Genomic DNA, 115,343 nt, shown 5'->3' with positions numbered 1-115,343 from the left:
CTAAATTTTTAGCAAGTTTTACACCACCGCCTTTACCACGGCCTCCGGCATGAATTTGGGCTTTAATTACGTGCCACTGTGTACCAGTTTTTGCCGACAACTCACGGGCAGCTTCTACTGCCAGTGCTGGTGTATCGACTACGATGCCCTCTTGAATACGGACACCATAACTTTTCAAAATGTCTTTACCTTGATACTCGTGAATGTTCATTTGATACAGTTTTTTATGTCGAAATTAATTCGTTTGCTAAATTACTGACAAACTATTTAATTAATCGTTTTTATTTGGTAAATATTTATAGTTTCTCCACTTTTTTATTCATAAAGAGCATATAATTATTAAAAGCAAATATAGTAATTCCCCATTTTTTATCGTTGTTTTGTCCAACGAATTTAATTGAAACAGAAAAAATGTTAGTAGTTAAAAATATTACCAAGACCTACGGAAATTTAAAAGTTTTAAAAGGCATTGATTTACACATTCAACAAGGTGAGGTTACTTCTATCGTCGGTGCTTCTGGTGCTGGCAAAAGTACGCTATTGCATATTGCGGGTACTTTAGATAAACCCGATACAGGGCAAGTGTTCATCGCAGGGCAAGAAATTACTAATTTGAAAGACACAGCTTTAGCCAAATTTAGAAATGAAAAATTGGGTTTTATTTTTCAATTTCATAACCTTTTAGGCGAATTTACGGCTTTAGAAAATGTATGTATGCCTGCTTATATTGGTGGAAAAAATAAAAAAATCCAAGAACGAGCAGAAGAGCTTTTAGTGATGTTGGGGCTGAAAGATAGAATTCATAATTTGCCTTCACAGATGTCTGGCGGAGAGCAACAGCGTACTGCCGTAGCCCGTGCTTTGATTAATTCACCTTCGATAGTTTTTGCAGATGAACCTTCAGGAAATTTAGATTCAAAAAATGCTCAAGAATTGCATGAACTTTTTTTTAGTCTGCGTGACCAGTTCAATCAAACCTTTGTGATTGTGACGCATAATGAAGAATTAGCCAATATGACCGACCGTAAATTGATAATGCAAGATGGATTGTTGGTGAGTTGATATTGTTTTCTCCCTCGTTTAGAGCTTGGCTTATATTACAAATTAAACGAGGGAGAAATCAATGCTAAGTTCGAGTGAACCTATTTTATGATACTGCTTCAATTTTCCATATTCCTGCTGCGTGAGTTCTTCCTGTTACAGTATCATTAGGCGTTATAGCTTTACACGTAGTTTTAATTGTTATTTTTTCATTGAATTTATACTTTTCATCTTCTTTAAATTGATAGCTTTGCTGAAATGAATAAAGTCCCCATTTATTTTCTGTAATGGTAAAAGTCATGATCTTTTCTTTTCCAACCTCAAATTGAAACCAATCTTTGTATAATCCGTTAGATTGCCATTCCTCGGCTTGATACATTTTTAAATTACTTTGAATTTCCTTTGCTTTTTTGGGCGTTACGGTATTTTTACCATTTTCATTTCTTGTATTTTTATTGTTTTGCCCAATAAAGTATGCTTTAAAATCGCTAAATTTTCCGCACATCAAAAAATAACAATCCGTACCCATAATTAGATGCGAATAAGCCAATCGAAGAACATCATTAAATACTCTTTGATGCTCATCACTACCTTCTTTGTTTGTTTCTACTTTTGCTAATTTGAATTCATATAGCTCAAGTATTTCGCTATTCTCACTTTCTTCAAATATATATTCTTCATTTTGTAAACCATCTAAAATAACTAAATCAACTTTTTTCCTTTTAAAAATCGGATGAGATTTTTCGAGGACAATTTTTTCAATATTTATACCCTTTGAGGTAATAGTATCAGCAATTGGATACCTAAGACTTGCTTCGTGAATTAAGCGTTCTCTACCAATTTTAAACTGGTATCCAAGCCAAAAGCATAAAGAGTCAACAATTGATGCAAATTTTTCGTCAATGACTTTGTTTTTGCTCTCTTTCATCACCATCTTACAAATTATTAGTTATTCTGTGTTTTCGAGGAGTGAATGGTTCTTGTTTCATATCATTAATATCACTAATAATAACTCTCATCCAAGGATTATCTAAATTTGCATCGATTAGTTCGTGATAATCATTATTCCCTACATATTCATTTACTGCATAGTTTAATATTTTAGAAGGGTCAGCTCCACCAGTATAAATAAACACAGCGATTTTCCCTTTTTTATTATTTTCTAAGTCATATTCTGACTCATTTATTGTTAATCCCTCTATGTTTTCCATATTTGCTTTCAGTTTAGTATTTTTAGTCTAAATGATTTTACTCTTAGTTCAAATCTAATAATGAACCCTTAAATACACAACAATCTTGCGGCTCATTTTATTTGTCAAATTAACTTTATTTTACAATCAAAGACGTATTTTACTGAGTGTTAAATCTTCATTTTCAATTTATTATTAGAATATTTTAGAAATAGCCTGAAAAACCTTTCAAAAATGTCAAACATCAAATTAATCATCGAAGAACGACCCAGTAATATTGGTAATTTTATGGTTGGGCGTTTGTTGCCTTTTCGTGAAAAACGAATGGTTGGACCTTTTTGCTTTATCGACCACATGGGACCTGCTAAACTTAGCGACCATGAAAATCTGGATGTTGCTCCGCATCCACATATCGGGCTTTCTACTTTGACTTACCTTTTTGAGGGAAGTATCATGCACCGTGATAGCTTGGGAACTGAGGTGGAAATACAACCCGGGCAAGTAAACTGGATGACCGCAGGTAGTGGCATTGTACATTCAGAAAGAACGCCTGAGTATTTGAGACATTCTGATAAAAATTTACATGGTTTGCAAATTTGGGTAGCTTTGCCCAACGATTTAGAACAAATGTCGCCAAGTTTTACCCATGTTGGCGAAGACGAAATACCTGCTTGGGAAGAAAACGGTATCGCTTTTAAATTGATAGCTGGCGAAGCTTTTGGTAGAAAATCGCCTGTACCTGTTTATAGTCCTTTGTATTATCTTGAATTAAAATCAACAACAGCACAAACAGTTAATATTGGTAGTGATTTATTTGGTGAAAGTGCCTTGTATATTTTGGAAGGAAGTATCAGCAGTGAAGGACATACTTATGAGCCAAAACATATTTTAATTGCTAATGACTCTAAATTATGTTCTTTTGAAATGGCCGAAAATACCACAATTTATATTTTTGGTGGCGAGCCTTTCCCAGAAGAAAGATTTATTTTTTGGAATTTTGTGGCAAGTAGCAAAGCATTAATTGAAGATGCCAAAACAAGATGGATTGCCCAAACCTTCCCGAAAATTGAAGGAGAAACTGATTTCGTACCACTTCCACAATTACATACCGTAAAAAAATAAATCAAATGGACATCGTAAATGCACATATCGGTAAAGAACTTTATAAAACCATTATCTCAACTGCCACTAACAATCTAATTGCAGACGAACCAGAAGATGTTGGCGGAAAAGATTTAGGTTTTAATCCAAATGAATTATTAGCGGCCGCATTGGCTGCTTGTACTTCGGCAACGCTAAGAATGTATGCCGACAGAAAAGCTTGGGATTTAAGCGAAGTAAAAGTTGAGGTAAGTTTTGAAAGAGATGCAAAACTGAATCAGTCGTTTATGAAAAGAAAAATTGAATTAATCGGAAATTTAGACGAAGAGCAACGTAAACGCCTTTTTACGATTGCTAATAGTTGCCCAATTCATAAAACATTGACGAATCCGATAGAAATTGAGACTTCTCTTGTTTGAGCAAATAATATTTGGATTAGTTCGGACAAAAGGAGTATTTTATATTGAATTTTTATTATTATCGTACATTATTAATGAAGTCGTTAGTTTTTCACTTCTTTGATTGCTTTAAAAATATCACTTAAATTAAATTCATTACTTAAATCAAACTAAATTTTATAATCAACAAATGAGAAAACAACTATTAACCTTAGCAGGACTTTGTCTTTTGAGTACTGCTTCTTTTGCCCAAAGAACGCTCATCCATTGCGGAACATTGATTGATGGTATTCAGAACGATGCCCAAAGTCAAGTTACTTTAGTGATTGAAGGGAAAAAAATCACAGGAATTCAAAAGGGTTTTGTAGCTCCAACTGGAACGGATAAGGTAATCAACCTGAAAAATCAGACTGTAATGCCGGGCTTGACAGATATGCACGTGCATATAGAGCAAGAAACGAGTAAGGGAGGAGAGTCAAAACGTTATCAACAAAACCAAGCCGATATTGCTTTTGATGCTGCCAAATATGCTAAAACTACGCTTTTGTCAGGTTTTACTACGGTGAGAGATTTAGGTGGTTCTGGCGTTAATATTGCTCTAAGAAACGCTATTAACAAAGGTACTACGATTGGTCCAAGAGTATTTACTTCGGGAAGAACCATTGCTACGACAGGCGGACACGGCGACCCTTCAAATGCTTTAGCTGAAAAATTAACTTTAGACCCACAGTATATGACGGGCGTTGTAAATGGTCCAGATGAATGCCGTCAAGCCGTGCGTCAGCGTTATAAAGAAGGAGCAGACTGTATTAAAATTACGGCAACTGGTGGAGTATTAAGTATTGCTAAAAGTGGTAAAGCTCCACAATTTACCGAAGAAGAAATCAAAGCGGTGGTTGAAACAGCCAAAGATTATGGCTTTATCGTAGCGGCACATGCACACGGAACGGAAGGAATGAAAAGAGCTATCAGAGCAGGTGTAACAACGATTGAACATGGTACTTATATGGATGATGAAGCAATGGAACTGATGAAACAACACGGAACTTACTTTGTGCCAACGATTATTGCAGGAAAAACAGTAGCGGATTCAGCAAAAATACCGGGTTATTATCATCCATTGGTAGTTCCAAAAGCTTTGGAAATTGGGCCACTCATTCAAGCTACTTTTGCAAAAGCTTATAAAGCTGGTGTAAAAATCGCTTTCGGAACTGACTCTGGCGTTTCTATTCACGGCTACAATGCTTACGAATTTCAATACATGGTGGAAGCTGGAATGCCTGCTATGGAAGCCATTAAATCGGCTACGATTGTTCCTGCAACGATTATGGGTACTCAGAAAGAATTAGGCTCAATCGAAACTGGTAAAATTGCCGACATTATCGCTACTGACGGAAATCCATTACAGGATATTAAAGTGATGCGTAAAGTATCGTTCGTGATGAAGGATGGCGTGGTTTATAAAGGAAACTAATGAGTTTTGAATTTTGAGTGTAGAGTGAGGAGTTTTTCGAATGATGAGTTTTGAGTGTAGAGTGAGGAGTTGCGAGTGTTGAATGATGAGTTTAAAATGGATTGTAAACTCCATAATTACTACTACAAATTAAAACTCCGCACTCCACACTCAAAACTCATCATTCGAAAAACTCCTCACTCAGCACTCCACACTCAAAACTCAAAATGTCATACAGAAAAGGATTAGATATTTTACCTAAACCAATAATTTTACCGTTAAATAGTTGAGTCCAGTAATTAATTTTAATTAAATATTGGATTTTACTGAAAACCAATCTAATAGCTAATGGCTCAAAGCTTTTAGCTATCTTAACAATTCAATTTTAAATCAAAAAATGAAAAAACTTTTTGGAATCTTAACCTTCGTTTTCGCTTCATTTGTTGCTAATGCACAACAACCTAATACGCTTACTCCGAAAGAAAAAAAGCAAGGCTGGCGACTACTGTTTGACGGAAAAACCTTGAATGGGTGGCGTAATTTCAATAAAAAAGACCTTGGCCCAGCTTGGAAAATTTCTGATGATGCGATTATGTTGGACAACAGCCAAATGGATGGTTGGAATACAAAAGGTGGTGGTGAATTAACTACTGATGACATTTTCGAGAACTTCATTTTCTCTTGTGAATGGAAAATTTCGGAAGGCGGAAACTCTGGAATTATTTTTAATGCTCAAGAAGACGATGCTAAAAAACGTCCTTATTCTTGGTTTACTGGTCCAGAATTTCAAGTATTGGACAACGACGGACACGCTGACGGAAAAATTGACAAGCACAGAGCAGGTAATTTATACGATTTGATTAAGTACGAGCCAGAAAACGTAAAACCAGTAGGCGAGTGGAATAAAGTAATGATTGCTCAGACAAACGGGAAAGTAAAATTATATGTAAACGGTAGAATGGTAATTCAGTATGATACCAAAAGTGAAGAATTTAAAAAATTAGTCGCTGGAAGTAAATTCAAAGACATGGAAAGCTGGGGAACATTCACAAAAGGACATATTGTTTTCCAAGACCACGGTAATAAAGTTTGGTTTAGAAATATCAAAATTAAAACCTTGTAGTGTTTAGTTTCTGATTTTTGAAAGAGTTATAATTAGTAAAAATCACTCATTCCAGCAATGATATTTTTGTAATTATAACTCTTTTATTTTCTGTATATTGCAACTTTTTCCACCATGACCCATCGTCTCAAACCCAATAGAGAATGTTAAAATCAATGACAGGTTTTGGCAAATCGGTTACAGAAAGCCAATTCTTGACCGTTACAGCCGAAGTAAAAACGTTAAATTCAAAATTTACAGATATTTATTGTAGAATCCCTAAAAGTCTATCTTTCAGAGAAATAGAAATTAGGAATTTGCTTACTCAGGCTTTAGAAAGAGGTAAAATTGAATTGAACCTAAGTACGAATTATACCAATGTCGCCAGTTCTGGAACAAGTATCAACCGCCCATTAGTGGAAGCTTATATGAAAGATTTACAAGAATCTTCTTTGGCTTTTGGTGTAAACGATGCTACTGAATTATTCAAAATTGCCCTGACGCTTCCCAACGCTTTTAATTCGGAAACTGTTTCAGAAGAACAAGCTGAGGAAGAATGGAAAATCATTCTAAGTACTGTGAATCAGGCAATTGCTGAATGTACAAAATTCCGTTTGCGTGAAGGTGAGATTGTCAATGCAAAATTCGTTGAGTACATTGATAAAATTGCCGAGATTCTAACGGAAGTAGAAGAGCAAGACAAATTGCGTATTCCTGCGGTGCGTGAAAGACTGAGAAAATCGGTAAGTGATTTATTGGAATCTGATGATTTTGATAAAAACCGTTTTGAACAAGAATTGATTTATTACATTGAGAAATACGATATTTCAGAAGAAAAAGTACGTTTGAGAACGCACTTAAACTATTTCAAGGAAGTATTGAAAGAAGGAAACGGAAAGAAATTAAATTTCCTTTGTCAGGAAATCGGAAGAGAAATTAATACCATTGGTTCAAAAGCAAACGATGCGGTAATCCAAAGAATGGTAATTAATATGAAAGATGAATTAGAAAAAATTAAAGAACAAACCTCGAACGTTCTATAATTTGCTTGTAAAAACCATTAAAGAACCATGAAATATATCGCTTTAGTATTCACGTTGATTTTCTTATTATTTGCTGGTTGGCAATACAACGACCCCGACCCAGTACTTTGGATTCCGATTTATTTGGTAGCGACTTACTGTTCTGTAAGAGCTTTTCAAGGAAAAAATAATCCAGAATTGTTGGCGGTAGTAACCATTATGTCTTTTGTAGCAGGCTTAAATACTTGGTTTCAGATGACTTCTTGGGAAGGTTTTTTCTCGGAAGGAGGAGGTTTGTCCATGAAAACAATTAATCAAGAATTAGCTCGTGAAGCTTGCGGACTTTGGATTTGTACTTTCTCCTTTTTACTGTACTTAGTGTCAGATTTTGTACAGAAAAAAGCATAAAACAAGGCTTTAGATTTTTCATTTTCAAGCAAGGCATCGGATTTTCGCTGATGTCTTGCTTTTTTATTTTTACCGCTTGCCCTTACTACACAGACATTTATCAAGAAAGGTAAGATAAATCAAAGCAAAGTCGTAAATTGGAGAAACTATAAACTCCAAACTTTATGCAACTAACGATTACCAACCTAAACAAAACCTACTCAAATGGCGTACAAGCACTTCAAAACGTCAATCTCACGATTAATCAAGGAATGTTTGGTTTATTAGGGCCAAACGGAGCGGGAAAATCTTCCTTGATGCGTACCATCGCAACTTTACAAGAAGCCGATACTGGCACAATTACTTTAGGCGATTTGAATGTACTGACACAGAAAGAAGAAGTACGAAAAACACTTGGCTATTTGCCTCAAGAATTTGGGGTTTATCCGAAAGTTGATGCCATTACTTTATTAAATCATTTGGCAGTTTTGAAAGGAATCACCAATTCAAAAGAACGAAAAGAATTAGTAGAATCATTATTACACAAAACTAATCTTTGGGAAGCTCGCAAAAAGAATTTAGGTGGCTATTCTGGTGGAATGAAACAACGTTTTGGCATTGCACAGGCACTTTTGGCAAGTCCGAAATTAATTATTGTGGATGAACCTACCGCAGGACTCGACCCCGCAGAACGTAACCGTTTCTTGAATTTATTATCAGAATTGGGCGAAAATACCATCGTGATTCTATCAACACATATTGTAGAAGACGTAAAAGAATTGTGTCAAGACATGGCGGTTTTCAACAAAGGACAAGTACTTTATAAAGGAAATCCCTTTGATGCCATTCAAGAAATTAATGGGAAAATCTGGAGAAAGCGTATCCAAAAAGCAGAGTTAGAAGAGTACAAGAAAAACTTTACTTTGATTTCGGATAAATTGATTGGTGGTTCGCCTGTAATTCATGTTTTGTCGGACGGTAACCCAGACGGAACTTTTGAAGCCATCAATGGAGATTTAGAAGACGTGTATTTCACTAAAATTTTCGCCACAGCCTAAACCATTCTTACTATGTTTTTAGAAATCTTACGATTTGAATTTAGCTATCGAAAAAACCGAGCGGCTACTTATATTTATTTTGCCATTCTTTTTGTGCTTTGTTTTGCGGCTACTACTTCCAAGTACGTTACTATTGGCGGAGGTTCAGGTGGACAATTGCAGCCCAACTCGCCCTACACGCTTACTTTGATGACCATCATCATGACATTTGCCGTGACCTTTATTTGTTCGGCAATTATGGGCGTAGCTGTTTTGCGAGACTTTGAAAACAAAACAGAATCCTTGATGTTTACGACGACCATTTCAAAGTTTGATTACCTAATGGGGCGTTTCTTTGGTTCGTTTTGTGTCTTGGTTTTGGTGTATTCTTCTATCTGGATAGCCATGATGTTGGGTTTTAGTGTTGGGAGATTTTTACCTTGGGATCCTTCTTGGAAAGAAAAAACCATTCACGTTTTTGATATGTGGCATTATTTTCAGCCTTTTATCTTTTACGGAATTACCAATCTTTTTATTCAAGCAAGTATTTATTTTGCCGCAGGTACGCTCAGCCGCAAGCCTTTATTGATTTATACTCAGGGAATTATCTTAATTGTTTTGTACGAAATCACTGGAACAATTACCCAAGACCTTGAAAATAAAACACTCGCTTCATTAGTTGACCCTTTTGCGGTTCGTACTTTTCAGATTTATACACAATACTGGTCGCCAGCACAAAAAAATACTATGTTGATTCCGATGGAAGGCATGATGTTGTGGAATCGTGTAATATGGTGTAGCGTTGCCGTACTTATTTTGATTGCTACTTATTATTCATTTAGTTTCAATGTCGTTACTTCAAGTTGGTTCAAGAAAAAGAAAGCCATTAAAGAAGTAGTGAGTAAAATTCGCCCAGAAAGTGTGGTGATTCCTGTCGTGCATCAGTTTACAGGTTTTTCTACGCACTTGACCCAGCTTTGGAAGCAATCATTATTTTACGCTCAAATGGTGGTGAAAGAAATTCCTTTTATCGCAATAATTTTTGTAGGCGTAGTCGATATGATTGTCGGTTCGTTTTACTTTGGCGAAATGTACGGCACAAGTTCGTATCCGATTACGGCAAATGTATTAGGCTTTCTCAGCGAATTTGATTTATTCTTCCTGATTATCGTAGTTTTTTATTCTGGCGAACTCATTTGGCGAGAAAGAACCGTCAATATCAATTTGATTGTTGACGCTCTACCAGTGCCAGATTGGGTAAGTTTATTCGCTAAATTCTTCGGTTTAATGTTGATTTACGTAGGCTTATTACTGTTTTTAATCCTTTTCGGGGTTACTTTACAAGTGAGTCATGGCTATTTCAATTTTGAATTATCCTTATATTTCAAAACCTTATTTACCGACGAAATCGCTTTCTTGATTGCCTTTACGGTACTTTCATTTTTTGTACAAACCATTGCCAACAACAAATTTGTAGGCTTTGCTTTGATGTTTGTCTTTTTTATTGCCAACTTATTTTTGAGTGCCATGGGCGTAGAACACCCTTTGTTTTCTTTCAATAGCGGAAGCTTGGGCAGTTATTCAGACATGAACAAGTACGGGCATTTTGTGGCTTCATTTACTTGGATGAAACTCTATTGGTTGGCTTTTGTAGGCGTACTTTTTGTGATTTCGGTACTTTTGGGCGTGCGTGGTACAGAAGTATTGATGAAAACCCGCTTGAAAATTGGGCAACTTCGTCTTACAAAACCGATTCTTACCATTGCTATCAGTACTTTGTTACTCTTTGTTTCATCAGGTTTTTATGTGTATTACAACACCAACAAATTGAATAAATACCTCACGAAAGAAGAGCAAGAAAAAGTACAAGTTGACTATGAGAAGACTTTGAAGAAATACGAAAATGCTCTACAACCAAGAATTGTTGACGTAAACTTAAAAGTAGAAATATATCCAGAAGACCGTGATTTTACAGCCGAAGGTTACTTTTGGTTGAAGAACAAAACACCAAAAGTTCTGAGTGAAATTTATATTCAAAACGATGTAGTTCATAACATGAAAATTGAGTACTTGAGATTTGAAGGCGGAGCAAAAATCAAGAAAAATTATGAAAACTTTGGTTTTACTATCTACCAATTAGCCAAACCTTTGGCAGTTGGTGATTCTGTAAAAATGAGTTTCAAAACCAAATTTGAAACCAAAGGTTTTGTAGCGAGCGGTTCAAATACCAATGTAGTATATAATGGTACGTTCTTTAATAATAATTATTTCCCTTCTTTAGGATACAGCGAAGACTTTGAAATTGGTGATGACGATACTCGTAAAAAGTACAAATTGCCAGAAAAAGAAAGAATGCTGGAACAAAATAATCCAATTGGACTTTCACAAAGTTTATTTGGTGATGATGCCGATTATATTCGTTTTGAGATGATTATTGGTACAAGTAAAGAGCAGACTGCCATTGCTCCGGGTTATTTACAAAAAACTTGGGAAGAGCAAAATCGTAAGTATTTCCATTATAAAATGGATGTGCCAATGGTGAATTTTTACTCTATTATTTCGGCAGATTATCAAATCAAGCGAGCAAAATGGCATGATGTCAACTTGGAAATTTACTATAATAAAGGACACGAATATAACCTTGATAAGATGATTGAATCTATGAAATCATCTTTTGATTATTATGGTAAAAACTTCGCTCCTTATCAGTATCGCCAGATGCGAATTATGGAATTTCCAAGATATGCTTCTTTTGCTCAGTCTTTTGCCAATACAGTTCCATTCTCAGAAGGAATAGGTTTTATTCAGAAAATAGACGACCCAGAGAAAGATTTGGATATGCCATTTTATGTAACAGCCCATGAATTAGGTCACCAGTGGTGGGGACATCAAGTAGCAGAAGCAAGAGTAAAAGGGAATGCTATGTTATCAGAAACACAGTCGCAATACTCGGCTTTGATGGTGATGAAACATTCAATAAAACCCGAATTAATGCAAAAATTCTTAAAGTATGAATTGGATAAATACCTAACGGGTCGTTCACGTGAAAGTAAGAAAGAACAACCTTTGGCATTGGTGGAAAGTCAGGGATATATTCATTACAACAAAGGCTCTGTGGTAATGTACGCTTTACAAGATTATATCGGCGAAGACAAAGTAAACAAAGCCTTGCATGATTTCTTGTCAGATTGGAAATATCCAAGTTCGGATGGTAAGTACAAACGTTATCCAACCAGTCATGATTTAATAAAATACTTCAAAGCCGAAACGCCTGACTCTTTGAAATATATCATCAACGATATGTTTGAAACTATTACTTTGTTTGAAAACAAAACCGACAAAGTAAGTTACAAACTATTGCCAAACAAAAGCTATGAAGTAAGTATCAAAACCATTTCAGAGAAATTCCGTGCGGATAGTTCTGGGAATGAAAAACCAATTGCTTTGAAAGATTGGATAGACGTTGGCGTGTACGGTGAAGACAAAGACGGAAAAGATAAATTATTGTTTTTGCAGAAATACCAAGTATCGAAGAAAGACAATACTTTTAAAATTATCGTCAAAGAAAAACCTAAAAAAGCAGGTATCGACCCAATCAATAAACTCATCGACCGTCATTCAGATGATAATGTGAAGACAGCGGTTGAGGAGGAGAAATTGTAGTAGAGACGTAAGACACAAGATGCAAGAATAAAGAATTTGTTCTTGTATCTTGTTTTTATAGAAACTTACTTGGTGTTATTTGGTTTTAGTTCCGCAATACAATAATTGGTATTTGTTTTTGTTTGCAAGTCTTTGATTTTTAATTACTTTGAATTATGGATAAGGATAAGAAAAATCGACAATCAAGTGGACGACAATCTGCACAATATGACAAGATTTTCAAAGAAAATTTTGAAGCCATTATTACTGATATTATGCAAAATGTTCTCGATATTTCGGCTGTTTCTATGGAAGAACTGCCTGATGATATTCAGCACACCAAAGAGCGAAAACCTGATATTTTAAAGAAAATAACAGATATAAATAATCAGACTTTCGTTTTGCAAATAGAGTTTCAAGTAAAGGATGAATTTGATATGGTATATCGAATGGCTGAATATTTTATTATGATAGAAAGAAAGTATAAATTATCTGTAAAGCAATTCGTGATTTTTCTTGGCTCAGATAAACCAACAATGCCAACTGAGCTTAATAGAGAAAGGCTATATTTTAGCTATCCTATAATTTCGCTTTCTGAACTTGATTATAATATCTTTCTTAAATCTGACAAACCCGAAGAAATTATCTTGAGTATTTTAGCAAATTTCAAAGATGAAGATACTGAAAGTGCACTAAAAAACATCATTCACCGTATTGAAGAAACTACGACAGGTGATTTTTCGTTAAAAAGGTATTTCAATCAATTGCGAGTTTTAGCACAATTACGTAACTTAGAATTAAAATTAAAGAGTGCCATGGATAGCATTGCAGAATATATCAAAGAAGAAAGAGATGTACTTTATTTAAGAGGGCTTGATAAAGGTACAGCAAAATTTGTTTCTTATCTTTTACAGGAAGGTAAGAAAACGTTCGAACAAATTGCCGATATTACAGGTACAACAGTTGACTTTGTGAAGGCTGTCAACCAGAAAATAATAGACGAAAATAAGTAATATTGATATTCTTTTTTGAAATAAAATACCAATAAAAAAGCGGTCAAAAAATTTATTTTGACCGCTTTTTTATTAAATCCTTAATTCATTAGTTTCTCAATAAACATTCAACCAAACTATTAATTTCTCGAATGTTGTATTGCATTCCTCTATTTTCTATTTCATACAAACTCATGGGTTTTTGAGTACCTGAGTTGGGAAAAATTAAATAAACAATGCCAGAGTCTGCGTCTGCTCCAATGATTTGTCGTATTTCTTTTTTGTAAGTAATATTTACCCCGATTCTTTCTGCCAGTTTTATCGAACCTTCGCCGATATGTGTGCTACTGCCAATATCTGCTACAATGGCAAAACTTCCACGGAAAGTTTTTCGATTATAAACATAAGCTAAATCACCAGTTTGAACTCCTTGTCCTCTGAGGTTATCAGGAATGGCGATAAATGGAATTTCCTCAGAGTTTACATAACGTTGGTAATCCGTTTCTCTTTTTGAAGCATCTTGTAAGGATGTCTGCGAAAGATAATAACCCGGATAGGGGTCTAATGCCGTTTGGATATAAGGCTGGTTTCCGTCAAAAACAATTACATATCTACTCAATTCTCCTTTACTTGTCGCATAGGTTAGATTATCTAAACCCAGATTTTGTGGATGGTAGGCCCGTGGCGAGCCATCGGCATCTATTGTCATTTCGGAAACATAACCGATTACGTAGTTATTAATTTTCCAGACTTTTGTACTGGGGTTTTGCGGGTATCTAATTCCTAAATCTTCTTTTGAACATTGTGAGAATGTTCTTGAACTAAACAATAAGACAAGAGCAAGTAATGAAAAAGTTTTCATGGAAAAAGTTTTTGAAGTAAAAAATTACTTTTCAGTAGCTTTCATCCCCAAATATGTTGTGGCACTAATTCCCAGTAAACCAAGTGTTTCACTTTCAAAAACTGGAAATGATGGTGTGCTTCCATTCATATTTTGGATAAATTCTACTAAAAAAACAACACTAAAAATAACATTGAAAATAAGTGCTTGATAACGATAGACGGTAATCCCCGAAGAGTCTGAAAGAATGTCGTAAAAGAAACTTGATTTATACTTTTTCTTTTTAGTTTTCTTCGCAACAGGAGCTACTTCTACGATAGGAGCAGGGGCTTCTTCTTCTGCTGCTTCGGCTTCCTCAGCGTCTGCTTCTTGATTATTTTTTCTATTGGTATCAATTACTTTGGCAACGGCTGTTGTACCAACACCGATACCCAGTAAAACCAAGCACGTAGAATTTAACTCAACAACCTTGCCACTTACGCCAAAAGCCACAACAAAACAAGCGGCAATAATGGTAGTCCACCATAAACCTTGTGTACGAGCGAAACTGAATATCTCTATTGGCCCGTCGGCAGGGTCAAAAAGTACTTTATCTTTTAGAATATTGGTTTTTACAGATAAGTAAACAGCACTAAAAACAATGAGAAGAGCAATAACATTACAAATTGTGTTCATAGTTTTGGGAGTTAAAATTTACAGATTGATACATTATTCAAACCTAATAAAAAAGCCAGCCCTTTGAAAGACTGGCTCGTTTTTATTTGCTGTAAATTTATCTTGTGGTAATTTTTACATTACTCCACTTCCAATTTTCCTACATTTTCAAACTTAATCGCTCCTTCATCATCTACTTCCATCATCACTACGGCATCTTTGTTGATGTAATTTCCGAGGATTTGTTTCGATAATTCATTCAAGATTCTTCTTTGCATTACTCGTTTCAAAGGTCTTGCACCCATTGTTGGTTCATAACCTTCTTCGGCAAGTTTTACCAAAGCTTCATCTGTACTTTCAAGTGTGATACCTTGTTCTTTCAAACGGTCTTGGATATGTTTGAATTGAATTCTTACAATCTGACTCAGATTGTCTTTGGTCAAAGGCTCAAACATCACAATTTCATCTACACGGTTCAAGAATTCTGGTCTTACTACTTGTTTCAATAAAACCATTACTTCTTCTTTGGCTTTTTCCATTACGATATGATTGTTCCAACCTTCCATTTCTCCCATCTTTTCTTGGATAATATGGCTACCAATGTTAGAAGTCATAATGATAATGGTATTCTTGAAATTGGCAATTCTACCTTTATTGTCTGTCAAACGACCATCATCCAATACTTGTAATAAAATGTTCCAAACATCTGGATGTGCTTTTTCGATTTCATCCAACAGAATAACAGAATATGGTTTTCTACGAACGGCTTCGGTCAATTGTCCACCTTCGTCATAACCAACGTATCCCGGAGGAGCTCCCACCAAGCGGCTTACCGCATGACGTTCTTGGTACTCCGACATATCAATTCTAACCATCGCATTCTCGTCGTTGAACAAGTAATCTGCCAAAGCTTTGGCTAATTCTGTTTTACCTACGCCCGTAGTTCCCAAGAAAATAAACGAACCAATCGGACGTTTTGGGTCTTGCATTCCTGCACGAGAACGACGAACAGCATCCGAAATCGCTTCAATCGCTTCTTCTTGTCCTGCTACTCTTTTTCCCAATTCTACTTCCAAATGCAAGAGTTTTTCTTGTTCGGCACGCATCATTTTTGAAACAGGAACGCCCGTCCATTTTGCCACTACTTCGGCAATGTTTTCAGAAGTTACTTCTTCTTGCAACATCGGAGCTTCACCATTTTTATCGGCTGATTTTCCGCTTTGTAATTGTTTAAGCTTGTTTTCTGCTTCAATCAGTTTACCATAACGAATTTCGGCTACTTTGCCATAATCACCTGCACGTTCGGCTTGTTCGGCTTCCAATTTTAGGCGGTCTATATTTTCTTTTTCTTTGCGTACTTCATCTAAGACAGATTTCTCACCTTCCCATTTCGCCATCAAGTTATTTTTCTTGTCGGTGAGTTCTGCCAATTCCCTGCTGATAATATTTTCACGCTCTACGTTATTTTCTCGTCTGATTGCCTCACGCTCAATCTCCAATTGCATGATTTTACGTTTCAAAGCATCAATTTCTTCGGGTACTGAATCTATTTCCATACGCATTTTTGCGGCAGCTTCGTCCATTAAGTCAATGGCTTTATCTGGCAAGAAACGGTCTGAAATATAGCGACTTGATAATTCAACCGCTGCAATGACGGCATCATCTTGAATCCTTACGCCGTGGTGTAATTCGTACTTTTCTTTAATACCTCTCAAGATAGAAATTGCATCAGTAATATCTGGTTCATCCACAATTACCATTTGGAAACGACGCTCCAAAGCTTTGTCTTTCTCGATATACTTTTGGTACTCTTTCAAAGTAGTTGCACCAATCGCATGCAATTCGCCACGAGCCAGAGCTGGTTTCAATAAGTTGGCAGCATCCATCGCCGAATCTCCGCCACCACCTGCACCAATCAAGGTATGAATCTCATCAATAAACATGATGATTTCGCCTTCGGCATCGGTTACTTCCTTGATTACTGCTTTTAATCTTTCTTCAAATTCACCTTTATATTTTGCTCCAGCAATCAACAAACCCATATCTAAAGTATAAATCTGTTTAGATTTTAGGTTTTCGGGTACGTCGCCCATCACAATTCTTTGAGCCAAACCTTCTACGATGGCGGTTTTACCTACACCCGGTTCACCTACCAACATCGGGTTGTTTTTGGTACGTCTTGATAAAATTTGTAATACTCTACGAATTTCTTCGTCTCTACCAATTACTGGGTCTATCTTTCCAGCTTTGGCTAATTCGTTTAGGTTTCGAGCATAGCGTTCTAATGAACGATAAGTTGCTTCTGCGTTTTGGTCTTTCACGGTTGTGTTTCCTCTTAGTTCTTTGATGGCACTCTTTAATTCTTTTTCCCTGAATCCACTATCTTTCATCAAACCTGCCACAGAATCTTTCCCTAAAAGGATTCCCAATAATAATAATTCTATGGATACAAATTCATCCGAAAACTCCTTTAATAAACTTTCTGCTTTGGTAAAGGCAGCGGCAGCGTCGTTGGCTAAATAGGGCTGTCCTCCGCCAGAAACTTTTGGATAGGCGTTTACAATATTTCCCAGTTTTGATGAAAAAAGTGCTTGATTTACATTCAATTTTTTCATCAAAAACTCCGAAGTATTCGGCTCTTCGTCGATAATGGCTTTTAGCAAATGTCCCGTTTCAATGGCTTGCTGACCATTGGCAGAGGCAATCGAAGCAGCGTGTTGGATTACCTCCTGAGTCTTGGTTGTATATTTATTAAAATTCATTGTGTAAAATGATTTTATTTTTTCAATCACTGATACCCTTATTTAACAAAAGCCAAGCCAAGTTGTTTTTTCGGAAATAATGGCGGATTTTTCTGCGAATAGCTGTTTTTTGTAAGCCAAAATGACTGGATTTAGACAGAAGAGGCAAGAAGCAAGAGACAAGAGTTTTGGATTTTAAGATGAAAGATACAAGAAACAAGATGCAAGAGTTTAGCCATCGTTGGTATTTTTACCAACGAGACGGGCGACAGCAACGAGGCAATGATGAGAATGGAATTAATAAAAAACACTTAGGCGAGTAGGGTTAAATAACCACAAGGTTTGGGCTATTTAAGCATCATTTGAATACTCGTGAATATCATTTTAATGCTTTTTAGTACTGTTTTTATGCTCACAAGCATCGTTTTAATACTCACGAGAACTATTTTAATACTCATAAGCATCGGTTTAATACTCACAAGTACCATTTTAATTCTTGCGAGTATCGTTTGAATGCTCGTGAGTATCGTTTTAATACTCCCAAGCCCCATTTTAATACTCAAGAGCATGATTTGAATACTCATCAAAAAAAAGCGTAGCCAACTTACGAAAGGCTACGCTTTTGGTTTAATTTTTTCTCCTCTTTGGTATTTTTAAAGGGTCGCCAAGACTGGGTTGCGTGCGGTTTAAGAAGCATTTATTTGTGGGTCTATTGAAAAACACTTGAGCCAGCAGAGGGGGGGCATCAGTGTTTCTTTGTTTCGTTATTCAACTGTTTGATTTGTTCAACTGTCAAACCTGTATAAAGTGCTATTTTTTCGTTAGGTTCGTTATTAATTAGCATAATTTTGGCAATTTCAATTTTATTTTCCTCAACTGCCGTTTCCAAAGCACTTTTCATACCCCAATATTGAATGAGGTTTTCTTCGTAGATAGCTCTTTGTTCGATACTTAAATTGGCTAATTCAGCCGTTCCAAAGGCTTTTTGGAAAATTGGCTCATTGAGGATACTTGGAATATGGTCAAAACTTTCTAAGTTTTTTAGAAAATAACACCACTTATCAAACTTGCTTTTAAGTTCGTTCTCCTTTTTATTAAACAACGGCATTTGCAAAAACTTGAAATGCAGTTTGTCAAAAAACACCTCTCCGTCTTGGTCTTTAAGGGCTACATCACGTCTAAATTTACGCCTTTCCTCTGCCTCGTCATATTCAAAATCCAAAATTGCTACAAAATAAATTGGTTCTAACCTAAAACTCCAATCTCCTTTTTGGGCTTGGTCTCGGATAGGAAAAGTTACATAAAACAAACTTCGGTCTTTGAAATATTTTACCTTCGCTTTTTGCATTTCTACGATAAATCTTTCGCCTGAAAGGGAATGGCAATGAATATCAAAAATGGCTTTTCGTTCTGCCGATAAATCTGCTGAACTTTCGGGATTGCGAAAATTAAGGTCTGCAATTTGGTGATGAGGGGGTAGCAACTGATTGAGAAAATCAATCAAAAGGTCTTTATTGCCTTCTTCGCCAAAGAGTTTTTTGAAGCCAAAATCTGTGTATGGATTAATATACTTTGCCATTGGAAAGTCATGTTTATCTTTAATGCAAAGGTACGGTTTTTAGATTTATTTTCTTTTAAAATGGATAACAACGGATATATAACTAACATAAGTTTATGACAGTTATATAGCTTGAATCTGAACTTGTTAGCGTGTTCACATTTTATTAAATCTAAGTGTTTATTTCAAAATATCCAATTGGTTTAATCGCAATAAGAAACAGGCTATTTAAGCATCGTTTTAATACTCGTGAGTATCATTTTAATACTGATATGTACCATTTCAAGCCTCGTGAGTATCGTTTAAATGCTCACGAGAACTATTTTAATACTAATAAGTATGGTTTTAATTCTCTCAAGCACCATTTCAATACTTGTAAGTATCGCTTGAATGCTCGTGAGTATCGTTTTAATACTCCCAAGCCCCATTTTAATACTCAAGAGCATGATTTGAATACTCATCAAAAAAAAGCGTAGCCAAACTATCGAAAGGCTACGCTTTTGGTTATGAGTGCAGTCTAAGACTACATTTATTTGTGGGTCTAAGTGAAATAACACTTAAGCTAGCCATGGGAAAATATTGTTGATATGGCACAAATAATAATCAATGCAAAAACTATATACATAAGTGTTTTTAGGTGCCTAATTTCTTTCATTTGGTTGCCTAAATTATCTTCAACAGCTTGAAATTTATTGTCAAAGTTAATATTAGCAACTACTGTATTTAATTCGCTAAATTTGGTGTCAAAATTTTTATCAATAATTTTTTGTTCAACAGATTGGAACTTGTTGTCAAAGTTAATGTTAGTAACTGCTGTACTTAATTCACTAAATTTGGTGTCAAAGTTTTTATCTACCACTTTTTGTTCAACAGAATGAAACTTGTTGTCAAAATCAATTTTATTTATTTTTTCTAAAAGTTGGTTATTTAAACCTGCTAAATTATTGTATTCATTTGCAAAGTCAACTTTTACAAGTTTTTCAATTGATTCTATACTTGTTTTAAATTCAGTAATCAATGTACTTGTTGTATCGACCGAACTTGAAGCTATTTTTTCTGCTTTTTGAAGTTGTTCAACAGCAGTATTAAGTTTATTAAAGCTTTCTTCGATATTGCTTACTATTTGTTCTATTTTATCTTCCATTTATATAATTACAAATTTATTAGTGAATTTTGTTATGTTTTTTTCTAATATAAAAAGTGAGGCTGTTTTATAAAGCTTTGTACACAACAATTGAGTTTCTGGTATTACTAAAGTAAGTAAAGTAGTGTATTTCTTTAATATTGAAAGATAATCCTTATTATGAATATTTTCTTTTCTTGAGAAATAGTAGAAAGTTTCATTACATAAATTTACTTGTTCTATTATAATATTGCTATTTAGAAAATTTGGTAAATGTCCATTGATTTTTGTTTCAAGGAGCAAAGTGCAAAATGAAGTCAATAAATTAACAATTTCGTTCGATTGACCTAATGCTTTAAATCGTTGGCAAGCACCTAAAATATGCTTTGCATTATTCAACTCTAAACCAACTTCATTTTCAGGAGGGTTTTCTATTTTGTCTATGAAATAGTTGAATATTTCAAAATCTTCTTGATTTTGGCTTTCATTTATTTTATTAAGTAACTCTTCGGCATATTTTGAAGTAAAATAAAATACAATATTTTCTCTAAATATTTTTTCTGCATTTTCTTTATCTAAATTCTTTACGTAGCTACTGCATAAGTTGTCCATAATTTTTGCAGAAGCTACCCTTTTATCAGCAATTGTAAACTCAAAAAAATCAGTTAACGTAAATAAATATTTTCTAAGTTCAGTTTCTTCTTCTCTTGTTTCAGCTTTTAAAGTCCATTTTTTAGTAGATTGCATACCTAAATAACGCCTCAAATAATTTTCAAAATTATTTTTGTAACCGTAATTAGTTTTGCCACTGAACTTTACAAAAATTCTTCTATCACGGTAATTAACAACATAATCATCTACAACACCAACTATAGATAACCGATAGATTGCTCTCATTGTATCTTGCTCTGAGCGAATACGCCAATATTCTGTACGAAATTTAATAATTGCATCATTGGTTAGATTTATTCCTGAAACGTTATAGTTTACAAGTTTTTTGTATTCAAAATCTAAATTCTTTAGGAATAAATCTTCTGAAGTTTTATCATCAGCATTGTTTGTAAAATCGTAAGCATCTAATATTAATTTCTTCTTTAATAATTTAAAAATAACATCATTATTTCCAATTGCTTGATAAGCCGGAACTTTCTCTTTTAGTTCTTCTATGACTGGTGTGATAATATGGTATTCATAGAGTGGAATAAGAAATGCTAACTTTTCAACAGTATCATTTTCAAATCCAATATTCAAAAATCTATAACCCGTTCCTGTTTCTGCAATTGTGTCTTCAAGTCCTTTTTGTTTGTTTTCTCTAATTGCTTTTTCAATATCTACACCAATAAATAATTCCTTTAAAATATTTTTAGTTTCTTTTAAAATTGTTTCAGCTTCTACTATATCGCATCCATTTATCCAATTTGTCTCTATTTGTAATTCAGCATTATTCAGTCTGATAAATCCAAAATTTTTAGTTCCTATTTTATTCTTTACATTTAAATATGGATTTTTGGTAGACAAATAAACATTGAATTTTTCATTATAACTTTCTACAATGAATTTTTCGTTTAAGTGTTTTTCAATTACTTTGTTGAAAAATCTTGTTTCATAATTGACTTCTGTTAGTATTTCATTGAAAATATTTCTTTCTCTTGTAAAACTTTTATGTGCATTTCTAATAAAATCATTATTGGTTTCTACATCAAATTGATTATATAATATGTAGTTTACAGAGTTTTCTCTATTTCTACCCGCTCTTCCTGCTTCTTGATAAAAACTTTCGACAGACTGAGGAATACTATAATGAATTGTATATCTAATATTGGGCTTGTCTATACCCATTCCAAAGGCTTTCGTAGCAATCATTAGATTATATTTATTTGCTAAAAAACTTTTTTGGTTTTCAAATGAATTTGAAGAAATATCAGAAACAATAGTTCCATCATCATTTTGCCCCATAAATGTTGTACACTCCAAATAATCCTCATTTTCTAATCCTTCTATAAACTGCCTAGCATAAGGTTTTACTGTCCAAAAACCTTTTAAGTTTGCTACTACTCCATTTCCAAGTGTATCACTTTTTGTTGGACAAAAAATTAAACCACAATTTTTATATCTTCCATTGTTTTGATTGAAAAAAGTAGCCTTTTGATATGTGTCCAATTTTAAAAATGGTATAGTGGGGATAGTTTTTATAATTTGTTTTATTCGAGGATATTTAATTCTTCCCACTTCCTTTTCTCTAATGAAAAATTCGGAATTATCATCAACAAATTCAGGATTTGGAATATCTTCAATTATAAATTTCAATTCCTCTCTGTCAATTGCTTCTGGTGGTGTACTAACTAACACATCTTCTGCCATCTTTAACTCTCTTTGAATATCTGCAATAACATCAAACGAAGCTGTAGCAGTTAAAGCAATTTGATTAAATTCAGTTGTATTTTCGTTGAAACAGTATTTGAAAATGCCATCACGTAGTCTTAGATAAGAATATCTGAAATCGTGTCCCCATTCAGAAATACAATGTGCTTCATCAATAACAGAATAGCTAAAATCCAACTTATTTGCTACAAAATCTCTCATAAAATTTCTAAATTCTAGAATTTGAAATCTTTCAGGTCCTATAATCGCAAATTGGATTTTCCCATTAGATAATAAACTCAACTTTTCTAATCGAGCTTCTTTGTTGTCAAATGAATTTATATAAAGTGTTTTATCAATAAAATTTTGTCTGAGTTTGTCATATTGGTCTATCATTAATGAACGAATAGGGTCTATGATAATTGAAACCCCTGGTTGTAGCAATGTTGAGATCTGATAAGTTAAAGATTTTCCGCTGCCTGTTGGCAAAATGCCAATTACATCTTTACATTGTAAAATTCTATTTAAAATTTGTAACTGCCCTTCTCTAAATTCAATTTTACGAAAATGATTATTTAAGAAATAAAGTAATGAACCAATTTTCTCTTGGTGTATTATAAATTTATTATTAGTATCATATTCGCCAATAGGTTGGTATCTAATTTTTTTTGTTGTCAAAACCTTGTCTAAATACGTTTCTACATTTTCTATTGGAATAATGTTATAAGTGAATCCATCATCATTAACTCCCAAACTTAAATTTGCATTTACTTGGTCGCTAAATGTAATATTTGGTTTTTCAAATGGTTCATTAGCCAGTATGTGTATATTCTCAATTAGCATAAATAAGTCATCAAATGCTAATTCAAAATATTCTTTCAAACTTTCATTACAATGAATTTGAAAGTTTTTCGAAACACTTACTATATCATTAAGCCATAATAGTAAAAATGATTTTTGAATTTGTCCAATTAATATTGGAATGTAAATACAGTCATATATTTCTTTATTAATCGACTCAAACAAAACTTCAGTTGTTACCAATGACTCTGAAATTGGAATAATTTGATTATCAGAATTAACAAAAACTATACTGCCTGTTCGTTCGTTTTTTACTTTTGAGAAGCCATACTTTTGAAGTATTTTTTGAGTAACAAATAAACTAGCTCTTGTAGGATTTCCTCTATTAACAATATTATAAGCTACAAGAATTTGCTTGTTAAAGTTTTCTGTATTTTCATTTAGCTGAAAATCTTCCACACCTACTAATTCATAACAACAATGTTTTGAAAATACATTAATCGCACTTTCAAAATCTTCAATTTGCCGCTTTTCAATAAATGAATTAAAAATTTCGTCAATTATATATCCACCTTTAAGATTCATTTTTTATTGGTTATTTTATATATATTAGAAGAGTGTCACTTGGCATTGGAATATAACAAATATATCCCCCCATAAAACCCCATTTCCCCAGTTCAAGTCGCTTTCCGTTAGCTTGTTCACATTGTTTTTAAAACTAAGTATTTATTTCAAAATATCTAATTTGTTTAAATCTCAACAAGGTTTAGGCTCTTTAAGTATTGTTTGAATACTCGTGAGTATCATTTTAATACTCACGAGCATCGTTTTAATGCTCACGAGTCCCATTTCAATCCTCACAAGTATCGTTTTAACTCTCACGAGAATGATTTTAATCCTCAAAAGTACCATTTCAATCCTCGTGAGTATCGTTTTAATGCTCACGAGGATGATTTTAATACTTCCGATTATCGTTTTAATCCTCAAGAGCATCATTTGAATACTCATCAAAAAAAGCGTAGCCCATCAAACGAAAGACTACGCTTTGGTTTAAAGCTTATACGGTGGTATCTCCATTATTTCCTTTTTTAGGGGGCTTGCGTTTGTATCGTTGTGCTATTCTGTTTACCAAATCTTTCATCGAACCGTCTTCATTGGAGGCTGCCTTTAATAATCTATAAGCCTTATCAGAAGCATTCATCGCATCCGAACTCGCTGCCGACATGGTGTCGTCTATTTTATCCAACAAATCTGCCACAGCTATTCTTACACTCCATAGCTGGTTAATCAAGGCAACATCTCTTTCCAATTCTGGCGTATCAAAATCTCCCGTCATTTTGTTTGGATAGGTTTTTGCCCCTTCCAAACACAAGTTTACATACTCCACACTCTTTGGCCCCATTACTCTATTGGTGCTTTCGGTGCTTGGCGTACTAATCAAAAATGGCAATTTGCTTTTTACTTGTTCAAGTAAAGCGAGGGTAGCGGCTTTGTCTGCTTCAGGCAAAACGGCTGAGATTCTGTTTGTGTTACTCATTTTATTAAAGGTTTAAAATTTACAATAGTGTAAGAGTATGCTTTTCGGGGCGATATATCCAGAATGGTGTGGTCTATTTGCAAGAATTTCTTCTCTCAAAAAAGATTTTGAACGTAAATTTTCTGAATGATAATGGCAACGAAAGGTTTAGGCAAAAGATGGAATATCGGTGTCGAATATCAGGTGCATCTACCCATCTGTTAGCCTTATCTCAAACATAAAGAAAAATATAATTGGGAGGTAAAAAGTGGAGGAAAAATTTATGTTTTTTTTATTAAATGGTAATTGGGGGGATTTTGGGATTGGAAGATGAAAGAGGCAAGACGCAAGATACAAGAGGCAAGAGTTTGTGATTTTGGGACTTTAGGACTTTAAGACTGAAGAAACAAGATACAAGAAGCAAGAGTTTGGATTTTAGGGAGGGCTTTAAGATGAAAGAGGCATTTATTTGTTCAAGCCCGTGGCTTGGCTATTAAATCATTTCACTTTCAAAAGAAATACTTCATAGAAGTACAAAAAACGTTTTGTTTAGTACTTGAAGCAGTGAGGTTTTTGAAAATAGGTGAGTTGCTTACTCTCATGTTTTGGTGAAAAATACTTATGAAGGTAGGATGAAAAACATTAGACAAGTAGGATAGTTTATTGTCTAAGTACATTGCATTATGAATCCACTTACTTTTGTTTTGTCGCACCAAAACACATAGCAAATTCCACCACTTCCAAAATATACTTCTCCATTTTCTATGTCTGGAAGGTCAGTATCAAGTTGCATTAAAAAGTCCATTTTTTCGTTGGAAATTGGACAAACTAAAACTTCTGCACTTTGTATCCAAGTCGGTTCGCCCCCAAGCCTAAATAAATTTTCTCTACTGTTTGAACTACCCCAGTTTTGGAAAGCCCATCTATTAGGCGTTTCAGCAAAAGAGATTTCTGTTTCTTTTATAGGTAAATCCAAACAGATTTCAATGTCCTTAATTTCTCCAATTTTTGATGGTTTTCCAAAATTGTCATGTTGGTAAAATACTGCACCGCATTCGTTTAACTCTCTGATGTGTATTCCTAAAGTAAGGCTTGATAGTCCTGATATTTTAAGTCCATAAGGAATTTTATCAAAAGTCACTAAATGAATAAATGGATTATTATCATCATCTTCAAGAATGCCTCCAAATTTATATTTAGTTTCGTCTGTTTCTAAATTCCATGTTGGATGCTGTTTTTTGCTAAGGTGAATAGGTCTATCGTTTGAAAAATAGTTGTTATTGAAGCGAAAATGTCGTACAATATTTTGGCAATAATTCTCTATTTTCCCATTTCTCTTTGTATATCCTACAAGCTCTAAATGAGCTACCAAATATTCTTCTATATTTTCGATGTCAAAAAGTTGATTGTTTAGAGCATAGTCATAAGCAAAATTGATAGTCTCTAAATTTCGTGTTTCTAACAAACATCTAAATAGCTTTTGCTTGTCGGTGATATTAGTTTCAGAACTTATAAATTTTGCTTTAAAGGTTTGAATTTTGTCATTTGCTAAATTTCGCCAAGGGTAGTCAGCATAATAAGTACTTGTGTTTGGTTTTAAGTCAAAAATATATTCTAAATTACTGTGTAACAATTCTGGAAATTGCAAACTGGCATATTCGATTACACTTTCGGCATTCTCATTTTTTTGTCTTTTTAGAATGTCTAAAGCAAGATTAATAAGGTCGGCAAATTGAGATTTGTCAACGTAGCTCAATATGTCGTTGAATATTGTCACATTCTCATCAAAAATTTTTAAGAATTCTGCTGCAAAGTAAAATGTGTCACCTGAGTTTGATGTTAACTTAAATAGACGTTCATAGAGGTTAGATGTCTGCCAACCGTTTTGCTTAAAGTCTGTGATTAGTTGTTTGGCTTTATTTGTCATTATTGAGATGTCGCTATAAAAAGAAATACTTCATAGAAGTACAAAAAACGTTTTGTTTAGTACTTGAAGCAGTGAAGTTTTTGAAAATCGATTACATATTTTTGGTGAAAAATACCGACAATGGCTCAAATGCCAAACCTAATGTTGGTGGCAGGTTTTCTTTATCCAGCTTATTTAGCAACTCTCAACAATGTCACAACAGTAGATGTCAAATCTGAAGTACTCAGTCTAACATATTCAACATTAATTATTTTAAATGTCTCAATAAGCTTGTCATTATTAAAAGTCGATAACAGAAGATAATTGTCAGCAGATGAAACTAAGACTCGAAAATGGTCTTTGTCTTTAAAAGCTGATGCGGTTGTTGGCTCTTTACAAAATTCAAAATTTGTCGAAATGAATTTGTCTTTCTCATAAAATGTCCATCCAATACACTCACAACAATTCACTGAATTTGTATAATAGGAATTACTGAAAAGTCTTACGGTGTCATTGCGATAAAATGAACTGTCTTGATTACAAATCAACCAAGGATTGGATGGAATTTTAATTTTGCCTTTATCTGTCTGTAAAACAGATTTTTTGAATAGCTTATAAATATATTTTTCCGAATAAGCCTTTGTCTGTCCATAACAAGAACAATTAATAGAAATGCAAAAAGTGAAGAATAAAGCGAGTTTTGTCATACTTTAATGTAAAGGGTTGTTTTTTAAACTTGCCACCAACGAATATCTAACCGGTATAAAGCTCTGTTTTTAAAGTTTATGGTAGTTATATAAAAATGTATTTGAGTACACTTACTTGTTCACATTTCATTAAAACTAAATATTTATTTCAAAATATCCAATTTGTTTAAAACGTAACAGGCTTTATGCTTAAAGCAGCATCGTTTGAATACTCACGAGTATTATTTTAAGGCTTTTAAGTACCGTTTTGATGCTCAGGAGTATCAATGAAATACTTCCGAGTCTCATTTTGATGCCCATAAGCACCATTTCAATACTCCCGAACATAGAAATAATACTCGTTGGTGTTATTTGAATACTCGTGAGTATCGTTTTAATACTCCCAAGTCCCATTTCAATACTCAAGAGCATGATTTGAATACTCATCAAAAAAAAGCGTAGCCAAACTATCGAAAGGCTACGCTTTGGGTTTAATATTTTTGCTATCACGTGAAAACACAAACAATGGCGGTAATTTCAAGTAATTATCTTTTTTTAATGCTAATTCTGATGACCTTACACTTCAACCACTTTACTCACTCGGTTATCTTTTACAGCAGTTTCTTTGCCCCATTGAGCAATGGACTGCAATAGAGGTATAAGTGTTTTTCCAAATTCTGTCAGTTCATAATCCACTTTTAAAGGCGGTTTGCTTGTATGAACCGTTCGGGTAATCAGGCCGTCTTCTTCCAACTCCTTCAATTGCAAGCTTATCGTGCGTTCTGTCACCATCGGAAGTTCCTTTCTTAGCTCGTTATATCGCTTTTTTTCAATTAAATGGATAAGTATTACTGCTTTCCATTTTCCGCCTATATACTTCATAGTCAGGCTCGTACTACAAGGATACTGTTTATTTTCTATACAATACATCTGTTACTATCTATTTTAACCGTTATTGCAAATATAAATCACTATACTTAGTTTTGCAACAATAAAAAGTATAGTAACATTTAATCTTCAAAAATATGAGTTTTTTAGCTATTGCAAAGAGTAGATATACTACTAAAAAGTATAATTCGAATGAAAAAATTTCGGAAGAACAAATCGAACAATTGAAGGAAATATTGAGATTAAGTCCTTCGTCAATCAACAGCCAGCCTTGGAAGTTTGTTTTTGTTTCAGAGGAAGCGACCAAACAGAAACTGGCAAGTATTTCTTATTTCAACGAACCCAAAATAAATGCAGCAAGCCATTTGGTAGTTTTTTATGCTATTAATGATATTCCAAAATTTGAGGCACAAATCAAACAACATTTGCCCGAAGGTGCTGTGGCTTATTACAATCAATTTCTAAAACCTTTGTCAGAAGCCGAAATAAAATCTTGGTTTCAGCATCAAGTTTATCTTTCATTAGGGTTTTTCCTTGCAGCTTGTGCAAGTCTTGACATCGATAGTACTCCAATGGAAGGTATCAATATTGAGGAATACCAAAAAGCATTGCCTTTGGATGCTTACAAACCTTTGTTTGCGGTGGCTATTGGTTACAGAGATAAGGAGGATGCCAACCAACCATCCGTAAAACCTAAATCAAGATTGCATCCAGAAACTGTTATTCAATCTATTGGATAACCTAAGATTTTTTTATTTTAGAATATTAGGACTTGAAGGATTTGGGATTGAAGATGCAGGCGAAAGCATAGAATGATTTTTTTCTTTGTGCAGTGGCAATTCCTTGCAGTTGCCACTGCACATTTTGATACAATAAAATTTACTCTTTAGTCAACTGATAGCATAAAACAACTACGCCTGATGCTAAAGGAATAGCACTAATTAAGCTTAGTTTTTGATGATGCTCCAACATATTGAAAATACTCAAGCCTTTATTAATCAGTACTGGCGTTACGAACAAATAAAACTCATCAATATGTCCACCAGCGATGAGTGAGGCTACAAAACTTGCTCCGCCATATACCAAAATATCTTTACCTTCTTGCCTTTTCAAATTTGCGATTTCCTCCGCCAGATTTCCTTTGGCTAAAGTAGTGTTTTTGCCAAAGGGAGTATCTAAGCTTTTAGTGAAAACCACTTTGGGAATATTCACCATCTTTTGGGCAAAATCATATTTATTATCCTCGGGCTTGAATCCTTCAAAATGTGGTATAAAAGCCTCAGACATCTTTCTCCCAATCAATAACGTATCAGAAGTATCCGCCAATTCATTGATTAATTGCCAACCTTTTTCGTCTGGATACCAAGACCAATTTTCGTTTCCATCGGGTGTTGCTACATATCCATCAACCGAAATTCTCATTTGTAATTTTAGTTTTCTCATGGCTTTGTGTTTTTTACAAATGTAGCTTGAAATGCTTTTGTTGCGGAGGTCGTCGATGCGTCAAACTAAGGGATAATTGCGACAAACTGATTATCAATCATTCAAAGAATTAATTCCCTGTACTTTTAATTGCTCAAGGTTATTTTTCATGGTCTGTACTTGTTCTGTTGGATGCCCTTGCCAATGCGAAACTTCGCCAATAATTCTGAATGGATAAACAGAACGATAAGATTTTGTAGGATTACCCGGGAATTTTTTATCCGTTAAATCTGGGTCATCTTCAATTGCTCCCGTAGGTTCTACTAAATAAATCCTTTCAGGTCCTTCGCCTAATGCCAATTCAGCTCCCCAAATGGCAGCATCTAAAGTAGCAGTCAAGAAAATGTACTTGGCATTTTTTCTTTGTCCATAGTTTGAATTAAAACCAACTTCAATCAAATCTCCAATTTTTAAATCTGCCTTTGTACCATGAAAGTACGTTTGAGCAAAAGGACTTGCCATTTTATTTTTGGGTTCGTTATTTTCTTTCTTTAGTTCCATATTTCATTCATCGCTGTCAATACAAGTTGATTGTATCTTTTGATTCCTCTATATCTTTTTCTGTATTTGCCAAAAATGTCCGAAAGGGTCTTTAATCGTTCCCTGAGGGTAGCCATATTCGTAATCTTCGGCTGGGCTAATTTCTGTTGCTCCTGCAAGGATTGCTTGCTTCATTACAGCATCTACATCTGGCACAAATAAACCTATGCAACAAGTACAAGCATTGTGTTTGTCTGGAGAAAAGAAATGAGAAGATGTAATTTCATGCACATGAAAAATAGCTCCATCAATACATAATTCTGCTACGTGAATACTTTCATCTTCGTTTCTAAAACATAGATTTTCTGTCGCACCAAAGGCATTTTTATAGAAAGAAATGTCTTTTATGCCGTTATTGATATAAAGTTCTGGAGCGAAAAAGGTTGTATTGGCTTTCATTGTTTAGTCTTGGTTAGTAGCCTTTTTTTGTTTTTTAATTTGCAATTCCAAAGCCATGATTGAAAATATACCAATAATCATAGGAAATTTCATGTCAGAGGTTGGAACACTATCATAGAATTTCTTTACTAAAAAATCTATTGTCAAAATTGAAAATAATAGCATAAGGATATTCCTAAGCCAGACCAAATGTTTTAATTGAAATTTCATATTTTTCTTTTTTTTGAAATAATTTATCATTGTTCAAAATCGTAATACTTCAGATTTATAAGCTTTTAAGAGTGTACTTTATATCTTCCTCGAATCATTGATAAAGAACCTATTTTCTACATAAATCACAAAAGCAATGCCAAGCGTATAAGCAATTAAGTCAATCCATTCAAACGATGTGCCTATGACCGTTCTGGCAAGTTTTGAATCTCCTAAACCAATTTTGTTGACAATATCCAAGTATTGCAAAACCTCAAGAGTAAAAGAAAAAGCTAAAACGGCAATGGCTGTTTTAAAAAAAGGAGTATTCAGAAAAGACTTTACAAAACAATAAACCAGTATCACCACTAAAAAGTCGCCAAAATACGGTCGAATGAACTGGTCATGGGCAAACATAGCAATCAGTACTTCGACGATAAATAAAAAGATGGCTATAAGAAAATAATTGAAGTTGAATTTCAGCATATTAGGCATGAGGTAAAGATTTATCAATAAAGTGGTTTAAACTTACATATTTTCCAATTAGGAGGCGAATAAATTTGCCTCCTAATTGGAAAATAAAGTTTTTGGGTATCCTTAAAATGATAAATGATTAAATAGATTCCATCCATACAAATACTTGATTATTTGTTGAATCTATGTATTCTTTTACAACAGGATTTTTTCTCTTTATATTAAGTCGCCAATTGGTTTCACGAATAAGTACTTTATCCTTTAAAACTTTCACCTCTTTTCCATTAAGCATCTCAAAAAAATAGTGCTTTTCATCCTCATTGATTGATATAATCAGTTTATTAAGTTCTTTATTGGTTAGTATGTCTCCGTAGATACTTAAAATAGTCACTATTAATGGAAACATCATTATTAAAATACGAGTAATAACTTCTTCATCTTGGTATCTCCAATAAAAGAAAAATAGAGAGGCTAAGTAAAATATTGGCCCTACATAAAACCAGATAGCATTCTGTTTTCTTAAATTTTTTATTACCCTAAGTATTTCAATCTGAAGTTCTCTTTTGTGCATCTCTATTTATTATTGTTTTGAGCTAATGAAAATTTTGGTAGAGCAATCAACGGAAAATTGAGGTTCAACAGCCCATCGCCATTTCAATAATTATCAATTTTGTCGATGTTTCTTCACTATTTTTTCTTTTCCCATTGATTCGAAGAAAATAACGACTCACACTAACCGCACTTGGATATTCAGTTGGGGATTTTATGGTAGAAATAAGTTGTGAATATTTTTCTTCACAATGTTTTTTTACATAGGCTTTTAGTTCGCTTATCTCAACGACTGGAAATTTTTCTAAATCTTTTTCTGAATAGCTATCACCGATGAATTGTCCTTTATCATTTGTTTTTAGTTTTTCCCACGTAGAATCATAATGCTTCCACTCTGTAAGGTCACAATGTGGCCCATCATCCATTACTGTAACACTCGTTTCATAGCGTTGTTCTATTGTGATGTTGGTCAATTGACTGCTAACGATTGTAATTTTTTGACCTTCAATGGTTTCGCCAAGGTCAGCGTAAAGATAAACAGTGTCCTTTTGTATTTGATTTAACTGCTTATCGTCGTCAAATAGAATCAAGCGATTGATTGAAATAGAAATGTCTTTAAATTTTATATCAGCAGTTGTGTCTTCCCAAACTTCATTCTTTTCTGAGAGAACATTCTCAATAATTGAATCTCGTTTATTTACAGAAATAGTACTATCATTATTGCTTGCCTTCTCTAATTTTTTGTTTGAATTTGTGTTGTTACACGACCAAATTAGTGCTGAAATCAAGAAAATAGCCAGTGTTTTAAATGTCTTCATCATGGATTTATTGAGATAGATGATAAAATATGATTATTTAGATACCTTCATTTTCTAAGGTAATTATTTATTGTTAAGCTTCAAAATTTAGTGAATACTCACCATCTACACAATTTACAATTCACAATATTGCTTGATAAAATAATTCAATTCTATTGTAGATGGTATGGCTATATATTTTCCTTTTGGAGTAATTAAAATTTTTGTTGGAAAACTACCGATAGCATAATCTTTTTCAATTTTCAGATTCGACATTGCTACTGGAAATGAAAAGTTTTTTTCTTTCATGTATTTCAATACTTTTTCTTCTGTATCTAAACAGGCAATGGTAAGTAACTGAATTTTATCTGGATTTTGAAGGATTGTGCTATCATAAAATTTTTGTAAGGCAGGATGTTCCTCTCTGCAAGGTGTACACCAAGTACCCCAAAAGTCAAGAAGTACCCATTTCCCAATTTGTTTTTTAATAGAAAAAAGCTTTTTGTCGCTTTGTATCAAGGTAAAACTTTTTGCATTTAAGGCACTCTTTTCAATAGATTCTTGCCAGAAAGTACTGAAAGCTTGTTTGTTGCCTTCCATTGATTGATAAAACTTTTCTAAGTTTTCTTTATAGACTGGATTTGAAAGAGCAATTTGTAGAAGTGTGTTTAAAACCTCTTTTTGACTTCTCGAATGATTCATCAAAAAATCTAAGTAATCAGCAGCATAGCTTTCTTTTCCTCCAAGATAATCTTTATCAAATAAGTAAGCATTTCGATTTTGTTTATCATTCAAATCAGGACTGAACTCAAAAGCTGTTTTTAGAAAGGCTTGTTTTTGGCTAATATTGTCCGTCGCTTGGGCTTGCAATTGATTGATATAAGCATATAAATATCTATGGGAAGCTCTCTTCCTAAAATCCATATTTGTAGTATTGGCAGAAATAAGCACTTGGCTATTTTTGATTTTCTCTTTTAGAAATAAAAGTAATTTCTGAGCAAAGGGTTTCAACTCTGAATGTTGGAAAAGCGTCTTATAAATCATCAAACCATAGCGACCAGTATTTCCTTGATGAAAATCTTTTTGCAAAGCATTTTGCTCAACAAAGGTTTTACTAAGTATGATTAACTGACTTTTATTTTGCTGATTGTCTTGTACTTTACTCCAAAGCAATAAAGCTTCAATGGGTTCAATAGTCCTCAAAACTTTATCGTCTGCAATTTTTTTTAAAAGAGCTTTATGTAACAATTTGATTTTAATCGCATGATTTTGTTTAACAGAATCTTTCAGATTAGTTAAATCACTATCGGTAAAAGTATCTGGGAAAGCATCAAAAATTATCATTTTCAACGTTCCACTTACTTGCTCAGGTTGGGAAAATATTAACTTGAAATAATGAAAAGCGGAATCTAAATTATTCTGTCTTCTCGAAAAATCATAATACTGTTTGTAGAGCGTAGCAGGCGATAATTTGGCAGTAGCATCCTGAGCTTTAGCATTTACAAAGAAGCAAATTAATAACAAAGACGTAGTGATGAACTTTTTCATAGAGGTTGTTTGAGGTTTTAATATGGTTAAATTACTCTTGTACTTACAGAGAATGTACTTGTTCTTTACTTGATTACTTCACTCTTTATATCACCAACTCTAAATGACCATTCCGAGTGTTTGTCAATATCTTGTCTTAACAACATATTGAGTTGTGCGGCATGATGTTGGGTATGGCGGAGGTTATAAAGTAGAATTTCTAAAATCGGGAAATCCATATCATTGGCTTCGTCTCCTTCTTTAAATCTTTCCTTTAATTTTTCATCAGTCAAAGAATGGACAATTTGTTTGCACTTTTCTCTGCTTTGTTGGAGATAGGCGACTATTTCTTGTTTGCTGTAAATTTTATCAGGAATTAAATCATCAATCGCTTCTTTGGGTCTTTCTTCTGGCTCTTTTTGTGTGAAAGAAAGTATTGGAGAAAAGTCACTTGGGGGAATGGTTAGATAATAATCTAAAAAAATCGTACTGTGAAAAGCAATATAATAAAAGCGTTTATGAGTGATAAAATAGTCGTCAGGAGAATTTGAGATAACATTGATAAGCATATCAATACTTGCTCCAAACTGATTCCATAATATTTCTTTGATTGATTTGTCCATATTTTATCATGTTGAATGTTATTGCAGTCAGAGAAGCATTGATTTGTAGGGCTATTGAAAAACACTTAGACCAGCGAGAGAAACCTCTGTTGATGGTTATATTTTCTTGTATATTACCAAACTTTCCACCAAGGTTTCTTTGTCTCAACCTTTGAGTTTTTCTTTGTTTCAAGGTTCATTTTTATCTCAGTAATTGATTTGTCCAGCCATAATTCATACCATTCTAAAAAGTGAATTCTGCCTTTTTCGCCAAGCTGAACGATGGGATATATTCCTCCATCATTTCCTCTGTCGTCTGTCCAAATATTTCCATACTCTTGTCCATTGACGACTAAGTTTAAACTTATTCCGCAACCATAATTACAAATTGCAATAACGCCATTCATCTGTTCGATGTCAAAGTATAAATCTGTAAATTCTTCGTATTGTCTATCGTTTTCCTCTTGATTTTCATCTTCACTTAAAGTGGGTTCAAATTCCATATTCCACGCTTCAGTGTGTAAAAAAGGCTTACTTGGGTCTAACAAACTGTCATTATGCAGATAGTCCAAATCGTCAAAAAGAGTATTTTCAAGAGGTTCAAGTCCATAGAAAGGACCCGCACCGCCATTTCCAAGAATCGTTAAAAATGCGACATATTCGCTTGGTAAAGTAATTTTATGTTTTGTTTCAAACTGTTTTATGGTGTCTATTTGAACAATGGGATTAAGCATATACCTGTGCTTTTCAGAACCAAAAACCTCAAAATTAGTGTCCAATTGTCGTAGCTGATCAAGCTTATTCTTTATATTGTCTAACTGATTGTTCATTACTAAGGTATCCTTATAATAGGGTTGTTAAAGAATAAAGCTTAAAATTTTGCTTACATACTTGTTGTTGGTCTTGGCGACCCCGTGAAAAAAATCAACAATCACTAATTAGCCACAAAATTTAATAAAGTATTTAGTTAATAAATAAAATCGACAGCCAAATTGTCAACACAAACAAGTGAATAAAAAATGATAGTCTTTTCTGTTCGTTGAAGTAATATGTCGAAATCCCATTAATAATAGACAAAACAAAACTTATGGGTCCTAACAGAAAGAAGGATAATAAATCTAAATTAGGAGTGCATACTCCCGACTTAAATTGTCCTGATTTATTTATTATTATAATTGTCATCACTGAAATGAAATAAAACAGCGAAGTCAATATTGAATTTTTCTTTTCTGTTGTCATTGTGCTTATTTGTAGAGTCAAATTTTCCTTTATGGTATCGATAATTGACGTGTTACTTACGCAAGTGTTGTTGGCGGAAAAATACAAACAAAGGCAAAATTAAGACTGTTTTACTTACTCAACTTATTTATCACTTTACTGTGTAAGCTTACAATATTTTTAAGTGCTTGAAGTTCACCCTCTTTAAAATCTCGCTTTGGAACTACATTAGCAACTTGTTGATTTTGCCAAATCAATATCCAATCTTTATTCTCTGTTACACTATAAATTTTGTCCCAAGTCGATTTAGCCTCGAACGATTCGCCTGTCACTTTAATATTTTCCCTATCAAATTCATAGTTTATCCTTTCACTTATTCGTCCATTGGATTTATAGTTTTTTTTAGCACTAAAGTAAACCGAAATGGCTTGCCCAACAGTCAAGAATAGTCCGAGCAACAATTGAACCCAAGGAAATTCCTTGAATGAATCAAAAGTAAAAAGAAGTGAAATCAACATGAAAATACCAATACCTGTCATTAGCTTAAATCTCCATTTCCGATACAATAAATGATAGTTAATCTTTACATAGTCTTCAATACTAAGTTTAGTTGTTAAAATAATCTTGTCCATCTGTTTATATACTGTATTTGGTTTAATATTGGTCGTTAATCAAAAACCTTTCATCCGCTAAAATATCAAATTAAAAACAAACCATATCTTTCAAACTACACTTTTCTCCCAAAAACTTATTATACGGTAATTTCTTTTGCTAAAGGCACTTTTAGCTCATCGTCAATATAGAAAGTGTGGGAGTAAGGAACTATTGGCAAATAAAAAAAGCGTCAGACAAAGTGTTTACTTCGCCTGACGCAAGTGGTTTTCTTTTTCCTTTCTTAGCCTGTTATTCTTTTGTCTTTTGTAGCGTATTGGGCATATACAAGCAATGCTCCGATTACCATTAAGTTTCTAAATATGTTTAACATATCGTTTTCGTAGGTGGCGGCTCTTGGTATGTGTACGATAAAAATCATCAATAATACATACAATGCCATTAGTAAGGTTGCCAATTTGTCGTACTTGCCAATTAAACAACTGATGATGTAGGCAAGAATTAACACGCCTGTAAAGTAATTCCAAAATAGTGGTGCTGGCAACCATGTGGGAATAAAACTTGCACCAACTTCTGGCATTCCAAAATGAAGTCCGACATACAGTAAGAACGACAATGGAAAAAGGTAACGTCCGAAGGTTAATATTTTGTCCATAGTCATTTTATGAATTAGTTGGGAAAGGTATAAGTGGTCTGATTTCAACGGAACTATTGGGGTACTTTAAAATAGGGCAGGTTTTGCTCCATTCTTGTACTTCTTCTAAAGTATCAGTTTTGCAAATAAGAAAACCTGCTACTAAAACACTGTTTGATTCTTTGTAGGGTTGTCCTGTGCTGATACCTTCGTTGTTTACGATAGAGGCTTGATAATGAATAGGAGCAGTACTTATTAATTTGCCTTGCATAGCGATATTGCCAATCCATGATTGCCATTTGGGCATATCTTCTGCCATGTCTTGAGAGGTCGTCAAGTAGCTGTTTTCAGCACTTGCATTACGGAATAATAAAAGGTACTCTGTCATTGTTAAGGAAGTTTAATTGTGAATGATGATGCAAAATTGCAAGTCACAATTTCATTCAACGATGACAAAAGTCGATAATTTAGAGTTTGGCTTTCAGTCTGCTAAAAACATCTTTATTAATGCCCAAATACGAAGCAATGAGTTTACTTGAGAGCCTCGTCATGAGTGTTGGTCGGTTTTGCATCAACCATTTGATTCGGTCTAAGGCAGCCAGTGAAACAAAAGTATTGATACGATAAACGGAATTTGCGTAAGAAGCTTCAAGAATTTGTCTATATACTTTATCAAACTGCGGTACGGTTTCCATCATTTCTTGAAATCCTTTTCTGTCAATTGCCCAAAGCTGTGAAGGCTCAACCGAACGAATATTTTCATTGGCGACTTGTCCGCTACCAAAACTAATTAAGTCGCTACACCAATTATCTTCAATGACAATATCACGAGTGGTTTCATTCATTTCATGGTCATATACATACACCTGCAAACAACCTTTTGCAATGAAATACACATATTTACAAACCTCGCCTTGTGTCAGAAGTTGTTCATTTCTTTTAGTGACAACGGGTTTGAATTTCGTTAAAACAAGGTCTAATTGGTCAATATCATCACCCAGACGTTGGATGATGTGGTTTTTTAATAGCTCTATCATGTCAGCTAAAGTTCAGCATGGTTTTGATGTATTATTCAACAGTTACTATAAACATACAAAATTTTGCTATCAGATAAGTGTCATTGATAAAGCTTTATACTAAATACTATTACCAAACTTTGTCTTGTTCAATCATTACTCCTTTGATAATGTAGGCTTGAACAGCATTTTCAATTTCAGCTTTTGGCATGTAAGTAGATGCCACCGTAATAAAATCGTTTACAGTCAACAATTGTTTTTTCTGTTCTGCCAAAGCTTTAAGGTCTCGTAAAAAATCTTGATAGCTTTTGGTTGACTTACTTTCTTCTTTGATTCTTTTATTGAGAAAAGCCGCAAACAAAGCACCTCGATGATAGGGAATTTTTTCGTAATGATGATTTTCCCAGAAGTGTTTTAGAATGTCTTCGTTGGCGGTATTTTTTACAGGATTATTGGCTAATTGCTGATAAGTATCTTTTACCATTTTGTCTAATTTTTCAGCAGAGAAAATCCCAGCTTTTGCCAATAAGTACCAAGTAGTATAATCAGTAAAACCTTCATCAAACCATTGGTGATTTTCGCCCATTGATACATAGCCTGCCCCAATATAGCGGTGCATAATTTCATGCGAAATCGTAGTGACTACTTCTTCATTCGCCAAAATGGTATCGCCAGAATACTTTACATGAAATCCTGAATTGAAAGCCGTTCCTGAAATATTATGGTACTTAATATCAAGAAAAGGAGAGGCAACTAAAGAGTAATAAGTGCCGTTGAGATTGCCCCAAAAATTATTCATCGCAGGAAGAAATTTATCAAAGTAATTCATAAAACGCTTGAGGTTATACGGATTCTTCTCGTTGATGCGTAGCACTACATAATTTTGAATACCTGCCATTTTTCTTTTGACAATGTGGAGGTCAGATGCACCCGTTACCAAAGCATTCATGCCATCCGAGAATTTAATGATTACGCTTTTGCCTGCTTTTAACTGTGGAGCAAAACTAAAGTACATCGGGAAAGCAGGTTTTTTTGCCAATGTTACCGACATCGTCATCTTTTCCCGAAGCTTTTCTTCTATTTGAGGATTCAGAAAGAGAGAATGCGAAAGAGAAAAAAAGTAATGCTCTGTAATAATTGGACGAAACATTTCGCCTCTTACTCTTTGTTCGGCTTTATGCGTATCAATAATATCATATTGAATCTGAATAGCAGTTTGGTTGGGATGATAAAAAGTAATCTGACTTTTTACAGCATCTATTTTAAACTTTACCGAAGATTGAACATTTTTCAAACCTTTCATTAGGTCTTTCATACCGCCATAATACTCATTTCCATACTGAAAAACGGTACTATCAGAACTAACTGGACGATACACTAAAGAAACGTGCATGATTTTGGGCTTTATATCAAAGCGATACGCTAAATCTACATTCGCCAAAGTTTTTGAAATAAAAGAGCTGATAAGTAAGAAGACAATAAGAGTAAAGATATTTTTCATCAATGATGTTGTTTGTTGCAATGAAGGAATTTTACGAGAGTGTAAATGTAAGAAGAGGCATCTGAAAAAACTTAAATTCAATATTATTTTGTGTAGATTTTGACGCTGAAAAGAAAGAGGGGAGAAGGCTTACTCAAGGCAAGTATAGCAATTGTTAATCTTCTTTTGATAAGGAGTTTGGCTTGGGTGTTAGTTGGGATTATTTTAACTTGCCAAGTTAAGTTTAGTTTGAATGTCTATTTTTTTTGTCTTTTTTTATTTTGTCAAAATATGCTTTGAACGATTCAAATATTTGCGAGTAACAGGTAGTTTTTGTTGAAAAATCCCCTTTTTGATATAGTTGCAAATGAAGTTTAGGCAATTTCTTAAAACGCCTTAAACGAAGTCTATCAATCTTTTTGGGTGAAATAAAATCGTATGTTCCATGATACATCATCAAAACTTCAATTGTATCACAACTATTGTCAATTTGTAAAGTAGTCGCTTCCATACCCACAGCACGAAAAATTAATTTATCAATATCATGCGAGATTTTTATCTTAAATCTTCCTTCAATATCTGTTTCTCCTATTCGTAAAGTGTCTGAAATTTGAATCCAAACGCCTGGTAAAGTTTCTAAGTCTTCTGTATAGACACGCCCTACAATAGTTCGAGTTTGTCCACAAAGTCGAAAAGATAAAAATGTCAAAACTGAGAAGAGAAGTATTGATATTTTCATATTTCTGAAATGGCTTTCGAGGTTTTGCTTAGTACTTGTACCAGTGAGTGCAGTCAGAGAAGCATTTATTTTTGGAGCTATTGAAAAAACACCTCGACTAGCGAGGGTTCTAAAGTTTATTGATTTCGCTTTCAGAAAGTCCAGTAAGCTTTATTATGTCTGCTGTCGAAAGTCCCATTTGCTTGGCAGATTTCGCAACCTCCATACTTCTTTCTAATTTTCCCTCAAGCTTTCCTTCTAATTTTCCCTCTACTTTCCCTTCGTCAAAAGCTGTATTGACTGCATATTCATAAACTGCTTTATTGTCTCGAAAAACCTTCAAACTTTGTTCATAATCATGGCGTTCGGCTTCGCTATACTTGGCTATTTCTGCTTTTTCAAAAGCTTGAATAAAAACTTCGTCCTTGAAGACTTCTGGAATACTCTGAAAGTCCTCCAAGTGCTTGATGAAGTATAGCCATTTATCTAATCGATTGGCAAGGTCTGTTTCCGATTTTACAAAATGAGGCATTTCTAAGTAAACAAATTTCAACTTTTCATAAAATACTTTATTGTTTTGGTCTTTAAGCTGTACTGTGTGAATTACTTCTCCCTCTCCGTTAGTAACTTTTTCTTCAAACTTAAAATCCAGAATACCAACACAATAGACATATTTAAGTTTGTAATTCCATTCACCTCTTTCGGCTTGTTCTTGAATAGGAAAAGTTGAATAGTAAACGGTTCTGTCTTTAAAATAATTTTGCTTTGCCTTTTGCAGTTCCACAATTATTTTTTCGCCTAAATTATTCTCGCAATAGATGTCGTAAATGGCTTTTCTGTCTTCCTCCGTTCTGCCCATTTGGTCTTTGTCTTTGAAGGTCAAGTCCACTATGTTGCTTTCTGGCAAAAGGCTCTTTAGGAAGTCAATGAGCAAAGGCTTACTGGCTTCTTCTCCGAAGATTTTCTTAAATCCGAAGTCGGTAAAGGGATTTATATATTTTGCTTTCATCATTTGTGTCTAAATGTATTAGACAAATTTAAACAAATTTTGTTGATGTCAGATTGATTTCCCAGTCCAATTTTGTACGGTCATAGCTTGCATTAGACCCAATAGTTTCGGAGTATAAAGCAGTTTAGTAACCTACTGGTTCAAGCCTGTGGCTTGGACATATAGACTATTTCTTTTCAAAAGAAATCTTTATAAGTGTAAGTGACGCTTTGCTTAACACTTGAACCAGTTTGTGGGTCTAAGTTAAAAAACACACAGACCACCAGTGAAGAGAGTATCATTTTAACGCTCACGACTATCAAATGAATACTCTTGAGCATCGTTTTAATACTTAGGAGTACTGTTTTGATGCTCACGAGTATCAAATGAGTACTATTGAGGATCATTTTAATCCTTATGAGAACTATTTTGACTCTCACGAGTATCAATTGAATACTCAGGATTATCGTTTTAATACTTACGAGTATAATTTTAATGCTCATAAGTACTATTTCAGTATTCATGAGCATTAAAACAATACTCTTTAATATCGTGTCCAAGTAACGCTTTGCTTAATACTCGAACGAGTTAGGTTAAGGAATCACTTCAATCTTTGTCAATTCAAAAGATTCTCCTCCACTATCATCAACGCCAAAAGAAGGTCTCAAATTTCCACTAAATTTAATTTTTAGTCCTTCTTTTTGAAAGCACTCGGGTAAATTAAAAGCTCTGATAACTCTGAATGTATAAACCCTGCCATCTTCTTTGAGTCCACTCCAAGGCTTATCTACGGTTATATTTTTACCATTATTATTATCAACAATTCCAGTATAGTTGTCTAAGTATTTTAAAATCCTCACAGTTAATGTGTCATTATTATCATTACATTTTATAGGATAGATATTGTTGTGTAATCGGCAGTAAGTCCAATCTACTTTTTCTAATACAATATTTGTACAAGCAGGTTGAAAAGCAACGTCATTATTTTTGCAAGCAATTAGTACTCCCACTAATATAACTGCGAAAAGTAGTGTTCTCATCGTTATTTTATTTGTTAAGTATGATTGTCTGTTTTTTTATTGTTCTTCTCACTGGTTAACGTACTGGTTCAAGCCTGTGGCTTGGACTTTTAGACTGTTTCTTTTCAAAAGAAATCTTTATAAATCCAAGTAACGCTTTGTTTAATAATTGAAGCAGTTAGTACAGTCAGAGAAGCATTTATTTGTGGGTCTAAGTGAAAAAACACTAGAGCAGCGAGGGAGGGGATGTATTATTGTCTACCATTTAGGTCGTCTTTGATATCGTCAGGAAAGTCAAAAGGCTCATCAATGTCGGGCATTATTACTAGTTCTATTGTTGAAGAAGAAACATTTTGTATAATAATATTTGTATTACCTGAATTTTCAATTGCCTCTTCAATTTCATTGTCAGAATAACCTAAATTTTTAAGATGAGCAATAATTATTGAGTCATCTATATTTGGATTTACCTTTTTAAAGTTCTTAATGATTGAAGAAATGTTTTCCATTATTAATTTGATTTATGATTAAAATTTGTTCGCAAGTAGTTTGCTAATTTTTCTTTTGCTTGAGCTACCATCTCCTTGTTTTCACCGATTATTATCTCCTCGCTAAAGCTTAACCCTTTTGTTAAAGTGTTTTTTAAATCAAAAGCTTTTTCGAACGCTTGCTCATTTGTAATCTTCTCAAATTTATAGCTTAACCAAAGCTTTTCATACTCTACATTGAGTGTTTGAAGTAAAAAATATTTTTCATTTAATTCTTTTGCATATTTAGTGTAATTCAAATAAGGTTTAATTAGAGAAACAATTTGAGAAATAGCAACAAGTGTTGCCCAAAGCCATTTAAGGTAGTCTAACTTCCAAATAGCCCAAGCTGATATTGATGTAGATGTAATTATCACAAGAAAAATATTAATAGCCTTTTCTCTCTTCTGGAATTTTTCAAGCAAAAGATTTATATAAAACTCTTTAAATTTTGAGTTTTGCATTTGATTCCAAATTAGTCTATACGTTTCTTCTCGTGAAATTTGCATGTCATTAAATATATCCGCTAACTAACTCATATGCGGAAGTCCTGTCGTACTTTTTATATTTTTAATATATAAAATTATTTATTCACTAAAGTATCAAATTAAAAACAAACTTTATATCTGAAACTACACTTTTCTCCTAAAAACTTATTATACGGTAATTTTTGTGGTAAAATCAATTAGAAGGTCTTCCTAAAAATAAAATTCCACTTAGCGGGCGAATTCATTCGTCTGCTAAGTGGAAAAATTTGATTCCTAATAACTACCTATTCCGTAATAATATCAATTTCAGCATAACCTACTGTCTGATTGTCGTCGGTATTTTTCAAAGCTCTTAATTTTATATAGCGTGCTTTGCTTGGGCTAAAGGTTTTTGTTTGCCACAAAGGGTTGTTCTTGATATTTGAAAACTCGCCTTCATCTACTTGTTTCCAATCGTTACCATTTTCTGAGATAAAGAAACTATAATTACTGATAATCCCCGAACCCCACCAATGTTGGTCTGGCAAGTATTTAAACCCGCTGATTTTTAGGGTTCTTCCCAAATCAATCACAAGGTCTATCGGCAGTTTTAGCGTGTTTTTCTGATACCATTGTGTATCTGTATTTCCATCCAACAGGCTATTAGCTTCTTTGTCTTCTATCCCAACAATTTTCCAAGTTCTTTTTGAAACATCAAATTTTGCTTCTGTCAGCGTACTGGTCTTTTTACTTTTAGGGTCGTAGCTAATACATTTTAGGAGTACTTTGCCATCGTCTGTTTTGATAGGCTCAGTATATTGATTTGATTTTAAGGTTGGCATACTTCCATCCAACGTATAAAAAATTTGCGATTCCATGTCTGCTGGAATAATGCGAACATCTCCCGAACGCTCACGCATGGCTACGGGAGGGACTAATATTTGCGGAGCGTCGTAAATGCCAATATTTGAAATCAATGGACAAGCTTTGGCATCTGTTATGTTCAAACGCAGTTTGGTCGCTTTAACCGTCTTGAAACGTAAAATGCGTTTATAACCGATGGTAGTTTCTTTGGCGATTTCCTCCCACTGATTGTTTACGAAGGCTTCTAAAGTAAAGGCTTTTACTCTTTGTCCTAATGGGATATACTCCTGTACCAAAAAGCGATTGAAGGTGACAGGTCTTGCAAAATTGAAGGTTAAACTACCCGTTTTTACTTCATCGTCGGTTGTCCAATAGCTTTCATTGCTTACATCAATGGTTTTATTTGCTCCAAATTTTGGGTCATTCCCACGTACATTTGAGGCTACTACTTTTGAGTTTTTGATAAGGTTTATCGCAAACGCCGTTTTTACAGCTTTACCAAAATCAAGTACCGCTTTTTCGTCAAAAGGGTGAATCAAACCATTGGGCATGATGGGGAAGTTCAATAGCAAAGTAGCATTTCTACCGATAGAATTATAATAAGTATCCATCAATTGTGGCAAAGTTTTTACTTGGCTATCTTCTTTTGGATGATAAAACCATTCGGGTCTGATAGAAGTATTTACTTCGCCCGGTACCCAAGCATTGCCATTTTCTACGCCATAACGAAGCATTTCTTCAGGAACGTCGCCTTTGTCGTTCAATAAACTCCAATTGGTTTCGCCAATATAACCTGCTTCTGTTCCTACCCAACGAAGGTCAGCTCTGTCGCCACCATCGTTCCAGATTACGATATTTGGTTGTAAAGAACGAACAAGTTTATACGTGTTTTCCCAATCATAATAAGTGGTGCGGTCAATTTTGCGGGTTTCATTTGCTCCTCCGTAATAGCCAGAACCACCATTTGCACCGTCGAACCATACTTCAAAGATTTCTCCGTAGTTGGTCAAAAGTTCACGCAATTGATTTCTGAAATAAGTAATGTATTCAGGTTTTCCATAGTCTGGATGATTTCTGTCCCACGGCGATAGATAAATACCCAGCTTTAAGCCGTATTCTTTACAAGCATTCGCCATTTCACGCACGATGTCGCCTTTCCCATTTTTCCAAGGACTGTTTTTTATGGAGTACTCAGTATATTTTGATGGCCAAAGACAAAACCCACTGTGGTGTTTGGCGGTAAGAATAATGCCTTTCATGCCTGCGGCTTTGCAGATTCTTGCCCACTGGCGACAATCTAATTTTTCTGGATTAAATATTTTTGGGTCTTCGTCGCCTCTTCCCCAAGACATATCTGTATAAGTATTCACCGACAAATGCACAAAAGCATAATACTCCATTTGTTGCCAACGCAATTGATTTTTACTTGGAACAGGCAAAAGTAGGTTAGGGGCTTTTACTTGTGCCAATGTGGAAATACTTGCATTCGTAAAAATGAAGAATGCCAAAATCAAATTTTTAAGATTCATAAATGTTAGATTTGAGTTATTTTTAATAAATGTTTTAAGTTTTGTTTCACCAAATAACCTTTCGTTTTAAAGTAAAATTAGATAGAAAATACTGGTGAAAAATTATTTTTTTCTGCAAGTAGAAGTAGAGGTAAAGCCTTCTATTGACGATTTTGAGTTCCGTAACCGCAAGGGTTTAGGGCTACCTTAAATGAGTATTTTAAGCAATATTGGAGAAATCAATTGAGTTTTTTGTACCGTGTTATGTTAAAAATATCAAAATGATAGATAAGAAGCGTTCAAAAATGGCGTTAAATCAAATAGAAGCTTGTAAATTCGGCATTAGACTTTTTAAAATACCCATTATTTATCAACATGAAAAAACTTTATACTTTACTGATTTTGATATTTTGTTCCTCTCACCTTTTTGCCCAACATCGCATCGAACTAACGATTAGGGGCTTAAAAGATTCTACTTTGTACTTGGTACATCATTACGAAAACTCTTTTCTTTCACAAGACACCGCTCGCTTGGATGCCAAAGGGAAGGCTATTTTTCAAGGGAAGCAAAATTTACCTGCTGGTTTTTATGTAGTGGCATTGGGCAGAAATCGTTTGTTCGATTTAGTACTGAACGACCAAAAGTTTTCTATGACAACCGACACGGCAGATTATACCAATCATTTGAGTATTGTAGGCTCTGCGGAGGCAATTCTTTTTCAAGAATTTGTAAAGACGACCAATCTAAAAGCCCAAAAACTAAAAGGAGCTTCGCCCGAACAAAAACAGAAGATCTATGCTGAATTGGAACAGTACCAAAAAGAATATGCGGAGGCTCATAAAGGTACTTTTACGGGAAATATTCTTAAAGCAGGTTTAGACATTGAAACGCCAGCACTACCCGCCAACCCGACGATGGCAGATACTCTGAAACTCTCGGATTATTACTTCAAACATTATTGGGACAATATCAATTTGGGTGATGAAAGAATGTTGAGAACCCCTTTCTTGGGTGATAGATTAGATTCCTATTTGAAAAATATTGTTTATTACGAACCTGATACAATTATTCAAATTGCTGATGCTTTAATCCAAAAAACACCCAGAAGGACCGATTTACGCAAATATATGGTTGGGAAGTTTGCCCAGAAATTTATTGCCAGCGACATCATGGGGCGTGAAGGCGTTTATATTCATGTAGTTGAAAAGTATATGCTCACCGACCCAGAGTCGGGTTGGGATACTTCTTCACTTAGAAGAAACAAAGAGTACATTGCATTAATGAAACCTGTGTTGATTGGAAACAAAATTCCAAACATGAGTTTGACAGATACTTTGGATAATTTTACGCCCTTGTACGGAGTAAAAGCTCCTTACACAATGGTTATGATTTATGACCCAGAATGTCATCATTGTCAGGAAAAAACCAGAGAATTATTAGCAGCTTATCCAAAACTATCAGCCAAGGGCGTAAAAGTGTATATGGCTTGCGGTACAAGAGACAAACAAAAGTGGTTGAATTTTATCAAAGAGTACAAAACCAATGCCTTTATCAATGTTTTTGATTCGATGAATTTAGTAGATTTTAGAAGTCAGTTCAACACAACGATTTATCCAAACATCTTCTTTTTGGACAAGGATAAAAAAATACTTGCCAATAAAAAATTGGATATTGAGCAGTATTTGAAAATTATTGAAGTAAATGAAAAGGGGAAGAAGTAGGATGGTTTTAGTTTAGTCAACTTTTAAAAGTTGACTAAACTAAGATTTGAATAATAGCAAATTAAATAATTTATTTAGACCCTCATGTAAGTTTTTTTACCGTCAAACATAAACATATCATACTTGTTCTTTTTTGCTATCGCTTCTTTATAATATTTTTCATATCCTGCATTCGTCATTAGGTCTATTTGATAATAATGCTTCCCATAATTGTAAGCATTTTTCTCAAGCTTACTTACAAAAACATGAGAAAAATCAGTGTTTTTATATTGGTTTAGTACCGAGTTGCTTACTCTTTTATTGTCAATCCAAACACCATACATTTTTGCATTTTTCCAAGCTTCTATTTGTTCTTGTGTTGGTGTATTTTTCTTGAGTGGTGGTAGGGTTGGTACAAATATGATAGTTTGTTTGGCTTGTTGCTCTTGGTTCATAGCCAGAAAAATGGAATATAACTTTTCCCTTTCTGCATCAGTAAATTTGTATATAAGGATAGTGCCATTTTTATTCTTTTTGCTATCAACAATTTTTGCGTATTCATCCATCAAAGCTTGCGAAGCTTCTTCACTATTGGCTGGTGTAAGGTTTTGTTTCGCTGTTGGAACAGATGGAGTAGGTGCTTGTGCTAATGATTTTGTGCTTAAAGCAAAAACCGTTAGTGCCAATACTGGAACAAGAGCCATTTGTCGGCAGAAAGCATTCAGAGGAGATTTTGTTTTAGTCATCATGATTAAACGTTGTTTAGTTATAAGAAAATTAAATGAACTTGATAGATGAAACGCTTGGCTTTTACTGGCTTTTGCAATCAGTAAATATTGGTAATTTGTTACATTGGCACAGGCATTAATCACAGCCTCGTCTGCTAAAAATTCATGATTCAATTGAATTGCTTTTTTATAGAGATACATAAATGGATTAAACCAAAAAAATACTTGAAGTAGCTCTACGAATAGGATGTCAAAAGAATGTTTTTGCATAATATGGGCATATTCATGTATCAGTATCTCTTTTTCAATAGCTCCATTTTTGAACATTTTTTGATTGACGAACAAGTATTTCAAAAAACTGTAAGGATTTATTTCTTCGTTGATTAAAACGATTGTCAATTGATTCTCTTCAAGTGTTTCGCTAAGTCGAACTTTTATCAGAATTCGATAAAGATTTATCAGAAAACGAAATAGAAGTACACCGCTTACTAATGCGTACATCGTCAGTAATAAGATAAAAGCATAATCTCTACTTTCGGTATCGGCTATTACAGGCGAAATAGGTTGGTTTACCAAAAAGTTTGTTTGAACAATTTCATTGTTTGAAATAGTAGTAATAGGTATAGTACTATTAAAAGTGATGGAAGGAATCACAAAGGGGATCAACAGGCTTAGTAATAAATAAGCCCGATTGAAACGATGGATTTTTTCCTTTTCAAGCAGGAGTTTAAAGGTTAAAATAAATACTGCCGAACCGAGGATTACTTTGATGAGGTAGAGTATCATTGTTCTTTGCGTTTGATTTCTTGTTCAACGATTTTCTTTAAATCTTCCAATTCTGATGAGGTCAAATCTGTGGAAGTAGTAAAAAACGAAGCAAATTGAAGAGGAGAGTTGTTGAAAAAGTTTTCAATAATCCCTTTTACTTGCTCACCGAAATAGTCAGACTTTTTAACTAAAGCATAATATTCCCTTGAGTTGCCAAATAGTTGATAAGCCACAAAACCTTTGTCTTGCATTCTTTTTAATAAGGTTGCTATCGTTGTAGTAGCGGGTTTGGGGTCTGGATAACTGTCAATCAAGTCTTTCATAAAAACTTTTTCATGTTTCCAGATTACTTCCATGAGTTGTTCTTCTGCTTTTGATAATTGCATATTCTACATTTGTTTTGTTTGCTCTACAAATGTAGAATAAAAATTGAAATAAAAAAACATTTAATATAAAAATATTAGTCTAAATGTGTGAAAGTTGGGATTTTAGTAAAGCATTTTGCTTAAAAACTGGAAGTACTTGATAATAGAAAATTCTGAATAAGAGCTAAAACAGACTAATTATACAAAGCCTTGTTGACTAAAACCAGCAGGATGATTACGATAATGGTAGCAAGCATGTACTTGATAAACATTTCTTTTTCTTCCAGCATTTGTTTCTTTTCAAGCTGTATTTTGTTTTCTTGCTGTTTTTGTTTGAAGTAAAGTACATCAATCTTTTTTTGCATGGATTCATTAAAAATGCTATCGCTATAAACTTTGTTCATCAATAAATAGTGATACGCATTTTTGAAATCGCCAACGGCAGAGTATGATTCATGTAAAATTTTTAAAGCACGTTCTATGTCCCACTTGGTATTGGTTTTCTGAGATAACAAAAGTCCTTTTTGGCTGTTTTCAATGGCTTCTTTAAATTTCTTTTGCTGATAATAACATTTTGCCAAACCTGTAAAAGCAAAGCTATTTTCCCAATCGTTCTGATATTGGCTATTCTGCAAAACAGATTTGTAAGAAGAAATAGCTGTATCAACTTTTCCTTGTTCTAAGTAACAATCGCCAAGGTGATTATCAGCCATTGCTATTAACTGTTGGGAATTTACTTGGTTACTAATGGTTTTTGAAATTACAAAATAATGAATAGCACTGTCGAGTTTACTGGCTTGGAAGTAAGTCAAACCCAGATTGATATAATTAGCCGAAAGTCTATCTAAACGATTGATACTCTTGTTGATACTCACGGCTTTGTATAGTTCTTTGAGTGCCAAATTAGTCTTTTTTTGTGCTAAATAAATTAGACCTACTATATTATACGCATTAGCCATCCCAGCTTTGTCGTTTTGTTGCGTACAGATATTTAATGACATCAAAATGAATTTCAAAGAAAGGTCGTAATTACTTTTGGTATAATGTCTTTTGGCAATATTGGCATAAGCCGTGGCGATTCCTTTATGATACTGTAATGATTGGGCTAAATCAAGGGCTTTATTGGCAAAAATAATAGAGCTATCAGAAGTATTTTCGATATACTCTGTGCTGATTGAATTTAGTACGTTTACGATAGAAGTATCGGACTTTGGATTTTTGGCATGCTTGTACGCTTCCCATTTTGCAAGGAGAATATCAAGTTTTTTTTGTTGCCCAAAAACAGAGGATGATATAAATAATATTATGAATGCAAGAAGTTTATAAGACATTCTATGTATGTACATTTATTAAATTTAAAGATACTACATTCACTATATTATACAAAAACAAATCAGAAAATCCTCTATGATTCAGGACAGATAGATAGGCTGTTCGGCAATAAATTGCCAAGGATTGGGAAGAGACACGAAAACAAGGAATTATTTAGTTGAAGAAATAAATAAGGGTATCCAATGTTATTTGTTTTATTTTGGATACCCTTTACTTAGGCAAATTGAAATAAATACAAAAAGGTTAGGTATGTTATGAAGAAGGTTTTAACATCATCAAAACTGTACTCGTTATTCGTATTATCTGGTTTCAATCATATATGTGTGTATATGGTTTCGACTTGAAAATATCTTTGAAGTTAGCTTTTCTCGAAAAGATAAAAATAAAAAAGCTAACGAATTGACTAAATCTAAGGTTGAAATGAACATTTACAGCTCTGGATTTTCAATCCATTTTTTAAAATCGCTCACTCTTAGGCGACTAACGATGATTTTCTCTGCACTTTCTACCGTTAAATTGATAATAACTTTTCGGTTGAAAAAGGGTTCTATGTCCTTTATCGCTTTTCTGTTGACAATCATTTGGCGGTTGATTCTGAAAAAAATAGAAGGATTGATACTCAGCTCTATTTCATCCAAAGGCTTGAAAATAGATACTTTTTCGCCATTGAATTGTATGGCATATACATGTTCATTTTTAAGAATGAAAATAGCAATGTCTGCAACAAAAACAGGAATCAGTTTCTCCCGTGACTCAACGATAAAGGCTTGTTGATAGGTTTTAGGTTTGGTCTGTCGAACTTCCAGTAAATCGTTAATTTTAGAAAGACTGAGTTTAATAAACCCTATTTTATCTAAAGCAGCGTTAATGTCTTTTTGTTGAAAAGGTTTCAAAATATAATCAATGCCATTGTTTTTGAAGGCTTTTAGCATATAATTATCATAAGCAGTACAAAAAATGACAGGTTTGGTTACGGTGATTTGTTTGAAAATCTCGAAACTTTCGCCATCTGCCAAAAGTATATCCATAAAAATCAAGTCTATTTTTTCTTGATTTTTAGTCAAATACTGAACAGAACTACTAATACTTTGACAAATATTTACCACCAAACAGTGTTCTTGTTCCTCAATCATTTCTTTTAATAAAGATGCCGTTTTGTTTTCATCTTCAATAATTAAAATATTCATCTTTATAAAAGTTTAATAGTAACAGAATAAAACTGATGATTATGTTCGATTGACAAACCATCGTTGACTCCTAATAATTCGTATCGGCGTTTTAGATTGGCTAAACCTTTTCCCGTTGAATCTTCATTTCTGATTTTTAACTGTAAATTATTTCTGACGCACAAATAGCTTTTCCCTTTTTGAAATACAGTGATGTGTAGCGGTTTTTCGTCTGAAACGATATTATGTTTGATACAATTTTCAAATAATAATTGTAATGAAAATATGGGTATTTGGTTGTTCATTACTTCCTTATTGATTTGAATATCAACATGAAGCCCGTTTTCAAAACGTGCTTTTTGCAAGTGTAAATATGAATTAATGAGGTTCAATTCTTCTTCTAAGGAAACCGTATTTTCAGAATAATTTCTTAAAATATTTCTGTATAAATCCGTCAGGTTGAGTAAGTATTGCTCTGCAAGTCTGCTATCGCTTCGGATAAGCGAGTGGAGTACGGTAAATGAATTGAATAAAAAATGAGGGTCGATTTGCTTTTTGAGGTTGTCTAATTCAGCCGAAAACTTTTCGGATTTCAATTGGATATTTTCAAGTTCTACTTCTTTGTTTTTAAACTGAATCTCTAACGATTTCTGAAAAAATACAAAAATCATACTTGCCACAAACATCAGTAAGTAGAAAGAAGAAAAGTTTCTGAAATTAGTTTCGTTTGTATGCCATTGTGCAGAAAATAAATAAACAGACAGTAAAGACAAAAGTAAAATAAGAACAAGATTGATGAGTATCGTTTGATAAAAATTATATCGGATAATCCTGATATTGATAAACCAAATACAAACTAATATCATGGTGTAGGTCATCCATTGTATAAAAAGGTATATAGGATTGAAACTGAGGAACTGGTTGTTGTTTAGAATTATCCCGAGGCTTGAAAAAAGCATGGATAAAAAATATGGAAATGATGAAATAGATTGTACTTTTTTAAAATTCATACACGTAAACTTTCAGTTGATGAAAGATTTTTGAGTTTACGGAATTGAAAAAATGATATTTTAGGTGAAATCCCAACCTTTATTTAATCCTCAATTTGCTGATGAACTCTTTTCTTTGATTGGTTTTATATGCCTAATTTTCAATTCTTTTCTAAAAGTGCTGGTTTTTCTTCGGGAAACATCAAAGTTTAAATCATTGCCCAAAAATACACTTAATTTTCTACCTTCTTTTTTGCAAGATACAATGAAGGCAAGATTTATCACATGGTTGTTGTTGATTCTTATAAACGAAGGGTCGTCGATTCGCTCTTCTAAAATTTTTAGTGTTCTTGATACAATGAGCTTTTCGCCATTGCTGCAAAAAATGTGCGTATAATTGCCTTCGCCTTTTAGGTACATGATTTCATGTACTTGTATTTCAACAGTACGGTTTACAATGATTGTTTTCATAGTTCAGTACAAGCACTGCTTTTCTTATTTACTTGTACAGATTGCCCTTTGCCCCGAACCCAAAAAAATCTAAAAACTTACAGAAAATTATTCAGTCGTTTTGGACTAAATAAAGAAGGGAAGTTGAGAGAGAAAATCTTATTTAGGTTGTGTAGGAATGATAAATTAATTGTTTTTGGAGCTTTCCGTAAATTTAAAATACTACTCCGATTCCGAACATTCGATGTAAGTAAAGGTCGATACAGAGTAGTATTCTGAAATAGTTAATAAGATAAAAGTGTTGTTTTTAATTTTTGATGTGTTAGTAATTTTCAATTAATATTTAAAAGAACATTATGTTTCCAATTTAGCTTCCTAACTGAAAATACAACGCAAAGGTTGGTAAAGATGAAGACAATGAGTAGAAAAATGTAGTTGAATTGAACAAAATTATTTATGAACTGTACATAAGTTACGCTGTTTTGCATTGTGAAAATATCGCTACTTTGCTGTTTTTAGGATGAAACAAAAGAGAACAGAACAAGTACTAAACCTTCAATTTTGTTTCTGCTTTGATTTCAGACATCACAAAAATGCTGTGCGTACTGCCGATATTTTCTAAAGATGCTAATTTATTCATCAAGAATCCTTGGTATTCACGCATATCATGAACGATGATTTTGAGCATAAAATCATAATCGCCCGAAATGTTATAGCATTCTTGTACTTCATCTAATTGTACAATTTCTCTAACGAATTTTGCACCAGCTTCTTGGGCGTGTTCTTTAAGGCGAATACTGCAAAAAACCATCAAATCTTTCTCTACTTTTTCACGGTTTACCAGTGCCACATAGCCTTTGATAACACCTTCTTTTTCAAGCCTCCTTACTCTTTCATAAACAGGAGTAGGCGAGAGGTTCAGTCTGCCCGACAATTCTTTGGTTGTTAGATGGGCATCTTCTTGTAAATGCCTTAAAATTTCTCGGTCGGTTGAGTCCAGTTTCATAATGATGTGTTTTGTGGGTTAATACTAAGATAAATTATCTGTAATTCTTTAAAATACTCCTTCAATTTAATAAATATTATCTGACAATATGATTATGGGTAGAAATTATATCCAAATTGGTAGAATAAAGTAAATGAATTATCTTTTTGGGATAACTTTGTAGTTAATTTATGTTATTTGATTCAACAGAAGTACTCTTTGCTGTTTGAATCCAAACTTAGATTTTTGTTTTCATCGCATACTATTATAGTAAACGATAAAACATGAAAGGTGTTTTTGCGAGAAAAGATTAATAAGTCAAAAAAGCTCAAAGTTTTTAGCCAAGAGCTTCCAGCTAAAAAAATATGAATAATCCTAACATTAGAGAAATCTTGAAAAACAGAATCCTTGTTCTTGACGGAGCGATGGGTTCATTGATTCAGGAGTATAAATTAAGTGATGCCGATTACAGAGGTGAAAAATTCCGTGCTTTCCCCCATGAAGTAAAGGGAAACAACGATATGCTTTCTATCACGAAGCCCGAAGTAATCAAAGAAATCCATGCGAAATACTTTGAAGCAGGTGCAGATATTGCCGAAACCAATACTTTTTCGGGAACATCTATCGCTATGGCGGATTATCACATGGAAGATTATGTGTATGAATTAAACTATGAATCAGCAAAAATTGCTCGTGAAGTAGCAGATTTATATACTGCCAAAAATCCTAACAAACCTCGTTTTGTGGCAGGTTCAATCGGCCCGACCAACCGTACTTTATCTCTTTCGCCAGATGTAAACGACCCCGGTTATCGTGCCGTTACTTTTGATGAATTGGTAGATGCTTATTATGAACAAATTCAAGGTTTGGTAGATGGCGGAGTAGATGTATTGTTGGTTGAAACCATTTTCGATACATTGAATGCCAAGGCTGCATTATATGCCATTGATTTGTATCAATCAGATAAGAAAAACGGAACAATTCGTCCGCTACAAAGTACTTCTATTCCCAAACAAAATAATCCAAAAGCGGCATTAGCCAAGCCAGACATCAAAATACCTGTGATGGTTTCTGGTACAATTACGGATGCTTCTGGACGTACTTTATCTGGACAAACCACAGAGGCTTTCTTGGCTTCTGTATCACACATAGATTTACTTTCTGTGGGTTTGAACTGTGCTTTAGGAGCAGACTTGATGCGTCCTTATGTACAAATTTTGGCGAATAAAGCTCCATTTATGGTATCGGCTCACCCAAACGCAGGCTTGCCAAACGAAATGGGAGAGTACGACCAGTCACCTGCCGAAATGGCTGTGATTGTTGAAGATTTTCTTCAACACGGTTTTATGAATATCATTGGGGGCTGTTGCGGAACTACGCCAGCCCACATCAAAGCCATTGCAGAAGTAGCAGCAAAATATCCTCCTCGCCAATTGCCCGAAGCAAATAATGACCAAATTATTTCTGGTTTAGAGCCTTTGGTAATCAAGGAAGATACCATGTTTGTCAACATTGGCGAGCGTTGTAATGTAACAGGCTCGAAAAAATTCGCTCGTTTGATTCGTGAAGGAAAATACGACGATGCCATTGCCGTAGCTCGTGAACAAGTAGATGGAGGAGCTCAAGTAATCGACGTAAACTTGGACGAAGGAATGATTGATGGCGTAGAAGCCATGAAAACTTTCTTGAATTTGTTGATGGCTGAACCAGACATTGCCAAATTGCCGATTATGATTGACTCCTCGAAATGGGAAGTAATCGAAGCAGGTTTGAAATGTGTTCAAGGGAAATCTATCGTAAACTCAATTTCATTAAAAGAAGGCGAAGCAAAATTCAGAGAATCGGCAGAAAAAGTAAAACGCTATGGTGCTTCGGCAGTAGTAATGGCTTTTGACGAACAAGGTCAGGCGGATTCTTATGAAAGACGTATCGAAATTTGTGAAAGAGCATATAGAATTTTGGTGGACGAAGTAGGCTTTCCAGCAGAAGACATCATTTTTGACCCTAACATTCTTACAGTAGCCACAGGTTTGGAAGAGCATAACAATTATGCCGTTGACTTTATCAATGCTACTCGTTGGATTAAACAAAACCTTCCTCATGCCAAAGTATCGGGTGGGGTTTCCAATATTTCTTTCTCATTCCGTGGAAATGAACCAGTTCGTGAAGCGATGCACACGGTATTTTTGTATCACGCCATCAAAGCTGGAATGGACATGGGTATTGTAAACGCTGGTCAGTTGGGCGTGTATGATGATATTCCAAAAGATATGTTGGAGCTTTGCGAAGACGTATTGTTGAACCGCAGAGACGATGCAACAGAACGTTTAGTAACTTTTGCAGAAACCGTAAAATCAAAAGGGAAAGAACAAGTAATTGATAATGCTTGGAGAGATTTACCAGTATCAAAACGTTTGGAACACGCTTTGATAAAAGGTTTAACCGAATTTATCGACCAAGATGTTGAGGAGGCTCGTCAGCAAGTAGAAAAACCTTTACACGTTATCGAAGGCCCATTAATGGACGGTATGAACGTAGTTGGGGATTTGTTCGGTGAAGGGAAAATGTTCTTGCCACAAGTAGTAAAATCTGCTCGTGTAATGAAAAAAGCCGTAGCCTACTTATTGCCTTATATTGAAGCAGAAAAACAAGTAGGGGAAAGCTCTTCAGCAGGTAAAATTTTGTTGGCAACCGTAAAAGGCGACGTGCATGATATTGGTAAAAATATTGTGGGCGTAGTGTTGGGTTGTAACAATTACGAAATCATTGATTTGGGCGTAATGGTTCCAACACCAAAGATTTTGGAAGAAGCCAAAAAACACAATGTGGATATTATCGGACTTTCGGGTTTGATTACGCCTTCATTGGATGAGATGGTGGGTGTTGCCAAAGAAATGGAGCGTCAAGGTTTTAAAGTGCCTTTGTTGATTGGTGGAGCAACTACTTCAAGAATTCATACGGCGGTAAAAATCGACCCACATTATTCTGGGCCAGTCATTCACGTACTGGATGCGTCTAAAAGTGTGCCTGTGGCTGGTAGATTGATGCAAAGTGAGCAAACGAAAGAAGAGATTTTCGACGAAATCAAAACGCAGTACGCTCAGATGAGAGCCGACCACGCTGGTCGTCAAAAAGATAAAAACTATGTGCCGATTGAAAAGGCAAGGTTGAATAAAGACAAAATTGATTGGACTAATTTCAAAGCGAAAAAGCCTACTTTCTTAGGAAATCGCTATTTCGATAATTACGATTTAGCCGAAATCGCCAAATATATCGACTGGACTCCATTTTTCTCTACTTGGCAATTGTCTGGAAAATATCCAAAGATTTTTGATAATGAAATAGTAGGAGCGGAGGCTCGTAAATTGTTCAATGATGCACAAGCTTTATTGAAAGAAATCATTGATAATAAATTATTGACAGCTCGTGCGGTAGTAGGTTTTTATCCTGCCAACTCAATTGAAGACGATATTATTTTGTCAGATTTTGAAGAAGTAATTCGTGAAATTCCTTGTGAAAAACATGGTGTTCATAAACATACGGAGTACCGAGTAAGTAAAAACGATGCAACGCCAACGGTTTTACACAATCTGCGTCAGCAAGGACAAAAAGCGTCACATTTGCCAAACCTTTGCTTGAGTGATTTTATTGCTCCAGAAAGTACTGGCGAACAAGATTATATTGGTGCATTCGCCGTAACGGCCGGTATCGGTATCGAGGCTTTATTGGACAAATACGACCGTGACCATGACGATTATAATTCTATCATGGTAAAAGCCCTTGCCGACCGTTTGGCAGAAGCTTTTGCAGAGTTGATGCACGAGCGTACTCGTAAAGAATTCTGGGGATATTCAAACGAAGGTGAATTAAGTATTGAAGAGTTGATTTCAGAAAAATATGAGGGTATTCGCCCAGCACCGGGTTATCCGGCTTGTCCAGACCATACCGAAAAAGCGACTTTGTTTACATTATTACAAGCCGAAGAAAAATTAGGAATTATTCTTACCGAAAGCTTTGCGATGTATCCAGCGAGTTCGGTGAGTGGTTGGTACTTCTCGCATCCCGACAGTAAGTATTTCGGTTTAGGCAAAATCGCTAAAGACCAAGTAATCGACTATGCCAAACGAAAAAACATGAGTTTGGAAGATACAGAAAGATGGTTAGCTCCAGTTTTGAATTACGATTAAGTACTTCGGGTTTCCATCCCGAAAACTGCAATAAAATAAAAACAGCCCTCTTAACATTTGTTTTGAGGGCTGTTTTGTTATTTCGGGATGAAATCCCGATTTACGGTTTTATTTTATGCTGGTCATCTTCAAACAAACAGGCGTAGGTACTGAAATTTCTTTGCCTGTGGCTGTTAATGTTCCTTTGATTGGGTCACGCTTGAAAATGGTGATATTGTCGCTGTCTTGATTGGCAATCAGTACAAATTTACCTGTTGGGTCAATCATAAAATTACGAGGTTTTTTGCCTAAAACGGATTGATTACCAATGTAAGTGAGCTTTCCTGTGAGCGGGTCAATTGAATAAATCACGACGCTATCATGAATTCTATTTGAACCATACAAAAATTTACCATCAGGCGAAATGTGAATATCAGCACAAGATTTTCCGTCCTTATAATCTGCTGGCAATGTTGAAATCGTTTGGAAAGCAGTTAAAGCTCCATTTTTATAATTAAAAGCTGTTACTTCTCCACTCAACTCTTGAATAACATAAGCAAATTTTTTGTTTGGATGAATCGTAAAATGTCTTGGCCCAGAGCCATCTTGTACTTTAGTAAAAGCAGGGTTTCCAGCGGCAAGCTGTCCAGTTTTGGCATCTAATTGATAAGTAACGATTTTGTCCATGCCCAAATCTGGTACAAAAATATCCACATTGTTCGGGGCAATATTGATAGAATGCACATGAGCTTTTTCTTGTCTGCTCGGATTCACACTTTTGCCTTCATGTTGAATCGTTTGAATAGCCTTGCCCAAACCGCCGTTGGCTTCAACTGGTAAAACACTTAGGCTACCACCACCATAATTTCCTACAATTACCCATTTTCCTGTTTTGTCAATATTGATATGACAAGGCCCTGCACCGTTTGCCGACTGAGTACTCAATTGCGTTAGTTCGCCTTTTGTTTTATCAAAACTAAAGGCATAAACACCGCCGCCATTATCGTATTCGCCCACAGAATACACAAATTTTTGGTTAGGCGAGAATGTCAAAAAAGCAGGATTTTTCAAACCTCTTGCCGTACTGATGTATTGAAAATCACCAGTTTGGCTATTGAATTTATAAACATAAATGCCTTCGCTTTTTCCAGAGGTATAAGTACCCACCAATAAATAAAATTCTTTTGGAGTAGCTTTAAAAGTATTGGTTTTGGCAAAAGCCACTGTATTAAGCAACAGCAATAGAGCAATCAAGAGTTTATTTTTGAAATTCATGTTTTTAAAAATTTAGAAAGATTGATTTGAGTACTAAAGATAAGCAATTAATATTTTTACTTGTTGGGCTGTTTCCTAAAGTATTATCGTATGTGAAGAGTATTTCTACTCGTTTTTGGCGTAAATATTAGATTTTCAATCCACTAAGATTAACAAATGTTTTTTTAGGAAATTAAAAAGTATAGTTTTGCATTTTGCTTTTGTTTGATAATTTCGTTTTCAATCATAGATAAATCCATAAAATTACAAAGAATGTCAAATAGACTTTTGGGAGTTGTGTTTGTTGTGTTGTTGATTCCATCGCATACTTTTGGGCAAAAATTAGGAGATGAATCCTTTGGTATTTCTTCTTTTTACGCTAATTCTTTTTACAATAAACCAACTTCGACGGGCGAAATTTTAAAAAGAAATCATTACACAGCCGCCCACATGACTTTGCCTTTTGGTACAATGGTAGAAGTAACCAACCTCGCCAACAAACGTTTTGTAATTGTAAGAATCAACGACCGTGGCCCTTACAAAAAAGGAAGAATTATTGATTTGACGGAAAACCCTGCTCGTTGGCTAAAAATGACACATCACGGTTTGACGAAAGTACGTTTAAAAGTAGTAGGCTTCGACGGCGACATTATGCTTGAACCCGTAGATACATTAAAGTTGGTAGCTCCGCCAAGTTTTGAACCTAAATTTTATCAAAAAACTAAACTAAAATATCATCGTTTTTATCGACTGAAAAAAAATTGGCAAAAACGAAAGTATCCAAAATTGAAAAACCGACGTTTAAGAGTAAGTTCGTATTTAAGAAAACTCTCAAAGCAAAAGCAAAAAGGAAGTACCAATAAAAAATAGTATTCTCTATCCTTAGCAATTTATTATGGATTTAACGCAAATCAGACAATACGGTAATATTGAATTTCTTGCCAAACAAATGGTAGAGGGCTTTATTACTGGACTTCATAAATCGCCTTTTCATGGTTTTTCTGTTGAATTTGCAGAACACCGTTTGTACAATAACGGAGAAAGTACAAGGCATATTGACTGGAAAGTATTCGCTAAAACGGATAGAATTTATACCAAACGCTACGAAGAAGAAACCAATTTGCGTTGTCATTTACTGATTGATACTTCGTCGTCGATGTATTATCCAGAAAAAACCAATGGTAAAATTGTGTTTTCAACGATGGCTGCTGCTGCTTTGGCTTATATGCTTCAAAAACAAAAAGATGCCGTTAGTTTGGTTACTTTTTCTTCAGAAGTAGAGATTCAAACGCCTGTAAAATCAACGCCTTCGCATATTCACAAAATCTTTTTGGATTTAGAATACTTGCTCAATAAACCCAATGATCATAAAAAAACAGCCGTTGCTTCGGTGATTCATCAATTGGCTGAAAAAATTCATAAGCGTTCCTTAGTGATTATTTTTAGCGATATGTTTGATAATATTGAAGATTCAGAAAAGATTTTTTCATCACTTCAACATTTAAAACATAATCTGCACGAAGTATTGATTTTTCATGTGACCGACAAGAAAACTGAATCAGATTTTGAATTTGAAGACCGACCTTACGAATTTGTTGATTTAGAAACAAACGAAAGAATCAAACTGAATCCATCACAAGTAAAAGCAGACTATCAGAAAACACTTCGACAGTTTTATCAAGAACTAAAAATGCGTTGCGGACAGTATAAAATTGATTTTATCGAAGCCGATATTGCCGAAGGTTTTGAACATATCCTTTCTTCGTATTTAGTAAAAAGAGGAAAAATGAAATAAGGCTGATTGCTCTACATTGAGAGCAATCAGCCTTATTTTTTAATCAAGTAATTTATATTATTTAAAAATTTTAAGTATCTGATAATTAGATGATTGAAAAACTAATCACCAATCACTATTCCATATTTACAAATCCAACGGTAAAGTAAAGAAAAAAGTTGTCCCAACATTTTCGTTTGATTCCAACCAAATACTTCCTTTGGCATTATCAACTACCCATTTCGCAAGGGCTAGACCAACACCTGAACCACCTCTTTTGGTAGAGTAATCTAACATAAATATTTTACCATGACTTTCTTTTGGAATACCGATTCCGTTGTCTTTGATTCTAAAAGTAACGGCTTCGATACCAATTTCAACACCGATTTCGATAGCAGGTTTTGTGCCGGGTGGAACTGCTTGAATGGCATTTACTAATAAGTTATTGATAATGTTTCCCGTCAATTGGCGGTCGCCGATTACAATTATTTTTCGATTAGGAACGTACTTGTTAATCTGAATTTGGGTGTCTTCCGAAAATAAATTTACTACTTTGTTCACTTCTTCTACAAAATCAAATTTTTCACTTTTCGGAATCGGTAATCGAGCAAAATCCGAGAACGAATTGGCGATATAAGACAAATTATCAATCTGACCCGTCAAAGATTCAATTTGTTTTTTTACTTGGTCAACATCAATATTCGAGCCTTGCGATAATTTTCTTTGTAATAATTGCAAAGAAAGTTTCATCGGCGTAAGCGGATTTTTGATTTCATGAGCCACTTGTTTTGCCATTTGTTGCCAAGCCGATTGTTTGTTGGTATCCGCCAAAGCAGCTTTGGATTCTTCCAGTTTAACCAACATTTCATTATAAGCTTTTACCAAAATTCCGATTTCATCATCCGATTTCCAGTAAAGTGGTTCGCTTGGTTTTTCTAAGTCTATTTTTCGTAATTTGTTGGTAATCAAGTGCAAAGGGATCAACAAGGCATTTGATGCAAAGAATGAAAGTATCAATAAACCTAAGAAAATTGTCGTGAAAGTATTTAACAAAGAACCGATTACACTGATAACTTCCTTTTCATAATAGGCTTTTGCATCATAAAAAGGCATTCCCAAAACACCAATCAATTTGCCATTATTTGATTTTAAATGAATGTACGAAGTAAGAAATTCAATATCATTGAGTGTTTCAGTAAAAATACCGCTTGGTTCATTTTCAATGAAAATTTTAGTGTAGGCTTCCTGATTCATCTGTTTGGGAATCAATTCATCTACACTTCCCGATGGCTTCGTGGCGGCTACTAATCTTCCTTTTTTATTAAAAATCCAGATATTTTTTTGAATATTCTTACTTTTCAAAATCCTTGCAACAGTATCCGCCAAGAATTCTTCGCTCATTTTACCACCATCAAATTTTTCAACTGTTGGAATCAAGTTGAAGCTGATACTTTCGGTTTGGTTCAAATAAGTTTGTTCTTGACTTTCTTGAAACTTCGTACCTACTACTCCTAAAGTAGTAATCAACACCAAAATCAAAGGCAACAAAAACGACACATTCAAGTAAATTTGGATTTTACTGGTGATGTTCATGTTGGTAATCGAGAAGCCATAATTGATGGCGTAAATCAATACAACAATGATGATATTGATGACTAAAATCAAAAATAAGAAGGAGAAATTAGCATAGATTGTACCGATACTCAAGGCTTCGGACGACACTACAATCATTTTTCCATTACTTTTACTCGATATAGTCGCTACGTGTTTATAGCCGTTTTCTTCAACGCCTTCTTCTAAAATCTTTCTTGAATTGAGGGTTATGAACGATAATTTGGTTTGGTAACTAAAACCTTGTCCGCCCGTCGAGATAATTTTTCCTTTATCATAAACGGCAAAACTGAAATTGCGTGCAGCCAATTGTTCGCCCATCGGCAAATTACTCTTGGCATTTTGGGTACTCGCAGCATATCCTTTAGACTTTTTCAAGTCGATGATGATGTAGCCTACAATTTTGTTTTCTTCACTCTCCAAAGTCACAAAATTCAGATACTCTTTTTCAGCATCAGTTTTGTAGTCGTTTACAAAATAGATGTTTTCGTACTTGGTTCTGTATTTGGGCGTTCTGAAAGTCTCTTCATAATTCTGATAAGCACGTGCTTCTATGTCGTTATTCAAAGAATTTCCCGAAGCATCAAAAAGTAGAACATCTACGCTGTACAGTGAAAAATAGTTATCCAACAAATTGCTGATAATTTGCGATTGTACCAGTTCGCCGGCTAATTCTTGTTTTTTGATTTCGTTGAAAATAGTTGAATCTCTTTTGATGGCTAAAGTAAGCTGACTCAGTAAGTATTCTGCTTTGTCGTCGTTTTCGGTGAAGTATTTGTCGCCGAACTGTTTCTTTAAATAAACATCATTTTTTACTAATTCGGTGTAAATGACATAGTTGCCGATTGCCGCACAAGCCAAAGCTGCACTGAAAAAGTATATTGAAGTTTTGTATCTGAAAGTATATAAATAACTTGGGAACGAACTGTAAACCAATACCAATAAATATACACTGTGAATCACGAAGATAAACAGGTTATATTGATAGAATAAATAAACCCAAACGCTACAAATTACTAAGCTGATAGCTATGTAAAAGTATATGAGTTTAGGCTGATTTCGATTGAATTTCAGAACGATACTTGTAAATAAATGCGTCGTTAGAAAGTAGGCGAAAGCACTAAGAATAAAAATCACTAAAGAATAAAACGCCAGTGGTTTACTCCAGAAATCTACACTTAGCGAAATATCTAATTGGTTGTTAGACTTTACATACAGGCTAACTAATATTTTGTAGAAAAAATATACACCAAAATAATTGAGGACAAGGAAAAAAATCGAAAGTACTTGTTTAATACTTGCTCTGAGATTCATTAGCCATAAATACACTTTCATTTTGTAATGAAAGATGACCAGATAGAGTAGCACGACCACAATTGCAATCAAATTCAGCAGTAAATCTCCCAGCGATGGCGACAATCTCGACGCATTAAAAAATCTCGAACTGAAAAGATCAGACTGATAAAATGTATAAGGTATCATGTAATACAACATCGAGAGTCGTATGATAGATACCAATGACAGCAAGATGACCAATACTAATTCGTGTCGGTTGCTGTTGTAAAAGAACCAAATCCAAGTAAATAAATAGGCAATTAACGACAAAACGAAAAGTAAGCCAGCAATGATGATATAGAACGGAAAGGCATGATTACTCAGAATTTCGGCATTGGGTGGAATGACCGAAAAGAGAAACTCATTTTTTTCAGAAAGAATTACTTCATTATTTTTCTTATTGGCTATCGAAATATCTTGTGGGTCTAATTTGAAAATTTCATGATTGTAAACTTTCTTACGAGTATTGCTATCGGTTTCGGCAAAATGTTTTAGGTTAATAATTGAAAATACTTCAAAGTCTTCTTTGGCTTTTTTTCGATGATAAAGCGAAACACCTTCCGACCACTCAAAGGCTTTAGCATTATTTGTTCCTTCTAAAAAATCATACTGTGGCACAACTTTGTAGTTCGACCAAAAAACTATCTCTTTGTTACGGTATATAACAAATGGGTGACTCGTCGGAATCTTCAAGTCTTTAAAATGAAAAGCACTGGTTTTATTGATTTGTCCAACGATTTTCTCTAAATCTTCCTCCGATTTTTGTAGTTCGCTGTTTACTTTCTCTTGAATATCAGAAGTATAAACCTTTGCCGCACCTCCCGAAAAACTACTTTTTTCAAACAAGTACAAGATGGTAGTTAAACCAAAAAAGATTAAGGTCAGAGTAAGGAATAGATTCCTCTTTAGGAAGAAAGAAATAAATAATTTATTAAACGTATTGCTCATAGCATTTTACCTTTCGAGTGGTCAGTAAAAGTGCCAAAGACTGTAAAAGTAATCGACACAAATTGGTTTTAGGAATTGTTATAATATTACAAAAAAATATCTCTTCTTGAAAGTAATGAATTAGACTTAGAAAATGTGCAAAAATAGATATAGATAAGAGCAGGAAATTTAACCAAATAATCAATAAGCTGTATTTCAAACTCATAGATTATTAATATTGTAAATTTGATAAGTGAAATTAGGCTTGAAGAAAATACTTCCTTGTGTAGCTATACATGGCACACAAGGAAGTAAAAGGCAAAATATTAAAAAATTGCTTCCGCAATTTTCTTAGTACTTTCTGACTTACTCATCGTATAGAAATGCAAGATTGGAGCTTCAAAAGCCATAAGCTCTTTACATTGGGCAATGCACCATTCTACCCCAACTTGTTTTACTTCTTTGTCTGTTTTACAGCTTTCAACGGCTTTTACTAAATCTTCGGGTAAATCTAAATGGAAGATTCGTGGTAAAACGGTCAGTTGTTTTTTAGTTGCTAAAGGTTTTAAGCCCGGAATAATCGGTACTGTAATCCCTGCCGCACGGCATTTAGCTACAAAATCAAAGTACTTTTGGTTGTCAAAAAACATTTGGGTAACGATATAGTCTGCCCCTAATTCCACTTTCTTTTTCAAATAAGCAAAATCAGTGCTAAAGTTGGGAGCTTCAAAATGTTTTTCAGGATAACCCGCTACCCCGATACAAAAATTGGTTGGGGCAGATTGCGTTTCTTCGTGCAAAAGTACGCCTTGGTTCATTTTTACTACTTGTTCCAAAAGCTCACTTGCGTAGGCATGACCACCTTTTTCTGGCGTAAATGCCGCATTTCCTTTCACTGGGTCGCCACGAAGTACCAGTACGTTATCGATGCCTAAATAATGTAAATCAAATAAAAAGTCTTCGGTTTCTTCTTTGGTAAATCCGCCACAAATTACGTGTGGCACGGCATCAACCTTGAAGCGATTCATCAAACTGGCACAGATTCCCACTGTACCTGGTCGTTTGCGAATCGGAATTCTTTCAATTTTACCATTCACAATTTTTTCTAAAAACTCTTCACGGTGATACGTTACCTCAATAAAAGGCGGTTTGAATTCCATCAAAGGTTCAATATTACTCATCAAAGATTGAATGTTTTCCCCTTTTACTGGCGGAATAATCTCGATTGAAAATAAGGTTTTACCTTTTGCTTGCTCGATGTATTGGGTGATTTTTGTCATGCTAAATCTTAAAAAACGTCAAAACGTTTTTTGTAAAAATGAAAATAGAAAAATTCTTGAAAATTTTAACAAAGGTAGGCAAAACTCATAGAGCCAAAAACTGGTTTACCAACATTTCCCATTCTTCTTGAAGTGTACCCATAAATACTTTTGCTTTCGCACGTGTGTACCAATATTGGGCGTTCCAGTTGTCGCCTTCTTTTCTGTGAAGATAAGCGTGAAGGCGGTCGTAGTTTTTTGAACCTTCATTCGACTGTGCCACTTCGTGGGCTGCTTCCCAGTCTTGATTTGCATCATACCAAAGAGCTTTCAGTAGCTCGTGTACACCCTGTGGTGCTTCTGGATGTTGCAATGAAGCTTTAAATTCTGAGTATGTCATGGTTTAAGCAAGGTTGAATAGACAATAAAGTTACGCAAGAAGCCAAGTTTAATGAAGAAAAAATTCAACAAATCACAAAAAAGTGACATTTTATTTGTTTGTGAAATGTTGATTCAAGACGTTTTGTCTTAATGTTAAATCAATTCAAGACTTTTTGGCATATTTTTCTGAATGGTACAGCTTTTGTAAATACAGAAATACCTTTCCGTAAATAAGTATTTAAAAGCTTTAAACGTAAAATATGATGAATAAGAAAATTGAAATTCCGAAAAATATTTTAGCCAATATAGATTTTAGTAATACGCTTAATGGTGGAAGAGTTGAACCGAACATTACTGTAAATCAAACAGAGGATTCTTACGAAGTATTTGTAAAAGTAGCGGGCTTGGAAGCCGACCATCTGAAAGTAGATGTTGACAACAATCGCTTGTGGCTTTATACACTTCAGCCAGTTTTGAAAAAAGCAGAGCAGGAAATACCCGAAAACTATGTGCCACAAACAATAGGACAATTGATGTTACCTAACTTTGTGGATGTTGAGAATATCTCGGCAAAGTACTACAACCAGCAATGGAAAATCGTGATGCCGATAGATGATTATCGAAAGAAATTCAAAAAACACATCGACGTCGAAATATAATAATTAGCTATATATCAGCCCTACGAAGTACGCTTTGGTAGGGCTTTTTTATGAACTCTTCAGAAATCAAGCATTAATTAAATCAGAATAAATAATTTTTAAGGATAAATTTTTGAAACATTCAGAAAATTTCTATTTTTACCAATCCGTAAACCCTAAATTGTCATAGCACAGTGGAAGAAAGAGAAAGAGAAGAATTGTTTTCAAAACGTATTAGAGCAGGAAAACGAACGTATTTTTTTGATGTGAAATCGACCCGTTCAAACGACTATTACATTACTATTACTGAGAGTCGCCGCTATCAAAAAGATGATGGTTTCGCTTATGAAAAACACAAGATGTTTTTGTACAAAGAAGATTTTGATAAATTTGTTGAAGGACTTCAAGAAGCCGTAGATCATGTAAAACATGAATTATTGCCAGATGTTGATTTCTCACAATTTAATCGTGATGAAGAAGACAGTATCGGAGGTTTTGGCAGTGACTTGAAATGGGACTAATCAGCATTTCAAAATAGGCTTACTCGAATTTCAATCGGGTAAGCCTATTTTTTGGCTACATTACCAACGAATCAGTGCCGAACCCCAAGTAAATCCACTACCAAAAGCTGCCAAGCAAACCAAATCGCCGTCTTTTACTCTGCCAGTTTCCCAAGCTTCGCAAAGTGCTATCGGAATGGATGCCGCAGTTGTATTACCATATTTTTGGATATTGTTCATTACTTTTTCCTCTGGCAAGCCCATTTGCTGACGTACATATTCAGAAATTCTGAGATTTGCTTGATGTGGTACTAACAAATCAATATCAGTAGGAGCTAATCCATTTTTGTCCAAAGCTTCTTTAATTACTTCAGGAAAACGCACAATGGCGTGTTTGAAAACCGCATTGCCGTTCATAATTACTTCACCAGTACTTTTATCGTTGAGTAAATCATCGTAAAATCTTTTTTTACGGCTACTTCCCGGGTCTTTTACATACAAATCTTCTGCATACTTTCCGTCGGCGTGTAAGTGCGTTGAAAGTATTCTATGGTTTTCGTCTTCGGTAGCTTGTACCACCACTGCACCCGCACCATCTCCAAAAATAACAGCGACTCCTCTGCCTTCATTACTTTGATTCAAGAAAGTAGATTGAATTTCAGAACCAATCACCAAAATATTTTTGTACATTCCAGAACGAATAAATTGGTCGGCAACAGACAAAGCATATACAAAACCCGAACACTGGTCACGAATATCTAAAACGCCCACATTCGCCATGCCCAATTCTCTTTGCATGATAAAACCCGGCCCAGGAAAGTAGTAGTCGGGAGTAATAGTAGCGTAAACGATAAAATCAATTTCTTGAGCAGTAGTATTGGCTCGTTGAATCGCAATTTTGGCAGCTTCTGTTGCCATAGAGGCATTGGTATCTTTGCCATAAGTAAAGTAGCGACGTTCTTTGATACCCGTTCGCTCGGTAATCCAAGCATCCGAAGTATCCATAAGTGTCTCTAAGTATTGATTGTTGATGATGTTCTCAGGCACATAATGCCCGATGCCCGCAATTCTTGAGTAAGTCATAATTGATATTTTAAAAATCACACAAAATTATGACTTTTAATGAAATTGTTAGATTATTTTAAGAAACTATCTCAAGCTATAAAAGTTAAAAGAAAGCTGTACTTGAATTATACATTCTTATTGATTGTTAAATTCTTAGAAATAAAATATTATCTATTTTTCTTTTAAATTTGCTTCGAACAAAGAATAAAAAGATGCAACAATTCAAATTTGATAGAGAAAAATGTACTTCGGTGTTGTTGTACATTACTAAAAACTTGGAAAAGGCTGATTTTTTGCGTGTATTCAAGGTTTTATATTTTGCTGAAAAAGAACACTTAGCTCGATTTGGTCGTCCAATTGTTGGGGATAGCTATATTGCCATGAAGCATGGGCCTGTACCTTCTACAATTTATGCTGAATTAGGTAACATAAGAAGTGGAATCGGTAAAATAATTGATGGTGTTGTGAATAACAATATTAGCTTTTCTGATTATTTTGAAGTAAAACCTGACAATATCATTATTGCTAAAGTTGAACCTGACGTAGAAGATTTTTCGGCATCAGAACAGGAGTGTCTGGATAAGTCTTTGAATGAAAATAAAGATTTGTCTTTCAACGAATTGTCGGAAAAATCACATGATTTAGCTTGGAATAGAGCTAACATGAATGACGAAATGGATATTTTGGATATTGCAGAATCGGGTGGAGCGAGTAAAGAAATGCTTCAATATATTTCTGTTTTAGTAGAAAATGAAAATCTATCTTTTGTATGACGGATTTAAGTGACTTCTTTCCGCAGTCCTACCGAGATGATTTTGCGGAAAGAAATGTTCAAAAAGGTGCAATTATCAGAGTATTCGTTAAGGACGCTAAACCACCTAAAATTAAACGATTTATCATTATAGGTTTTTCAAATGATAAAGTTTTACTCGGAACGGTTTTCATTAATTCAGAAATTAATCCGAATATATTCAAAACAGAGGATTTGAAAAGTCTTCATATACCAATTGACGCCAAGAGTCATGAATTCATTGACCATGATTCATTTATTGATTGTTCAAAAATTCAAGAAAGAAGTTATGAAGAAATTAAACAACTTCTTTCAAAAGACTCAGAGTGTTTAAAAGGAATAGTCTCAGAAACAACTATGAAAGTTATCTCTGAGACTATTTCAAATGCTAAAACAATTTCTTCTAAACAGAAGAGAAAATTTGGTTTCTAAACCGCAAAACTTTCTCCACAGCCACAAGTACGAGTGGCATTAGGGTTTTTAAACTGAAAACCTTTGCCATTCAAACCATCTGAGAAATCAAGCTCTGTACCTGCTAAGTATAAAATTGACTTTTTGTCAACCATGATTTTTACGCCTTTGTCTTCAAAAACCATGTCAGTCGGCTGAGGTTGTGAAGCAAAATCAAGATTGTACATCAAGCCTGAGCATCCGCCTCCTTCAACAGCCACACGAACGTTGAAATCACTTGTAAGACCTTCTTTCTGACGTAATTCTATAATTTTATTTGCTGCTATTTCTGTTATCGTTACCATATCTTTATTGAAATTTGATGCTGTTTTATATTTTCTAACGGCAAAAATACGCCAAAAGTTCATAGTATTGAGTAGCTGTACCGCAGCTATAAAGAATATTTTCCTATTTCAAGGGCAAATGTACTTCTGCCATCATACAACGTGCCGAGCCTCCGCCGTTTCCTTCAATCATCGAAAGGTCGAAATGGCGAATGGTACAGAAATTTTCTAAAGCTTGAAGTTGTACTTCATTCAGTGAATTAAAAGCAGCACTCGACATCACCAAGATATTTTCTCCACGCTGATTTTGTACTTCCAACATATTGCCTGCAAATTGATTCATTTGTGCCAAGCTGATTTCAATTACTGTTTTGCCATGACTTTCTAATGAATTTTTTACTTTCAAGCGTTGCTCTGCATTGGGAATGGCTTCGAGACAAATAACAGAAAATTTTCTGCCTACACACATCAATACATTGGTATGATAAATCTGTTTACCATTGCCATCCACTGCGTCGAATGATACAATTTCATAACCGCTTTTTTGGGCAAAAGCCTCAAGTACTTCTGTATGGGTGCGTGGAGCTAAACAAGCATAAGCAATTTTGTTGATTCTATCCAAAACCATAGAACCAGTACCTTCTAAATACTTTTCTTCTTGTTCAAAAACAGACAAATCAACGGTTTGTTTTACTGCAAATCTTTCAGCCAGTTTTTCAATAATGTCCTCACGACGTTCTAAACGGCGATTTTCTGCTTGCATTGGGTACAGAATTACCGTTCCGTCGCTATGAAATGAAACCCAGTTGTTTGGAAAAATTGAATCTGGCGTATGCGGATTTTCGGTATCTTCTACCACAATAATATCCACACCTGCTTTTCTTAACTCTTCAACCATCTGGTCAAATTCTTGTAAAGCAATCTGCTGAGAAGTCGCTTGCGTTTCTTGCCCAAAAGCTTGGTTTTGAAAAGCATTTGAAACAGCCGTTTGTTCATTAAATCCAAAACGAACAGGGCGAATCATTAAAATATGAGAAGTAGTCTGATATTGCATAAATGAAAGTGATGAAATTTTTGTTAAAAACCACTTCTTAAAATTGGCATCGACATACAGTGCGAACCACCTCTTGCTCGTGATAATTCAGCAGAAGGAAGCATGATAAAAGTATTGTTAATGGTTTCTGGCGAACGTTTGCCCGTTTCAAAATCATTCAATAAATCTTGCATTCTGATGGTTTCGTAGCCCATTTCTCTGAAAGCGTCAAGGGTTTTGTCGTTTCTATCATAGCCGATTACCACGCCTTCTTTTACTGCCAAGAGATTACACGAATCTGTCCATTGTTCTCTTGCTCCATAAGGAAATTCATTATTTCCCGAATAAATAAATTTCACATCAAGCGGATTACAGCCGAGATCGTGAATAGAAATTTCTCTTAATAAAGCTTCCAAACTTTCTACTTCACGGGGTTCGTGTTCTTGCCCACGACGAAACTGTACAATGTGTACTTCTTCGGCTTTTTTCGAGGGAAGTAAACCTGCTTTAATCAATACTTGGTCTTCGGCTTTTAGCTGAGACTTCGCCAGAGAACCTAACAGTACCCAAGTATCACGTTTTACTTGCGTAAAAACGGTGTCGATGTGCATATAATCACGCTTGTTCGGAATTTTCACCAACGTAATTTTATCCACTACTTTTTTCTGGAATAAAATCTTAATTACTTGTTTGGCTGCATTTACCGTGGTTCTTTCAGAAATACCTATTAATAAATGGTTTTTTGCTACCATCATTACGTCGCCACCTTCCAAAGTCGTTTGGGCTTCGTTGGCTTCGTATTCTGGCAACAAGAAAAGTGTTTCATTGTCGGGAATTTCAATCAAATTTTGACGAACTGATTCGAAAATTGGATGATTGAAAAAGATATATTGAACCAAAAGTGCCTCACGAGTACGAGCTTGTTTTTTGGGACGGTTTAGCAAAATATGGTCGTTGATGGTAATGCCAATATCACGAGTAAAAATAAAATTCGGAATTGGTGGGAAAAGCATTTCACCCGAAGGAGTACTTCCCGAAATCAATGTTTTCGCCAATTCGATAGGAGGGAGGTTGAACAATTCATCGTGCGTACTGTACCATTCTTTTTCGATGGCACAAGCTGCCGCTACAAGTTTCATTCTTACCAAATCATTTTCTAAAATGTCTGATAATAATTTTTGAAGCTCAATTACTTTGTCGGAATTAAAGTACTCAGGATTGTCAGGTTTAAAGAAATTGCGTTGTGGATCGGCATCTATTGCCGCTAATTTACTTTTGATTTTGTCGGGGTCGAGGAAATAGAGTAATGTTTTTACGTAATAATCATATTCTTGACGACGCATCGTGTCTAAGTGAACAATGTCTTCAAAAAGCCAGTCTTGGGCTTTTGAAGGTACAACTTTGCCCAAACCACTGTCTGGACTGTGGATGAGTAAACGTCGAAGTGTGCCAACTTCCGAAGAAACTTTGATTAAATTTTCCATAAAAAATATTGATGAAAATTCAGATTTTTCGCAAGTACTCATTATTTTTTTCCATTGTCAAGCCCACTTTGAAAAGTAATTTTTAAATCATGCCCTATTCAATTTAAACTCGGTTTTTGCTGAAAAATATTTTTTTAGCCGAAAAATCTACGAAGAATTTTTGAAAGTATCAGCGTATTAAATCAACATAAAAAAAGCTTATAGATGGAATTGATTTTTGACATGATTTTGATTGATAAAAGGAACGTTTAAAAATGTTTTTGTAAAATTTAATGATTTTTTTAAGCTCGAAACCCCGAAAAATATACTTTTTCACAAACTTTTTCGCCTTACTTAGAGTTGTTCTAAATAAAGTATAGTATTTCAACCATACAATATTTAATTTTGTAACATGATTTAGGATTGATATTGATTTTTTCGATAAAATGAGTTCGTTGAAAAATATCATCTTACAAGGTTTAGAAATTAATAGATACAATGCTCAAAATAGACAATTTACAGGCGAAAATCGGGGAAAAGCAAATCCTCAGAGGAATTAATCTTGAAGTAAAAGCAGGAGAAGTACACGCAATCATGGGACCGAACGGTTCTGGAAAAAGTACTTTGGCTTCTGTGTTGGCAGGACGTGAAGACTACGAAGTGACTGGCGGAAGTGTTGATTTTAACGGAACAGATTTATTAGAATTGGCTGCCGAAGAGCGTGCAGCAGAAGGCGTTTTCTTGGCATTCCAATATCCAGTTGAAATTCCAGGAGTTTCAACAACTAATTTTTTGAAGACTGCTGTAAACGAAATCCGCAAGTATCGTGGTGAAGAACCAATGGATGCTGTTCAGTTCTTGAAAATGTTTAAGCAAAAAATGGCTTATGTAAATATCGACCAATCACTTTTAAACCGTGCTTTAAACGAAGGTTTTTCGGGTGGTGAAAAGAAGAAAAACGAAATCTTCCAAATGGCGGTACTTGAACCAAAATTAGCTATTTTGGATGAAACTGACTCAGGACTTGACATTGATGCTTTGCGTATTGTGGCAGAAGGTGTGAACAAATTGAAGTCTCCAGATAATGCTGTGATTGTAGTTACGCACTATCAGCGTTTGTTAGATTACATCGTTCCTGATTTTGTACACGTTTTGTACAAAGGTCGTATTGTGAAATCTGGTACAAAAGAATTGGCTTTGGAGTTGGAAGAAAGAGGTTATGACTGGATTAAGGCCGAAGTAGATGCAAAAGAATTAGGCGAAACCGTTGCTTAATTGTAAGAAGATTTTTGGTGAGTAGTCGTTTTCGGCTACCACAACAATATCAAATTTATCATGGATAATAAAAATTCATTAAAAGCCCAATTGATTTCAGATTTTCAGGCGATAGAAGGACGCATGAATGGCGAAGCAAAATCTGCTGTGCATCAAGTACGTCAGGAAGCATTGAAAACTTTTGAAACATTAGGCTTTCCGACTATAAAACACGAAGAATGGAAATATTCAAACGTAAAGAATTTAGTAAACCAATCGTTTGAATTTAATGCTGTTTCTGATTTTTCGGCAAAAGATGTTGAGGCTGCTGCGATTCCCAATCTTGAAGGCAATATCCTTTATTTTGTGAATGGCGTTTACAATCCTGAGCTTTCAACCATTGTTAGTCCATCTTCTGAATTACAAATTTTTACTTTTGCCGAAGCCGTGAAACAAGAACCTGCTTTGGTAGAAAAGTATTTCAATAAATTCGTTGATTCAGCCAATAATGCTTTTACAGCTTTAAATACAGCTTTTGCACATCACGGTATTGTGGTAAATGTGCCAGCGAATAAAGTAGTAGCACAGCCGATTATTTTACGTTTTATTGCAGATGCACGTAAGGTAAATGTAGCCGCACAACCCCGTAATTTGATTGTAGTTGGTAAGCGTTCTGAAGTACAGATTGCAGAAGCTTTCCGTTCATTGGGCGAAAATACTTCTTTCACCAATGCTGTTACTGAATTTGTGGTTGAAGAAGAAGCGAACGTACATTATTATAAAGTACAAAACGAATCAGATAAAGCTTATCACATTGGTACAACTTCGGTTTATCAAGCTGGCAAATCTGTTTTTACGGCGAATACAATTACAGCAAATGGCGGTTTTGTAAGAAATAACCTCAATATTAAAATTGACGGCGAGTACGCAGAAGCGAATATGTTTGGTTTGTACATTCCAAATGGCAAACAGCATATCGACAATCATACTTCTGTTGACCACGCAAAACCAAATTCAAATTCTAATGAATTATACAAAGGAATTTTGAAAGATAGTTCTGTGGGCGTATTCAACGGAAAGATTTTCGTTCGTGAAGATGCACAGAAAACCAATGCGTTTCAGTCTTGTAAAAACGTATTGATGTCTGAAAACGCTTCAATGAATACAAAGCCACAATTGGAAATTTGGGCAGATGATGTAAAATGTTCGCATGGTACAACCACTGGTCAATTGAACGAAGATGCTTTGTTTTACATGCAAGCACGTGGTATTTCAAAAGACTCAGCAAGAGCTTTGTTGATGTTGGCTTTCGCTCAAGAAGTGATTGATAAAATGGAAATTCCTGCTATCAAAGAGTATTTGCAGGAATTGATTATAGATAAGATTTATCAAGGTTAAGCCTTGAAATGACAGTTTCAAATAATGCACCATTGGCAAAATGACAACGACCGAAATTTTAGACATAGAGAAAATAAGAGCTGATTTCCCTATCCTTGACCAAAGTATCAATGGAAAAAAATTAGTTTACTTTGATAACGCCGCTACTACGCAAAAGCCAACAGCGGTAATCGAAGCCATTGCTCATTATTATAACTTTGATAATGCCAATATTCACCGAGGTATTCATACTTTGGCGGAAAGGGCTACTCGTGATTTTGAAGCGTCCAGAGAAGCCGTTCGTGATTTTTTAGGAGCTTCTTCTACCGAAGAAATCATTTTTACTTCTGGAACAACACAAGGCATCAATTTAGTAGCGAGTACTTTTGGTAGAAAATTTATCAAAGAAGGTGACGAAATTATTGTGTCGGGCATGGAACACCATTCCAACATTGTGCCGTGGCAAATGCTTTGTGAAGAAAAAGGAGCTATTTTAAAAGTAATTCCGGTTACTGATTTAGGCGAATTGGATTTGGATGCTTACGAAAAATTACTTTCTGAGAAAGTAAAATTAGTAACACTCAACCATGTTTCTAATTCATTAGGAACAATCAATCCAGTGAAGCAAATCATTGCGATGGCACATGAGTACGGAGCAAAAGTGTTGATTGATGGAGCTCAGGCTACTTCTCATTTCAAGATTGATGTTCAAGATTTGGATGCTGATTTTTATGCTTTTTCAGCTCATAAATTGTACGGCCCAACAGGAATGGGTGCTTTGTACGGAAAAAAAGACCTTTTAAATGCCATGCCTCCGTACATGGGAGGCGGTGAAATGATTAAGGAAGTAAGTTTTGAAAAAACTACTTACAACGAATTGCCTTATAAGTTTGAAGCTGGAACACCCAATATTGCTGACGTTGTGGCTTTGAAAACCGCTTTAGCATACTCAGATTCTTTAGGTCGTGAGAATATTGCGGCATACGAAGATATGCTTTTGGCTTATGCTACCGAAAAATTATCTGAGATTCAAGGATTAAGAATCATTGGTCAGGCAGAAAAGAAAGTATCAGTTGTAAGCTTTGTGATTGACGGTATTCATCATCAAGATATTGGTGTTTTGCTTGATAACCAAGGAATTGCTGTAAGAACGGGACATCACTGTACTCAGCCTTTGATGAAAAGGTTTAATCTTTTAGGAACTTCCAGAGCTTCATTTGCGGTTTATAATACAACTGAAGAGATAGATAGATTAGTTGCTGGACTTCACAGAGTAAGAAAAATGTTATTGTAAGTATCACAATACATTTTCAGAATTTTAGAAGAATTTATGACAATCAACGAAACACAAGACGAAATCATTGAAGAATTTGAACTTTTTGACGACTGGGCAGATAAGTACGAATACATCATTGATTTAGGTAAAAAATTAAAAGGTTTACCCGAAGAGCAAAAAACCGAAGATAATATCATCAAAGGTTGCCAAAGTAGAGTTTGGTTGAATGCTCGGGAAGAAAACGGCAAATTGATTTTTGAGGCAGATTCAGAAGCGATTATCGTAAAAGGTTTGGTGAATATGCTTATTAGAGTACTTTCAAATCACACGCCTGCTGAAATCTCCGAAGCTGATTTGTATTTTATTGATAAAATAGGCATGACTTCACATTTGGCTCAAACACGTTCAAATGGTTTAGCTTCAATGGTGAAACAAATGAAAAATTACGCTATCGCTTATACTCTGAAAGCGTCTTAATTGAAAACTAATCCTGAAATAACCATGTCAGAAGAAGAATTAAAAGAAGAAGTAATCAAGGCTCTCAAAGGCGTTTATGACCCAGAAATTCCTGTGGATGTATATGAGTTGGGATTGATTTATGACATCAAGATATTTCCTGTCAATAATGTTTATATTTTAATGACGCTTACTTCGCCTTCTTGTCCATCGGCAGAAGCAATTCCTGTGGAGATTGAGCAAAAAGTTCGTGAAATTGAAGGCGTAAGTGATGTGAGTGTTGAACTAACTTTCGACCCACCGTATTCTCAAGACATGATGTCGGAAGTAGCCAAATTGGAACTTGGTTTCATGTAAGCGTGTTTCGTTAATGGTTTGATAAATGTTTATTCAAACCTTTTTTATTTAGCATACCCATATTTGAAATGTTTCTTTGAAGAACAATTTTCAAATAGACTATTTTTCAAATTTCAAACTTTATATTTATGTATCCAGAATATTTAGTAGCTCCAATGCGTGCAGACATCGTAGAAGGAGGATTCAAAGAATTAAAAACGGCATCAGAAGTTGATGAAGTATTAGCTGAAAAAGGTACTACTTTAGTGTTTATCAACTCAGTTTGTGGATGTTCAGCTCGTACTGCTCGTCCAGGTGTAAAAGAAGCTGTTTGGAATTCAGTTAAAAAACCAGAACATTTAGTAACTGTTTTTGCTGGTGTTGACCAAGAGGCTACTCAAAAAGTTCGTGAATATCACTTACCTTATCCTCCATCATCGCCATCAGTAGCTTTGTTCAAAGACGGTGAATTGGTTCATTTTGTAGAGCGTCATCATATCGAAGGTCGTTCGGCTGAAATGATTGCTGGTCACTTAGAAATGGTTTTTGAAGAATTCTGTGCTTAATTCTTTTTAATTTTTTCATAAAAAAAGGCTTTTAGAATCTGATTCTAAAAGCCTTTTTTTATGAAAAATCTTTGTTTATTTTTTCTTGTATTGCTCGATAATTCGATAAATCGTTTTCTGTGTTTCCAGATTTTTAAAGTACTCAAACATCAATTCATGTCCTTCGTAGCTTAATACCAAAGCCGTTTCTAAATAATTAAATGCTTCTTGAAACTTTCCTGCTTTGATTAAATAAATAGAAGCTCTGTAATACAATTCTGCTTCTTCTGGCATAATATCAATGGCCGAAATCATCAATTCTGCTGCCAAAGTATAATCTCCTTGTTCATGCACCAAAGCTGACCATTTTATCCACGCTTCTGGATTAATTGGTTCAAGTTCAGCAGATTTTTGATAGGCTTCCATTCCAGTAGTGATGTTACCTAAATTAGTTTCTGCATCCGCCAAAGCCAACCAATAATAAGCATTCTTATCATCAAAGCTCATGGCTTTTTTAATGAAATGAATGGCTTCAATCCAACGTTTCATTTCGCATAAACAAATCCCAACACCGAAATAACCGTCGTCCCAATTAGGGTCAAGCTGAATGGCGTACTTGTAGTAGTGAATAGCTTCAGAAAAACGTTCTTGGCGTTCAATACTTGCTCCGAGGCAACAATACACTTCTGGACTAATATCTTCGTGTTCAAGACAATAACGGTAATTTTCTTCTGCTTTTGCCCAATTACTCAAATTCATATACGAATTTCCTAAGTTGAAATACGCAGATGAAAACTTATCGTTAATCGCAATGGCATACTCATACGCATCCGCTGCTTCTTCAAATTTGCCTAATTTAGAGTAAGCAATACCGATGTTGTACCAAGCATTCTCAGAAAAAGGGTCAGTATCAATAAATTGCTGATAATAAGGTAAAGACTCTTCCAGTTTCCCGATTTCATCCAAACTATTGGCTAATTCATACAGTGCATTTTCATTGTTAATGTTTGCTTCGATGGCTTGTTTAAAAGCTGCTACGGCATTATGATGTTTTCCCCAACTTTGATATGCCAAGCCAATATGGAAATATACTTCGTCACGGTCTTCGGCAATATCTAAGATTTCAGTCAGCAATTCTATGGCTGTTTGATAGTCACCTTTTAAATTGTAAATAGTACTTTTTAAATAAATGGTATCGCTATCAAATGGGTTGAAAAGTTCAGCTTGTTCTACTACTTCAAGTGCTTCATCGTGTTTTCCTTGATTAGCAAGTAGCTCTGCTTTACAAAGCATAAGCTCTAAAGAGTAAGGATATTGCTCAAGAGCAATATTACAGGCTTGCATGGCATCGTCTATTTTCCCTTCTTCCATATAATGCTCTACGATGAGTTCGTAGGTATCAAGGTCGAAAAATGAGTTTTCCCTACGTTTGAGCATAGACTCAAAACGCCTCACTGAATGTAGTGTGTCCTCTTGGCGGTCTTCAAAATCTTGTTCCATCATTGATTGTAGGGGGGTGAGGTGATGTTTACTGTGGTTGGTAATTAATCATTTGAAATTAAAAAATCAATTTCAATGCCTGACTCTCTTATTGCTAAGATAAAAAAAAACTTTTAATTTTCCAACATCCCTTAATTCCTTGCTTAATATTCAATCAAAGCAAGGAATTTTCTAAATATTATTTTAAAGCTAATTGTACTTTTCCTTGAGCTTACTACAAATACGTTCAAGGCTTTCATCCAAATTTTTAAAAGAAAAACCAATGCTATTTTTTAGTTTTTGGTTTTTATAAAAGAAATGATGATTCGCTGAAATAGCAGTTTCTTTTGTAAGTAAGGGTGCATTTCCCGTAAACTTACTTTTCAGGGCTTCTACTCGCCAAAGAATAGCAGTAAGCATTTTACTGATAGATTTTTTTGGAGCTTTTTTTCCCAACAACAAAGCCGTCTTCTCAAAAAAATCTTTGTAAGTTATACTTCCGGCATTGAGGATAAATCTTTCGCCAGAAATATCCGAACGCATCAATTGAAAAATACTTTCAGCTACATCTTCAATATCAACGTAATTCAATGTTCCGTTCGGGTAATAGCGATGTTCTTCGTTAGCATATCTGAACAATTGTGTACTACTTTTGTTCCAATTTGCTTCGCCAAGAATGAGTGAAGGATTGACAATCACACAATTTAAGCCTTCTGAAAACCCACGCCATACTTCCATTTCTGCCAAATACTTCGATTTTGCATAATTTGAATTAAGGGGACTTTCTTCCCAAGTAGCTTTTTCGTCGATTTCTATCACAGCTTTTACCGCATTTTCATCTGGAACTTTTCTACCCAAAGCTGCGACGGAACTTACAAAACATAATTTTTTTACGTTTTGTGATAAACAACTGTTGACGACATTGGCTGTACCTTCGATATTAGTTTTAAACATCAAGTCACGGTCTTTTGGGGCAAATGATACAATTGCTGCGGTATGCACCACCCAATCAACCTCTGCGATGATTTTTTCTAAAGCCAATACATCCAGTACATCGGCTTCGTGCCATAAGATTTGTGACTGAATATCTTCAATCAGCGACATGTCGCTGTTATTTCTTTTTAGTCCAATTACTTGATAGCCAGCTTTTAAAAAACGTTTGGCTACAAAACTTCCCACCAAGCCAGTAATGCCAGTGATAAGGATATTTTTGGGTTCTTGAATCACAATAATTTTAACATAGAAACATTCACGTACATTTGTAACTACAAAGGTAAATCCAAAACATTAGAAACAATTATAAAGTGATAAAGAAAGCATTTATAGATTTAGGAACGAATACTTTTCAGCTACTTATTGTAGCTCAAGATGGCGAAAACTATCAAAAAATCCATGAGGATAGTTACGCCGCAAAAATTGGTTTAGGAGGAATTTCTTCGGGCATCATTACAGAAGAAGGTATCCAAAGAGCGATTGTGGGCTTGAAGTACTTTCAAGAAAAAATGGATGAAGTAGGCGGAGTGACCCTCGAAAATATTTTTGCAACGGCTACCAGTGCGGTAAGGAATGCCAAAAACGGACAAGCGTTTTGTGAACGAATCCTTGAAAAAACAGGCATTGCCATCAATGTAATTTCGGGTGAAGAAGAAGCTGGCTTGATTTATGAGGGAGTAAAGCTGGGTACAAAAATCGGGAAAAGTACTTCTATGATTTTAGATATAGGTGGCGGTTCGGTTGAATTTATTATTTGTAATGAAGACAGAATTTTCTGGAAACAAAGTTTTGAAATTGGCGGACAGCGTTTGATGGATAAATTTATGAATTCCGACCCGATTTCACCTCGCTCGGTACAATTGCTTAAAAACTACTTAGAAGAACAACTATTGCCATTAACAAATGCCGTTCATCAGTATGCACCGGTGAGTATTATTGGCTCGGCGGGTTCTTTTGAAACTTTAGTGGATTTGTACTATATGAAGGAATTCGGGCATTTACCACCCACAGAACAGGTCTCTTTTGAGCTTCCTCTTGCCGAATTTTACGACTCATTCTTGAAAATTGTCGCTGGAAATCATGAAGAAAGAATGGCTTTGCCGGGCATGATTAGCCTCAGAGTGAATATGATTGTGGTGGCAGTTGTACTTATCGACTTTATCTTGAAGCGTTATGATATTCAACAAATTAAGGTGTCTAATTTTGCTTTAAAAGAAGGAGTACTTAGCCGTCATTTAGGCAAGATATAAATAAAAACGCTTTGGAATGGCTTTATTATAAATGCTTTATTTATAGCGTATTGTGCTGGAGATGGATAATTTATGAAAGATATTTTTCCATACTTGTATATCTGATTAATCATTTTTTTTCGTTAAACTTGTTAAAAAATTAAATAACCCTCAACATTTATTTTCATTGATTCAAGCCTAATTTACAACTTGACTCTTCGTAATCCGTAAAACACTATGCAGACCTTCCTAAGTATTCTCTTACAAACCAATGTTATTTCTCCTGATTCTGTTTCTGCTGTTACGTCAGCCACTCCAGTAAGTAATGCTGATGCCGAAATGAATATTCTGAATCTCTTGGAAAAAGGTGGATGGGTAATGATTCCGATTTTTATTCTGTTCGCTATTGCATTGTTCTTGTTTTTTGAGCGATACTTCTATATTCGTAAAACCGCAAAATTAGATAATACCTTTTTGTATTCAATCCGTGAAATGTTGTACAGCGGAAATGTAAAAGGAGCTATCAATTATTGTAAAAACTCGCAATACCCGATTGCAAGATTATTAGAAAAAGGTTTGAACCGCTTGGGTTCTCCGATTAGAGACATCGAAACTGCGATTGAAAATACGGCAAGAGTAGAGATTTATAACATGGAGAAAAATCTTACCTATCTTTCGGCTATCGCTAAAATTGCTCCCATGTTTGGCTTTTTAGGTACTGTTTCTGGTATGATTCGTACTTTCCATAATATTTCAGTGGCAAATAAAATTGATATTAGTACCATTGCCAGTGGTATTTATGAAAAAATGGTAACCTCTGCCACAGGTTTAATTGTGGGGATTATTGCTTACTTTTTCTATACCATTCTTACTTCTATGATTGACCGTGCGGTAAACAAAATGGAAATTACAGCCATCGACTTCTTAGATATTTTGCATAAACCAGCTTCTAAGTAGTGATTGGTAAATAGTGATTGGTGATTAGTATTCAGCAATCACTTATGGTAAATAAAACATCGCTTAAACCGCAATTAAATGAATAAGCGTTAGTTAAGCCATCATTCTTCAAAATTTCAAATGTATGAATATAAGAAAACGCACACGAGAGCAATCGGAAGTAGAAACAGGGGCATTGGCAGACATACTTTTTTTCCTAATGATGTTCTTTTTGATGATTTCTACTTTGGCGAGTCCAGATGCTATTAAGCTTTTATTGCCCGAATCATCAACGGCACAACAAACAGCCACAAAAGAAAATATTCGTCTGACTGTGGACGAAAACAATAAGTATTTCGTAGATGACGTAGAAGTACCATTCGACCAATTGGAAACATATTTGGGCGAGGAAGCCAAAAAGAAAGGTTCTGAAACCGTAATTCTGAGAATTGCTAAAGATAGAACTGTACAAGATTTAACGGTTATTCACGACATCATCGCCCGATTGAATTTAGCAATGGTAATGGCAACCGATAAAATATAGTTGAACAGCCAATACATGAATTACTTACTTATCGCATTAAAATCAATAGCCGTTTACGCATTTATCGTAGCGGCTATTCGTTTATTTGGCAAAAAAGAACTTTCACAACTTTCTGTCATTGATTTGGTTTTTATCTTACTCATCTCCAATGCTGTACAGAACGCAATGGTTGGGGCAGATAGTACCCTTTTAGGTGGTTTTGCAGCCGCAGGCGGTTTATTTGTTACCAACTTTTTACTGAAAAAATTGATGTTCAATCATCAGTCAATCAGCAGAATGATTCAAGGTGAACCTTTAATGTTGATTTATAAAGGTAAAACAAAAGAACAAGCCTTGCTAAAATCAGGTTTAACTTTGGATGAGTTGAAAGCCGCTGTTCGTGAACACGGCGTAGAAGGTATCGAAAACGTAGATTTGGCAGTATTAGAAGTAGATGGCAATATTAGCGTTTTATCAAACGATTACGCTCAACGAACTTCAAAGAAGAGAAAAGCCCATAAATTTTTGTCAAAAAATGAGTGATTTTGAGATTTTATTCCATCATGTTTTTCATAATGATGATTTTGTGAAAATACTTGCTGCTACTTGTGTAGGAGCTTTGATTGGTCTTGAACGTGAATACAGAAGTAAATCAGCAGGCTTGCGTACTTTCACGCTGATTTCGGTCGGATGTACAATTTTTACCATTTTATCTGAAAAAATGGGCGATGGCGTTTCGCCCGACAGGATTGCCGCCAATGTCATCACTGGGATTGGTTTTTTGGGTGCAGGCGTAATTTTTAAGATGGATGACCGCATTAAAGGACTGACTACGGCTACGATTATTTGGGTGACGGCTTCGTTGGGAATGGCGATTGGCGATGGACATATTTTACTTTCGTTTCTTGGAACTACCGTAGTGTATATAGTACTTGGAGTTTTTGTGAAATTGGAAGTTTTGATGGGAAAGTTTGGACGCACCCATAATTACCGAATTGTTTGCGAGTACTCTCCAGATGTGTTTAAGCGTTTAGAGACTATTTTTGGACAATGCGACCTTGTTGCTAAAAGAGGCAAGCAGACCATTAATAAAAATGTATTAGTAAGTAACTGGTCAGTCCGTGGACGTTCAAATAAGCATGATAAATTAGTAAAAAAACTCTTGGCTGATGCTTCGGTGAAGGAATTGGAGTTTTAAATCGGGAGTGTTTACTTTTACTTTATGGTCATTCTATTTTACTTTAAAGGCGTTTAATTTTACTTTATTGCCATTCTAATTTACTTTGGAAGTGTTCACTTTTCCTTTATTGTCATTCTAATTTACTTTGGAGGCGTTCACTTTTACTTTATTGTCATTCTAATTTACTTTGGAGGCGTTAACTTTTACTTTATTGTCATTCAATTTAACAAATACTTTCATTGAAATATAGCCTATTTTGATGAATGAGTGATTCATTGATAATAATCTCCAAATCACTCATTCGCTAATTACTCAATAACTATACAAAAGCATTCAATACCAAAACGCCTACTAAACCTACCACCGCTACGATACTTTCCATCATTGACCAAGATTTAATGGTATTTTTAATACTTAAATTGAAATACTCTTTGAACAACCAGAAACCAGGGTCGTTTACATGAGAAAACATCAAGCTACCTACGCCAATCGCCAAAACCATCAAGTTAGGATTTACACCCGATTGTGCTACTAAAGGTGCCATAATTCCAGCGGCTGTTAGTCCAGCAACGGTAGCAGACCCCACACAAACACGAATGATTGCCGAAACTAACCAGCCCAAAATAAGTGGGTCGAGAGGTAAAGTTTTTAGGATAGTGGCAATATCATTACTTACGCCACTGTCGATTAATATCTGTTTTAATGCACCTGCTCCACCAATAATCAAGATAATCATCGAAACATCTTTAACCGCTTCCGTATAAGTGGACATAATAGATTTCATAGAAGTTCCCATATTTGTACCCAAAGTAAAGGTGGCAACAATTACCGAAATCAACATTACGATAGAAGGGTCAGAAACGAAAGCTCCAAATGATTTTAAAGATTCGCTGTCTTTCCAAATGGTAGCCATCAAAGTAGTGGAAGCTAATAAAATCACAGGAAGCAAAGAAGTCAAAAAGCTATTCAAACCACTGGGCAATTGGTCTTCTGAAAGCGTTTTACTTTGAAACGTTTCAAGAGGTTTTGAAGGAATATTTTTTAAAGTCATCGCAAATAAAGGCCCTGCAATTACGATTGTTGGAATGGCAATGATAATGCCATACACTAAAGTAAGTCCCATATTGGCGTTGAATTGGGCTACCAAGGCAGCAGGCGAGGGGTGAGGTGGTAAAAAACCATGTGCGACCGACAAAGAAGCCAACATCGGCAAGCCAATATAAACAGCAGGCAATTTATACTGATTAACCACCGAAAAAATCAATGGAATCATTAATACAAAGCCAACATTATAAAAAAGAGGAATACCAATGATGAAACCTGTACAAACCAAACCCCATTGGATGTATTTGACACCAAAAATTTTCATCATCACAGAAGCAATCTTCTGAGCTGCTCCGCTTTCGGCAACAATTTTACCGAGCATTGCACCCAGAGCAATGACGATTACCAAAGAACCGAGCATATCGCCAATACCTTTTTGTAAGGATTTCCCGATACTGCTCAAGGGAACACCAGTCGTAAGACCAGCGACTACCGATACAATTAAAAATGCTAAGAAAGGATTGAGTTTTCCCCAAGTAATCAGCAGGACTAAAAGCCCAATGCACATAAAAATAGTAAAGAGTGTCATTATTGTTAAAATTGGATAAGGTAAATAAGTGATAAACCTAAATATTTGGATTGTATAGTTTATCCTTTTTTGAAATAATTTTTATAAAAAAAGTATTTCTATTCTCTATCAAGCTTTTACTAAGAGAATGGAAATATTTGAGCAAATTTTACAATACATTCATTGAATCGCTAACAAAACTCAAACTTAACATGAAAAAGAAAAATTCTTTGTTTTTTTACTTATTCCTAAGCCTTGTAAGTACTACGCTTTTAGCACAGAAACCACAACAATTTACGTCGGGACTTACTCCAGAAAAAGTAGGGGTTTCGTCCGAACGATTGTCAAGAGTAGAAACTTTGATTTCACAAAAAATTGCTGAGAAGCGTATTCCGGGAGCAGTAGTCTTTGCGGCTCGTCACGGACAAATTGTAATGAACAAAGCCTTTGGTATGAACGATATTGAAGCCAATAAACCACTGAAAAATAATGATATTTTCAGAATGATGTCGATGTCGAAAGCCATTACTTCTATTGCGGTAATGATGTTGTACGAAGAAGGAAAGTTTAATTTAGATGACCCTATTTCTAAATTTATTCCTGCTTTCAAAAATTCACAAATTTTAGATAGCGTAAATCCAGCTGATAGTTCTTATACTGCTCATCCTGCCAAAAAAGAAATTACTATTCGTCATTTATTGACGCACACAGCTGGTATTCCGTATCAAAATAAAATTTATGAAAAGGCAAAAATACCTTTTTATTTTTCAGTAAAACCAGAAAAACTTTCTGAGACTATTCCACGCTTGGCGGCTTTACCTAAAATGCACGAACCGGGCGAGAAATTTACTTACGGCTTGAATACTGATGTACTCGGTTATTTTGTAGAAATAGTATCAGGAATGCCTTTTGATAAATTTTTAAAGCAAAGAATTTTTGAACCACTTCAAATGAACGATACAGGTTTTTATGTAGATGAAGCTAAAAAAGATCGTTTGGTAAAAGTATATCAAGAAGTAGGAGTGGAGGCTGGTATCAGCCCAAGACCTAAGAATGAATGGACAGAATACCCGCTTACTGGTGCAAAAACTTATTTTTCAGGCGGAGCAGGACTTACTTCAACGGCTCAGGATTATGCTAAAATTTGTCAGTTGATGCTGAATAATGGCGTTTTTAACAACAAAAGATTGTTAAGTAGAAAGACTGTTGAATTGATGACGATGAATCAAATTAATGAATTGACCGTTCGAGATGGAACAAATAAATTTGGTTTGGGCTTTGAAATTTTTACAGGAGAAGGCATTACTAAATTACCAGTTTCAGAAGGTGCTTATGGCTGGGGAGGAATGTATTATACACACTATATGATTGATCCTAAGGAAGATTTTATCATGGTTGTACTCTTTCAAGTGTTCCCAACAAAGGGCTGGGGCATAGAAAAACAAGTACAGCAATTACTCTATCAGTCAATTATTGACTAATTTGCTTGACATTTTAATAAGTAAATTCTATCTTTGCACCTCCATTACAAAATTTGATTTAAAACAAACAAATAATATGCTGATTATCAACATTAAAGAAAACGAGTCAATCGACAAAGCGTTAAAAAGATTCAAGAAAAAATTTGAAAAAACTGGCGTTGTAAAGCAACTTCGTAAGCGTGCGGCATTCGAAAAACCATCAATTGGTCGTCGTACAGAAATTATTCGTGCTACTTACAAGCAAAAAATGTACGGTAACGAAGAAGCATAGTTCATAGATTGATTTAATTTTCAAATAACATAAATATTTGTTATCAATTTAATCGTGAATTAAGCCGATAACCGTCAGCATCATATAGAAACGTCTGAATTACCTTTTGGTTTTTCAGACGTTTTTGTTTTTAGGGCTTTCTCCGTAACTTAATTGCAGATTTTCATTTCATCAATACTCCAGCAATCCAATGCCAGAAATTATCGAATTTTTCTTGAAGTACATCCAGTTTGAAAAAAGAAGTAGCGAACATACTTTAACGGCTTACCGTATTGATATGAAGCAGTTTACGGAGTATTTACAGAAATCTTACGATTTTTCACATCCTCAATTAGCAGATTTTCAGATGATTCGCTCTTGGATTGTTTCTATGGCTGAAAAGAAAGTAGAAAATAGGTCAATCAACAGAAAAATTGCGACGCTTAGAACTTTCTATAAATTTTTACTCAAGAAAAAAATTATAGAAAAAGACCCAATGTTTAAAGTATCAGCCCTAAAAACTGGGAAAAGTATTCCGTCTTTTGTGCGTGAAAGTGAATTGGATACGCTGTTAGATGATGTACAATTTTCAGAAGATTTTTCAGGGGTGCGTGATAAATTGGTTTTGGAGTTGTTGTACGGCACAGGAATGCGACTTTCAGAAATGATTAATTTGAAAGAACAAGATATTGATGCTTATAAAAGAGTGCTGATGGTTTTGGGAAAAAGAAATAAGCAAAGAGTGATTCCAATCAATGAACAATTATTATTATTGATTCAGCAGTACAAAGAATTTAAAATATCTGAGAAATTAGTCAATGAATACTTGATTGTGACTGATAAAGGTGAGCAATGTTATCCTGTGATGATTCAAAGGCTGACTAAGAAATATTTATCGTTAGTAACGACACTTACCAAAAAATCACCTCACATTTTACGACATTCTTATGCTACTCATTTGTTAAATAAAGGGGCAGATTTGAATGCCATTAAAGATTTGCTGGGTCATTCTTCTCTTTCGGCTACGCAGGTTTATACGCACAATTCAATGGAAAAGCTAAAGAAAATATATGAGCAGGCACATCCGAAAGCATAAAAAAGGGTTTGGCAATATTGTCAAACCCTTTTTTATGTTAATTACTTATAATCTTCGTCGTCATCGAATTTGAATTTATCCAAATCGAAAAGCGAATCTGTTAAATCTTTGAATTGAAGTCCTTTTTCAAGGTTCTTTTTAGAAATGATAGAGAATTCAGAAAGTCCGTGCAAGACAAATTCCATCATAAATAATTTTTCTCTTCCTTGAATGGCTGGATATACTTTTTCGATAAGTTCGTCCAGACCATCAATGGTTCTCAAACGTGCCGAGTATTCGCTGTCTGAACAATCATTTAAAATATCCATCACATTGCCATCCATAAACCAGTCGATAATTGGCTTATAAGGATTTTTACCAGCTTTGTCTTTCGCAACTTTCTTAATTTTTTCTGGGTCTGGAAAGAAGTTTAAGAATTGAGCTCTGATGGCTTTTCCAACCAAATTCTGAGCTACAATTACTGGTCCTTCAACTTCTCCTTCGTAAACCAATTCAACTTTACCACAAACCGCAGGAATTACGCCAATTAAATCGGCAACACGCACATAAGTTTTGTCTTCACCGTTGATTAAAGCTCTTCTTTCGGCAGCAGAAATTAGATTTTCATAAGCAGAAATGGTCATACGAGCTGAAACGCCTGATTTTGCATCAACATATTCAGATGAACGGGCTTCAATGGCAATTTGCTCAATCAAATCGTCCATGATGTGATTGGTCGTTACTAATTCTTCTTGTTCGCCTTTGAGTTTTGCTTCTTGCAAAGTAATCTTTTTCCCGATTTCTAAAGTTTTCGGATAGTGCGTTACAATCTGCGAATCAATACGGTCTTTCAAAGGCGTTACGATTGAACCACGATTGGTATAATCTTCTGGATTGGCAGTAAAAACGAATTGCAAATCTAAAGGCAAACGAATTTTAAAACCACGAATTTGTATGTCACCTTCTTGTAAAATGTTGAACAAAGAAACCTGAATACGTGCTTGTAAATCGGGCAATTCGTTAATCACAAAAATACAACGATGCGAGCGTGGAATCAATCCAAAATGCACTACTCTTTCATCTGAATATGGCAAGCGAAGCGTAGCGGCTTTAATTGGGTCGGCATCTCCAATCAAATCGGCTACTGACACGTCTGGCGTTGCTAATTTTTCAGTATAGCGGTCGCTACGGTGCATCCAAGTAACAGGCGTTAAGTCGCCATGTTCTTCGATTAAATCTTTGGCAAAACGAGAAAGTGGTTGCATCGGGTCGTCGTTCAGTTCCGAACCTTTCACCACGGGAATATACTCATCCAATAAATTCACCATCAAACGGGCAATACGAGTTTTCGCTTGTCCACGTAAACCCAGTAAGTTGATGTGATGTTGCGAAAGTATCGCTCTTTCAATATCTGGAATTACGGTGTCTTCGTAGCCCCAAATACCTTCAAAAACGTTTTCTTTGTTTCTAATTTTTACAATTAAATTATCTCTTAATTCATCTTTGATAGATTTTGGTTGATAGCCCGATGCTTTTAATTGACCGAGCGTGTGGATGTTTAAAAGTGCTGTTGAATCGATTGTTTTGTACGACATTATGCTTTTGTATCTTTTGTAAAAATTAAATTATTTCAAGTGAGAAAGATTCTTTTTGTTCAAAACGGCAGAGCCATAGCTTCGGTTGGCAATAAAACTTAGCACATCTCTATTTTGAATATTTTGTCCTTTCATTTTTAGTTTGATTACCTCTGAGGATGCTTCATTACTTTCAGTATAGTTTTCATCATCGTATGACTTTGAAACAAATAAATCTTTGGCAAATGGCTCGCCTTGAGCTCGGTAAGGTAAAATTTTTGCCTTTGCTTCGTGGTCGATACACTGTAAGTAGGCTTCGTGCTTGTCAGCAGCTATATAAATCGGTCTTAAATTCATGATTTCTGAATGTTTGATGGTTTAAGAATGCGATTATGGTAATTTGAAAATTTGATAATTTGAAAATGCTTCTTTTATCAATTATCAATTTTTTTTCTGATTTGCTTTTTACTTAACTGACACTTGTCAAGTAAAATGCTCAAATCTCACAGCTAAAAGCTAAATTACCTCACACCTTTCTTTCTATTTTTTTCATAATCTTCAAAAATGAACTCGCCGAGTCCTTTTAATGAAGAGTAATACGCTCTACCGTTATTTATCTTGGTGAATTCTTGTACAAATTCTTTTAGATATTGGTCACGAGCAATCATAAAAGTTGTTACTGGAATTTTTAATCGACGACATTGTGCCGCCAAGGTTAAAGTTTTGTTGAGAATTTTTTTATCTAAACCAAACGAGTTTTTATAATAACGAATACCTTCTTTCAAGCAAGTAGGTTTGCCGTCGGTTATCATAAAAATCTGTTTGTTTTTATTTTTTCTTCTTCTTAATAAATCCATTGCCAATTCCAAACCAGCCACAGTATTGGTATGATAAGGCCCAACTTCTAAGTAGGGCAAATCTCGTACTTGTATTTGCCAAGCATCATTTCCGAAAACAATTACGTCTAAAGTATCCTTTGGGTACTTCGTCATAATCAGTTCAGCCATTGCCATCGCTACTTTTTTGGCTGGCGTAATTCGGTCTTCTCCATACAGAATCATCGAGTGTGAAATATCAATCATCAAAACGGTTGAAGTTTGTGCTTTGTACTCTTTGTCAACGATTTCTAAATCGTTTTCAGTAAGCATAAAACTTTCAACGCCATTATTGATTTGGGCATTTCTGATAGATTCCGTCATCGCAATTTGGTCCATGGCATCGCCAAACTGAAATTCTCTGCGGTCGGTATTATTTTCGTCGCCAGTGCCTTGGTAGGGCGTTCTATGATTTCCGTTTGAACCTGTTTTCTTTAATTTACCGAAAATCTCATCCAAAGATTGCTTTCTGATACTTTGTTCGCCTTTTGAAGTAAGTATTTGTTCTTGTTCACCTTCTTCGTTTTTTTCTTCTTTAATATAGCCTTTGGCTTTTAAGTCTTCGATGAAGTCGGCAATTCCGTAAGATTCGTCTGTAAGATTATATTGTTTGTCTAAGGAAGTCAACCACGATAAAGCCTCTGAAACATTTCCAGCCGTCATGGTTACTAATTGATTAAAAATATCTAAAAGCTGGTCGAATTTGGCTTTTTTGCCATCTTCGGCTTCTTGTGGAATATATTCTGAGAAACGATAGCCAAGCATAATTGAATGGGATTGATGAGTATTGAGCGTAAATTTTTATGGCACAATATAAATATAAACAAAAAGTTGGAGGAATGGGTTTAGTTTTGGTTCAATATTAATCGTAAGAAAGCAAAAAATCCATACAATTAGCTTTCACTAAAAGTATGGATTTGAAGATTTTTATTAAAAAATATAATAATTTATAGCGTATTTGGTTTGTAAACCTTGATTACTCCGTCGTTTTCGCTACTTACAACTAATAAACTTTTTTGGATTGGGCTATTTTTAGCGGGAATAAACAATACGCCTTCTGGTGCGTCGCCACATTTTATAATTTGTAAGAAAACAGGGCTTGTAGGAACGCTTACATCATAAACTGCTACGGCATCTACTCTTTCCATGCCTACAAAAGCGACTTTTTTGTTTCCAACTTTACCGATAGTAATACCTTCTGGTTCGATAGACTTGTCATCACTTCTGGTATCATCGTAAACACCTGCGGCGATAATTTTAGTGTCTAATTCATTTTTGCTATCAAATAATAAATTTCCGTCATTTCCATTCCAAACACTGAATGAACGAGCCCCTAATGAGTATAGAAAATCATAGTCACCGTCGCCGTCAGTGTCTCCCAAAGTAGTTGTTACGTTTAATCTACCAGCTTTGGCAGTTTGAATAAAAGTAGCATCTGGGAAATTGGTAGGGTCTAATTTTAGCGAAGCTACTCTTTTAATTTCTGCAAAAGCATCATATTCTCTCGAATCGCCTTCGTTTGCAGTGAATAAATATGGGATTCCACCTTGTTCCATAAAGGCAATGGCATCAGGTTGATACATACCTTTTACATTCCATTTGGCAGGAGCAATTACATTATCTCTATCGCTAATATCAACGGCATTGGCATCAAGATTATAATCTTTGAAACCCAATGGAAAGATAGAAGTAATAGTTTTTGTTTCAATATTTAATTTTGCGATGGCATTATTTTCTTGGAGTGTCACCCAAGCCGTTTTTGAATCGTCTGAAACAGCGATGTATTCTGGTTCAATGTCTTTGGCAAAAGTGGCATTTAATCCAAAAATTCTTAAACCTTTAGCCATTAGAGCAGTCTGTTGAGTAGCAAAACTCGAAAAATCAATAGTATTTACTGTATAATTGTTATTAACAGCAATGATAGAAACAGAACCAACGGGGTCATTGGTGTAAGTAGCGTTCGGTTCACCTTCATTGGCAGTAAGAATATAATTTCCATCGGGCGTATAAGTAACCATATCTGGCAAAGCACCAACGTTCACTACTTTTACTTCTTTGTAGTCTGATGTATTAAAAACAACTACTTTACCATTCGCTTGTTTGTCCGATGCTTCTATTGCAGCGGCTAATTTACCATTCGATACCGATACGCTATTTACCGCACCGCCGTAAGGAGCCATGCTAATAGAACTGATTACTTGTAGTTTGGTTGGGTCGGCAAAATCGATGACATCAATTTTATTCACTGTTCCGTTGTTCACTACAAACAAACGTTTTGTTTGTGGGTCATAAGCGGAAATTTCGGCAGCACCAACATCGCCAATATCAAGTGTACCAATTTCAGCGAATGTGGCGGCATCTTCATTAACAAAGAACTCTTCTTCATCTTTACTGCAACTGAAGAAATATTGGGTAGCAAATAATAAACTAAGGATTAGTAATGATTTTTTCATGTTTTTTTTCTTGCAAAACTATATCCCGGTAGCTCAGTGCTTGTTAAGTCATCTTTAAGTTTAGATTAATTTGAAATTACCTAGAACGATTTCTAATCAATTCGATTACGTTTATTTAGACTATGTACAAATAAATATCCTTATTTATTTGTATTTAGTCTAAATAGTCTATACTTTTGTCGCATCAAAAAAGCAAAAGCGATTTTAAATGTGTAAATGCTTATAAGATATAGTCACAGATAAATTTTCGAATATTATTAACAACAGACCTCATTCTAAATAAATATCCTTACTCATATTTTTTTAACAGAATACTTAGAATAAGTCTAAATAAAAACAAAAAAATGAAAAACTCTATCAAACAGTTCAATCTAATTTTAATACTACTTATCAGTTCAAGTTTTACTGTATTCTCACAAACAGGAAGTATCAAAGGAAAGATTACTAATAAAGGCGGAGATGCACTTCAATTCGTAAACATCACGATTAAAAACACTAAACAAGGTACGATTTCAAATGAAGATGGAGAATTTTTACTAAAGAATGTAAAAGTTGGCGACCAAACTATTGTAATGCAATTTGTAGGTTTGAAAACCGTAGAAAGTAAAGTTAATGTAAAAGCAAACAGTACAAGTGAAGTAAGTTTTGCCTTAGAAGAAAGCTCAAGTGAATTGTCGGAAGTAACAGTAATGGGCGTACAATCGGCAAATGAAAAGACTGTAAACATTGGTAAAATTGCTATTAAACCAATGGATTTGCCACAAGCAGTAGCAACGATTGATAGAACAGTATTAGAACGCCAACAAGTATTACGCCTGAGCGATGCCTTGATGAACGCAAACGGCGTTTATATTATGGGAAATACAGGAGGTTATCAGGAAGAAATTGCGGGTCGTGGTTTTGCATTTGGTAGCTCAAATACTTTCAAAAACGGAGCAAGATATTTTAATGGTACTTTACCAGAAATGTCTTCAATCGAAAAAGTAGAAATTATGAAAGGAAGTACCGCTATTTTATTTGGTAACGTAGCCGCTGGTGGTATTTTGAACTTGGTAACGAAAAAACCAAAATTTGAATCAGGTGGTTCTGTTTCGATGCGTTTGGGTTCGTACAATTTTTATAAACCAACTGTGGATTTGTACGGCTCGGTACTTGGTAGCAAAAAAGTAGCGTATCGTATCAATGGTACTTATGAAAATGGGGAAAGTTTCCGTGAGAATGTAAATTCTGAAAGAGTGTATGTGAATCCATCTTTGCTTTTCAAATTGAGCGATAAAACTGAAATCATTTTGGAAGGTGATTATATGAAAGACCGTAGAACGGCTGACTTTGGAATCGGAGCAATCAATTATGTCATTACAGGCTTACCACGTGAGAAATTCTTAGGCGTGAAATGGTCATACTTCGATATTAAACAACAAACTGCCAACGTTACGGTTAATCACCAAATCAGTAACAACTGGAAAATCTCAGGAACGGCAGCTTACAGAGCTTACCAAAGCGAATTATTTGCAACAACTCGTCCTACTTCTATCGCAACAAACGGAACATTAGTAAGAAGTATTCAGCGTTCGGAAGTTGATGAAAAATATTTGATGGGACAAATTGATTTAACTGGTCAGTTCAAAACAGGGAAAATCGCTCATAATGTGTTGATTGGTTCTGATGTGGATAGCTATGATACCAAAACGACTGCTTATACATCGGCTGTTTATGATACCATCAATGTTTTTAGCGAAACAATCGTTGACAAACGTAGCGACAGACCTACTTTAGCAGTAAACACCATTACAACTGCACCAGTGAATCGTTTCGGAGTTTATGCACAAGATTTAGTAAGTATTTCAGATAAAATCAAGTTTTTAGCAGGTTTACGTTATAGCTATCAAGAAACAAAAAGTTCAGCTTTAGCAGTTAGAACAAACGTAACAACTGAATCATCTGCTTATGACGACGCTTTTTCACCACGTTTAGGTTTGGTGTATCAGCCTAACAAGAAAATGGCTTTCTTCAGTAGCTACTCAAATTCATTTACCTTAAATACTGGAGTTGATATTTATGGAAGTGCTTTGAAACCTTCCTTGATAGACCAAGTAGAATTAGGAATGAAAAACGAATTATTCAACGGTTTACTTTCTGCAAACATTACGGTTTATCAAATCAAAAACAGCAATTTAGCCCAAACTGCTTTATTCGATAAAGATGGAAAAGCAAACAGCAATACTAACATCAGAGAATTGGCAGGCGAAGTAACAAGCCAAGGAGTTGAAGTAGATATTAAAAGTAAGCCATTTTTAGGATTCTCGTTATTGGCAGGTTATAGCTACAACGAAACAAAATACACTAAAAGTAATATTTACATTGTTGGAAGTTTATTGAGATACAATCCAAACCATACAGCCAATGCAAGTATTTACTATACTTTCTCTGATACAAAATTGAAAGGTTTAAATCTTGGCTTAACAGCGATGTATTTTGGAGAAAGAATGGCAGGTCGCTCTACAAGATTAACCGTTGCAAACGATGCTTTCAAATTGATTCAAGTAAATCCATATACACAAATTGACGCAAGCGTTGGATATAACTTCAAAAAATATTCAATCAGAGGAAAAGTATCAAACATCTTGAATGAATTGAGTTATAATATTCATGATGACAACTCTGTAAATCCTATCGCACCAAGAATGGTTTCCCTTACATTAGCTTATAAATGGTAATTTTTTATCAGTCAGTATTTATTACAAAGGCTTCGTACATTGTGCGGAGCTTTTTTTATGGAATCGTTTTATTGATAATTCGCAAATAGAAATGGCGAATAAGTATTTTTATTGCTTAATTATCAGTTACTTAATAAAATATAAGTTTCACAGAAATGATATTTTTTCTTTAGAAAATACGACTAAATTTTCAAATTTTCCTTTTTGTAAAAGACTTTACATTCACCATATTCTCTGGATAAAAACCATTGTTGGGCATAAATTAGATGAAATATTAAAAAGTTTAATGATAAATCTAAGTAAGAATCTGTTCGTTATTCTTTAAAACCAGTAGAGTATTGGTATATTTGCCGTTCATAAAATTAATAAATACAAAACCTGCTGTTGTAAAGCAGTCTGAGTGAAAAAAATCTTTGTGATGAACCTTCGCTCGTTCAATCAAACATTATGAAAGTATTAAAATTTGGAGGAACTTCTTGCGGTACTACTGAAAGTATCCAAGCAGTATTAGGGATTATCAAAGGCAAACAAGCTAAAGGTGAAAAAATTGCAGCCGTGTTTTCGGCAATGGGTGGCGTAACCAACCAATTGTTGAAAGCAGGAGATTTAGCTTCTACGGGTGATACATCTTACTTCGACATTGTAAAAGGTATTGAAGACCGTCATTTCACAGTTGTACGTGCATTAATTGACGTAAAAGCCCAGTCGAAAGTATTTGCCAACATTCGTACCATTATTAATGAATTAGAAGATTTACTGAAAGGTGTTTCTTTGATTCGTGAAATCTCAGCTCGAACATCCGACTTAATTGTGAGTTTCGGGGAAAGACTTTCAACGACATTGATTTATGAAATACTTCATGCACAAGGCGTAGATTGTCAGTTTTTAGATGCCAGAAAAGTAGTTAGAACTGATGCTCACTTTGGCATGGCAGCCGTAAATTTTGAAGTAACCAATCGCCAGATTCAGACATATTTTGCCAAAACAAAATCACTTCAATTGATTACCGGTTTTATTGGTTCAACTGAAAAAGGAGAAACGACAACTTTAGGGCGTGGAGGTTCTGATTATACAGGTTCGATTTTCGGAGCAGCACTGAATGCTGAAGAAATTGAAATCTGGACAGATGTAGATGGTATGATGACTGCCGACCCACGCAAAGTAAAAAACGCCTTTACCATTCCAACGATTACTTATGCAGAGGCAATGGAATTGACACACTTCGGGGCGAAAGTAATTTATCCGCCGTCGTTGCAGCCAGCATTTGCTAAAAATATACCGATTAGAGTACTCAATACTTTTAATACCGATTTTATCGGAACAGTTGTAAATCGTACAGCCGAACCATCAGAATACATCATTACAGGCATCAGCTCAATTGATAATTTAGCTTTGGTCAATTTACAAGGTTCTGGGATGATTGGTGTAGCAGGTGTTTCAGCGAAGCTATTTACTGTTTTAGCAAAACATAAAATTTCGGTGATTTTGATTTCTCAAGCCTCATCCGAACACTCTATTTGTTTTGCGATTGAGCCATCGGCTTCAGCTTCAGTAAAAGCATTATTAGAAGAAGAATTCAAAGCAGAAATTGCAGAAGGAGATGTAGAAGGCATTGAAATTCAAGAGAATCTTTCAGTAATTGCCGTTGTGGGTGAAGGAATGCGTCGTCATACAGGCGTAAGTGGTAAATTATTCTCAGTTTTAGGGAAAAACGGTATCAATATCGTTGCCACAGCACAAGGTTCATCTGAGTTGAATATTTCTGTGGTAATTGAAAAGAAAGATATTTCAAAAGCCCTTAATGTTATTCATGATTCTTTCTTCTTCTCGCAAGCCAAAACTTTGAATTTATTCTTGGTAGGAACAGGCTTGATAGGAAAAGCATTGTTGGAACAACTAAAAGGACAGGAAAATTATCTTTCAAAATACAAAGCTCTGAAAGTGAACTTGGTAGGAGTGATGAACTCTAAGAAAATGCTGATAGATGCTAAAGGCATTTCGATGGAAAATTGGGAAGAAGAGCGTGATTCAAAGGGTAAAACAGCAGAAATTTGGGCATTTGTTGAAGAAGCAAAACGCTTGAACTTACCTAATTCTGTTTTTGCAGATTGTACAGCGAATAAAGAAATTCACAATTATTACTTAGGGCTTTTTGAAGCGAATATTTCGGTAGTAACACCAAACAAAGTAGCCAATTCTGGTCGTTATGAAGACTACGCTTTACTTCATCGCACAGCTTTGAAAAAAGGCGTAAAGTTTTTGTATGAAACCAATGTAGGTGCAGGTTTGCCAGTTATCAATACTTTACAAGGTTTGATTGCCTCAGGCGATAGATTTGAGAAAATTGAAGGCGTACTTTCAGGAACTTTATCATATATTTTCAATAATTTTAAAGCAGGCGTAAAATTTGCCGACATCGTTCGTGAAGCCAAAGTAAAAGGTTACACCGAACCAGACCCACGTGAAGATTTAAGTGGAATGGATGTTGCCAGAAAGATTTTGATTTTAGGTCGTGAAATTGGTTTACGTCTCGAACCAGAAGATGTAGAAATCTTCAAATTATTGCCAGAAAATTGCGAAAAAGCACCAACCGTAGAAGATTTCTTCAAAGAATTAGAAGTATCTAATAGTTATTTTGAAGCGATGGTGAACGAAGCCGAAGCCAAAGGCGAAGTATTGAGATTTATTGCCACTTTAGAAAATAATAAAATTACGATAGGTGTAAGAAGTATCGGGAAAACGCATCCCTTCTACATGATGGACGGTGCCGACAACGTGATTTCATTCACCACAAAACGCTACCACGACCGTCCTTTGGTCATCAAAGGCCCCGGTGCTGGAGCAGAAGTAACCGCTTCAGGTGTATTTGCTGATATTGTGGCTATTGGGAGTTATTTAGCTTAGTTACAGTTAAAACCTTACGATTATGAACCTTATTTTAGAAAATGTTCAGCCCAAACACATTTCGTTGATTCAAGAATTAGCGAAGACTTTGCACTTTCAAGTAAAGGAAGACAACAGTATTAAGAAGAGTAAAAAGAAACTTAGTACTCAGCAAAAAGAGTTTGTTGAAGACTTAAAAGAGGCATTGACTCAAGTAGATTTGCATCAACAAGGAAAGATTGAGTTGCAGACTTTTGATGAGATGATGAATGAGCTTTAACATTATTCCCACTTCAAATTTCTTTAGAAAAGCCAAAAAGCTTTCTAAGAAATATGTTTCTTTCAAATCAGACTTAATGAATTTGAAAGAACAACTTCTGGAGAATCCTTTAGTGGGTACTTCGATTGGAAAGGATTGCTACAAAATTAGAATGTCAATTGCTTCTAAAGGAAAAGGTAAATCAGGTGGTGCAAGAGTAATTACTTGTGTGAAAATTGTAAATGAAACTATTTATCTCTTGACTATTTATGATAAAAGTGAACAAGAGAATATTAATGATAATGAATTAGATGAGCTTTTAAAGCAAGCTGGTCTTTGATTATATGACAAATTCAATAAAAGTATTTGCACCAGCTACGGTAGCTAATGTGGCTTGTGGTTTTGATATTTTCGGTTTTGCGGTTGATAACCCTGGCGATGAAATCATATTAAGAAAATCTGATACAAAAGGTGTCAAAATTTTAAAAATTGAGGGTGACGAAGGTCGTTTGCCTTTGGCAGCTGAGAAGAATACGGCTGGTATTGCCATCATCAAGTTTTTGGAAGCTATTGGCGAAACTGGTCAAGGTTTTGAGATGGAGCTTAAAAAGCTAATGCCTCTTGGCTCTGGTTTGGGTTCATCGGCGGCTTCGGCGGTGGCAGGAGTTTTTGCGGCGAATGAATTATTGGGAAAACCTTTGGCTCAAAAAGATTTATTACCCTTTGCTATGGAAGGCGAGTTTATCGCTTGTGGTTCGGCTCATGCGGATAATGTTGGGCCAAGTTTGATGGGCGGTTTTGTGGTAATTCGTTCTTATGACCCATTGGATATTATTCAATTGCGTACTCCGAAAGAACTTTATGCGACTATCGTTCATCCGCACATTGAAGTAAATACCAAAGACGCTCGTAATATTTTGAAAAGAGAAATTTCTTTAAAAAATACCATTACTCAAATGGGAAATGTAGCGGGTTTAGTAGCTGGTTTTATGTTGCCCGACTATGATTTGATTTCAAGAAGTTTGGTCGATGTTATCATCGAACCAATTCGCTCGATTTTGATTCCACAGTTTGATGATGTGAAAAATGCAGCATTAGAAAACGGTGCTTTAGGCTGTTCAATCTCTGGTTCTGGGCCTTCGATGTTTGCACTGTCGAAAGATTTATTTACAGCCAATAGAGTGGGTAAAGCCATGCAAGATGGTTTTGCCAAAGTTGGTATCGGTTCAGAATGTTATGTTTCTGGAATAAATCAAGCTGGCCCTGTTGTATTAGGTTAGACTTGCTATTTTCAGTATAATCCATTAATTTAGTTTATGAATATGAAGTTTAGAGAATCTTTTCTAAGCTTTATATTCATAAACTTTTTTGTTTTCAATTCATTTTATTTTAAATCTACCATGAGCGATTTAGTTGAAGTTTCAGCACGAATATATAGCGTTGAGGAGTATTTCGAAATCGAAAATCACTCAGAAATCCGTCATGAATTTGAAGACGGGATATTAATTCCTATGCCCGGAGAAACTTTAGATGCCAATGAAATTGCACAAAATTTCGTTACAACACTTCAAAAAATCCTTAGGAAAAAAGGATATAGAATGTTTGGACATGATGTTCGTACTATTGTGCATGAAAGAAGAATTTATCGTTATCCAGATGTTGTAGTTTCAGCTTCTGATACGCTTAAAGATATTCGTCATGTCACCGAACCTGTATTGATAGTTGAAGTACTTTCTGAAAGTACAGAAGAGGTTGATAGAAATAAGAAATTCAGACAGTACACGACGCTGCCATCGCTACAATATTATTTGATGGTGCATCAAGATATACCTTTGGTTGAATTTTATCGTCGCAAAGAGGCTACTTCAACCTTTGAATTCAATTTTATAGACGAACTCAATGATAAAATCGAATTTCCTTTATTTGATACCTCTATTACTTTGACTGATATTTATGAAGGAATTCAATTCAAGGGAAAAGATGATGAGGTAACTCAATGATTTAGCTTTTATAAAACCTGCAAAAGCAGGTTTTATATTTTTTCAAGTACTAAAAATCAAAAAGGCTGTCGCAATACATGTGACAGCCTTTTTGATATAAATTTTAGAAAATTAATTTCCCACTACAAATACTGCGTTACCGAAAAGTAATTTGCCATTTTGCCAAAAACCTCTGAAAACTGGGTCGTTGGCTAAATAAACTACTTGTCCACGTCCCAAATCTTGTGTTCCGAAAATTAAAGAATTTTTTAGTTTTTCTTGAGCTTTTGCTCCTGCATAACCTGCTACTAAATCTTTATTTTTGGTTACACCCACATTCCATCCGTCGCTCAAATATTGAAAATCTGACGATTCTAATACCAAACTAAAGTAAGTCTTATCATAACCGAAGGCTAAGGGATGTGTATTATCCATCGTAAGTTTATAAATACTGCCCGGTGTTTCTTCCGAAACACTTTCTCTTTCTGCATTGGCAAAAATTTTCAATTTACTGGCATCAGTTTCTTTTTTCTTGTCTTCGTCTTTGTGCTTTAATTCAAAACCGTCTTTACCAGCCAAATTATTTAATGCTCCTTGTACGGCAATTAATTTTCCGCCTGCACGAATCCACTCTCTTACTTTACTAAGATTACGTTCATCTAAAGATTTTCCATAGCTTCCGTCTGTCAAAATCAAAACATCAAATTTTGCTAAATCGAGGTTGCCTAAAGTATTTTCGCCGATAATCGTTACAGGATATTCAATTTGTTTATCGAAGAAATGCCAAGTAGCACCAAACGCCGTTGGCGAAACGCCATCACCTGCAAGTATGGCAACTTTTGGAGCTTTCAAATATGAAACGTTGTCTGAGCCAAAATCTGAGCCTTTACTTGCCATCCCTGTTGCAACGCTGTATAAATTTACTTGTAGTCTTTCTGCTTCCGCTTTTACAATTTTGTCGAAAGCATCACCTAAGCGTTCATTTCCTGTACGAGTAATTACGAGTGTTCCTTCGTTGAAAGCAAGGTTTTCTATTTCAAAAGGTTTGGCTGCCGAACGTACTTTAATACCTTTTTTCAATAAAGAAGCCAATAATTTCAATTCACTGAAAGCCTGCCATTTTACTAAATAAGCATAAGGTTTGTCGATTTTAGAAGCTTGTGGCACAAATTGCGGCTTTGAAGCTGGTACTACTTTATCTTTTACCGCATAAGCATTTAAGCCATAAGCATAAGGCAATGACCACGAGGTAATATCATAAGTAACTGAATCTTCAACCATCGTTTTAGGTTCAATCAAAATCTTTAGCAAGGTTGAGCGTGGTTGATAAAGATTGATAATGATGTCGTCGGGTTCAATGGTGAAACTTGCCGTTTTATCGTCTTGATAGCTATATCCAGAAGCCAAATAAGACCTTCCAGCAACGCCATATTGGAAATTCTCTTTGTCTAAATAATTCAAAAATTCACGAGTTCTACTTTCATTTCCTTTAGTTTTGAAAATGAACGATTTGTACTGTCCAACTGGATTTTTCTGTGCATTGTCATAAAATTTGATAAATTCCGTCACAGTTTTATCAGCATTTGCTGATATGGCTTCCATACAAGCAAAAGAAGTACTTAAATGGTGGTCAATTCTTTGTTTTAAAGTAAGTGTATCACCATCTCTTTTAATAACGCCTAAACCTGCTCTACCCGAACCACCTTGCTCATAGGTCATACCGAAAGCACCGTTGTAAGTTGGATAAGTATCGCCATAAGAAGGATACAATAAATCAAAACGTTCTTTTGAGAAGTACAACCAACCGTTTTTATCAAAATCACGTTTGTTGTAATCACCCAGAATTTTCTGGAATTCACGTTGCCAGCCTGTAATATCTTCATGATAAGGTTTAGCAGAAGGAGCGAAGTAATAAGGGTTTTCTACACCTTGTTCGTGGAAATCTGCGTGAAGATGTGGCATCCATTGGCGATACACTGCCAATCTTTCTTGGGTTTCTTTTTGTGTTTGCCAAGCCCAGTCTCTGTTCAAATCAAATAAATAATGATTGAATCGTCCGCCCGGCCAAGGTTCGTTATGTTCAATTGCCGCAGGATTTGGATTAAAAACTGCCCCAACTTTCTGATTATACCAGTTTACATAACGGTCATAGCCGTCAGGATTGATACTTGGGTCTAAAATAACAACCGTGTTGGCTAAAATAGCTTTTGAACGTTCGTTATTTGGATTCAATAATTCGTACAAAGTAAAAGGGGAAGTACTTGTACCGCAAGATTCGTTTCCGTGAACATTATAACTCAACCAAGCGATTGCAGGCTGTTTTTTGGTCGGTTTTCCGTCCATCAAACCGATTGATTTTAAATTGTTTGTTCTGATTTCTTCTAATTGAGGGAAATTTTCTGGAGAAGCCACAATCGCAATCATCAAAGGTCGTCCTTCGTTGGTCGAACCGTATTGAATTAATTTTACTTGATTTGGATTTTGTTGAGCTACATATTCATAATAGCTTACTACTTGATGATGACGGAGAAAACGTTCACCTTTTTTGAAATTAAGGAAGTCTTCAGGAGATTTTAGCGTACTTTGTGCTGATGCACAGATACTTAGCAATAAAAAAGCGAAAAGTAGAAAATTCTTTGGCATGAGTGATTGGTTTGTTGAAATGATTCAAGCCAAAAATAGAAATAAATACTTTCCCAAAAAATCAATTTTTTGTTTTTTCGCAACAGCTTTTTTGTGGAACGGGGTCATGACCACTTCCTCCCCACGGATGACAAGTAGAAATGCGTTTGATTCCCAAGCGAAAACCTTTCCAAAATCCCCAAATTTGTATCGCTTCTATCATGTATTGGCTACAAGTAGGCGTGTAGCGACAGGCATTTGGAAAGTAAGGCGAAAGTATCGCTTGGTATGTACGAACAAGAAAAATCAGAATTGAACTAATTACTTTGTTCATGGAAATAGACCAAAATATTAGTCTTTTTTGTGATGTGGAAAGTTGAACAAGTAGGAACTAATAATGGGGAGTCCGAAAATCCCAACTGTTAAAATCGAAATGTACATATCGGCTTCTTCGCTTTCTAAAAATAAGGCAATGCTATTTTCTGGGGCAAAATGCGATACTAAAGAAAGGGTAAGTTTCAAGCCTAAAACACCAATAACCAAAAAGGCGGCTGTTTCCAAAAAGCTGTACTTTTCCATCAATTTTACAAATGCCTGAGCTACAAATCGCATCGCCAAAATTCCGATAAATACACCAATGCAGATTAACACTAAATTGTCGGTAAAAGCTACTGCGGCAAAAACATTGTCAATTGAAAAAGCTAAGTCCATAACTTCAACCAAAAAAACCGTTGCCCAAAATGGCCCTAAAGCACCAAGTGTTACACGATAAAACCAATTTGATTTTTTGTCTAATAAATCGTCATTTTCCTGTGGAGTAGCTTCTTTTTTGAAATAATCGTAAGTTAAAAACAGAAGATAAAGTCCACCAATAGGTTTAAGCCACCAAACTTGCACTAAATAAGAAGCAAAAATTAAACAGATTCCTCGAAAAAAGTAAGCACCAATGATACCATACTTCAAAGCCTTTTTTCTGTTTTCAGGCGATAAATCCATTACCATTGTTGCCAAAACGGCAGCATTATCTACTGAAAGAAGACTCTCAATTAAAACTAAATTCCCAATAATTAAAGCCGCTGCTCCTAAATCATTCCCAAAAATCTGATGCAAAAAATCCATAAATATTGTTTTATATTCAAAATATAACCAAAGTTACAAAGTTTAAGGGCTAAAAAATAGTTGTTGATAAGAATATTGGATGAATGGATTTAATAGATTAGTAGGCGGTTGGATGAATTTTTATATAAAAAACTCAATTTACAACCATGAGTATAAGTACAAACAAATGACTTTTAAGATAAGTACTAAAATGTATTTGAAAAACACAAGAAATTAGATTTTCAGTAGTAAAAAAATAACATGAAAAAATATTGTTTAACACTCGACTTAAAAGATGATGCAACACTCATCGCCGAATACGAAGCATATCATCAAAACGTTTGGCCAGAAATTCTGAAAAGTATTAAAGATTCTGGGATTGAATCCATGCAAATTTATCGTTTAGGAACAAGAATGATGATGATTATTGAAGCAAAAGATGACTTTAGTTTCGAGAAAAAAGGAGCAATGGATGCCGCAAATCCTAAAGTACAGGAGTGGGAAGAATTGATGTGGAAATACCAGCAAGCTTTACCAATGGCAAAAGAAGGTGAAAAATGGATGTTGATGGAAAAAATATTTGAGTATTAGTACTCTAAAATACTGATTTGATGGCTTCAAGATGGATATTTTGAAGCCTTTTTTATGCTTTTTGAAAAATGATTGTTATTTTCATTTATTATTGAATTTACATATTTCATCAAATCTTAAACAAACTAACCAACATGAAAAAAAATGTTTACTCATTCTTGAGTTTGGTGCTTGTACTCTTGTTTTGTAATGAGACGCTTTTTGCTCAAACAAAAAAAGTAACAGAGAATACTTTAATTGATGCCAAGAAAATTGAGAAAATTCGGAAAGAAATTTTAGAGGAAATCGACAAAAAGCAGGCATTTTCACAGCAAATGGTGGATATGATTTTTAGTTTTGGCGAATTGGGTTTTCAAGAGTACGAAACATCAAATTATATCACAAGTATTCTTGAAAAAGAAGGATTTACCATTGAAAGAGGAATTTCGGGCATTCCAACTGCTTGGATTGCTAAATGGGGAAGTGGAAAGCCAGTCATTGCTTTGGGTTCGGATATTGACTGTATTCCGAAGGCTTCACAGAAACCGGGTGTTGCCTATCACGACCCAATCGTAGAAGGAGCTCCCGGACATGGCGAAGGACATAATTCTGGTCAGGCGGTGAATATTACAGCGGCTCTGGTGATGAAGAAAATTATGGAGCGTGAGAAAATTGCAGGGACTTTAGTACTCTGGCCCGGAGTAGCCGAAGAGTTGGTAGGAACAAAGGCAATTTTTGTTCGTGATGGACATTTTAAAAATATTGATGCTTGTATTTTTACACACGTGGGCAACAATTTGGGTGTAAACTGGGGCGATAATGGCGGAAATGGTTTAGTGTCAGTAAAATTTACTTTTGAAGGCGAAGCTGCTCATGCTGCCGCCGCTCCTTGGAGAGGAAAAAGTGCTTTGGATGCCGTTGAGCTAATGAATATTGGTTGGAATTTCAAAAGAGAACATTTGTATCCTTCACAACGCTCGCATTATGTAATTGTGGACGGAGGTGACCAACCTAACGTTGTTCCTTCAAAAGCCTCGGTTTGGTATTATTTCCGTGAACGTACTTATCCAAAAATTAAAGAATTGTATGAATCTGGTTTAGCCATTGCCAAAGGTGCAACCATGATGACGGGAACTACGATGTCCTACGAAGTACTCGGAAGTGCTTGGCCCGGTCATTTTAATAAACCTATTGCTGAAAATGTATTTGAACATATCAAAAGAGTAGGTTTGCCGAAATGGAGTGAAGAAGACCAGCAATTAGCCAAAGCCACTCAATTGGAATTAAAATCACCAGAAAAAAATGGATTAGCAATGAAAATAGATTCGACCATTGAACCAGTATTGGTAAGTATGGGCGGAGGTTCGGATGATATAGCGGATATTTCTTGGAATTTGCCAACGGTCGTTTTACGTTATCCTTCCAACATTCCAGGTTTACCAGGTCACCATTGGGCAAATGCGATAAGCATGGCAACGCCAATTGCTCATAAAGGCGTTACGGCTGGGGCAAAAGTTGAAGCCCTTACTTTGCTTGATATGTTGGTAAAACCTGATTTGATTGCTAAAGCTTGGGATTATTATAAAAACGAACAAACCAAGGAAATAAAATACGAACCGCTGATTTCGCCTAATGATAAACCTGCCATTCAACTCAACCAGCAGATTATGGCGAAATTTAGACCTGAAATGAAAAAAGTGTATTTTGACCCTACCAAATACAAAACTTATATGGAACAACTGGGTATTACTTATCCAACAGTAAGAAAAGTAACGCCAGCAGAAAATACTCCTCCTGCCAAGAGCGGCGGTAAGTAAAACAATACCAAAGCAAAAATTAAAGACGACTCACAAGGTCGTCTTTTTTATTTTAACAAAGAATATTTATAAAAATTTTGGGTATGATTCTATCAAAAAGTACTTATAGGATTTGAGTACTTTTCAAGAATACAATTATTTATCAGGGTAAGAATTGGAAACCTATTTCGTATTATTACCTTAAAAATGTAAAATTATGTTTTCATTAATCAATAAAACTTTAGTAATCACGGGTGGAGGTTCGGGGATTGGACAAGCCATTTCTTTATTATTTGCTAAACAAGGGGCAGAAGTAAATATCTTAGAGTTGAACCAAGCGGCGGCTGAAAGTACAGTAAATCAAATCATTGCAGAAGGCGGTAAAGCAAAAGCTTTTGCTTGTAACGTAGCCGATCAACAGTCTGTAAAAGAAGTATTCGCTCAATTTTCTAAAGTAGATATTCTAATCAATAATGCAGGAATTGCCCATGTCGGTAACCTCGAAAATACCACAGAAGCTGACATTGATAGAATTTATAACGTAAATATTAAAGGTACTTATAACTGTTTGTATGCCGTAACGCCCATCATGAAAGCCGCTAAAGGTGGAGTAGTATTGAACATGGCTTCAATTGCTGCAACCGTTGGTATTTCAGACCGCTTTGCTTATTCAATGTCGAAAGGGGCAGTTTTGTCAATGACTTTGTCTTATGCCAAAGATTATTTAAAGGAAAATATCCGTTGTAATTGTATTTCACCTGCACGAGTGCATACTCCTTTTGTTGATGGTTTTTTAGCAAAAAATTACCCCAATAACATTGAAGAAATGTTTGCAAAACTGTCTGCTTCACAACCAATTGGTAGAATGGCAAAACCAGAAGAAATAGCTTCTTTGGCTTTGTACTTGTGTTCAGATGAAGCAGGTTTTGTTACTGGCTGTGACTATCCGATTGACGGAGGTTTTATTCGATTGAACAACTAAACAATTTAACAAATGAAAAAAGTACTATTAATGTCTTTCATGTTTTGGACGATGACATCTTTTATTCAAGCAGACAAGCCTAAAAAAATCATTTTCTTTGGTGATTCTATCACACAAGCTGGCGTTCAGCCCAAAGGTTATATTACGCAGTTGCAAGAAATGATTGAGAAAAAAGGCGAGAAAGCAAATTATGAATTAATTGGGGCAGGTATTGGAGGTAACAAAGTTTATGATTTGTACTTGCGAATGGAAGAGGATGTTTTGAATAAAAAACCTGACTTGGTAGTAATTTATATTGGTGTAAATGATGTTTGGCACAAAGCCAGCTATGGAACGGGTACAGATGCCGATAAATTTGTAAAATTTTATCAAGCTCTTATCAATAAAATTCAAGCGAACGGAGCAAAACTAATTTTATGTACGCCCGCAGCCATTGGCGAGAAAACTGATAGCAGTAATCAGCAAGATGGCGACATGAATCATTACAGTAATCTTATCAGAGAATTGGCTCAAAAGAACAATCTTCCGCTTTGCGATTTAAGAAAAGAGTTTTTAGAGTATAATTTGAAAAATAATCCAGAAAACAAAGACAAAGGTATTCTTACAACAGATAGAGTTCATTTGAATGAATTGGGTAATCAGTTTGTAGCTCAAAAATTATTCCCTTTAATTACAAAATAAACAGACATGAAATTATTTAGATTTGGTGAAGTTGGCAATGAAAAGCCAGGTGTGATTTTAGAAGAAAGATGGCTTGATGTTTCTTCCTATATTCAAGATTACAACGAAGCATTTTTTGAAAATGATGGTTTGGATAAACTAAGCCTTTTGTTAGTTGAAAAACAAGCTGAATTACAAGAGATTCCAGCAGGAGTACGTATTGCCTCATGCGTGGCTCGTCCTTCAAAAATTGTTTGTATCGGTTTGAATTTCGCTGACCATGCTCGTGAAACAGGAGCGGCGATTCCAGCAGAGCCAATTATTTTCTTTAAATCAACTACGGCACTTTCTGGGCCAAACGACGATATTATTATTCCTAAAAATTCAGTAAAAACAGACTGGGAAGTAGAGTTAGCTTTAGTAATTGGTAAAAAAGCACAGTACGTTGAAGAAGCTGATGCTATGAACTATGTAGCAGGTTACTGTTTACACAATGACGTTTCTGAACGTGAGTTCCAAATTGAAAGAGGAGGGAACTGGAGTAAAGGAAAAGGCTGTGATACTTTTGCTCCGCTTGGTCCTTTCTTGGCTACTGTGGAGGAAATTGAAGACGAAAATAACTTAAAAATGTGGTTGACGGTAAACGGAAAAACTTTCCAAAATAGTAATACCGACCAATTGATTTTTAAAGTACCAGCTTTAGTTTCATATTTGAGCCAATTTATGACGTTGCTACCGGGCGATGTAATTTCAACAGGAACACCTCCGGGCGTTGGTTTAGGCTTCAATCCTCCGATTTATTTAAAAGAAGGAGATGTTGTTGAGTTAGGAATCGAAGGCTTGGGAACACAAAAGCAAACTGCTAAAAATTGGAAAGCGTAATTTTATTGTAAAAAGGTTTTTAAGCTTCAAAATCAATTTTAATGATTAAATGTCTGATTTGGTACAATAAATCAATACTTGTTTAGTTTAATTCGAGTATTTTTAAAACATTTTCATTATCAACAAGTAATAGCTTAGGAGCTTAATCTCCTTTTAAACGATAAAAATATACTTATGGTTATAGACGCACATCAACATTTTTGGCAGTACGATGCTAACCGCCATGCTTGGATTTCAGAGGAAATGAAAGTAATTCAACGTGATTTTCTTCCCGAAGATTTAGCTCCTATTTTGCAAAAAAATGGAATAAATGGTTGTATTGCTGTTCAGGCTGACCAAACTTTAGCAGAAACTGATTTTTTGATTGATTTAGCGAAAAAACACGATTTCATCAAAGGAGTTGTGGGTTGGGTAGATTTAAGAGCTGATGATGTGGACGATGTTTTAGAGCAGTACGCTGAGGATAAAATTGTAAAAGGCTTTCGTCATATTGTACAGAGTGAAACGGATATTGAATTTATGCTTCGTCCAAAATTTAAAGCAGGGATTTCTGCTTTAGGTTTATTCGATTTCACTTACGACATCCTTATTTTTCACGACCAATTAGACCAAGCGATTCAGTTAGTAAAGCTTTTTCCAGACCAAAAATTTGTTTTAGACCATATTGCAAAACCTGATATTAAATCAGGCGAATTTGTAACATGGCAAACAAATATTAAGAAATTGGCATTGCATCAGAATGTATTTTGTAAAATTTCGGGTATGGTGACAGAAGCAGAATGGAAAACTTGGAAGCCAACGGATTTCAAAGTCTATTTGGATACTGTGGTGAAAGCATTTGGGACTGAACGCTTGATGTATGGCTCAGACTGGCCAGTTTGTTTGGTGGCTGCAACTTATGAAGAACAATTAGGAATTGTTAGCGATTACTTTGCAGGTTTTTCCACTTTAGAGAAGAAAAAAATCATGGGCGGAAATGCCTCTAAATTTTATAAAATTTAATGAACTTAGGACTCAAAGAAAAAGTAATCATCGTTTCAGGAGGTGCAAAAGGAATCGGCGAAGGCATTTCGGGTGTTTTGGCAATAGAAGGAGCTTATGTAGCAATTGTTGGCAGAAATGAAGCAGACAATTTGAAAGCTATTGAAAAAATAAATGCCGCTGGAGGTTTGGCTTGGTCTTTCGTAGCAGAACTTTCAAAACCAGAGGAGTGCAAAAGAGTTGTTGAAGAAGTGGTGGCACAATTCGGAAGAATTGATGGATTAGTAAATAATGCTGGCGTAAATGATGGAGTTGGTTTAGAAAAAGGTTCTTATGAACGTTTTGTAGCTTCATTACATAGCAATTTGATTCACTATTATTTGTTGGCTCATCACGTATTACCTTACTTAAAAGCTTCAAAAGGGGCAATAGTAAACATTGGCTCTAAAACAGCCGAGACTGGTCAAGGTGGTACTTCAGCTTATGCGGCTTCTAATGGTGGACGTAACGCTTTAACTCGTGAATGGGCAGTTGAGCTTTTACCTTATGGGATTCGAGTAAATTCAGTAATTGTAGCAGAATGTTACACGCCTTTGTATGACCGATGGATAAAAACTTTGCCAAATCCAGAGGAAACCTTGGCGAAAATTACGGATAAAATTCCATTAGGTAAGCGAATGACTACTTCAGAAGAAATAGCCAACATGGTAACTTTTTTATTATCAAAACGCTCAAGCCATACCACAGGACAAATTATTTATGTAGATGGTGGTTATACTCATTTGGATAGAGCTTTATTGTAATAAATTAATCAAATTTCATAAAAAAAGGTCGATAGTGAATATTCACTATCGACCTTTTTTTATGAACTAATCAAGCGTCAATATTAGAAACATAAAGCATCAGGCATTGTACTTGTAATAGTGAAATCAGCACCACTTGAAACAGTTTTGTTTTTGTAATAGAAGTTTGTACTACCTACTACAAATTTAAAATCATAAGTCCCCTTTCTTTGTAATAGGGTTGTTGTTCCTTTAATAGTAATTCCATCCCCGTCTCTTCTTGCTTTTCCAAGATATAAATATGCCTCTTTACCTGGTGCACTTGAATAAACCTGAATATTGTCAGCATTGGTAGTTTGTCCAGCTGGACATGATAAGTTGGCAATGAAATTCACAAAATTTGGTGAGGCAGGAATATCTACTGTGATATTTGTGTCAGTAAAATTTGTTGCGGTAGTTATTACAGCACCTAATACATTTCTGATAACGATATTTTTAAGTGTTTTGTCAGTAGTAAGGGAATTTGTACGGTCAGAGGTTGAAAAATCAGTGTTAGTATTATCAGTAAATTCAAAACTAATATTAAACACTTCATCAGCATATTGTCCGATACTACCGCCAAAGCTTAGACTGTATGTTTTAAATACTGCAAGTTGCTCTTTAGTTATTGTAACTGGATTCTCTGGAGTACTCAAATCTTGAGCAGCTTTAACAATAACTGCTTTAATTTGCTCAGGTGTTGCATTGTTCGGGACTTCTACCTTTAGACTTTTCATTGATGCAAAGAAAAATTGGGTAAGGTGATTGACTGTTCCAGATACTTCTAATTTACCTGCTGCATTTGTTGTAATATTTGCAGGTCCTTCATATTTAAAAACCTTAGTATCTTCATCAAATGAAGTAATAGCCATTTGATCGCCAACCTTTAGAGGTTGATTAGTTGAAGGGTCAACTGCTCCAACAGGAATTTCTGTTTTAATCGTAATTTCGCCTGAAAAACTTTTTACTTTTTGGTTTTGATCATTCGTTATTTCCACTTCTACTCCTACAATCGGAGTAACACTAAAATCTTGAATCGGCTGATTATTGTCATTTACAGTTTTTGATATTTCGCTTAAAGGAATTTGTACATCGGTTTTAGCTGCATCAGCCTTTGTCACAACTATATTCAGTGCTCCACCAACAGGAGAACCTGCTCCATCTTTTACGGATACACCAGCAGGAATTACAACAGTTGCTTGCGAAGGAACAGTATTTGTTGAAGGAGTGGATACTGTAATGGCAGCAGAAGTAGTACCTGCACTTGAAACAGTAGCTGGTTGTTGAACTACGCTTATACCAGTAGAAGGAGCTGAAATTTTAATTAATTCAATGACTAAGTTCAAATCTTTTGTACTTGTAAGAGTGACAGGTGTTGTACTTTTCAAATACCCGTCAGCCTGAGCTACAACTATAAAGTTTATAGGGTTGTTTGTAGATGGAGTAACGTCTGGGCTTGCTGCTAATGCTAAAACATTCTGTTTGACTTTAAAATCTTTAATGCCGACAATGTTTACAACTTTTGCAGAGTCTTTTCCTGCAATTTTGATTGAAATATTGGCAGGTAAGTCACCAGCTGTAGCGTTATCAGGTTTGAATTGAACAATTATGTTTGAAGTTTTTACCGATTCAGGTAATTTAAGGGTTACACCTTCAAGTGGTGGAGTACAAGCATACCAAAATGCGATTGATATAGTTGCGAGAAGAATATAAATATATTTTTTCATTTCTTTCAGAGTTAAATTATTTGATACTTAGTTATAGTATTACTTGCTGATTTTATAAGTTAAGCTAAAAGTAAGATTAGGGAGGAAAGAATATCCACTAACATTCTTTTCAATATCAGCAATATTTTGGTTTGTAAGTATAGATTTAATTAAGCCTGTTCTATCAACAGTAAGTTTTGGAGAACCTGAGTAATATGCTCCTAAATCCAGACTAAAGCCAATTCTTCCTTTGGGTACTGCACGACCAAAACCTAAACCAAGGTAAGGTCTGATATTCTCGCCAGCAACTATTAACTTAGCTATTCCAAAATCCTCAGCATCTAATTCTACATCCTTGGTTAGCTTGAATCTCCCAGTTTTTACAGAGGGTTCAATACCTACAGAAAAATCACCAGAACCATAAGATAGACCACCAACTAATTTAAAAGATTTGGTTTTGAATGGATGGAAATCTACCTTAGCTCCAATCAAAAGAGAGTTTACTTTTGGGTTGATTAATACGTCATCGCCTCCAGATATTTTTACCTTTAAAGGTGGAGTGATAAACGAATTCACGTCTAAATAATCAACGCTCAATCTTACATTTAAACCCTCAGGTTTCAATTGTTGAGCAAGGCCAATACCATAGCCGAAACTACCTAATTGTAGATTAATCGAATGCCCTAATAAAGGCTTTGCTTCTTGTGCAAGAAGTGCAAAATTGTATAAAAAAAAGCACACAATTGTTAGTATTTTTTTTTTCATAATTCTTTGAAGTTGTTATAAAATGATTTTAGCCCTGACCACAATGTGTAAATGTAGACATTTATCTGGCTTAAGCAATATTTTTGCTATTATTGTTTTGCGAAAAAATATTAATTATCGACACTATCCCATATTTTGTGTAAGTTGTTTTTTGAATTTCAATTGTTTTTGATTCTTTGGTCAAAAATAAGGTAAAATTGGTTGATAATAATTCCCCAGTTCTGGATTGGTTTTGTCCAAACTTTGGCTACTTC

The 115,343-nt window shown here is 34.9% G+C and carries 107 protein-coding genes (1 of these 107 running past the window's edge); 47 read left to right on the top strand and 60 right to left on the bottom strand.

The window, feature by feature from the left end; all coding sequences use genetic code 11:
* On the bottom strand, positions 1-211 hold the 5' portion of the coding sequence (gene sucC, locus VB248_RS08060; RefSeq protein ID WP_323296245.1) for an ADP-forming succinate--CoA ligase subunit beta. Its footprint begins 986 nt before the window's first position; the window shows 211 of its 1,197 coding nt (coding positions 1-211); it begins with the start codon at positions 209-211; the stop codon falls past the left edge of the window.
* Between the two features lie 200 nt (positions 212-411).
* Between sucC and VB248_RS08055 the strand changes: the two genes are divergently transcribed.
* On the top strand, positions 412-1,062 hold the full coding sequence (locus VB248_RS08055) for an ABC transporter ATP-binding protein (protein WP_323296244.1): 651 nt from the start codon (positions 412-414) through the stop codon (positions 1,060-1,062).
* An 85-nt stretch (positions 1,063-1,147) separates the two neighbouring features.
* Here VB248_RS08055 and VB248_RS08050 read toward each other — a convergent pair whose 3' ends face one another.
* Positions 1,148-1,969: a hypothetical protein gene (locus VB248_RS08050; protein WP_323296243.1), complete on the bottom strand. Its 822-nt coding sequence runs from the start codon at positions 1,967-1,969 to the stop codon at positions 1,148-1,150.
* 7 nt (positions 1,970-1,976) lie between these two features.
* On the bottom strand, positions 1,977-2,252 hold the full coding sequence (locus VB248_RS08045; RefSeq protein WP_323296242.1) for a hypothetical protein: 276 nt from the start codon (positions 2,250-2,252) through the stop codon (positions 1,977-1,979).
* A gap of 213 nt (positions 2,253-2,465) precedes the next feature.
* Between VB248_RS08045 and VB248_RS08040 the strand changes: the two genes are divergently transcribed.
* The 9 genes from VB248_RS08040 (at position 2,466) to VB248_RS08000 (ending at position 13,386) form a co-directional block, all read left to right on the top strand.
* Positions 2,466-3,353 (top strand): pirin family protein, encoded by an 888-nt coding sequence (locus tag VB248_RS08040; RefSeq protein WP_323296241.1) that lies wholly within the window; start codon positions 2,466-2,468, stop codon positions 3,351-3,353.
* A 5-nt stretch (positions 3,354-3,358) separates the two neighbouring features.
* The gene (locus tag VB248_RS08035; protein ID WP_323296240.1) at positions 3,359-3,751 is read left to right on the top strand and encodes an OsmC family protein; all 393 of its coding nucleotides are present in this window, start codon (positions 3,359-3,361) and stop codon (positions 3,749-3,751) included.
* Between the two features lie 169 nt (positions 3,752-3,920).
* Positions 3,921-5,204: a metal-dependent hydrolase family protein gene (locus tag VB248_RS08030; RefSeq protein ID WP_323296239.1), complete on the top strand. Its 1,284-nt coding sequence runs from the start codon at positions 3,921-3,923 to the stop codon at positions 5,202-5,204.
* Positions 5,205-5,580: 376 nt separating this feature from the next.
* Positions 5,581-6,306: a 3-keto-disaccharide hydrolase gene (locus tag VB248_RS08025; protein WP_323296238.1), complete on the top strand. Its 726-nt coding sequence runs from the start codon at positions 5,581-5,583 to the stop codon at positions 6,304-6,306.
* 143 nt (positions 6,307-6,449) lie between these two features.
* On the top strand, positions 6,450-7,328 hold the full coding sequence (locus tag VB248_RS08020; RefSeq protein WP_323296237.1) for a YicC/YloC family endoribonuclease: 879 nt from the start codon (positions 6,450-6,452) through the stop codon (positions 7,326-7,328).
* Positions 7,329-7,355: 27 nt separating this feature from the next.
* A complete protein-coding gene (locus VB248_RS08015) occupies positions 7,356-7,715 on the top strand; it encodes a transmembrane 220 family protein (protein WP_323296236.1) in 360 nt (119 codons plus the stop codon).
* A 164-nt stretch (positions 7,716-7,879) separates the two neighbouring features.
* A complete protein-coding gene (locus VB248_RS08010; RefSeq protein WP_323296235.1) occupies positions 7,880-8,752 on the top strand; it encodes an ABC transporter ATP-binding protein in 873 nt (290 codons plus the stop codon).
* A 12-nt stretch (positions 8,753-8,764) separates the two neighbouring features.
* Positions 8,765-12,394 carry an ABC transporter permease/M1 family aminopeptidase gene (locus VB248_RS08005; RefSeq protein ID WP_323296234.1) on the top strand — a complete coding sequence of 1,210 codons (3,630 nt, stop codon included), beginning with the start codon at positions 8,765-8,767 and terminating at the stop codon, positions 12,392-12,394.
* Positions 12,395-12,549: 155 nt separating this feature from the next.
* Positions 12,550-13,386, top strand: coding sequence for an RpnC/YadD family protein (locus VB248_RS08000; RefSeq protein WP_323296233.1), 837 nt, complete (start codon positions 12,550-12,552; stop codon positions 13,384-13,386).
* Between the two features lie 88 nt (positions 13,387-13,474).
* Here the strand turns inward: VB248_RS08000 and VB248_RS07995 are convergent, their stop codons facing one another.
* The 4 genes from VB248_RS07995 to VB248_RS07980 form a co-directional block, all read right to left on the bottom strand.
* Positions 13,475-14,227, bottom strand: coding sequence for a glycoside hydrolase family 75 protein (locus VB248_RS07995; RefSeq protein ID WP_323296232.1), 753 nt, complete (start codon positions 14,225-14,227; stop codon positions 13,475-13,477).
* A gap of 24 nt (positions 14,228-14,251) precedes the next feature.
* Positions 14,252-14,881 (bottom strand): hypothetical protein, encoded by a 630-nt coding sequence (locus tag VB248_RS07990; protein ID WP_323296231.1) that lies wholly within the window; start codon positions 14,879-14,881, stop codon positions 14,252-14,254.
* A 119-nt stretch (positions 14,882-15,000) separates the two neighbouring features.
* Entirely contained in the window at positions 15,001-17,622 is a 2,622-nt protein-coding gene (gene clpB, locus VB248_RS07985) for an ATP-dependent chaperone ClpB (RefSeq protein WP_323296230.1), read from the bottom strand.
* A gap of 724 nt (positions 17,623-18,346) precedes the next feature.
* Positions 18,347-19,180, bottom strand: a complete 834-nt coding sequence (locus tag VB248_RS07980; RefSeq protein ID WP_323296229.1) for an Rpn family recombination-promoting nuclease/putative transposase — start codon at positions 19,178-19,180, stop codon at positions 18,347-18,349.
* A 155-nt stretch (positions 19,181-19,335) separates the two neighbouring features.
* Here VB248_RS07980 and VB248_RS07975 point away from each other — a divergent pair, with 155 nt between their 5' ends.
* On the top strand, positions 19,336-19,635 hold the full coding sequence (locus VB248_RS07975) for a hypothetical protein (RefSeq protein WP_323296228.1): 300 nt from the start codon (positions 19,336-19,338) through the stop codon (positions 19,633-19,635).
* Positions 19,636-19,721: 86 nt separating this feature from the next.
* Here the strand turns inward: VB248_RS07975 and VB248_RS07970 are convergent, their stop codons facing one another.
* The 6 genes from VB248_RS07970 to VB248_RS07945 form a co-directional block, all read right to left on the bottom strand.
* Positions 19,722-20,303 carry a hypothetical protein gene (locus tag VB248_RS07970; RefSeq protein WP_323296227.1) on the bottom strand — a complete coding sequence of 194 codons (582 nt, stop codon included), beginning with the start codon at positions 20,301-20,303 and terminating at the stop codon, positions 19,722-19,724.
* The gene (locus VB248_RS07965; RefSeq protein WP_323296226.1) at positions 20,304-24,029 is read right to left on the bottom strand and encodes a DEAD/DEAH box helicase; all 3,726 of its coding nucleotides are present in this window, start codon (positions 24,027-24,029) and stop codon (positions 20,304-20,306) included.
* 472 nt (positions 24,030-24,501) lie between these two features.
* Positions 24,502-24,981 carry a hypothetical protein gene (locus VB248_RS07960; RefSeq protein WP_323296225.1) on the bottom strand — a complete coding sequence of 160 codons (480 nt, stop codon included), beginning with the start codon at positions 24,979-24,981 and terminating at the stop codon, positions 24,502-24,504.
* Between the two features lie 646 nt (positions 24,982-25,627).
* The gene (locus VB248_RS07955) at positions 25,628-26,887 is read right to left on the bottom strand and encodes a hypothetical protein (protein ID WP_323296224.1); all 1,260 of its coding nucleotides are present in this window, start codon (positions 26,885-26,887) and stop codon (positions 25,628-25,630) included.
* A 170-nt stretch (positions 26,888-27,057) separates the two neighbouring features.
* The gene (locus tag VB248_RS07950) at positions 27,058-27,573 is read right to left on the bottom strand and encodes a hypothetical protein (protein ID WP_323296223.1); all 516 of its coding nucleotides are present in this window, start codon (positions 27,571-27,573) and stop codon (positions 27,058-27,060) included.
* A gap of 555 nt (positions 27,574-28,128) precedes the next feature.
* Positions 28,129-28,434 carry a winged helix-turn-helix transcriptional regulator gene (locus VB248_RS07945; protein ID WP_323296222.1) on the bottom strand — a complete coding sequence of 102 codons (306 nt, stop codon included), beginning with the start codon at positions 28,432-28,434 and terminating at the stop codon, positions 28,129-28,131.
* Positions 28,435-28,577: 143 nt separating this feature from the next.
* On the opposite strand from VB248_RS07945, the gene VB248_RS07940 reads away from it, so the two are divergent.
* Complete coding sequence (locus VB248_RS07940) at positions 28,578-29,180, top strand: nitroreductase family protein (RefSeq protein ID WP_323296221.1); 603 nt, start codon at positions 28,578-28,580, stop codon at positions 29,178-29,180.
* 139 nt (positions 29,181-29,319) lie between these two features.
* Here VB248_RS07940 and VB248_RS07935 read toward each other — a convergent pair whose 3' ends face one another.
* From VB248_RS07935 to VB248_RS07840, 20 genes are all read right to left on the bottom strand, one after another.
* Positions 29,320-29,883, bottom strand: a complete 564-nt coding sequence (locus VB248_RS07935; RefSeq protein ID WP_323296220.1) for a dihydrofolate reductase family protein — start codon at positions 29,881-29,883, stop codon at positions 29,320-29,322.
* 93 nt (positions 29,884-29,976) lie between these two features.
* Positions 29,977-30,384, bottom strand: coding sequence for an NAD(+)--rifampin ADP-ribosyltransferase (arr, locus tag VB248_RS07930; RefSeq protein WP_407652893.1), 408 nt, complete (start codon positions 30,382-30,384; stop codon positions 29,977-29,979).
* A gap of 87 nt (positions 30,385-30,471) precedes the next feature.
* Positions 30,472-30,861: a VOC family protein gene (locus VB248_RS07925; RefSeq protein WP_323296218.1), complete on the bottom strand. Its 390-nt coding sequence runs from the start codon at positions 30,859-30,861 to the stop codon at positions 30,472-30,474.
* A 288-nt stretch (positions 30,862-31,149) separates the two neighbouring features.
* Positions 31,150-31,536 (bottom strand): ribosomal maturation YjgA family protein, encoded by a 387-nt coding sequence (locus tag VB248_RS07920; RefSeq protein WP_323296217.1) that lies wholly within the window; start codon positions 31,534-31,536, stop codon positions 31,150-31,152.
* A gap of 127 nt (positions 31,537-31,663) precedes the next feature.
* Positions 31,664-32,095, bottom strand: coding sequence for a hypothetical protein (locus VB248_RS07915; RefSeq protein WP_323296216.1), 432 nt, complete (start codon positions 32,093-32,095; stop codon positions 31,664-31,666).
* A 64-nt stretch (positions 32,096-32,159) separates the two neighbouring features.
* Entirely contained in the window at positions 32,160-32,894 is a 735-nt protein-coding gene (locus VB248_RS07910; protein ID WP_323296215.1) for a hypothetical protein, read from the bottom strand.
* Between the two features lie 111 nt (positions 32,895-33,005).
* Positions 33,006-34,418 (bottom strand): TlpA family protein disulfide reductase, encoded by a 1,413-nt coding sequence (locus VB248_RS07905; RefSeq protein WP_323296214.1) that lies wholly within the window; start codon positions 34,416-34,418, stop codon positions 33,006-33,008.
* A gap of 65 nt (positions 34,419-34,483) precedes the next feature.
* Entirely contained in the window at positions 34,484-35,020 is a 537-nt protein-coding gene (locus VB248_RS07900) for a DinB family protein (RefSeq protein WP_323296213.1), read from the bottom strand.
* A 113-nt stretch (positions 35,021-35,133) separates the two neighbouring features.
* Positions 35,134-35,733 carry an SMI1/KNR4 family protein gene (locus VB248_RS07895; RefSeq protein WP_323296212.1) on the bottom strand — a complete coding sequence of 200 codons (600 nt, stop codon included), beginning with the start codon at positions 35,731-35,733 and terminating at the stop codon, positions 35,134-35,136.
* A gap of 615 nt (positions 35,734-36,348) precedes the next feature.
* Positions 36,349-36,849, bottom strand: coding sequence for a YcxB family protein (locus tag VB248_RS07890; protein ID WP_323296211.1), 501 nt, complete (start codon positions 36,847-36,849; stop codon positions 36,349-36,351).
* Positions 36,850-37,112: 263 nt separating this feature from the next.
* Positions 37,113-37,484 (bottom strand): DoxX family protein, encoded by a 372-nt coding sequence (locus tag VB248_RS07885; protein ID WP_323296210.1) that lies wholly within the window; start codon positions 37,482-37,484, stop codon positions 37,113-37,115.
* A 7-nt stretch (positions 37,485-37,491) separates the two neighbouring features.
* On the bottom strand, positions 37,492-37,851 hold the full coding sequence (locus VB248_RS07880) for a YciI family protein (protein ID WP_323296209.1): 360 nt from the start codon (positions 37,849-37,851) through the stop codon (positions 37,492-37,494).
* A gap of 79 nt (positions 37,852-37,930) precedes the next feature.
* On the bottom strand, positions 37,931-38,500 hold the full coding sequence (locus VB248_RS07875) for a Crp/Fnr family transcriptional regulator (protein WP_323296208.1): 570 nt from the start codon (positions 38,498-38,500) through the stop codon (positions 37,931-37,933).
* A gap of 109 nt (positions 38,501-38,609) precedes the next feature.
* Positions 38,610-39,980, bottom strand: a complete 1,371-nt coding sequence (locus VB248_RS07870; protein ID WP_323296207.1) for a M1 family aminopeptidase — start codon at positions 39,978-39,980, stop codon at positions 38,610-38,612.
* Between the two features lie 223 nt (positions 39,981-40,203).
* Complete coding sequence (locus tag VB248_RS07865) at positions 40,204-40,698, bottom strand: peptidase associated/transthyretin-like domain-containing protein (protein ID WP_323296206.1); 495 nt, start codon at positions 40,696-40,698, stop codon at positions 40,204-40,206.
* Positions 40,699-40,807: 109 nt separating this feature from the next.
* Positions 40,808-41,689, bottom strand: coding sequence for an Rpn family recombination-promoting nuclease/putative transposase (locus VB248_RS07860; RefSeq protein WP_323296205.1), 882 nt, complete (start codon positions 41,687-41,689; stop codon positions 40,808-40,810).
* Between the two features lie 569 nt (positions 41,690-42,258).
* Positions 42,259-42,705 (bottom strand): hypothetical protein, encoded by a 447-nt coding sequence (locus tag VB248_RS07855; RefSeq protein ID WP_323296204.1) that lies wholly within the window; start codon positions 42,703-42,705, stop codon positions 42,259-42,261.
* A 230-nt stretch (positions 42,706-42,935) separates the two neighbouring features.
* Entirely contained in the window at positions 42,936-43,193 is a 258-nt protein-coding gene (locus VB248_RS07850; protein WP_323296203.1) for a hypothetical protein, read from the bottom strand.
* 2 nt (positions 43,194-43,195) lie between these two features.
* Complete coding sequence (locus tag VB248_RS07845; protein WP_323296202.1) at positions 43,196-43,675, bottom strand: hypothetical protein; 480 nt, start codon at positions 43,673-43,675, stop codon at positions 43,196-43,198.
* A 308-nt stretch (positions 43,676-43,983) separates the two neighbouring features.
* The gene (locus VB248_RS07840) at positions 43,984-46,071 is read right to left on the bottom strand and encodes an alpha-L-fucosidase (RefSeq protein ID WP_323296201.1); all 2,088 of its coding nucleotides are present in this window, start codon (positions 46,069-46,071) and stop codon (positions 43,984-43,986) included.
* Between the two features lie 354 nt (positions 46,072-46,425).
* Between VB248_RS07840 and VB248_RS07835 the strand changes: the two genes are divergently transcribed.
* The gene (locus VB248_RS07835) at positions 46,426-47,772 is read left to right on the top strand and encodes a DUF5106 domain-containing protein (RefSeq protein WP_323296200.1); all 1,347 of its coding nucleotides are present in this window, start codon (positions 46,426-46,428) and stop codon (positions 47,770-47,772) included.
* Between the two features lie 74 nt (positions 47,773-47,846).
* Here VB248_RS07835 and VB248_RS07830 read toward each other — a convergent pair whose 3' ends face one another.
* The 7 genes from VB248_RS07830 to VB248_RS07800 form a co-directional block, all read right to left on the bottom strand.
* A complete protein-coding gene (locus VB248_RS07830) occupies positions 47,847-49,265 on the bottom strand; it encodes a M56 family metallopeptidase (protein ID WP_323296199.1) in 1,419 nt (472 codons plus the stop codon).
* Positions 49,262-49,633: a BlaI/MecI/CopY family transcriptional regulator gene (locus tag VB248_RS07825; RefSeq protein ID WP_323296198.1), complete on the bottom strand. Its 372-nt coding sequence runs from the start codon at positions 49,631-49,633 to the stop codon at positions 49,262-49,264. The genes VB248_RS07830 and VB248_RS07825 overlap by 4 nt, the downstream gene beginning before the upstream one ends.
* A gap of 173 nt (positions 49,634-49,806) precedes the next feature.
* Positions 49,807-50,943 (bottom strand): tetratricopeptide repeat protein, encoded by a 1,137-nt coding sequence (locus VB248_RS07820; RefSeq protein ID WP_323296197.1) that lies wholly within the window; start codon positions 50,941-50,943, stop codon positions 49,807-49,809.
* Between the two features lie 429 nt (positions 50,944-51,372).
* Positions 51,373-52,131 carry a LytR/AlgR family response regulator transcription factor gene (locus VB248_RS07815; protein WP_323296196.1) on the bottom strand — a complete coding sequence of 253 codons (759 nt, stop codon included), beginning with the start codon at positions 52,129-52,131 and terminating at the stop codon, positions 51,373-51,375.
* 2 nt (positions 52,132-52,133) lie between these two features.
* Complete coding sequence (locus VB248_RS07810) at positions 52,134-52,988, bottom strand: sensor histidine kinase (RefSeq protein ID WP_323296195.1); 855 nt, start codon at positions 52,986-52,988, stop codon at positions 52,134-52,136.
* Between the two features lie 222 nt (positions 52,989-53,210).
* Entirely contained in the window at positions 53,211-53,570 is a 360-nt protein-coding gene (locus VB248_RS07805; protein WP_323296194.1) for a LytR/AlgR family response regulator transcription factor, read from the bottom strand.
* A 526-nt stretch (positions 53,571-54,096) separates the two neighbouring features.
* Positions 54,097-54,558, bottom strand: a complete 462-nt coding sequence (locus VB248_RS07800; RefSeq protein ID WP_323296391.1) for an Lrp/AsnC family transcriptional regulator — start codon at positions 54,556-54,558, stop codon at positions 54,097-54,099.
* Between the two features lie 341 nt (positions 54,559-54,899).
* Here VB248_RS07800 and metH point away from each other — a divergent pair, with 341 nt between their 5' ends.
* Complete coding sequence (metH, locus tag VB248_RS07795) at positions 54,900-58,721, top strand: methionine synthase (protein ID WP_323296193.1); 3,822 nt, start codon at positions 54,900-54,902, stop codon at positions 58,719-58,721.
* A gap of 108 nt (positions 58,722-58,829) precedes the next feature.
* Here the strand turns inward: metH and VB248_RS07790 are convergent, their stop codons facing one another.
* Positions 58,830-59,975, bottom strand: a complete 1,146-nt coding sequence (locus tag VB248_RS07790) for a lactonase family protein (protein WP_323296192.1) — start codon at positions 59,973-59,975, stop codon at positions 58,830-58,832.
* A gap of 252 nt (positions 59,976-60,227) precedes the next feature.
* Here VB248_RS07790 and VB248_RS07785 point away from each other — a divergent pair, with 252 nt between their 5' ends.
* Together VB248_RS07785 and VB248_RS07780 are read left to right on the top strand one after the other, a co-directional pair.
* Positions 60,228-60,824, top strand: a complete 597-nt coding sequence (locus VB248_RS07785; protein ID WP_323296191.1) for a septal ring lytic transglycosylase RlpA family protein — start codon at positions 60,228-60,230, stop codon at positions 60,822-60,824.
* Positions 60,825-60,849: 25 nt separating this feature from the next.
* A complete protein-coding gene (locus tag VB248_RS07780) occupies positions 60,850-61,749 on the top strand; it encodes a DUF58 domain-containing protein (RefSeq protein WP_323296190.1) in 900 nt (299 codons plus the stop codon).
* A 126-nt stretch (positions 61,750-61,875) separates the two neighbouring features.
* Here VB248_RS07780 and VB248_RS07775 read toward each other — a convergent pair whose 3' ends face one another.
* The 3 genes from VB248_RS07775 to VB248_RS07765 all read right to left on the bottom strand — a co-directional run bounded on the left by VB248_RS07775 (position 61,876) and on the right by VB248_RS07765 (position 67,260).
* Positions 61,876-65,622: a sensor histidine kinase gene (locus tag VB248_RS07775; RefSeq protein ID WP_323296189.1), complete on the bottom strand. Its 3,747-nt coding sequence runs from the start codon at positions 65,620-65,622 to the stop codon at positions 61,876-61,878.
* Positions 65,623-65,927: 305 nt separating this feature from the next.
* Positions 65,928-66,881, bottom strand: a complete 954-nt coding sequence (metF, locus tag VB248_RS07770; protein WP_323296188.1) for a methylenetetrahydrofolate reductase [NAD(P)H] — start codon at positions 66,879-66,881, stop codon at positions 65,928-65,930.
* An 85-nt stretch (positions 66,882-66,966) separates the two neighbouring features.
* On the bottom strand, positions 66,967-67,260 hold the full coding sequence (locus VB248_RS07765; protein WP_323296187.1) for a hypothetical protein: 294 nt from the start codon (positions 67,258-67,260) through the stop codon (positions 66,967-66,969).
* Positions 67,261-67,504: 244 nt separating this feature from the next.
* Between VB248_RS07765 and VB248_RS07760 the strand changes: the two genes are divergently transcribed.
* Together VB248_RS07760 and VB248_RS07755 are read left to right on the top strand one after the other, a co-directional pair.
* Complete coding sequence (locus tag VB248_RS07760; RefSeq protein WP_323296186.1) at positions 67,505-67,900, top strand: Hsp20/alpha crystallin family protein; 396 nt, start codon at positions 67,505-67,507, stop codon at positions 67,898-67,900.
* A gap of 173 nt (positions 67,901-68,073) precedes the next feature.
* Positions 68,074-68,400 (top strand): DUF3276 family protein, encoded by a 327-nt coding sequence (locus VB248_RS07755; protein WP_323296185.1) that lies wholly within the window; start codon positions 68,074-68,076, stop codon positions 68,398-68,400.
* A gap of 60 nt (positions 68,401-68,460) precedes the next feature.
* Here the strand turns inward: VB248_RS07755 and VB248_RS07750 are convergent, their stop codons facing one another.
* Positions 68,461-69,462 (bottom strand): 3-oxoacyl-ACP synthase III family protein, encoded by a 1,002-nt coding sequence (locus tag VB248_RS07750; RefSeq protein ID WP_323296184.1) that lies wholly within the window; start codon positions 69,460-69,462, stop codon positions 68,461-68,463.
* 194 nt (positions 69,463-69,656) lie between these two features.
* Between VB248_RS07750 and VB248_RS07745 the strand changes: the two genes are divergently transcribed.
* On the top strand, positions 69,657-70,217 hold the full coding sequence (locus VB248_RS07745) for a Panacea domain-containing protein (protein ID WP_323296183.1): 561 nt from the start codon (positions 69,657-69,659) through the stop codon (positions 70,215-70,217).
* The gene (locus tag VB248_RS07740) at positions 70,214-70,666 is read left to right on the top strand and encodes a hypothetical protein (protein WP_323296182.1); all 453 of its coding nucleotides are present in this window, start codon (positions 70,214-70,216) and stop codon (positions 70,664-70,666) included. Before VB248_RS07745 ends, VB248_RS07740 begins: the two co-directional genes overlap by 4 nt.
* On the opposite strand, the gene VB248_RS07735 is transcribed toward VB248_RS07740, so the two are convergent.
* From VB248_RS07735 to VB248_RS07725, 3 genes are all read right to left on the bottom strand, one after another.
* Positions 70,663-70,989, bottom strand: a complete 327-nt coding sequence (locus VB248_RS07735) for a HesB/IscA family protein (protein ID WP_323296390.1) — start codon at positions 70,987-70,989, stop codon at positions 70,663-70,665. The genes VB248_RS07740 and VB248_RS07735 overlap by 4 nt on opposite strands.
* A 103-nt stretch (positions 70,990-71,092) precedes the next feature.
* Positions 71,093-72,022 (bottom strand): citrulline utilization hydrolase CtlX, encoded by a 930-nt coding sequence (gene ctlX / locus VB248_RS07730; RefSeq protein ID WP_323296181.1) that lies wholly within the window; start codon positions 72,020-72,022, stop codon positions 71,093-71,095.
* A 23-nt stretch (positions 72,023-72,045) separates the two neighbouring features.
* The gene (locus VB248_RS07725; protein WP_323296180.1) at positions 72,046-73,485 is read right to left on the bottom strand and encodes an arginine deiminase family protein; all 1,440 of its coding nucleotides are present in this window, start codon (positions 73,483-73,485) and stop codon (positions 72,046-72,048) included.
* A 477-nt stretch (positions 73,486-73,962) separates the two neighbouring features.
* Here VB248_RS07725 and sufC point away from each other — a divergent pair, with 477 nt between their 5' ends.
* From sufC to VB248_RS07695, 6 genes are all read left to right on the top strand, one after another.
* Positions 73,963-74,739 carry a Fe-S cluster assembly ATPase SufC gene (sufC, locus tag VB248_RS07720; RefSeq protein WP_323296179.1) on the top strand — a complete coding sequence of 259 codons (777 nt, stop codon included), beginning with the start codon at positions 73,963-73,965 and terminating at the stop codon, positions 74,737-74,739.
* Between the two features lie 60 nt (positions 74,740-74,799).
* Positions 74,800-76,116, top strand: coding sequence for a Fe-S cluster assembly protein SufD (gene sufD, locus VB248_RS07715; protein ID WP_323296178.1), 1,317 nt, complete (start codon positions 74,800-74,802; stop codon positions 76,114-76,116).
* Positions 76,117-76,156: 40 nt separating this feature from the next.
* Entirely contained in the window at positions 76,157-77,389 is a 1,233-nt protein-coding gene (locus VB248_RS07710; RefSeq protein ID WP_323296177.1) for a cysteine desulfurase, read from the top strand.
* A 36-nt stretch (positions 77,390-77,425) separates the two neighbouring features.
* Positions 77,426-77,848, top strand: coding sequence for a SufE family protein (locus tag VB248_RS07705; protein WP_323296176.1), 423 nt, complete (start codon positions 77,426-77,428; stop codon positions 77,846-77,848).
* Between the two features lie 24 nt (positions 77,849-77,872).
* Positions 77,873-78,184 (top strand): DUF59 domain-containing protein, encoded by a 312-nt coding sequence (locus tag VB248_RS07700; protein ID WP_323296175.1) that lies wholly within the window; start codon positions 77,873-77,875, stop codon positions 78,182-78,184.
* 128 nt (positions 78,185-78,312) lie between these two features.
* Positions 78,313-78,729, top strand: coding sequence for a BrxA/BrxB family bacilliredoxin (locus VB248_RS07695; RefSeq protein WP_323296174.1), 417 nt, complete (start codon positions 78,313-78,315; stop codon positions 78,727-78,729).
* A gap of 75 nt (positions 78,730-78,804) precedes the next feature.
* Here the strand turns inward: VB248_RS07695 and VB248_RS07690 are convergent, their stop codons facing one another.
* Together VB248_RS07690 and VB248_RS07685 are read right to left on the bottom strand one after the other, a co-directional pair.
* Entirely contained in the window at positions 78,805-80,211 is a 1,407-nt protein-coding gene (locus VB248_RS07690; RefSeq protein WP_323296173.1) for a tetratricopeptide repeat protein, read from the bottom strand.
* Positions 80,212-80,397: 186 nt separating this feature from the next.
* The gene (locus tag VB248_RS07685) at positions 80,398-81,414 is read right to left on the bottom strand and encodes an SDR family NAD(P)-dependent oxidoreductase (protein ID WP_323296172.1); all 1,017 of its coding nucleotides are present in this window, start codon (positions 81,412-81,414) and stop codon (positions 80,398-80,400) included.
* Positions 81,415-81,491: 77 nt separating this feature from the next.
* Between VB248_RS07685 and VB248_RS07680 the strand changes: the two genes are divergently transcribed.
* The 5 genes from VB248_RS07680 (at position 81,492) to VB248_RS07660 (ending at position 85,066) form a co-directional block, all read left to right on the top strand.
* Positions 81,492-82,430: a Ppx/GppA phosphatase family protein gene (locus tag VB248_RS07680; protein WP_323296171.1), complete on the top strand. Its 939-nt coding sequence runs from the start codon at positions 81,492-81,494 to the stop codon at positions 82,428-82,430.
* Positions 82,431-82,646: 216 nt separating this feature from the next.
* Positions 82,647-83,366, top strand: a complete 720-nt coding sequence (locus VB248_RS07675; RefSeq protein ID WP_323296170.1) for a MotA/TolQ/ExbB proton channel family protein — start codon at positions 82,647-82,649, stop codon at positions 83,364-83,366.
* Positions 83,367-83,490: 124 nt separating this feature from the next.
* A complete protein-coding gene (locus tag VB248_RS07670; protein ID WP_323296169.1) occupies positions 83,491-83,889 on the top strand; it encodes an ExbD/TolR family protein in 399 nt (132 codons plus the stop codon).
* A 15-nt stretch (positions 83,890-83,904) separates the two neighbouring features.
* Positions 83,905-84,411 carry a DUF421 domain-containing protein gene (locus VB248_RS07665; protein ID WP_323296168.1) on the top strand — a complete coding sequence of 169 codons (507 nt, stop codon included), beginning with the start codon at positions 83,905-83,907 and terminating at the stop codon, positions 84,409-84,411.
* Complete coding sequence (locus tag VB248_RS07660; RefSeq protein ID WP_323296167.1) at positions 84,404-85,066, top strand: MgtC/SapB family protein; 663 nt, start codon at positions 84,404-84,406, stop codon at positions 85,064-85,066. Before VB248_RS07665 ends, VB248_RS07660 begins: the two co-directional genes overlap by 8 nt.
* A 301-nt stretch (positions 85,067-85,367) precedes the next feature.
* Here the strand turns inward: VB248_RS07660 and VB248_RS07655 are convergent, their stop codons facing one another.
* The gene (locus tag VB248_RS07655) at positions 85,368-86,681 is read right to left on the bottom strand and encodes a gluconate:H+ symporter (RefSeq protein WP_323296166.1); all 1,314 of its coding nucleotides are present in this window, start codon (positions 86,679-86,681) and stop codon (positions 85,368-85,370) included.
* A gap of 191 nt (positions 86,682-86,872) precedes the next feature.
* Between VB248_RS07655 and VB248_RS07650 the strand changes: the two genes are divergently transcribed.
* The 3 genes from VB248_RS07650 to VB248_RS07640 all read left to right on the top strand — a co-directional run bounded on the left by VB248_RS07650 (position 86,873) and on the right by VB248_RS07640 (position 89,487).
* Complete coding sequence (locus VB248_RS07650) at positions 86,873-88,141, top strand: serine hydrolase domain-containing protein (protein WP_323296165.1); 1,269 nt, start codon at positions 86,873-86,875, stop codon at positions 88,139-88,141.
* A gap of 76 nt (positions 88,142-88,217) precedes the next feature.
* A complete protein-coding gene (rpsU, locus tag VB248_RS07645; RefSeq protein WP_323296164.1) occupies positions 88,218-88,412 on the top strand; it encodes a 30S ribosomal protein S21 in 195 nt (64 codons plus the stop codon).
* 190 nt (positions 88,413-88,602) lie between these two features.
* Complete coding sequence (locus VB248_RS07640) at positions 88,603-89,487, top strand: tyrosine-type recombinase/integrase (RefSeq protein WP_323296163.1); 885 nt, start codon at positions 88,603-88,605, stop codon at positions 89,485-89,487.
* A 41-nt stretch (positions 89,488-89,528) separates the two neighbouring features.
* Here the strand turns inward: VB248_RS07640 and VB248_RS07635 are convergent, their stop codons facing one another.
* The 4 genes from VB248_RS07635 to VB248_RS07620 form a co-directional block, all read right to left on the bottom strand.
* A complete protein-coding gene (locus VB248_RS07635; protein ID WP_323296162.1) occupies positions 89,529-91,061 on the bottom strand; it encodes a MoxR family ATPase in 1,533 nt (510 codons plus the stop codon).
* A 30-nt stretch (positions 91,062-91,091) separates the two neighbouring features.
* Positions 91,092-91,397 carry a hypothetical protein gene (locus VB248_RS07630; RefSeq protein WP_323296161.1) on the bottom strand — a complete coding sequence of 102 codons (306 nt, stop codon included), beginning with the start codon at positions 91,395-91,397 and terminating at the stop codon, positions 91,092-91,094.
* A gap of 164 nt (positions 91,398-91,561) precedes the next feature.
* Positions 91,562-92,680, bottom strand: a complete 1,119-nt coding sequence (locus VB248_RS07625) for a vWA domain-containing protein (protein WP_323296160.1) — start codon at positions 92,678-92,680, stop codon at positions 91,562-91,564.
* 182 nt (positions 92,681-92,862) lie between these two features.
* Positions 92,863-94,368, bottom strand: a complete 1,506-nt coding sequence (locus VB248_RS07620) for a choice-of-anchor I family protein (RefSeq protein ID WP_323296159.1) — start codon at positions 94,366-94,368, stop codon at positions 92,863-92,865.
* A 344-nt stretch (positions 94,369-94,712) separates the two neighbouring features.
* On the opposite strand from VB248_RS07620, the gene VB248_RS07615 reads away from it, so the two are divergent.
* The 6 genes from VB248_RS07615 to VB248_RS07590 all read left to right on the top strand — a co-directional run bounded on the left by VB248_RS07615 (position 94,713) and on the right by VB248_RS07590 (position 102,227).
* Entirely contained in the window at positions 94,713-97,085 is a 2,373-nt protein-coding gene (locus VB248_RS07615) for a TonB-dependent receptor (protein WP_323296158.1), read from the top strand.
* Between the two features lie 447 nt (positions 97,086-97,532).
* Positions 97,533-99,989: a bifunctional aspartate kinase/homoserine dehydrogenase I gene (gene thrA / locus VB248_RS07610; RefSeq protein ID WP_323296157.1), complete on the top strand. Its 2,457-nt coding sequence runs from the start codon at positions 97,533-97,535 to the stop codon at positions 99,987-99,989.
* 22 nt (positions 99,990-100,011) lie between these two features.
* Positions 100,012-100,248, top strand: a complete 237-nt coding sequence (locus VB248_RS07605) for a hypothetical protein (RefSeq protein WP_323296156.1) — start codon at positions 100,012-100,014, stop codon at positions 100,246-100,248.
* Positions 100,238-100,567 (top strand): type II toxin-antitoxin system RelE/ParE family toxin, encoded by a 330-nt coding sequence (locus VB248_RS07600; RefSeq protein WP_323296155.1) that lies wholly within the window; start codon positions 100,238-100,240, stop codon positions 100,565-100,567. Before VB248_RS07605 ends, VB248_RS07600 begins: the two co-directional genes overlap by 11 nt.
* A 4-nt stretch (positions 100,568-100,571) precedes the next feature.
* Complete coding sequence (locus tag VB248_RS07595) at positions 100,572-101,507, top strand: homoserine kinase (RefSeq protein WP_323296154.1); 936 nt, start codon at positions 100,572-100,574, stop codon at positions 101,505-101,507.
* A 120-nt stretch (positions 101,508-101,627) separates the two neighbouring features.
* Complete coding sequence (locus VB248_RS07590) at positions 101,628-102,227, top strand: Uma2 family endonuclease (protein ID WP_323296153.1); 600 nt, start codon at positions 101,628-101,630, stop codon at positions 102,225-102,227.
* 111 nt (positions 102,228-102,338) lie between these two features.
* Here the strand turns inward: VB248_RS07590 and VB248_RS07585 are convergent, their stop codons facing one another.
* The 3 genes from VB248_RS07585 to VB248_RS07575 form a co-directional block, all read right to left on the bottom strand.
* Entirely contained in the window at positions 102,339-104,849 is a 2,511-nt protein-coding gene (locus VB248_RS07585) for a M14 family metallopeptidase (RefSeq protein ID WP_323296152.1), read from the bottom strand.
* 61 nt (positions 104,850-104,910) lie between these two features.
* Positions 104,911-105,162 carry a membrane protein insertion efficiency factor YidD gene (gene yidD / locus VB248_RS07580; RefSeq protein WP_323296151.1) on the bottom strand — a complete coding sequence of 84 codons (252 nt, stop codon included), beginning with the start codon at positions 105,160-105,162 and terminating at the stop codon, positions 104,911-104,913.
* A gap of 17 nt (positions 105,163-105,179) precedes the next feature.
* Positions 105,180-105,947 carry a TerC family protein gene (locus VB248_RS07575; RefSeq protein ID WP_323296150.1) on the bottom strand — a complete coding sequence of 256 codons (768 nt, stop codon included), beginning with the start codon at positions 105,945-105,947 and terminating at the stop codon, positions 105,180-105,182.
* A 240-nt stretch (positions 105,948-106,187) separates the two neighbouring features.
* Here VB248_RS07575 and VB248_RS07570 point away from each other — a divergent pair, with 240 nt between their 5' ends.
* From VB248_RS07570 to VB248_RS07540, 7 genes are all read left to right on the top strand, one after another.
* On the top strand, positions 106,188-106,517 hold the full coding sequence (locus tag VB248_RS07570) for an L-rhamnose mutarotase (RefSeq protein WP_323296149.1): 330 nt from the start codon (positions 106,188-106,190) through the stop codon (positions 106,515-106,517).
* 134 nt (positions 106,518-106,651) lie between these two features.
* Positions 106,652-108,313 (top strand): amidohydrolase, encoded by a 1,662-nt coding sequence (locus VB248_RS07565; RefSeq protein WP_323296148.1) that lies wholly within the window; start codon positions 106,652-106,654, stop codon positions 108,311-108,313.
* Between the two features lie 196 nt (positions 108,314-108,509).
* Positions 108,510-109,274: an SDR family NAD(P)-dependent oxidoreductase gene (locus tag VB248_RS07560; RefSeq protein WP_323296147.1), complete on the top strand. Its 765-nt coding sequence runs from the start codon at positions 108,510-108,512 to the stop codon at positions 109,272-109,274.
* Positions 109,275-109,286: 12 nt separating this feature from the next.
* Complete coding sequence (locus VB248_RS07555; RefSeq protein WP_323296146.1) at positions 109,287-109,955, top strand: SGNH/GDSL hydrolase family protein; 669 nt, start codon at positions 109,287-109,289, stop codon at positions 109,953-109,955.
* Between the two features lie 6 nt (positions 109,956-109,961).
* On the top strand, positions 109,962-110,816 hold the full coding sequence (locus VB248_RS07550; protein ID WP_323296145.1) for a fumarylacetoacetate hydrolase family protein: 855 nt from the start codon (positions 109,962-109,964) through the stop codon (positions 110,814-110,816).
* A gap of 174 nt (positions 110,817-110,990) precedes the next feature.
* On the top strand, positions 110,991-111,818 hold the full coding sequence (locus VB248_RS07545) for an amidohydrolase family protein (protein ID WP_323296144.1): 828 nt from the start codon (positions 110,991-110,993) through the stop codon (positions 111,816-111,818).
* Positions 111,818-112,600 (top strand): L-fucose dehydrogenase, encoded by a 783-nt coding sequence (locus VB248_RS07540; RefSeq protein ID WP_323296143.1) that lies wholly within the window; start codon positions 111,818-111,820, stop codon positions 112,598-112,600. The genes VB248_RS07545 and VB248_RS07540 overlap by 1 nt, the downstream gene beginning before the upstream one ends.
* Positions 112,601-112,683: 83 nt before the next feature.
* Here VB248_RS07540 and VB248_RS07535 read toward each other — a convergent pair whose 3' ends face one another.
* Both VB248_RS07535 and VB248_RS07530 read right to left on the bottom strand, forming a co-directional pair.
* Positions 112,684-114,345, bottom strand: a complete 1,662-nt coding sequence (locus tag VB248_RS07535; RefSeq protein WP_323296142.1) for a hypothetical protein — start codon at positions 114,343-114,345, stop codon at positions 112,684-112,686.
* A gap of 39 nt (positions 114,346-114,384) precedes the next feature.
* Positions 114,385-115,089, bottom strand: coding sequence for a hypothetical protein (locus VB248_RS07530; RefSeq protein WP_323296141.1), 705 nt, complete (start codon positions 115,087-115,089; stop codon positions 114,385-114,387).
* Positions 115,090-115,343: the final 254 nt, after the last annotated feature.

Origin of the sequence: Arcicella rigui (assembly GCF_034929435.1) — a bacterium.
In the GTDB taxonomy this organism is placed as follows: Bacteria; Bacteroidota; Bacteroidia; order Cytophagales; family Spirosomataceae; genus Arcicella; species Arcicella rigui.
Note: the sequence above shows the minus strand (reverse complement) of the source record. Positions and strands in the feature narration are given on the sequence as shown.

Coding starts and splice junctions, on each gene's coding strand:
- VB248_RS08010 (WP_323296235.1), top strand. CDS start 7,880: ATGCAACTAACGATTACCAACCTAAACAAAACCTACTCAAATGGCGTA.
- VB248_RS08005 (WP_323296234.1), top strand. CDS start 8,765: ATGTTTTTAGAAATCTTACGATTTGAATTTAGCTATCGAAAAAACCGA.
- VB248_RS08000 (WP_323296233.1), top strand. CDS start 12,550: ATGGATAAGGATAAGAAAAATCGACAATCAAGTGGACGACAATCTGCA.
- VB248_RS07840 (WP_323296201.1), bottom strand. CDS start 46,071: ATGAATCTTAAAAATTTGATTTTGGCATTCTTCATTTTTACGAATGCA.
- VB248_RS07615 (WP_323296158.1), top strand. CDS start 94,713: ATGAAAAACTCTATCAAACAGTTCAATCTAATTTTAATACTACTTATC.
- yidD (WP_323296151.1), bottom strand. CDS start 105,162: ATGAACAAAGTAATTAGTTCAATTCTGATTTTTCTTGTTCGTACATAC.
- VB248_RS07620 (WP_323296159.1), bottom strand. CDS start 94,368: ATGAAAAAATCATTACTAATCCTTAGTTTATTATTTGCTACCCAATAT.
- VB248_RS07670 (WP_323296169.1), top strand. CDS start 83,491: ATGAATATAAGAAAACGCACACGAGAGCAATCGGAAGTAGAAACAGGG.
- VB248_RS07660 (WP_323296167.1), top strand. CDS start 84,404: ATGAGTGATTTTGAGATTTTATTCCATCATGTTTTTCATAATGATGAT.
- VB248_RS07705 (WP_323296176.1), top strand. CDS start 77,426: ATGACAATCAACGAAACACAAGACGAAATCATTGAAGAATTTGAACTT.
- VB248_RS07810 (WP_323296195.1), bottom strand. CDS start 52,988: ATGACCTACACCATGATATTAGTTTGTATTTGGTTTATCAATATCAGG.
- VB248_RS07965 (WP_323296226.1), bottom strand. CDS start 24,029: ATGAATCTTAAAGGTGGATATATAATTGACGAAATTTTTAATTCATTT.
- VB248_RS07535 (WP_323296142.1), bottom strand. CDS start 114,345: ATGAAAAAATATATTTATATTCTTCTCGCAACTATATCAATCGCATTT.
- metH (WP_323296193.1), top strand. CDS start 54,900: ATGAATAATCCTAACATTAGAGAAATCTTGAAAAACAGAATCCTTGTT.
- VB248_RS07955 (WP_323296224.1), bottom strand. CDS start 26,887: ATGACAAATAAAGCCAAACAACTAATCACAGACTTTAAGCAAAACGGT.
- VB248_RS07700 (WP_323296175.1), top strand. CDS start 77,873: ATGTCAGAAGAAGAATTAAAAGAAGAAGTAATCAAGGCTCTCAAAGGC.
- VB248_RS07835 (WP_323296200.1), top strand. CDS start 46,426: ATGAAAAAACTTTATACTTTACTGATTTTGATATTTTGTTCCTCTCAC.
- VB248_RS07760 (WP_323296186.1), top strand. CDS start 67,505: ATGAATAAGAAAATTGAAATTCCGAAAAATATTTTAGCCAATATAGAT.
- VB248_RS07950 (WP_323296223.1), bottom strand. CDS start 27,573: ATGACAAAACTCGCTTTATTCTTCACTTTTTGCATTTCTATTAATTGT.
- VB248_RS07815 (WP_323296196.1), bottom strand. CDS start 52,131: ATGAATATTTTAATTATTGAAGATGAAAACAAAACGGCATCTTTATTA.
- VB248_RS07980 (WP_323296229.1), bottom strand. CDS start 19,180: ATGGCAAAGTATATTAATCCATACACAGATTTTGGCTTCAAAAAACTC.
- VB248_RS07805 (WP_323296194.1), bottom strand. CDS start 53,570: ATGAAAACAATCATTGTAAACCGTACTGTTGAAATACAAGTACATGAA.
- VB248_RS07745 (WP_323296183.1), top strand. CDS start 69,657: ATGCAACAATTCAAATTTGATAGAGAAAAATGTACTTCGGTGTTGTTG.
- VB248_RS07630 (WP_323296161.1), bottom strand. CDS start 91,397: ATGAATTTAAGACCGATTTATATAGCTGCTGACAAGCACGAAGCCTAC.
- VB248_RS07960 (WP_323296225.1), bottom strand. CDS start 24,981: ATGAGTAACACAAACAGAATCTCAGCCGTTTTGCCTGAAGCAGACAAA.
- VB248_RS07875 (WP_323296208.1), bottom strand. CDS start 38,500: ATGATAGAGCTATTAAAAAACCACATCATCCAACGTCTGGGTGATGAT.
- VB248_RS07870 (WP_323296207.1), bottom strand. CDS start 39,980: ATGAAAAATATCTTTACTCTTATTGTCTTCTTACTTATCAGCTCTTTT.
- VB248_RS07790 (WP_323296192.1), bottom strand. CDS start 59,975: ATGAATTTCAAAAATAAACTCTTGATTGCTCTATTGCTGTTGCTTAAT.
- VB248_RS07595 (WP_323296154.1), top strand. CDS start 100,572: ATGACAAATTCAATAAAAGTATTTGCACCAGCTACGGTAGCTAATGTG.
- arr (WP_407652893.1), bottom strand. CDS start 30,384: ATGGCAAGTCCTTTTGCTCAAACGTACTTTCATGGTACAAAGGCAGAT.
- VB248_RS07725 (WP_323296180.1), bottom strand. CDS start 73,485: ATGGAAAATTTAATCAAAGTTTCTTCGGAAGTTGGCACACTTCGACGT.
- VB248_RS07910 (WP_323296215.1), bottom strand. CDS start 32,894: ATGATGAAGACATTTAAAACACTGGCTATTTTCTTGATTTCAGCACTA.
- VB248_RS07775 (WP_323296189.1), bottom strand. CDS start 65,622: ATGAGCAATACGTTTAATAAATTATTTATTTCTTTCTTCCTAAAGAGG.
- VB248_RS07945 (WP_323296222.1), bottom strand. CDS start 28,434: ATGAAGTATATAGGCGGAAAATGGAAAGCAGTAATACTTATCCATTTA.
- VB248_RS07710 (WP_323296177.1), top strand. CDS start 76,157: ATGACAACGACCGAAATTTTAGACATAGAGAAAATAAGAGCTGATTTC.
- VB248_RS07675 (WP_323296170.1), top strand. CDS start 82,647: ATGCAGACCTTCCTAAGTATTCTCTTACAAACCAATGTTATTTCTCCT.
- VB248_RS08035 (WP_323296240.1), top strand. CDS start 3,359: ATGGACATCGTAAATGCACATATCGGTAAAGAACTTTATAAAACCATT.
- VB248_RS07820 (WP_323296197.1), bottom strand. CDS start 50,943: ATGTCTTATAAACTTCTTGCATTCATAATATTATTTATATCATCCTCT.
- thrA (WP_323296157.1), top strand. CDS start 97,533: ATGAAAGTATTAAAATTTGGAGGAACTTCTTGCGGTACTACTGAAAGT.
- VB248_RS07650 (WP_323296165.1), top strand. CDS start 86,873: ATGAAAAAGAAAAATTCTTTGTTTTTTTACTTATTCCTAAGCCTTGTA.
- VB248_RS08025 (WP_323296238.1), top strand. CDS start 5,581: ATGAAAAAACTTTTTGGAATCTTAACCTTCGTTTTCGCTTCATTTGTT.
- VB248_RS07570 (WP_323296149.1), top strand. CDS start 106,188: ATGAAAAAATATTGTTTAACACTCGACTTAAAAGATGATGCAACACTC.
- VB248_RS07785 (WP_323296191.1), top strand. CDS start 60,228: ATGTCAAATAGACTTTTGGGAGTTGTGTTTGTTGTGTTGTTGATTCCA.
- VB248_RS07825 (WP_323296198.1), bottom strand. CDS start 49,633: ATGCAATTATCAAAAGCAGAAGAACAACTCATGGAAGTAATCTGGAAA.
- VB248_RS07830 (WP_323296199.1), bottom strand. CDS start 49,265: ATGATACTCTACCTCATCAAAGTAATCCTCGGTTCGGCAGTATTTATT.
- VB248_RS07655 (WP_323296166.1), bottom strand. CDS start 86,681: ATGACACTCTTTACTATTTTTATGTGCATTGGGCTTTTAGTCCTGCTG.
- VB248_RS07750 (WP_323296184.1), bottom strand. CDS start 69,462: ATGACTTACTCAAGAATTGCGGGCATCGGGCATTATGTGCCTGAGAAC.
- VB248_RS07900 (WP_323296213.1), bottom strand. CDS start 35,020: ATGGACAAATCAATCAAAGAAATATTATGGAATCAGTTTGGAGCAAGT.
- VB248_RS08015 (WP_323296236.1), top strand. CDS start 7,356: ATGAAATATATCGCTTTAGTATTCACGTTGATTTTCTTATTATTTGCT.
- VB248_RS08040 (WP_323296241.1), top strand. CDS start 2,466: ATGTCAAACATCAAATTAATCATCGAAGAACGACCCAGTAATATTGGT.
- VB248_RS08055 (WP_323296244.1), top strand. CDS start 412: ATGTTAGTAGTTAAAAATATTACCAAGACCTACGGAAATTTAAAAGTT.
- VB248_RS08030 (WP_323296239.1), top strand. CDS start 3,921: ATGAGAAAACAACTATTAACCTTAGCAGGACTTTGTCTTTTGAGTACT.
- VB248_RS07665 (WP_323296168.1), top strand. CDS start 83,905: ATGAATTACTTACTTATCGCATTAAAATCAATAGCCGTTTACGCATTT.
- VB248_RS07530 (WP_323296141.1), bottom strand. CDS start 115,089: ATGAAAAAAAAAATACTAACAATTGTGTGCTTTTTTTTATACAATTTT.
- VB248_RS07560 (WP_323296147.1), top strand. CDS start 108,510: ATGTTTTCATTAATCAATAAAACTTTAGTAATCACGGGTGGAGGTTCG.
- VB248_RS07780 (WP_323296190.1), top strand. CDS start 60,850: ATGGATTTAACGCAAATCAGACAATACGGTAATATTGAATTTCTTGCC.
- VB248_RS07625 (WP_323296160.1), bottom strand. CDS start 92,680: ATGCTTGGCTATCGTTTCTCAGAATATATTCCACAAGAAGCCGAAGAT.
- sufC (WP_323296179.1), top strand. CDS start 73,963: ATGCTCAAAATAGACAATTTACAGGCGAAAATCGGGGAAAAGCAAATC.
- VB248_RS07740 (WP_323296182.1), top strand. CDS start 70,214: ATGACGGATTTAAGTGACTTCTTTCCGCAGTCCTACCGAGATGATTTT.
- VB248_RS08050 (WP_323296243.1), bottom strand. CDS start 1,969: ATGAAAGAGAGCAAAAACAAAGTCATTGACGAAAAATTTGCATCAATT.
- VB248_RS07845 (WP_323296202.1), bottom strand. CDS start 43,675: ATGCAAAACTCAAAATTTAAAGAGTTTTATATAAATCTTTTGCTTGAA.
- VB248_RS07765 (WP_323296187.1), bottom strand. CDS start 67,260: ATGACATACTCAGAATTTAAAGCTTCATTGCAACATCCAGAAGCACCA.
- VB248_RS07600 (WP_323296155.1), top strand. CDS start 100,238: ATGAGCTTTAACATTATTCCCACTTCAAATTTCTTTAGAAAAGCCAAA.
- VB248_RS07995 (WP_323296232.1), bottom strand. CDS start 14,227: ATGAAAACTTTTTCATTACTTGCTCTTGTCTTATTGTTTAGTTCAAGA.
- VB248_RS07920 (WP_323296217.1), bottom strand. CDS start 31,536: ATGCTGAAATTCAACTTCAATTATTTTCTTATAGCCATCTTTTTATTT.
- VB248_RS07540 (WP_323296143.1), top strand. CDS start 111,818: ATGAACTTAGGACTCAAAGAAAAAGTAATCATCGTTTCAGGAGGTGCA.
- VB248_RS07735 (WP_323296390.1), bottom strand. CDS start 70,989: ATGGTAACGATAACAGAAATAGCAGCAAATAAAATTATAGAATTACGT.
- VB248_RS07690 (WP_323296173.1), bottom strand. CDS start 80,211: ATGATGGAACAAGATTTTGAAGACCGCCAAGAGGACACACTACATTCA.
- VB248_RS07895 (WP_323296212.1), bottom strand. CDS start 35,733: ATGCTTAATCCCATTGTTCAAATAGACACCATAAAACAGTTTGAAACA.
- VB248_RS07565 (WP_323296148.1), top strand. CDS start 106,652: ATGAAAAAAAATGTTTACTCATTCTTGAGTTTGGTGCTTGTACTCTTG.
- rpsU (WP_323296164.1), top strand. CDS start 88,218: ATGCTGATTATCAACATTAAAGAAAACGAGTCAATCGACAAAGCGTTA.
- VB248_RS07860 (WP_323296205.1), bottom strand. CDS start 41,689: ATGATGAAAGCAAAATATATAAATCCCTTTACCGACTTCGGATTTAAG.
- VB248_RS07575 (WP_323296150.1), bottom strand. CDS start 105,947: ATGGATTTTTTGCATCAGATTTTTGGGAATGATTTAGGAGCAGCGGCT.
- VB248_RS07935 (WP_323296220.1), bottom strand. CDS start 29,883: ATGAGAAAACTAAAATTACAAATGAGAATTTCGGTTGATGGATATGTA.
- VB248_RS07890 (WP_323296211.1), bottom strand. CDS start 36,849: ATGGACAAGATTATTTTAACAACTAAACTTAGTATTGAAGACTATGTA.
- VB248_RS07940 (WP_323296221.1), top strand. CDS start 28,578: ATGAGTTTTTTAGCTATTGCAAAGAGTAGATATACTACTAAAAAGTAT.
- VB248_RS07635 (WP_323296162.1), bottom strand. CDS start 91,061: ATGTCGTACAAAACAATCGATTCAACAGCACTTTTAAACATCCACACG.
- VB248_RS07925 (WP_323296218.1), bottom strand. CDS start 30,861: ATGAAAGCCAATACAACCTTTTTCGCTCCAGAACTTTATATCAATAAC.
- VB248_RS07550 (WP_323296145.1), top strand. CDS start 109,962: ATGAAATTATTTAGATTTGGTGAAGTTGGCAATGAAAAGCCAGGTGTG.
- metF (WP_323296188.1), bottom strand. CDS start 66,881: ATGACAAAAATCACCCAATACATCGAGCAAGCAAAAGGTAAAACCTTA.
- VB248_RS08045 (WP_323296242.1), bottom strand. CDS start 2,252: ATGGAAAACATAGAGGGATTAACAATAAATGAGTCAGAATATGACTTA.
- VB248_RS07555 (WP_323296146.1), top strand. CDS start 109,287: ATGAAAAAAGTACTATTAATGTCTTTCATGTTTTGGACGATGACATCT.
- VB248_RS07885 (WP_323296210.1), bottom strand. CDS start 37,484: ATGGACAAAATATTAACCTTCGGACGTTACCTTTTTCCATTGTCGTTC.
- clpB (WP_323296230.1), bottom strand. CDS start 17,622: ATGAATTTTAATAAATATACAACCAAGACTCAGGAGGTAATCCAACAC.
- VB248_RS07905 (WP_323296214.1), bottom strand. CDS start 34,418: ATGAAAAAGTTCATCACTACGTCTTTGTTATTAATTTGCTTCTTTGTA.
- VB248_RS07850 (WP_323296203.1), bottom strand. CDS start 43,193: ATGGAAAACATTTCTTCAATCATTAAGAACTTTAAAAAGGTAAATCCA.
- VB248_RS07640 (WP_323296163.1), top strand. CDS start 88,603: ATGCCAGAAATTATCGAATTTTTCTTGAAGTACATCCAGTTTGAAAAA.
- VB248_RS07880 (WP_323296209.1), bottom strand. CDS start 37,851: ATGACAGAGTACCTTTTATTATTCCGTAATGCAAGTGCTGAAAACAGC.
- VB248_RS07915 (WP_323296216.1), bottom strand. CDS start 32,095: ATGCACAAAAGAGAACTTCAGATTGAAATACTTAGGGTAATAAAAAAT.
- VB248_RS07865 (WP_323296206.1), bottom strand. CDS start 40,698: ATGAAAATATCAATACTTCTCTTCTCAGTTTTGACATTTTTATCTTTT.
- VB248_RS07695 (WP_323296174.1), top strand. CDS start 78,313: ATGTATCCAGAATATTTAGTAGCTCCAATGCGTGCAGACATCGTAGAA.
- VB248_RS07855 (WP_323296204.1), bottom strand. CDS start 42,705: ATGAGAACACTACTTTTCGCAGTTATATTAGTGGGAGTACTAATTGCT.
- VB248_RS07545 (WP_323296144.1), top strand. CDS start 110,991: ATGGTTATAGACGCACATCAACATTTTTGGCAGTACGATGCTAACCGC.
- VB248_RS07990 (WP_323296231.1), bottom strand. CDS start 14,881: ATGAACACAATTTGTAATGTTATTGCTCTTCTCATTGTTTTTAGTGCT.
- VB248_RS07605 (WP_323296156.1), top strand. CDS start 100,012: ATGAACCTTATTTTAGAAAATGTTCAGCCCAAACACATTTCGTTGATT.
- VB248_RS07585 (WP_323296152.1), bottom strand. CDS start 104,849: ATGCCAAAGAATTTTCTACTTTTCGCTTTTTTATTGCTAAGTATCTGT.
- sufD (WP_323296178.1), top strand. CDS start 74,800: ATGGATAATAAAAATTCATTAAAAGCCCAATTGATTTCAGATTTTCAG.
- VB248_RS07970 (WP_323296227.1), bottom strand. CDS start 20,303: ATGGAAGATAAAATAGAACAAATAGTAAGCAATATCGAAGAAAGCTTT.
- VB248_RS07590 (WP_323296153.1), top strand. CDS start 101,628: ATGAGCGATTTAGTTGAAGTTTCAGCACGAATATATAGCGTTGAGGAG.
- ctlX (WP_323296181.1), bottom strand. CDS start 72,022: ATGCAATATCAGACTACTTCTCATATTTTAATGATTCGCCCTGTTCGT.
- VB248_RS08020 (WP_323296237.1), top strand. CDS start 6,450: ATGTTAAAATCAATGACAGGTTTTGGCAAATCGGTTACAGAAAGCCAA.